Raw genomic sequence first — 113,663 nt, 5'->3', positions numbered from 1 at the left:
CGCTGTCGGTGGCCGAGCCGGCGGTCTCGCCGAGGATCTCGCCCGCGCTGCCCGCGGTGTCGCCCGCGGCCTTCTGCGCGGCCGGGGTGGCGGTCTTGCCGGCCGTGCCGATGGTCTTGCCGGCGGCCGGGACGGCCTTGCCGACGGCCTTGCTCCCGGTGTCACCGGCGACACCGGTGGCGGTCTGCGAGGCCCCGTCCACGGCGTTGCCGACTCCGGCGCCGTCGAGCGAGCTGATGCCGGAGAGCGCGCCGGTCGGCGCGAGGCTCTGGTCCACGGCGCTCGCGGAGCCGGCCGCACCGACCACGGGGGCTGCTCCGGCCGCGACGATGAGGGCGGCGCGGGCGATCCGACGGGTCAGGGGGAGGGACATGGTGCTCCTTCGACGGAGAGGACATTTGCGGTGTCCGGCGTTCGGACGCAGTGACAACCGCCCGGGGGGAGGGAGAGGTTGCGGCGGCCGAAGGTAAAGAATTGGCAATGCGTCGTATTGTCGGGTGGGGAGGAAAACGGGCGAACACGTCATTGCGTCAAACGCTGCCGAACCGTCACTTCCCTTGTCCCGCAAGGCCATTGCCGTGACATGAAAGGACGCGCCAAGGCCCGCGCGGCGACCGGTGAATGACCCGGTGCCCGTTCCCCGTATCCGCCACGGACGAGTGAATTCCCGTACGGATGACCGGCTACTGTGCGAGGCGAATTCGGACGCTGCCGAATACGGAATCCGTCCCGGAGGCGGCCTCGGCACCACCGGAGGGGGCATCGCCCGTCTTCGACCAGCCGCCCAGGGCCTCGCCCGCGCGCCACACCTTGCCCGCGTACGCGACCTCCACCACGCGCAGCCCGTCCGCCCGCGCCACCGCCCAGTGGGCCAGCTCCCAGCCGCGCCGCTCCCGCGAACCGGCCGCCGCCCGCACCGGCACCGCCAGCTCCGCAGGACCGGCACCCGCCCGCGCGCCCGCGCTCCCCGCGCCGCCCAGACCCGCCTGCGGCAACGCCTTCTCACCGAAGTCCCGCACCAGCTCGGCACGCACCTTCACCGGATCGCCCGGCAGCCCGTCGCGCGCCGGACCCGTCGTACAGCTCAGCGCCGCGGCCGAACGGCCCGTCAGTGCGGCCGCCAGCAGCGCCGCGTCCGGCTCGTGCTTCGCGTACGCCTGCGGGAAACCGCTGCGCTGCACCTTCTGCGCCGCCACGGTCAGCGGCAGCCGCGAGTACCCCGGGACCTTCTCCAGGCCCTCGTAGAACTTCCCCGAGGAGTACACCGGGTCCAGGATCTGTTCGGCGGTCCCCCAGCCCTGCGAGGGACGCTGCTGGAAGAGACCGAGCGAATCGCGGTCGCCGTGCGCGATGTTCCGCAGCGCCGACTCCTGCAAGGCCGTCGCCAGGGCGATCGTGACCGCCCGCTCCGGCATCCCGCGGGTCGTGCCGACCGCCGAGATCGTGGCGGCGTTCGCCGCCTGCTCCGGCGTGAACTCGTACGTGTTCTCGCCCGTGCCCACACTGCACCGCGCGGGGCCGCCGCCCCCGATGACGTAGTGCACGGCCACATAGGCGACCACGGCCAGCAGCACGGCGAAGCCGGCCGTGGCCCTGGCGACGCGGCCACGACGGCGAGAGGTGCGGTTTCGGCCGGGGAAGGAGGCGGACTCGGACACGAGGCCCACCGTACTGGAGGCCGGGTTAGGGTCGGCACATGGCTGACAACGCTCCCCTCGACCTCACGCTGGACGGGCCGGCGCTCACCGCCGCACTCGTCGACTTCCCCTCGGTCAGCGGGACCGAGAAGCCGCTCGCCGACGCGATCGAGCAGGCCCTGCGCACCCTGCCCCACCTCACCGTCGACCGGCACGGGAACAACATCGTGGCGCGCACCCGCCTGGGCCGCGCCGAGCGGGTCGTCCTCGCCGGCCACATCGACACCGTCCCGATCGCCGACAACGTGCCCTCGCGCCTCGACGAGGACGGCATCCTGTGGGGCTGCGGAACCTCCGACATGAAGTCCGGCGTCGCCGTCCAGCTCCGCATCGCCGCCACCGTCCCCGCGCCCAACCGCGACCTCACCTTCGTCTTCTACGACAACGAAGAGGTCGCCGCCCACCTCAACGGCCTCGGGAAGGTCGCCGAGGCCCACCCGGACTGGCTGGAGGGCGACTTCGCCGTCCTGCTGGAACCCTCCGACGGCCAGGTCGAGGGCGGCTGCCAGGGCACCCTCCGGGTCCACCTGCGCACCGAAGGCGAGCGCGCCCACTCCGCGCGCTCCTGGATGGGCTCCAACGCCATCCACGCCGCCGCCCCGATCCTCGCCCGCCTCGCCGCCTACGAGCCGCGCAAGCCGGTCATCGACGGCCTGGAGTACCACGAGGGGCTCAACGCCGTCGGCATCGAGGGCGGCGTCGCCACCAACGTCATCCCCGACGCCTGCACCGTCGTCGTCAACTACCGCTACGCCCCCGACCGCTCCCCGGCCGAGGCGCTGCTCCACGTCCGCGAGGTCTTCGCCGACTGCGGCGTCGCCGAGATCGTCGTCGACGACGAGAGCGGCGGCGCCCTGCCCGGCCTCTCCCACCCGGCCGCGGCCGCCTTCATGGAGGCCGTCGGCGGCACCGCCCAGCCCAAGTTCGGCTGGACGGACGTCTCCCGCTTCAGCGCCCTCGGCGTGCCCGCGGTCAACTACGGCCCCGGTAACCCTCTGTACGCGCACAAGCGCGACGAGCACGTGATCGTCGAGCGGATCCGGCACTGCGAGACACGCCTCCGCGACTGGCTCACTGACGGACAGGCGTAATTTCGCTTTTTGTCACGTCTGGGGACCTACCCTGACCGAACCAGAAGATCAGTGGATCGGTGGAGGGAGCAGGCCATGGGTGTCCCCGAGGGAGCGTGGAAGCCGGAGGAGCAGCGACAGGGGCCGGTGCTGCGGCGCCGGGACCAGGTCCAGTCCGGCACCACGGATCAGCGTCTGCTGGACACCGAGGGCGACTCGGAATGGGTGCACACCGACCCCTGGCGGGTCATGCGCATCCAGTCCGAGTTCGTCGAGGGCTTCGGCGCGCTCGCCGAACTGCCCAACGCGATCAGCGTCTTCGGCTCGGCCAGAACGCGCCCCGACTCGCCCGAGTACGAGGCGGGCGTCCGCCTCGGCCGCGCCCTGGTCGACGCCGGCTTCGCGGTGATCACCGGCGGCGGCCCCGGCGCCATGGAGGCGGCCAACAAGGGGGCGCGGGAGGCCAAGGGCATCTCGGTCGGCCTCGGCATCGAGCTGCCCTTCGAGCAGGGGCTCAACCCGCACGTCGACATCGGCGTGAACTTCCGGTACTTCTTCGTCCGCAAGACGATGTTCGTGAAGTACGCGCAAGGGTTCGTGGTGCTGCCGGGCGGACTGGGGACCCTGGACGAGCTGTTCGAGGCGCTGACCCTCGTCCAGACCCGGAAGGTGACCCGCTTCCCGATCGTGCTCTTCGGCACGGAGTACTGGAAGGGGCTCGTCGACTGGCTCCGCGACACGGTGGTGGCGGGCGGCAAGGCGTCGGAACGCGACCTGCTGCTCTTCCACGTCACGGACGACGTGCACGAGGCCGTGGAGCTGGTGTCGAAGGAGACCGGGCGCTGACCGCCCGCCGAGGCCGGGTGGAAGGCCGGGCGCCGGCCGTCCGGCGCTGAGGACGAGCGGAAGGGCCGGGCTCCCGCCGAGGGGGCCCGGCCTTCCCCGTAGACGGGGGCGGGCGTCAGGCGAGCCCGCGGCGGGCCACCGCCGGGGGACGGTGACCGGCGATCGACGCCACCATGTCCAGCACCTGCCGGGTCTCGGCCACCTCGTGCACGCGGTAGACCCGGGCCCCGAGCCACGCCGAGACCGCCGTCGTCGCCAGCGTCCCCAGCAGCCGCTCCTTGACCGGCCGGTCGAGCGTCTCGCCGACGAAGTCCTTGTTGGACAGGGACACCAGCACCGGCCACCCCGTCTCCGCCATCTCGCCGAGCCGCCGGGTCGCCTCCAGGCTGTGCCGGGTGTTCTTCCCGAAGTCGTGACCCGGGTCGATCATGATGCCGTCCCGCCGCACCCCCAGGGCGGCCGCCCGCTCGGCCAGACCCACGGTCACCCGCAGGATGTCCGCCATCACGTCCTCGTACGCGATCCGGTGCGGGCGCGTCCGCGGCTCCGCACCGCCCGCGTGGGTGCAGACGAGCCCCGCGCCGTACCGGGCGGCCACCTCCGCGAGGCCCGGGTCGACCCCGCCCCACGCGTCGTTCAGGACGTCCGCGCCCGCCTGGCACACCGCCTCGCCGACATCGGCGCGCCAGGTGTCGACGCTGATCACCACGTCCGGATGCCGGCGCCGTACCTCCGCCACGAAACCGACCGTACGGCGCGCCTCCTCGTCGGCCGACACCTCCTCGCCGGGGCCGGCCTTGACCCCGCCGATGTCGACGATGGCGGCGCCCTCGGCCACCGCCTGCTCGACGCGGGCGAGGGCCGGCTCGTCGCGGAAGGTGGCGCCCTGGTCGTAGAAGGAGTCCGGGGTCCGATTGACGATCGCCATGATCACCGGCTCGTGCGGCCCGAATTCACGCCGTCCCAAGCGCAGCATCCCTTTTGTCCTCCCTCGCATCCGTTCGCCTGCGACCCTAACCGTCGGTGGCGCATGGCACGATCGGCACGGGACGTTTTCCACCTCCGGAGAGGCGCGCGCTGGTGTTCTGGTTTTTGCTGATCGCGATGGTCGTGGTCGTCGCCGCGGTCACTCTCGCGGTGGTCGGCGGCGGCGACAGCGAGGTGCTGCCCGAGGTGGCGCCGGAGCAGCCGGTGGACCCCCTGCCGGCGACCCGTCCCGTCGGCCGCGCCGACATCGAGGCGCTCCGCCTCCCGGTCACGGCCCGCGGCTACCGCATGGCGGACGTGGACGACGTCCTCGGCCGCCTGGGCGCCGAGCTCGCGGAGCGGGACGCCCGCATCGCGGAGCTGGAGGCCGAGCTGGCCGACGCGGCCCGCCCCGGGCACGGAGAGACGCCGTGACCGGCGAGGCGGTCCCCGGCCCCGACGGGCGGCCGCGGTGCCCGTGGGGGCTCTCCACCCCCGACTACGTCGCGTACCACGACGAGGAGTGGGGGCGGCCGGTCCACGGCGACAACGCCCTCTTCGAACGGCTCTGCCTGGAGGCCTTCCAGTCGGGGCTCTCCTGGATCACGATCCTGCGCCGCCGCGAGGGGTTCCGGCGCGCCTTCGCCGGCTTCGGGATCGCCGCGGTGGCCGAGTTCGGCGAGGCGGACCGCGAGCGGCTCCTCGCGGACGAGGGGATCATCCGCAACCGCGCCAAGGTCGACGCGACCCTCGCCAACGCGAAGGTGCTCGCCGGGTGGGAGCCCGGCGAGCTGGACACGCTGATCTGGTCGTACGCCCCCGACCCGAAGACCCGCACGGCCCCGCTCACGACGGCGGACGTGCCGGCCGTCACCGACGAGTCCACCGCCCTGGCCAAGGCCCTCAAGAAGCGCGGCCTGCGCTTCATCGGCCCGACGACCGCCTACGCCCTGATGCAGGCCTGCGGCCTGGTCGACGACCACCTGAAGGACTGCGTCGCCCGCCGGGACGGGTGACGCCCCCCGGGGGTGTCCTGCCGACCCTGCCAGGGCCGCGGCGTGATCGACAGGACACGGCCTAGCGGCCGAGGTACTTCGGGCGTTCCTTCGCGATGAACGCCTGGACCGCGATCGTGTGGTCCTCCGACGCGCCCGCCTTCGTCTGGAGTTCGTCCTCCTTCTCCAGCGCCTCGGCCAGCGAGTGGTCCGCGCCGTACGCCAGGGACTCCTTCAGCGCCGCGTACGCCACCGTCGGGCCCTCCGCCAGCGTCCTGGCGACCTTGGCGGCCTCCTCGGCCAGGGACTCCGCGGGGACCAGCTTGTTCACGATGCCCAGGTCGTAGGCCTCGCGGGCGTCGATGGAGCGGGGGAAGAGCATCAGGTCCGCCGCCCGGCTCGCGCCGATCAGCCGGGGCAGCGTCCACGACATCCCGGAGTCGGCCGTCAACGCCACGCCCGCGAAGGAGGTGTTGAACGCCGCCGTCTCCGCGACCACCCGGTAGTCCGCCGCCAGCGCGAAGCCGAAACCGGCCCCCGCCGCGACGCCGTTCACGCCCGCCACCACCGGCTTCCGCATGCCGGTCAGGGCCCGCACGATGGGGTTGTAGTGGTCCCGCACGGTGTTCATGGTGGCCTGGGTCCCGGACTCCTTGTCCGACATCAGCAGGCCCACGTGCTCCTTCAGGTCCTGGCCCACGCAGAACGCCCGGTCCCCGGCCGCCGTCAGCAGCACCGCCCGTACGGCCGGGTCCGCCGCGGCCGTCTCCACCGCCTCCCGCAGCGCGACCTTCGCCTCGACGTTCATCGCGTTCATGGCCTCGGGCCGGTTGAGCGTGATCGTGGCGAGCCCGTCGCTCACTTCGTACAGCACGGTGTCGGCCATCACGGCTTCCCTTCGCGTCTTCGCGTCCTTGACCCTCCCCGGACTTCGTCGGGAGGACCCCCAGCATGACGGAGATCACCCACCCCGCACATGTGACCTGCGTCAAAGACATGAGGGGAAGCAGCGGCGAAGTATCGCAGGCCGATCGCCGAAATAGGTGGTTTTGAGAGAGCGCGTTGCACAAGCGATGCATCCCGATGTTGGTCATCGGGTCCTGTGATGCGGGATAATGACCTGGAAGCAATGTGTTCGATGCCGGTGACGCATGCTCCTCGACAGGAGCCGTCGGCTGAGATGAGCTGGTTTCAGGAAGGGGAACGAGCATGGCGGCCATGAAGCCGCGGACGGGCGACGGCCCGCTCGAGGTGACCAAGGAGGGGCGGGGCATCGTCATGCGCGTTCCGCTCGAAGGCGGCGGTCGGCTTGTCGTCGAGCTGACCCCGGACGAGGCCGAAGCCCTCGGCGACGCCCTGAAGCAGGTAGTCGGCTGACGCGATAACGCCAGGATTTCCCGCCTCTGCCCCGGCCCGGTACCCACCGCGCCGGGGCAGAGGCGTGTCCGCCCGGGCCCCGCACCCGCGGGCCGCGCACCGCCCACGGGGGCGGATCAGCCCCGGCGCACCGCGCACAGCAGGCCGTCCCCGACCGGCAGCAGCGTCGGCAGCAGCTCCTGGCTCTCCCGTACCGCCCGCAGCAGCTCCCGCACCCGCAGCACCTCCGACGGCTGAGCCGCCGAGTCGACCGTGCGGCCGTCCGCGAAGACGCCCTCGAAGCAGACCAGACCCCCCGGTCGCAGCAGGCGCAACGATTCAGCGAGATAGTCCAGGCTCTCCAGCCGGTCGCCGTCGCAGAAGACGAGGTCGTATCCGCCGTCCGCCAGCCGGGGCAGGACCTCCAGGGCGCGCCCGGGGATGAACCGCGCCCGGTTCCCCGCGAAACCGGCCGCGCGGAACGCCGTCTTCGCGAACTGCTGGCGCTCCGGATCCATGTCGACCGTGGTCAGTACCCCGTCCGGCCGCATCCCGTGCAACAGATAGATACCGGACACGCCCGTGCCCGTACCGATCTCCGCCACCGCCTTGGCGTCCGCCGTGGCCGCCAGCAGGCGCAGCGCGGCGCCGGTGCCCGGTGACACCGAGGGGAGCGCTGTCTCCCGGGCCCGCTCACGGGCCCAGCGCAGCGCTTCGTCCTCGGCGACAAAGGCGTCGGCGAACGCCCAGCTCGTCTGCCGGTTGGCGGTAATGGCCCTCTCCTGTCCCCTTAGTTGGCGCAACGGTGACTGTATCCGCTGCGTACGGGAACCCGCAGATGGGACCGGGCGTTCCTAGAGGGTGAGGACGCGGACGGGACGGCCGGCGAGCCGTCCCCAAATTCGCGTAAAGATTCTTATCCGGAGCTAACGGGCGAGGTGGCTATGGTAGGGGCTCCACTGGACACCACCAGAGCCGACAGGGGAGGTGCGGCTGCGCCTGGGGACCGGGGAGGAGTGCTTCGGCGTCTTCTCAGGTCGGCGGGTGAGCCGAAATCCGTGACCGACACCGCTGACCGTTTCCACACCGCCGACGCCGCACCCACCACCGCGACCTTCGCATCGGATGCGGAATCGCAGGCGTGGACTCCGCCCACATGGGAGGAGATCGTCAGCACGCACAGTGCCCGGGTCTATCGCCTCGCCTACCGGCTGACCGGCAACCAGCACGACGCCGAGGACCTCACCCAGGAGGTCTTCGTCCGCGTCTTCCGTTCCCTGTCGACGTACACGCCGGGCACCTTCGAGGGCTGGCTGCACCGCATCACCACCAACCTCTTCCTCGACATGGTCCGCCGCAAGCAGCGGATCCGCTTCGACGCGCTCGCCGACGATGCCGCCGAGCGGCTGCCCAGCCGCGAGCCGTCGCCGCAGCAGGTGTTCAACGACACCCACTTCGACGCCGACGTGCAGCAGGCCCTGGACACCCTCGCGCCCGAGTTCCGGGCCGCGGTCGTCCTCTGCGACATCGAAGGACTCTCGTACGAGGAGATCGCCGCCACGCTCGGCGTGAAGCTCGGCACCGTGCGCAGCCGCATCCACCGCGGCCGCTCGCACCTCCGCAAGGCGCTGAAGCACCGCTCGCCCGAGGCCCGGGCGGAGCGCGCGCTGGCCGTCGTCGGCTGGGAGGGCGGGACGGCGTGAGCGGTTCTCGTCCTGTCGGCCCGACCCCCGCGGAGCAGCATCTCGGGGACCGGCTCGCCGCGCTCGTCGACGGCGAACTGGGCCACGACGCCCGCGAGCGGGTCCTCGCGCACCTCGCGACCTGCGCCAAGTGCAAGGCCGAGGCCGACGCCCAGCGCAGGCTGAAGAGCGTCTTCGCCTCCACGGCCCCGCCGCCGCCCTCCGCCGGGCTGCTCGCCCGGCTCCAAGGGCTGCCCGGGGGACCGGGCGACCCCGGGGGTGACGACCGCAGGGGCGGAGGCTTCGACGACCTCTTCGACCTGGGCGGGACCGGTTCCGGCGGCGGTATCGCCGGGATGAGGTCCGCCGGCTTCGCCACCGCCGCGCCCGTCTCCCCGCGTTCCGGCTTCCGCATCCACGAGGTCGGCCCGCGTGCCGAGCACGACCGTTCCCCCTGGCGCGGCCGCCGCTTCGGCATCGCCGCGGCCAGCGCGGTCTCCTTCGCCGCCATCGCCCTCGGCGGCGCCCTGCCGCTGGAGGCGTCGGTGAACGCCGGTGCGCGCGGCGCGGGCACGGGAAACAACGTCACCCCGCAGCGGGCCGCCGCCACCGGCGTCGGCGGCACGGGCACCGGCACCGCGGTCGGTACGAACGCGAGCACGGCACCCGGCCGTGGAGCCCGCTCCGGCGAGCGGCCCACCCCCGCCACGGCGGCCGCACCCGGCGGAGCGATCTCGGCGCCCGGCACGATCGTGGCCGGACCGCTGGTCCCCGGCGGCGACGCGGCCGACGGCACCTCGGCGCCCGTGATGCCCCTGCGGCTCCAGGCGCCGGCCACGCAGTCCCTCCTCGCGCTCTCGCCGTTCATACGCCCCACGGGGCCCGCCCTCCGGCTGGCCTTCGCGCCGGGGCCGCTCCCGGCCGCCGGCCCGACGGTGACCCCGCCCGCGCCCCACCAGGCGGCCCCCGGCCCGACCGCGACCCCGCTCACCGCACACCGCTGAGCCCGGACCTGGTTGAATCCAGGCAGGGGCGCCCTTCGCCAGGGGGCGCGGACAGGTCAGCTGTTGCGGGGAGAGCATGGACGACGGGAAGCCCACCGGCCAGAAGCCGAAGTGGTGGAGCCGGCCTACGAGCACGGCGGACACGCCGGTGACGGCGCCGGAGCCACCGGTCGCGGACGAGGGTGACTTCACCCTCGCCGCGCCCACCCCCACGGACGCGCCCGCACCCCCGGCGACGACCCCGCCCACCCCGGACCAGCGCCCGGCGGCCCCACTGACGCGGCCCGAGGCCCCGGCCGCCGGGCCGGAGCAGCAGCCGGTGGACCTGCTGACCAAGCACGAGGCCCAGTCGCCTTCCGACGCCCCGGCCGCCGGGCCGGAGCAACGGCCCGCGGACCCGTCACCGGCTTTGGAGCAGCGGCCCGCCGATCTGCTGACCAAGCACGAGGCCCCGGCGCCCACCGGCGTCCCGGCCGCCGGGCCGGAGCAGCGGCCCGCGGACCCGTCACCGGCTTTGGAGCAGCGGCCCGCCGATCTGCTGACCAAGCACGAGGCCCCGGCGCCCTCCGACGCCCCGGCCGCCGACGCGCACGTGCCGCGGCAGAGTTCTGCGCAGGTGCCGCCGTCTCCGCAGCCCGAGCCGCGGCCGCTGCACGAGCCCGACGAGTACCGCACCCCGCCCTACGGCGGGCCCGGGCCCTGGGCGCCCGCCCCGCCCGTACAGCGGCCGGCTCCCGCGCCGGGAGCCCACGCCCCCGCACCCGCCCCGGCGCCGGAGGCCGCGCCGCAGGCGATGCCGGCCCCCGCGCCCGGCGGGACCGTACCGCCGCCGCCGCCGCCGGCCGCGCCCGCCGCGGGGCAGTGGGTGCAGTACGACCCCTGGTCCTCGCCCGGCGCGGCCGCTTCCGTCGCGACCGGCGGCAAGCGCGGCTCCCGGCGGGCGCTCGGGCTGGTCGGCGTGCTCGTCCTGGCCCTGACCACCGGCGTCCTGGGCGGCGCGGTCGGCGCCTACGTCGAGCGCAACGGCGGCATCTCCACCATCGAGCTGCCCCAGGCAGGCCCCGAGGACTCCGGACGCGCCCCCGACAGCGTCGCCGGGATCGCCGCCAGCGCCCTGCCCAGCGTGGTCACCCTGCACGTCAACGGCGCCGGCTCCTCGGGCACCGGCACCGGCTTCGTCCTGGACACCAAGGGCCACATCCTCACCAACAACCACGTCGTCGACTCGGCCACCTCCGCCGGGGACATCTCGGTCACCTTCAGCAGCGGCGAGACCGCCCGCGCCCGGCTCGTCGGCAAGGACAGCGGCTACGACCTCGCCGTCGTCCAGGTCACCGGCGTCTCCGGCCTCAAGCCGCTGCCGCTCGGCAACTCCGACAACGTCCGCGTCGGCGACCCGGTCGTCGCCATCGGCGCCCCCTTCGACCTCCAGAACACCGTCACCTCCGGCATCATCAGCGCCAAGGAGCGGCCCATCACGGCCGGCGGCGAGAAGGGCGACGGCAGCGACGTCAGCTATGTCGACGCGCTGCAGACCGACGCGCCGATAAACCCCGGCAACTCCGGCGGCCCGCTGGTCGACTCCAAGGCCCGTGTCATCGGCATCAACAGCGCCATCCGCGCGGCCGGCGACGGCACGAGCGGCGAGGGCGGCGGCCAGTCCGGTTCCATCGGCCTCGGCTTCGCCATCCCGATCAACCAGGGCAAGCGCGTCGCCGAGGAGCTCATCAACACCGGCAAGGCCAGCCACCCCGTCATCGGCGTCAGCCTCGACATGCAGTTCAGCGGCGACGGCGCCCGTGTCGGCGACAAGGGCAAGGACGGCTCCGCGTCCGTCACCCCCGGCGGCCCGGCCGCCAAGGCGGGCATCCGCCCCGGCGACGTCATCACCAAGGTCGACGGCCAGCGGGTCCACAACGGCGAGGAGCTGATCGTGAAGATCCGCGCCCACCGCCCGGGCGACCGGCTGGAGCTCACCCTGCTGCGCGGAGGCAAAGAGCAGACCAAGACGTTGACGCTCGGCTCCTCGCAGGGCACCTGAGCGTCATGTGGCAGACGCCGCACGGTACCCGCCCGGCAGTTCGGGCGGGTACCGTGGAGCGGGCCCCGGACCCTGTGTAAGGAGCGGCAAGGTGTTCAACGACCTCGGCATACTCGAGCTGGTGGCGCTCGTGGTCCTCGCCGTGCTCATCTTCGGACCGGACAAGCTGCCGAAGGTCATCCAGGACGTCTCGCGCTTCATCCGCAAGGTCCGCGACTTCTCCGAGAGTGCGAAGCAGGACATCCGCACGGAGCTGGGGCCGGAGTTCAAGGACTTCGAGTTCGAGGACCTCAACCCCAAGACCTTCCTCCGCAAGCAGCTGGAGGACAGCGAGGACTTCAAGGAGCTCAAGGACCTGCGCGGCAGCTTCGACCTCAAGAAGGAGATGAACGACGTCGCCGACGCGGTCCACGGCCGTGAGCAGACGTCGTCGGCGGCCTCCTCCGTCGCCGCCTCCTCCGTCCCGGCGGCGGTCAACGGCTCCGCCGACGCGCTGACCAAGAAGCAGGACAAGCCGGACACGGTCGAGCGACCTCCGTACGACTCCGACGCGACCTGACACAACCTGGTGCAAGCCGGTCGCTATCCTCCATCTGTTGTCCGCCGACGCGGACACGACGGATCGAGGAGGCGGCCGAGATGGAGACCACGAGTCGGGTGGAGGGTATGCCCGCGGCCCGGCGCACGGCCGAGGGCTATCAGCGCGCGCACTTCGCCTGGTACGGCCTTGACGACGCGTTCACCGGTGACCGGTGGCTGATGCAGGTCGGCACGGCGGCGGACGGGAGCGTTCAGCACGGGGCGATGGGCCACGGCGACGAGCCGTCGATAAAGTCCGACGCGAGTGTGCCCGAGAAGGAGCGCTTCGCGGTCGTCGTCACGGTCGCCGCGAGCCCCGTGCGCCGCACAGGTGACGGTACGGGCGTGCTGGACGCGACCACGGTCTCCTCCGCCGCCTGGCTGGCCGGCTCGGGGCTCCTGGCGTACACCTGGCCCGCCCAGCTGGACCACACGCTCCGCGACGACTGGCTGGACCAGCAGACGGAGACGGCCTTCGAGCTGGCGGACGACCTCGACGGGCCGGAGTGGTCCTCGCTGTCGCTGCCGGTGGACGGGGTCCCGATGCCGTTCCACTACCGGGAGTCCGAGTTCGGGTGGGTCCTGGCGGGCGAGACCCGCGCCGGGGTGCACATCGGCGCGTACGGGCGCGGCATGAGCGCCTACGGGCTCGGCTTCGCCGCGGTGGCGGACCTCGGCGCCTACCGCTGACGGCCCGCCGTCCGGAGGCGTACGCGCGGCCCGCCGTCCGGAGGCGTACGCGCGCGCCGGGTGTTCCCGGCCCGACGGGACTCTCGCAAGGGAGTCCTGACGGCACCGGGAGGGCATGAGAAAGGGCGCCGCTCGTCACGAGCGGCGCCCTTCTCCGGTCCGGAAGGACCCTCAGAACTTGTTGCGCGGGGTGATGCCGAGGCTCATGCCCGAGAGGCCGCGCGCACGGCCGCCCAGCTTGCCCGCGATCGAGCGCAGCGCCGCGCCGGCCGGGGACTCCGGGTTCGTCAGGACGACCGGCCTGCCGTCGTCGCCGCCCTCGCGCAGCCGGACGTCGATCGGGATGGAGCCGAGGACCGGAACCGTCGCGCCGGTCGTCTTCGTCAGACCGTCGGCGACCTTCTGGCCCCCGCCGGTGCCGAAGACGTCCACCATCTCGTCGCAGTGCGGGCACGGCAGGCCCGCCATGTTCTCGACCACGCCGACGATCTTCTGGTGCGTCTGCACCGCGATCGAGCCGGCCCGCTCGGCCACCTCGGCCGCGGCCTGCTGCGGGGTCGTGACGACGAGAATCTCGGCGTTCGGCACGAGCTGCGCCACCGAGATCGCGATGTCACCGGTGCCCGGCGGCAGGTCGAGCAGGAGGACGTCCAGGTCGCCCCAGTAGACGTCCGCGAGGAACTGCTGCAGCGCGCGGTGCAGCATCGGGCCCCGCCACACCACCGGGGCGTTGCCCGGAGTGAACATGCCGATGGAGATGACCTTCACGCCGTTCGCGGACGGCGGCATGATCATGTTCTCGACCTGGGTCGGACGGCCGTCCGCGCCCAGCATGCGGGGCACCGAGTGGCCGTAGATGTCGGCGTCCACGACACCGACCTTCAGCCCGTCGGCGGCCATCGCCGCGGCCAGGTTCACGGTCACGGAGGACTTGCCGACACCGCCCTTGCCGGAGGCGACGGCGTAGACCCGGGTCAGCGAACCGGGCTTGGCGAAGGGCACCTCACGCTCGGCCGTCGTCCCCCGCAGGGCCGCGGCCAGCTCCTTGCGCTGCTCGTCGCTCATCACGTCCAGCGTGACGTCGACGCCCGTCACACCCTCCACCCGGGAGACGGCGTCGGTGACGCGCTGCGTGATCGTGTCACGCATCGGACAGCCGGAGACGGTGAGGTAGACCGTGACGGCGACCCTGCCGTCGGCTCCGATCTCCACCGACTTGACCATGCCGAGTTCGGTGATCGGTTTGTTGATCTCGGGGTCGTTCACCGTCGCCAGCGCTTCGCGCACCGCGTCTTCCGTAGCCATACGGACGATGGTACGGCGCCGACACCCGGGCCCGGAAAGACTTGTCAGCGGTCGGGTACGTCACTTCGGTGATCGCCGCCCGGAGGGAATAGATCCCGGTGCTCCCGGTGACCCTCCCGTCGGTCGTCCATCTCCTTGATCAGATCCTGGAGCTCCGACCGGATCCAGTCGCGCGTGGCCACCTCGCCCAGACCCATCCGCAGCGCCGCGACCTCCCGCGTCAGGTACTCCGTGTCCGCGATCGACCGCTCGTTCTGCTTCCGGTCCTGTTCGAGGTTGACCCGGTCACGGTCGTCCTGCCGGTTCTGCGCGAGCAGGATCAGCGGGGCCGCGTACGACGCCTGCAGCGACAGCGCGAGCGTCAGGAAGATGAACGGATACTCGTCGAACTTCAGCGGGGCCGGCGCGAAGATGTTCCACAGCACCCAGACGATGATCGTCAGGGTCATCCAGACCAGGAAGCGTCCCGTGCCCAGGAAGCGGGCGATCCGCTCGGAGAGCCGCCCGAAGGCCTCGGGGTCGTACTCCGGCAGCAGCCGGGACCGCCGCTCGCGCGGCAGGTCGAGCCGGATCCGGGGCATCGACCGTTCCCGGTCCCGCTCCCGTTCCCGGTCGCGTTCCCGGTCCCGGTCCTGCGTCCGCTCAGCCGCCATGACCTCGCCCCTCGTCGTGGAACTCCGTCTCCCGCCAGTCCTCCGGCAGCAGGTGGTCGAGTACGTCGTCGACGGTGACCGCGCCGAGCAGGGACCCGCTCTCGTCCACCACCGGCGCGGCGACCATGTTGTAGGCCGCGAGGTAGCTGGTCACGGCGGGCAGCGCGGTGCCCGGCGAGAGCGGTGGAAGATCACTGTCCACCAGCGAACTGACCAGCGTGAACGGCGGATCCCGCAGCAGCCGCTGGAAGTGCACCATGCCGAGGTACTTCCCCGTCGGCGTCTCGTCCGGCGGCCGGCAGACGTACACCTGCGCCGCGAGCGCCGGGGACAGGTCCTGCTGCCGTACGCGGGCCAGGGCGTCCGCGACGGTGGCGTCCGGCCGCAGCACGATCGGCTCCGTCGTCATCAGACCGCCCGCGGTCCGCTCCTCGTACGCCAGGAGCCGGCGCACGTCGGCGGCGTCGTCCGGCCGCATCAGGGTGAGCAGCCGCTCCTTGTCCTCCTCGGGCAGCTCGGACAGCAGGTCGGCCGCGTCGTCCGGGTCCATCGCCTCCAGGACGTCCGCGGCCCGCTCCTCCTTCAGCTTGCCGAGGATCTCGATCTGGTCGTCCTCCGGCAGCTCCTCCAGGACGTCGGCCAGCCGGTCGTCGTCGAGCGCGGCGGCCACCTCGGCGCGCCGCTTGGGGGAGAGGTGGTGCAGCACGTTCGCCAGGTCGGCCGGGCGCAGCCGCTCGAAGGTGGCGACCAGGTTCTCGGCGCCCTGCCCCTCCTCCTCGAGGGAGAAGCCGGTCACCGCCGACCACTCCACGGTCAGCGTCTCGCCCTTGCGGCGCAGCGCCCCCGCCTTGCCGCGCCGCACGAAGACCTTGTCGATCTCCCAGTCGCGGCGGGCCGGCAGCTGCTGGATGGCCACGTCGAGCACCGTGACCTCCTCGCCGCTCTCCACCAGGCTCACCCGCCGGTCCAGCAGCTCGCCCAGGACGAGCCGCTCGGTGGGACGCTGTTCGAACCGCCGCATGTTCACCACGCCCGTGGTGATGACCTGGCCCGACTCGACGCCCGTGATCCGCGTCATCGGCACGAAGACCCGGCGGCGGCTCAGCACCTCGACGACCATGCCGAGGAGCCGCGGCGGGCGGCGGCCCACCCGCAGGATGACCACGAGGTCCCGGACGCGGCCTACCTGGTCGCCGTTGGGGTCGAAGACGGGCACACCGGCGATGTGGGAGACGAAGATCCGGGGGGCGCCTGCCGCCATGCCACGCGCCTCCTCGGTGCCGCACGATTCGGGTCGGTCCCGTGTCGATGCTGATCCATGCCTGATTCAGGCTAGCCCGTGCCCTTACGGCGCGCCCCGGCAGCGCCCCCGTACGGCTGCCTGCGGTGGGGGCCCACCTGCCGGGTACGCTGCGGACTGCTCCATTCCCCTCCCGCTCCGACACGAGAGGCAGCGCAGGTGGCCGCTCTCCCTCCGACATCGCGTATTCGCAGGGCCGTCCTGCCCGTGGCGCTCGGCGCCGGGCTGACGGCGGTGCTCGCCGGTTGCGCCGCGGACCCGGACGAGGGGACGAACGGAGTCGGGAAGCTCTCGGCCTCCGCCATCGAGGAGAAGGCCCAGTCGGCGGCGGACGCGGCCAGATCGGTACGGCTGGCCGGGACGCTGGTCAGCAAGGGCGGTACGTACAAGCTCAACATGCGGCTCAAGCAGGACGGCGCGAGCGGCTCCGTGACCACGAAGAACAGCACCTTCGAGCTGCTGCGGGTCGGCGAGGCGCTCTATCTGAAGGCCGACGCCGGGTTCTGGGAGCCCGACGACAAGCCGTCGGGGACGCCGAGCGGCCCGGCCGGCGAGGACGCGGACGGGGACGCGGACGGCTCCGACGGGGACTCCGACAGCGACGCGGCCGACAAGCTCGACGACAAGTACGTCAAGGTCCCGCAGGACGACCCCGCGTACAAACAGCTGCGCGGCTTCACCGACATGGACCTGCTCCTCGACGGGCTCATCGGGCTGCACGGGGACGTCGTCAAGGGCGACCGCGACAAGATCGGCGGCCTGCGGACGGTCAAGGTCAAGGGCGGCGAGGACGGCGAGGGCGGCACGCTGGACGTCTCGCTGGACGGCGCCCCGTTCCCGCTGCAGTTCGCGCGGGGCGGCGGCGCGGGCGTGGTGGTGCTCTCCGAGTGGGACAAGGACTTCCCGCTGGAGGAGCCGGCGCCCGGCCAGACCGTGGACTACGGCAGGCAACTGCCGAGGACCTGACGGCCCCCAGGGCGTGTGTCGAAAGTCCCGCCTGGCCCGCGCCGCCTGGCACGAGCTCCCCCGTAGCCCTTCGGGCACGGGAGGTGCCCCCACGCCGCGTTGTCGGGATCACCCGAGTACGCCCAGTACGAGGGTGACCCTCCGCCTTGCGATCGCACGCACCAGACGCCGCGGGCCCTGCCCTGCGGGCAGACGGCGCTGCTTTCCGGACACGACCCAGGCCGTCAGCGCCTGCGGCGCTTGAGCAGCAGGCGGGGGAGCGCGGCCGGGACGGGGCGGCGGGTCGTCGCCTCCGACGGCAGCGGAGCCGCCGCGAGGGAACCGTCGGGCAGCTCCGTCGTGGAGGCCAGCGGCGTCAGCCGCAGCACCCGGCACTCCCGCGCCCAACGCCCCGGCATCGCCTCGCCGTCGGTGGCGTTCAGGCGCTTGCCCTTCAGCTCGGCGACCGCCGCGTCCCACTCCTCGGTGCCGGGGGCCAGCTCGCTCACCGCCGCCGTCCAGGCGACGATCCGGCCGCCCTTGTCCTTGCTGCGGACGGTCACCTCGGCGGTGGAGCCGGCCACCAGACCGGGCAGCGGCTGCTCGCCGGGGCCGTCGCCCACGACGTGCGCCGCGCCCTCGTGCCACACGTGCCACAGGGCCCGCGCGGCGGCCGGCGCGTCGCCCCGTACCCAGATGAGGCCGGACTTCTTGGTGGCCTCCTCGACGAGCGCGGGGCCGAGCGGCGTACTAGTCATGGCGGGAAGCCTACCGAGCGCCGGTCACCGGGCCCGCGCCGCAGACCGCCTAGAGCCAGCCGTTGCGCTTCAGGGTGCGGTGGATGGTGAAACAGATGGCCGTGATGCCGAGGAGCACCATGGGGTAGCCGTACCGCCAGTGCAGCTCCGGCATGTGGTCGAAGTTCATGCCGTACACCCCGCAGACCGCCGTCGGGACGGCCACGATCGCCGCCCAGGACGTGATCTTGCGCATGTCCTCGTTCTGCGCGACGGTCGCCTGCGCCAGATTGGCCTGCAGGATGGAGTTGAGAAGTTCGTCGAAGCCGACGACCTGCTCCTGGACGCGCGCCAGGTGGTCGGCGACGTCACGGAAGTACTTCTGGATGTCCGGGTCGACCAGCCGCATCGGGCGCTCGCTCAGCAGCTGCATCGGACGCTGGAGCGGGGTGACGGCCCGCTTGAACTCCAGTACCTCACGCTTGAGCTGATAGATCCGGCCGGTGTCGGCACCGCGCGTGGAGCCCTTGGCGGGCGGCGAGAACACGTCGATCTCGATCTGGTCGATGTCCAGCTCGACGGCGTCGGCGACCGCGATGTAGCCGTCGACCACGTGGTCGGCGATGGCGTGCAGCACGGCCGAGGGGCCCTTGCAGAGCAGCTCGGGCTCGCCCTGGAGGCGGTGGCGGAGGTTGCGCAGCGAACCCTGACCGCCGTGCCGGACGGTGATGACGAAGTCCGGGCCGGTGAAGCACATCACCTCGCCGGTCTCGACGACCTCGCTGGTGGCGGTGAGAGCGGCGTGCTCCACGTAGTGGATGGTCTTGAAGACCGTGAAGAGGGTGTCGTCGTACCGCTCCAGCTTGGGCCGCTGGTGGGCGTGGACGGCGTCCTCGACGGCGAGCGGGTGGAGCCCGAACTCCGCGGCGATACCGGCGAATTCGGCCTCGGTCGGCTCGTGCAGCCCGATCCAGGCGAACCCCCCGCCCTCCCGCACCTGGCTCATCGCGCCGCGCGGGGTCAGGCAGTCCAGGTCGTCCACCCGGCTGCCGTCGCGGTAGACGGCGCAGTCCACGACGGCGCTGGAGGCGGACGGGTCGCGGGTCGAGTCGTAGGCCGCGTAGGGGGTGCTGGTCTTGCGCAGGGAGGGCCGCAGGGACGGGCGGACCGCGGCACGCAGGTCACGGATCATCGACATCTGGCATGCTCCTTCACGTCGGAGCCGCCGGCGAGGCGTGGCACAGCCCGGAATGGGGGCGTGGACCTGATGTCCTACGTCCGCAAAGCGGGCGGCACCGCTGCGTCGCGGTGACGGCGTTCGCTACAGACAGGCAAAGGCGAAGTGCTCTTCCGTCGTGCGCGATGCCGGGGGGCCGGGCCGCGTAACGGGCCTTGGATCACCGGAAACGGGAGATACGCACCGGGCTCGGGTGCGGGGCGGAAGAGCGTTTGGTACTGCCCGATCGACTTCGATCCACCGCAGCCCCACCTCCTCCAGCCGGTCCCCCTTGGGGGATGACGTGTGACGTGTAGTCGGGAGTCCCGACCAGCGGCCAAGACTATCAGCCGACAGAGGGTCAATCCCGTCCCCTGCCCATTCCATACGCGCTTTATGCTCGCCGCATGGGACAAGTTCTTGCTCTGGTCGAGGCCCGTTTGCGTACGGCGCTCGGCGAACCGGACGCGCGGGCCGCCGTGACCTTCCTCGGCACGGACCGGATCGAGGTGCTCCGGTTCCTCGACGGAGACGTGGTCCGCTATGCCACGCTCGGCATGTCGGCCCAGCCGATGGCCGACCCGACGGCGGCGCTCGCCGACCCGGTGAAGGGCCCGCGCGCGGAGTTCGTCCTGACGGTACGGGCAGGGCTCGCCGACACCGACAAGGTGCTGCGCCCGCTCGCGGTCCTCGCCTCGGCCCCGCAGGTCGAAGGGGTGATCGTGGCCGCGGGCGCCTCGCTCGACGTCGGTGAACCCCTGTGGCCGGGAGCCCCGTTCAGCTCGGTGCTCGTCGCCGAGTCCGGCGGCCTGGTGGAGGACCTGGAGCTGGACGAGCCGATGGATCCGGTCCGGTTCCTCCCGCTGCTGCCCATGACGTCCAACGAGGCGGCCTGGAAGCGGGTCCACGGGGCGAAGGCCCTGGAGGAGCGCTGGCTGACGCACGGCACGGACCTGCGCGATCCACTGCGCACGTCGGTCCGACTGGACTGACCGGACCCCGACCGTCCGCCGCTGCCGGCGGGCATCCGCCCTTCCCGTCCCCCCGTCCGTCCGTCGCTGCCGGCGGGCATCCGCTCCGCCCGGCCCCTCGTCCGTCCGGCCCGGCGGAATCGGTGCCCGGCCCGGGCGTGTCGTGGCGTGTCGCGGCGCGGCGAGGAGCCGGCGCGCCCGTCACTCTCGGAATCCCGCCCCTCCAGACGGGTGATCGTCCTTGACGTGGACGCGGTGGGGTAGGACCGTTGGGCTCTATGAGGGGCGAACCCAGTTGCCCGAAGTGCGGTGGCCGGGTCAGGGCGCCCGGACTTTTTGCCGACTCCTGGCAGTGCGACACGCACGGCTCGGTGCACCCGCTGCAACCCGTGATCCCGCCCAGCGTCGAAGCCCTCGGCGTCGTCGTGCACCGTGCGGAGGTGCCGGTGTGGATGCCGTGGCCCCTCCCGGTCGGCTGGCTCTTCACCGGCGTCGCGTACGCCGGGGACGACCGCAGCGGCGGACGCGCGACGGCGGTCGCCTGCTCGGGACCCGGGCCGCTCGGCGGACTGGGTGAGCTGCTGCTGATCGCCGAGGAGCTCGGCGTCGGCCTCGGCGCGCGGTACGCCGGCATCGACGGACCCGACCCCGGCCCCGGCATGGCCATCGACAAACCCGCCCAGACGAAGGTCCTCGCCGCCGGCCGCCCGACCCCGCTCTGGCACGTCAACGGCTGCCCGGAGGACCGCGCGGTGTTCGCGGGGGAGGCGCGGGGGCTCTGGCTGTGGGCGATCGTCTGGCCCGAGCAGTCGGGACTGCTGATGTACGACGAACTGGTGCTGACGGACCTGCGCGACGCGGGAGCCGAAGTGGAACTCCTGCCGTGCGGGGCGCTGACACCGCGCCTGCTGAGATGACCGGCCGGCGGGGGAGCGTCGCGGCCCACTGATCGCCGCGCGCAACTCGCGGGTTCCGCGCGTAACGCCACCGGGTCACCGCTCGCGGGCGGCCGGGAGGTCACGGCGCGTGCGGGGGCGTGCGGTCCGTGTGCGGGCGGGCGTGCGGGCGGTCCGTGTGGCGGGCGGGGTCCGGGGGCCCGGGGTGTTCGATTCGCCCGTTATGCTGAAGCGTCCCCCTCGTCCGCCCCGAGCCTCCGGAGTACCGCGTCGTGCGCATCGACCTGCACACCCACTCCACGGCGTCGGACGGTACGGACTCCCCGGCCGACCTGGTCCGGAACGCTGCCGCCGCAGGGCTCGACGTCGTCGCCCTCACCGATCACGACACCACGCGCGGCCATGCCGAGGCGATCGCCGCGCTCCCCGAGGGGCTCACCCTCGTGACCGGCGCCGAGCTGTCCTGTCGGCTCGACGGCGTCGGTATGCACATGCTGGCGTACCTCTTCGACGCCGACGAGCCCGCGCTCGCCGCCGAGCGGGAGCTGGTCCGCGACGACCGGGTGCCGCGCGCCCAGGCCATGGTCGGCAAGCTCCGGGAGCTGGGCGTCCCCGTCACCTGGGACCAGGTGGCCCGGATCGCGGGCGACGGCTCCGTGGGCCGCCCGCACGTCGCCGAGGCGCTCGTCGAGCTCGGGGTCGTCCCCGACGTCTCCGGCGCCTTCACCCCGCAGTGGCTCGCGGACGGCGGACGGGCGTACGTCGGCAAGCACGAGCTGGACCCCTTCGAGGCGATCCGCCTGGTCAAGGCGGCCGGCGGGGTCACCGTCTTCGCGCACCCGTCCGCCGTCAAGCGCGGCCAGGTCGTGCCGGAGGCCGCGCTGGCCCGGCTCGCCGACGCCGGCCTCGACGGCATCGAGGTCGACCACATGGACCACGACGAGGCGACCCGCGCCCGCCTGCGGGGGCTCGCGAAGGAGCTGGGGCTGCTCGCCACCGGCTCCAGCGACTACCACGGCAGCCGCAAGACCTGCCGCCTCGGCGAGTACACCACCGACCCCGAGATCTACGGCGAGATCACCCGCCGCGCCACCGGAGCCTTCCCGGTCCCCGGTGCGGGCGGACCCGCCTGACCCTCGCGCGGCGACGGCCCCGGTCCGCCCGGGCGTGCTGCCCGGGTGCGGTCCGACGGCCCGGAAGCCCGTCCCGACGTGGCCGGTCCCCGACCTCCGGCGCCGACGGACCGACCGCTCCGGCACCCGGGGCTCCCGGTGCGGCGATCAGGGTCGGCCTCCGGTGCCGGGATCCGCGGTGCGGGCCCGACCGGCCCGCCGACCCGGACCGCCTCAAGGCCCAAGCCACGGCTCCGGCACCGAGCAGTGCGTACGGTCCGGCCCGCCCGGCCCTCGTACCGGAACGGTCCCGTAGGCCCGCCGCCCGTACGGGCTCGCCCCGCCGCGCCATGACGTCCCCGCCGCCCTCCCCGGGGCGGCTCCCCGCTCCCGCAAGGGCGCCCCCACCCCTCGTACACCCCAACTCGTGCAAGGCTCACCGTGTTCGACGTCGCCGTCTTCGGCTCGCTCTTCCTGACCCTTTTTGTGATCATGGATCCCCCCGGGATCACCCCGATCTTCCTCGCCCTCACCTCCGGCCGGCCGGCCAAGGTCCAGCGCCGCATGGCCTGGCAGGCGGTCGCCGTCGCCTTCGGTGTCATCACCGTCTTCGGCATCCTCGGGCAGCAGATCCTCGCCTATCTCCACGTCTCCGTCCCCGCGCTGATGATCGCGGGCGGTCTCCTGCTGCTGCTCATCGCGCTCGACCTGCTCACCGGGAAGACCGACGAGCCCAAGCAGACCAAGGACGTCAACGTCGCCCTCGTCCCCCTCGGGATGCCGCTGCTCGCCGGGCCCGGCGCGATCGTGTCCGTGATCCTCGCCGTCCAGCACGCCGACGGTGCCTCCGCGCAGATCTCCGTCTGGGCCGCGATCGTCGCCATGCACGTCGTCCTCTGGCTGACCATGCGCAACTCGCTGCTGATCATCCGCGTCATCAAGGACGGCGGCGTTGTGCTCGTCACCCGGCTCGCCGGCATGATGCTGTCGGCCATCGCCGTGCAGCAGATCATCAACGGTGTCACCCAGGTCATCCAGGGCGCCTGAGCGGCCCCCGGGCCGCCCCCGGACGTCACTGCGCCCCCGTACGGATTCCGGTTTCCGGAGTCCATGCGGGGGCGCGGTGCTTGAGTGGGTGCCCTACGGGCCACACGCGGCACGGCCTTATGGCGCGAGGCGTCGGCGCCAGGGCGTCACGGTGTTACGAGGCCGAGGTCTCGGCCGGGCGGATCCAGATGCGCTGACCGATCGAGGCGGCCTGCTGCACGATCCGGTTGACGGAGGCGGCGTCCACGACTGTCCGGTCGACGGGCGTGCCGTCGATGTCGTCAAGTCGCAGGATTTCGAAGCGCACGGGCTTCTCCCTTCGTCTGAGTTGATCCTCCTGGTGGAGAACTGGGTTACGTACGGCTACAACGGCATGCATCCTGCAAACATTCCCTACGCTAAGGAAAATTTTCGGATGGCTAACTACTGACTGGTAAGAGACATTGGCGGCAGGCCCCTGCCCGGCGGACAATGAGCCCCGTATGAACGACGCAGAGAACCCTCAGACGCCGCCCGAGCCGACCGCCGACCAGCTCAGGGCGCTCGGCGCCCGCGTGGAGCGCACCAACGAACTCCTCCAGCGGATGCTGGCGGAGGTGGCCAAGACACCTTCTACCCACGCCATCTTCGTCGACGCGGGTTACGTCTATGCTGCGGCCGGATTGCTGGTGGTCGGCACCGAGGACCGGCGCTCCTTCGACCTCGACGCCGAAGGCATCATCGAGGCCTTCATCGACAAGGCCCGCACGATCTTCGCGGACAGCCGGCTGCTGCGCGTCTACTGGTACGACGGTGCCCGGCGCCGCACCCACACCCCCGAGCAGCAGTCGATCGCCGAGCTGCCGGACGTCAAGGTCCGCCTCGGCAACCTCAACGCCAACAACCAGCAGAAGGGCGTCGACTCCCTCATCCGCTCCGACCTGGAGTCCCTCGCCCGGCACCGCGCCATCAGCGACGCCGCCCTCGTCGGCGGCGACGAGGACCTGGTCTCCGCGGTGGAGGCCGCCCAGGGGTACGGCGCCCGCGTCCACCTCTGGGGCATCGAGGCCGCCGAGGGCCGCAACCAGGCCGAGCCGCTGCTGTGGGAGGTCGACAGCCAGCGCACCTTCGACCTCGACTTCTGCCGCCCGTACGTCACCCGCCGGCCGGTCACGACGTACGAGAACGAGGGCGAGCCCCCGCCCTCGCGCGACGAGGCCCGGTTCATCGGCGCGCAGATCGCCGCCACTTGGCTCGGCGAGCGCGGCCGCGACGCGATGGCCGAGCTGCTGCCCGGCCACCCCTATCTGCCCGGACCGGTCGACCAGGACCTGCTGATCGAGGCGGAGAAGCTGCTCAGCCGCTCGCTGCGCGGCCACGCGGCCTTGCGCAGGGCCCTGCGCGACGGGTTCTGGCAGCACCTCCAGAACCAGTTCTGACCCGCCCGTACGCCGATCCCGTAGGGGCTCATCCGTACGGCCTCTCCGTACGGCCTGCCCCGTACGGGATGTGCCTCCGGGGCGCCCGTAGACCCCCTAGCAGCGCTCCCAGAACGCGGTCAGCCGGTCGGCCAGCTCCTCGGGGTGTGAGACGTTCGGCGAGTGGCCGGCGCCCGCCACCACCGTGTGGTGGGCCCCGGTCCGGCGCGCGGCGGCCGCCAGGTCGGCGACCGGCCAGACCATCTCGCCGTCGCCGTACGCGATGTGCAGCGGGACCGTGAGCTTCGCCAGCTGCTCCGTCCCCTCCTGGCCGTAGACCAACAGCCTTCCCGCGACGGAGAGTTGAACGATCCGCGTACGCATCCAGCGGCGATGCAGGAACCACGTGATCTCCGGCGGGTCGACCACGCCCGGCGCCTCGCCCCGGCTGTCCAGCCAGCGCATGGCCTGCCACACCCGATCCTTGGACAGCACGGCCAGCGCGGCCCGCAGCGCCCGCACCCGCACCCGCTGGGCCCGGCAGACCCGCCCGGGCCCGGAGGAGAGCAGCGTCAGCGACCGGAAGGCCTCCGGCGCGTGCCAGGCCGCCGCCCGGGCCACCAGGCCGCCGAACGAATGCCCCACCAGATGCACCGGGCCGTCCCCGAGCGCCGCGGCCTGCGCGACGGCGTCCCGGGCCAGCGCCTGCCGGCTGTACGCGGAGCGGCGGCGCGGCCCCGGCGTCTCGTGCTGCCCCCTACCGTCGACGGCCACCGCGCGGTAGCCGGCGTCGCTCAGCGGTCCGAGGAGCGCGAGGAAGTCCTCCTTGCTGCCGGTGTAACCCGGCAGCAGCAGCACCGTGCCCCGCGTCTCCCCGAGGGGAACGGCCTCCAGCACGGCGAAGCTCCCGCGTCCCGTCAGCAGCCGGCGGGGGTGGGTGCGGGGCGGCAGCGCCAGGGACCGGGGCTTGCTCATGACAGGACTGTATCCGCAGATGGGGGCGGTCGCCGGGCCGCCCTCTACGATGATCGCCTTTGAACAGGGGAGGGAATGTGAAGCGCGGACAACGACGGCTCACGGTCGTTCTGTCACTCTTCGGTCTGGTCCTGACGGCGGCGTCGCCCGCCTCGGCGGCGAGCACCACGGCGACGTACACGGTCTGGCACTGGAACGTCTCGGGCCATGTCATGTGGGACGGGAAGACCACCGGCGGCATGGTCACCAAGGCCGTGTCCTCCATCGACAACCGCGACGCGGACTTCGTGTCCTTCAACGAGATCTGCTTCAGCCAGTACAAGGCGATCCAGCAGGGCCTGATCGCCGCCGGATGGCCCGAGGACACGGGGAACTTCTCGCGCTTCGCGGAGACCCTCGCCCCGATCTCCGGGCTCTGCGACGGCGCGTCGGGTTTCGGGAACGCGCTGTTCAGCAAGCGGGCGCTCGGCTCCTCGCGGCAGTACCCGCTGCCGGCGGACACCCCGACGGCGGAGCGGCCGACGCCCGAGCCCCGGAAGATGCTGTGCGCGCCCCTGGCCGAGCAGGCCAGGATGAAGTTCTGCACCGTGCACATCACCACCAGCAACGTCGTGGGCCCGGGGCAGACCAAGGCCGACAACGTCCGCCAGCTCGACGACGTCCGCGGGGTCCTCGACGGCTTCGACGCCGCCGGCGAGACCTACCTCGTCGCGGGCGACTTCAACGCCCAGCCCGACTACAGCCGCCTCGACGGCTACTACGCGCCGTCGGTCGCCGGGAACAACGGGAACAACACCGGTGCGCACCGTGAGCTGGACGACGCCGACGCGGCGAACTGCCCCGGATACGGCGAGTGGACCGCCGACGCCGTGCCGGGGAACGCGCCGCCGTGCGGCGACAAGGCGAAGATCGACCACGTCTTCGTCCGGGAGAGCCGCGTCGCCGGACCGTACAGCGCCGACGCGTTGACCATCCCGACCGGCTGCACCGTCCCCGACCCGATGGCCCCGCCGGCCGACCCGACCCAGTGCTCCGACCACCGGGTCCTCGTCGGAACGGTCCCCGTCCTCATCGGCTGACCCGACGGGCCCGCCGACCGGCGCATCGGCGCCGGAGTACGGAACGACACGGCGGCCCGTCCCCTGCGCAGGGGACGGGCCGCCGTGTCGTGGTGCGGTGCGGGCGTCAGCTCTCGGGCTGGGCGGCCGCGGCCTTCTTGGTGGTGCGGCGGCGCGGGGCCTTGGGGGCCTCGGCCGGTGCCTCCACAGCCTCCGCCGGAGCCGCGGCTGCCTTCTTGGTGGTGCGGCGGCGCGGTGCCGTCTTCGGCTCCGACGCGTCGGGGGCCTCGGCGGCGACGGCCTTCTTGGCCGCACGGCGGCGGGGAGCCTTGGGGGCCTCCTCGACCGTCTCGGCGACGGTCTCCGTGACCTCGGCGGCCGCGGGGGCCTCCGTGGCGGCGGCCGCCTTCTTGGTGGTGCGGCGGCGCGGGGCCTTGGGCGCCTCGGCCGGTGCCTCGGCGGCTTCGGCCGGGGCGGCGACCGCGGGGGCCTCGGTGGCGACGGCCTTCCTCGCGGCCCGACGGCGGGGGGCCTTCGGGGCCTCGGCCGGCGCCTCGACGACCTCGGCCGGCGCGACGGTGGCGGCCGCGGCGGCCGCCGCGGCGGCGGCGGTCTCCGGGGTCTGGAAGGTCACCGCGTCGGCCTCGGTGCGGATGATGCGGGGGCGGCGACGGCGCGGGGCCCGGGGGGCCTCCTCGACCGTCTCCACGGCCACGGGCGCCGCCTGGGTGACCGGAGCCTTCTCGGCCGCGCGGGCCCGGGGGGCCTTCGGCTGGGCCACGGGAGCCGCCGGGGCCTCCGCGACCGGAGCGATCGGGGCGGCCGTGGGGGCCGTGGGGGCCACGGCCGTGGCGGTGCCGCCGCCCGTGCGGGTGCGGCGACGACGGCGCGGGGTGCGCGGCTCCGCCGACTCCTCCGTCGCCGCGGGGGCGGCGGACGGCGCGGTCGCGGGCGCGGCAGTGGTGGTCGCGGCCGAGGTGGTCGCGACGGTCTCGTCGGCCGTCGACCCTCCCCGCGTGCGGCGACGCTGGCGCGGGGTGCGCGTACGCGCCGGGAGCTCCTCGACCGGGGCGGCCGAGGCCGCCTTCTTCCGGCCGCGGCCGCCGGGCTCGCCCAGGTCCTCCAGCTCCTCCGCGCCCAGACCCGCGCGGGTCCGCTCGGCGCGGGGCAGGACGCCCTTGGTGCCCGCCGGGATGTCCAGCTCCTCGTAGAGGTGCGGGGAGCTGGAGTACGTCTCGACCGGCTCGTGGAAGTCGAGGCCGAGCGCCTTGTTGATGAGCTGCCAGCGCGGGATGTCGTCCCAGTCGACCAGGGTCACCGCGGTGCCCTTGGCGCCCGCGCGGCCGGTGCGGCCCACGCGGTGGAGGAACGTCTTCTCGTCCTCCGGCGACTGGTAGTTGACGACGTGGGTGACGCCTTCGACGTCGATGCCTCGCGCGGCGACGTCGGTGCAGACGAGCACGTCGACCTTGCCGTTGCGGAAGGCGCGCAGCGCCTGCTCGCGGGCGCCCTGGCCGAGGTCGCCGTGGACCGCGCCGGAGGCGAAGCCGCGACGCTGCAGCTGCTCGGCGATGTCGGCCGCCGTGCGCTTCGTACGGCAGAAGATCATCGCGAGCCCGCGGCCGTTGGCCTGCAGGATGCGGGAGACCATCTCCGGCTTGTCCATGGAGTGCGCGCGGAAGACGTGCTGCTTGATGTTGGCGACGGTCACGCCCTCGCCGTCGGACGAGGTGGCGCGGATGTGCGTCGGCTGCGACATGTAGCGGCGGGCCAGGCCGATGACGGCGCCCGGCATGGTGGCCGAGAACAGCATGGTCTGACGCTTCGCCGGAAGCATGTTCATGATCTTCTCGACGTCGGGCAGGAAGCCGAGGTCGAGCATCTCGTCCGCCTCGTCGAGGACCAGGGCCTTGACGTGGGAGAGGTCGAGCTTGCGCTGGCCGGCCAGGTCGAGCAGCCGGCCGGGGGTGCCGACGATCACGTCGACGCCCTTCTTCAGGGCCTCGACCTGGGGCTCGTACGCCCGGCCGCCGTAGATGGCGAGCACGCGGACGTTGCGGACCTTGCCGGCGGTGAGCAGGTCGTTGGTGACCTGCTGGCACAGCTCTCGGGTGGGGACGACGACCAGCGCCTGCGGGGCGTCGGTCAGCTGCTCGGGCCTGGCCCGGCCCGCCTCGACGTCGGCGGGGACGGTGACGCGCTCCAGGAGCGGCAGGCCGAAGCCGAGCGTCTTGCCGGTGCCGGTCTTGGCCTGGCCGATGACGTCGCTGCCGGAGAGTGCGACCGGGAGGGTCATCTCCTGGATGGGAAAGGGGGTCACGATGCCGACGGCTTCGAGCGCCTCGGCCGTCTCGGGAAGGATTCCGAGCTCTCGGAAAGTCGTAGTCAGGGTGCTGCCTCTTCTGTGAGACGCGGCGCGAGGCGAACGATGGGGGTCGTACCGTGCCGATTCACTTCCGGCCGGATCGGACACGTCCCGGATCAGTCGGATCGATCCTGGATCGTGAAGATCACAACCGGGTGGCGCGGGACCACTGCCGTCGCTCGAGCGTCATGCCGCTTGAGGGACCCTTCCGCGGTGCGCGGGGAGGGCTGTCGGGTCGGAGCCAGTCGGGCCACCGACCGGGCATCCTCATTCATGAGATGGCCCACCGGGTACGTCCGAACGTGCGAAAGCATGTCCACATACTCAGCAGGCGCTTTATCACTGTACCCCGGATTCGCGCAGGTGTGTTGGGAGAATTCGTAATGAGGGCGCGGTCACAGTGACTGACCAGGGCCTTACCCGGTGCTGCGGGCGGGCTATTGTGCGCTTCATGGAGACGCCTGACAACGCCACATCCGCCGAGGAACCCACCGGGATCGCCGCCCAGGACTGGGCCACGGCATCCGCCGAGCCGCAGTACCGCGCCGCGGTCGTCGATCTTCTGGGGGCGCTGGCCTACGGCGAGCTGGCGGCGTTCGAACGCCTCGCCGAGGACGCCAAGCTCGCGCCGACCCTCGCGGACAAGGCCGAGCTGGCGAAGATGGCCTCCGCCGAGTTCCACCACTTCGAGCAGCTGCGCGACCGGCTCACCGCCGTGGACGCCGAGCCGACGGCCGCGATGGAGCCGTTCGCCAGGGCGCTCGACGACTTCCACCGCCAGACGGCGCCGTCCGACTGGCTGGAGGGCCTGGTCAAGGCGTACGTCGGCGACTCGATCGCCAGCGACTTCTACCGCGAGGTGGCGGCCCGTCTGGACTCCGACACGCGTCGGCTGGTGCTCTCCGTCCTCGACGACACGGGTCACGGCAACTTCGCGGTGGAGAAGGTCCGCGCCGCGATCGAGGCCGACCCGCGCCTCGGCGGCCGGCTGGCGCTCTGGGCGCGCCGGCTGATGGGCGAGGCCCTCTCCCAGGCCCAGCGGGTGGTCGCCGAGCGTGACGCCCTGTCGACAATGCTGGTCGGCGGCGTGGCGGACGGCTTCGACCTCGCGGAGGTGGGCCGCATGTTCTCCCGCATCACCGAAGCCCACACCAAGCGCATGGCGGCCCTGGGCCTCGCGGCCTAGGACGCCTTCGGCGTCGAAGACCGCGGGTAGGCGGCCTCCCCCACCACGGATGGCGCCCGCGGGCCGGGCGCGGCGCGGTGGGGCCGCGGAGCGCGGTCCTGGTGGGGACGGCACCGGTTCAGGGCACGGCCCGTGCGCGGCTGCCGGTCAGGGTCCGGCCGGCCCGCCCGTCACCCTTCTCGCCGGCCAGCCAGCCGGCCGGCCCGGCGCCGGCCGCGCAGGCGCCGAGGCGGAAGCCGCCGGTCAGAACCGCCGGTCAAGCCGCCCGTCAGGCCGCCGCTGATCGGCGGAGGCGGCGGCGGGTGGCCGGGCGGAGGAGCAGGGAGAGCAGCACCGCCGCCACGGCGACGGCCCCGATCAGGGTCGCCAGGCCATGGCCGGGGCCCAGGGCCCCGTGGGTCACCAGAGCGCCGAAGACGGCGCCGAGCGAGCCCGTCAGGAGGACGGCCCTTCGTCCGGGGAGTCGGTCGGGCAGCCGGTGCACGGCCGCCCAGGCCAGGGCGAGTCCGAGCAGGGCGGAGCCGATGGCTTCCAGGAACACGGGATCACCTCGCGTGCGGAGCGGAGCGGGCAATTCGGTCGTAGGCCGTCCTACCCGAACCCATCGCGATACAACCCTCCCCGGCCGTCCCCACCAGCACATTCGGCGGACACCCGCCATCGACCGACCGCGCGCCCGGCCCTCGTCCGGCCGCCGGACACACGAAAGGCCGGCGGATCACATCCGCCGGGCCTTTCGCTGTACCGGACGTACCGGACGTACGTCTCAGAGCGCGCCGAAGCCCACCCGGCGCACCGCCGGCTCGCCGATCTCCACGTACGCGATCTTCTCGGCCGGGATCAGGACCCTGCGGCCCTTCTCGTCCGTGAGGCTGAGCAGCTGCGCCTTGCCGGCCAGCGCGTCGGCCACGGCGCGCTCGACCTCCTCGGCGGACTGCCCGCTCTCCAGAACGATCTCCCGGGGTGCGTGCTGCACGCCGATCTTGACCTCCACGGCTATGTCCCTCCGAACGGTCAGCGTTGCGCGTCTCCCGCGCCGTACGCTGCACACATTAGCCCGGTGAGGGGACACGTACGGCGCAGCCGCTCAACGCCAGGAGCGAACAGCGCGCGAAAGGCGCGCGGCCGGCGCCCCCGGACCGGTCAGTGGCCCTCGGCGCTCAGCTGCCCCTCCGTGGGGTGCAGCGGGAACCCCGCGATACCGCGCCAGGCCAGCGAGGTCAGCAGCGCCACCGCCTTGTCGCGCGGGATCGCCGACTCGCTGGAGAGCCAGTACCGCGCGACGACCTGCGAGACCCCGCCGAGGCCCACGGCGAGCAGCATCGATTCGTCCTTGGAGAGCCCGGTGTCCTCCGCGATGACGTCGGAGATCGCCTCCGCGCACTGCAGGCTGACCCGGTCCACCCGCTCGCGCACGGCCGGCTCGTTGGTCAGGTCGGACTCGAAGACGAGACGGAACGCGCCGCCCTCGTCCTCGACGTAGGCGAAGTACGCGTCCATGGTCGCCGCGACCCGGAGCTTGTTGTCCGTGGTCGACGCGAGCGCGGTCCGCACCGCCTGGAGCAGCGCCTCGCAGTGCTGGTCGAGGAGCGCCAGGTAGAGCTCCAGCTTTCCCGGGAAGTGCTGGTACAGCACCGGCTTGCTGACACCCGCCCGTTCGGCGATGTCGTCCATCGCGGCGGAGTGGTAGCCCTGCGCGACGAACACCTCCTGGGCCGCCCCGAGGAGCTGGTTCCGTCGGGCTCGGCGCGGCAGGCGCGTGCCCCGAGGGCGTGCTGCCTCTGTCTGCTCGATGGCTGTCACGCCGCCTCCCAAAAATCGATCCATGCGCGCTGTGGCGTCGCGCCCGCCATCGTACTTTTGGGTAACCCGGCTGTGCGCGGTGCGGACGCACAATTTCACGGACCGGACGCCCGGAATGGTCGGCAATTCAACATTAAACCGAACAAATCAGCGGTAGTCGTCTTCGTCCAGAGAGACCACCCGAGCCTGCTCGGAGGCGTCCGCCTCGTTCGCCGACTCCTGCTCCAGATGTGTGTGCGGCTCGTCCTCGTCCTGCCGGACATCGGTCTGCTGCTCGGCCGCGTCGGCCTCGGGGATTTCCTCGTCGAGCACTCCGGCCTCTTCCTCGGCGAATGTGTCCGGCTCGTTCGGATCGGCAGTCATGGGCTTCCTCCCCGGCACACGGTCGCTCTCCGGATGACCCTCTCCTACGAGCGTAGGAGCACAGCCCGTCCGGCGCACCCGAGCCTGTGACGCCCCACACACGCGCCACGGCGTGATCGTCTCGTAATATTGCGGCCATGTCGTCGACCGAGTACCCGGAGCCCCGGACCTCCGCCGCCCCGCCCGCGTCGCGCACCCGCACCGTACGGGTCGCCGACGGCGAGGAGTTGCGCTCGGTCGCACTGCCCGGGCTCACCCTCACCGTGCGCGCCCGGCCGGGCGTCCGGCCCGGCCTCCCGCCCGCGCTGTACGTCCACGGCCTCGGCGGTTCCTCCCTGAACTGGTCGGCCATGATGCCGCTGCTCGCCGACCTCGTCGACGGCGAGGCCGTCGACCTCCCCGGCTTCGGCGACTCCCCGCCGCCCGACGACTCCGACTACTCCGTCACCGGGCACGCCCGCGCCGTCATCCGGCTGCTCGACGCCGGCGGCCGCGGCCCGGTCCACCTCATCGGCAACTCCCTCGGCGGCGCCGTCGCCACCCGCGTCGCCGCCGTCCGGCCCGACCTGGTGCGCACCCTGACCCTGGTCTCCCCGGCCCTGCCCGAGCTGCGCGCCCAGCGCACCGCCTGGCCGACGGCGCTGCTCGCGCTGCCGGGCGTCGCCTCCCTCTTCTCCCGGCTGAGCCGGGACTGGACGCCGGAGCAGCGGGTCCGCGGCGTCATGGCACTCTGTTACGGAGACCCCGGACGGGTCACCGACGAGGGCTTCCAGCACGCAGTCGAGGAGATGGAACGCCGCCTGGAACTCCCGTACTTCTGGGATGTCATGGCACGCTCCTCGCGTGGCATCGTGGACGCGTACACCCTCGGAGGGCAGCAGGGCCTGTGGCGTCAGGCGGAGCGGGTGCTCGCGCCGACGCTCCTCGTCTACGGTGTCCGCGACCGGCTCGTCTCGTACCGGATGGCGCGCAGGGCGGCGGCGGCCTTCGGCGGCTCGCGGCTCCTGACCCTTCCGGACGCCGGGCACGTGGCCATGATGGAGTACCCCGAGACGGTCGCCCAGGCCGTGCGGGAGCTGATCGAGGCCGAAGCGGCCGAGCGGGGCAGGACAACCGAAGAGGCCGGGCGGTCCGGACGGGCCGAACGGACCGAACCGGCCGAGATGTTCGACGAGGCCGGCACAGACGACAGCGGCGGGAGCTGATCCAGGGCGTGGGACGACATAGTCGGAGGGGGCCCGCGGCCGATACGGCCCGGCGGGGGAGCGCCGGGCAAGGGCAGCAGGGACAGGGGCGGACGCCGGCACAGGCGTCGGCGCAGGGGCAGGCCCAGCCGCAGGGTCAGGGGACGGGCCGCCGCAGGCGCTCGCCCGACCAGGACGTGTACGACCAGGACACGTACGACCGGCAGGCCGCGTACGGTCGGAACGCGCAGCGCCAGAGCGCCTACGGCGGGGACGCGTACCGCCAGGACCCGTACGGGCAGGCCCCCTACGGGCAGGGCCACGGCCGGACGGCGACGGCGTACGGCCAGGCCGTCTGGGACACCCCGGCGCACGGCACCCCCGCCGCGCACACCGACACCCCCGTACGGGGCGGGCACCCCGGTCACGCCGATACCGGTTCCCCCTCCGAACGCTACGGCGACTGGCACGGCGCCCCGCGCCCCACCGGCCGAACTCCCGGCTCGCAGGACCCGTTCATTCCCGGCCCCCGACGCGAGACCGCCACCGGGACGCCCGCCGACCCGTCCTCCGAGACCTCCGCGCAGGGCTCCGCCGACGCCCCCGAGGAGGACCTGCCCGGGACGCGGCCGGCCAAGAGCGGCAAGGGCCGCACCCTCACCGGCATCGCGGCCGCCGCCGTCACCACCGTCCTCGCCGTCGTCGTGGCCGGCCAGGTCGCCGAGAGCGAAGCCGGCGGCGCCCTCGCCCAGGCCGCCGAAGGACCCGCCGACCGTGGTGCCGAGGACGGGACCGCCTCGCGCTCCGACGAGCGGAACACGCCCGTGCGGCCCGCCGAGCCGGCGCCCGCCGGCCCGGCCGTGCCCGCCGCCCAGCCGACCTACGAACAGCTGATGGACAGCCAGTTCCCCATCGACCCCTCGCTCCGGGGGCCGGGCGACTTCGAGACCGTCCCCGGCTTCGACAAGGCCCCCGGCAAGGGGGACAAGGTGCGCTACCGGATCGACGTCGAGAAGGGGCTCGGGCTCGACGCGAAGCTCTTCGCGCGGGCCGTGCAGACGACCCTCAACGACGAACGGAGCTGGGCAGGCAAGGGGGAGATGACCTTCGAGCGGATCTCCAGCGGGGAGCCCGAGTTCGTGGTCACCCTCGCCAGCCCCGGCACCACCGGCGTCTGGTGCGCCAAGTCCGACCTGGACACCACCGTCGACAACGTCTCCTGCGACTCCGCCTCCACCTCGCGCGTGATGATCAACGCCTTCCGGTGGGCGCAGGGCTCGGAGACCTACGGCGCCAAGGCGATGCTCGCCTATCGCCAGATGCTCATCAACCACGAGGTCGGCCACCGGCTCGGACACGGCCATGTGAACTGCCAGACCCCGGGCGCGCTCGCCCCGGTGATGCAGCAGCAGACCAAGTCCCTGAACGTCGACGGCATCAAGTGCCGCCCCAACCCGTGGGTCCACCCGGGCCGTTGACGGGCCCCGGTGGCCGTTGACGGCCGGACCGGCGAGGCCGGACAGACGCCCCAGGACCGGCCGGAGCCTCACGCTTCGTCACCGAATCACCTCGTAGCGCGACAGAACGCGACCCGAGTGTGAAAGTTACGTGCATTCACCCCTTCCAGTGGCGCGATGGACAACCGTCCATCGCGCCACCCGCATATCCGCTTACGTTCTTCCCGCTGCGCGTCGCCCGACCGAAGGCGACGGCGACCAAGGGAGAGCGGGGGTGTGCCTCATGCGGATCGGACTGCTCACGGAGGGTGGCTATCCGTACGCCACGGGTGAGTCCAGGCTCTGGTGCGACCGGCTCGTGCGCGGACTCGCCCCGCACGAGTTCGACGTCTACGCCCTCAGCCGCAGCGCCCGCCAGGAGGACGGCGGCTGGGTCGACCTGCCCGACGGCGTCCGCCGCGTCCGTACGGCACCCCTCTGGGCCCCCGAGGACGACGGCCGCACCTACGGTCGCCGCGACCGCCGCCTCTTCGCCGGACACTTCCGGGCACTCGCGACCGGCATCTGCGCGGACGGCGACGAGCCCGCGGGCGGGGCCGCGGGGCGCTCCTTCGCCCAGGGGCTCTACGGCCTCGCCGAACTCGCCAGGGAACGCGGCGGACTCTACGCCGCGCTCCGCTCCGAACTCGCCGTCCGCACCCTGGAGTCCGCCTGTCGCGCCCCCGGCGCACGCCGGAGCCTGGCAGGCGCCACCGTCCCCGACTACCTCGACTTCGCCGACCAGTTGGAGCGCGCCCTGCGCCCGCTCTCCCTCGACTGGTACGGCGAGGACGACCTCGGCGCGGCCGACCTCTGCCACGCCGCCTCGGGCGGATCGGCGGCCCTCCCCGGCCTGTTGGCCAAACGCTTCTTCGGCACCCCGCTGCTGGTCACCGAGTACGGCGTCCAGCTCCGCACCCACTACCTCACCGCCTTCGACGCACCCGTCTCCGCCCCCGTACGCGCCCTGCTCGCCGCCTTCCACGGCCGGCTGGCCGCCGAGGTCTACCGCGAGGCCGCACTCCTCACCCCCGGCAACGCCCACGCCCGCCGCTGGCAGGAGAGGTGCGGCGCCGACCGGGCCAAGCTGCGCACGGTCCACCCCGGCATGGACGCCGCACGGTTCGCCGAGATCGGCGAGAACGAGGAGAGCGGCGACCCGGCCACGCTCGTCTGGGTCGGCCGGGTCGAACCGGCCAAGGACCTGATCGCGCTGCTGCACGCCTTCGCCGACGTGCGCCGGGCCCAGCCCGACACCCGGCTGCGGATCATCGCCGCGCCGGCGCGCGAGCCCGGCGCGGAGGCGTACCTCGCGCACTGCCGGGGGCTCGCGGCCCAGCTCTTCCCCGACGAGGCGACGGGCGCGCACGCCGTCGGCGAGAACCCGGTCACCTTCGAGGAGATCGGCGGACCCGAGGCCCCGACGCTCGCCGAGGCGTACGGCGCCGGCGCGGTCGTGGTCCTCTCCAGCGTCGTCGAGGGCTTCCCGATCAGCCTGGTCGAGGCCATGTTCTGCGCCCGCGCCACCGTCTCCACCGATGTCGGCGCGGTCGTCGAGGTCATCGGCGGCACCGGACTGGTCGTACCCCCGCGCAACCCCCGGGCGCTCGCCGACGCGTGCCTCGCGCTGTTGCGCGACCCGGAGCGCCGCCACCGCCTGGGCGCGGCCGCACGCGCCCGCGCGCTCGAACTCTTCACCGTCGAGCAGAACCTCGCGGCGTTCCGCGACATGTACCTCGAACTCCTCTCCCACGCGCCGGTGCGCCGCCGCGCCGCCGAGGGCGTCCCCTTCGCCCACCCGGCCGAGGCGTACGTCCCCGGCGCCTGGGCGGACCAGCCGGTGAGCGCGACCGCCGGCCAGGGAGACCCCGATGCCTGAAGGAGGCACCCCCATGCGCGGCCCCGCCGCCCCCACCAGCCCCGGCCCCTGGGACGCCCACTCCGAGGCCCTGCTGGAGACGAAGGCGCTGACGCCCCTCATCCCTCACCCCACCGCCGCATGGGAAGGAGAAGGGAACACCGTTGCGCCCCTCGGCGCGCAGGACGCCCCCCTCCCGGTCCTCGCCCCCGAGGACGACACCCTCCCGGGCTTCGGCGCGGAGGACGACACCCTCCCGGGCCGTGGTCCGGAGGCCGGCGCCCTTCCCGGCCTCGACGCGGAGGCCGACACCGTCCCGCTCAAGACCACCGCGACCGTGCCCGTGAACGCCCCCCGACGGGGGCCCGTCGACCCCGTGCGGGTGCTCATGCACCGGCACCGGGAGCTGTGCGAGCGGGCCGTCGACCCCCTGGAGATCGCCGCAGGTCTCGAGGCGCACGGCGTCACCGACCGCACCGCCGCGCGGTTCCGGCACCGGGACGTCTTCTCGCTCGCCGAGGAGCTCTACGCCCGCGTGCCGCGCGGGAGCGGGGCGCCCGTGCGCCCCGCGCGCGAGACCGGGGCGCGCCCCGGACGGTCCGGGTGGACGGTCCGGGCCCTCGTGCCCGGAGCCGTCGCCACCCTCGCCGTCGGCGGACTCGCGCTCACCGAAGGGTCCGTGCGCCTCGCCGTCGGCGTGGCCGGGGCCCTCGGCCTGGCCGTCGCGCTCGTCGTCGCCGTCCGGCGCGGCCCCCTGCGCGCCGCCGGCCGCACCGCCCCCGCCGCGCGCGTCTGGACCCTGTGGCTCCTCGCGTACGCGCTCGGCGGGGACGGTCTCCTCCAGGAGACGCTCACCGGCGGGCCCGAAGGCGGCTGGCCGGTCACCCCAGGGCCTCTCCTCGGCCTCGCTCTCGCCGTCGCCCCCGCGGCCTGGTGCGCCCACCTCTTCTCCGTACGGGCCCGCCACCGCCTCGCCGCCAGCCGCGGCCTGGAGGACTTCGCCGCCGGCGCCCGCCCGCTGCTCCTCCTCGCCGTCGCCCTGCACACAGCCGCCCTCGCCGCCCTGCTCGGCCTGACCGGCTTCGCGCCCGGCGCGCTCGCCCTCGGCGCGCTGCTCCTGCTCGCCCGGCTCCTCACCGTCCACGGCTTCGCCGACACCGCCGCGAACGGCCTCGCCGCCGCCTGCGCCGGCGAAGCCCTCGCCGTCGCGACCGTCCTCGCCGCCCGGATCCCCGGCTGCGACCTCCTCGCGGTCCCCGTCCGCACCCTCGTGGGCGCTTGGGGCCCCGGCGCCCTGCCCACCCTCGTCTGCGGCGCCGCGGCCGTCGGCCTCCTGGCCCACGCCACCGTCGCCCTCTCCCGGGCCTCGGCCCACGCCCATCCCTAGGGGGTGTCATGCCGACCTCGCCGGGGTCGCGCCGATCGCCATGACGCCCCCTGAACCCCGACGCACCCGCGGAGCCGACGCCGCGGGCGCGTCCCCCGCGCAGGACCCACTTCAAGGAGACGAAAGAGACATGACCTCCCTATACCCAGCAACGGCCGGTCGGCGAGAAGGGGCCGCACGATGAGGGTGCTGCTGCTCGGAGCCAACGGATTCATCGGACGCTTCGTCGCCGACCGGCTGCTCGCCGACCCGGCCGTCCACCTCACCGCCCTCGGGCGCGGCGACGACGCCGACGTACGGTTCGACCTCGCCGGCGGCAGCCCCGGCGCGCTGACCCGCTTCCTCGACGCCGTCCACCCGGGCGTCGTCGTCAACTGCGCCGGCGCCACCCGCGGCGGCGCCCGCGACCTGACCCGGCACAACACCGTCGCCGTCGCCACCGTCTGCGAGGCCCTGCGCCGCAGCGGCTGCGGCGCCCGCCTGGTCCAGGTCGGCTGCGCCTCGGAGTACGGGCCCTCCCAGCCCGGTTCCTCCACCGCCGAGGACGCCGTGCCCCGCCCCGGAGGGCCGTACGGCGTCTCCAAGCTCGCCGCCACCGAACTCGTCCTCGGCTCCGGACTGGACGCGGTCGTCCTGCGGGTGTTCTCCCCGGTCGGACCGGGCACGCCCGCCGGCTCCCCGCTCGGCCGCCTCGCCGAGGCCATGCGCCGCGCCATGCAGGCCGGCGACGGCGAGCTCAAGCTCAGCGGCCTCGGCGTGCAGCGCGACTTCGTCGACGTACGGGACGTGGCCCGCGCGGTCCACGCGGCCTCGCTCTCCGCGGCCCAGGGCGTCGTGAACATCGGCACCGGACGCGCGGTCAAACTCCGCGACGCCGCCGCCGTCCTCGCCCGGGTCGCCGGATACGCCGGGACCCTCCACGAGCTGGACGGCCCGCCCCAGCGGCCCGTCATCGGCGCCCCGCGCACCGAGACCATCGCGGAGCAGCTGGCCGCCGCCCCCTACCCGTACCCCGACGGCTGCGGCAGCTGGCAGCAGGCCGACGTCCGCACCGCCCGGGACCGGCTCGGCTGGCGTCCCCGCATCAACCTCGAGGAGTCCCTCGCCGACATCTGGATGGAGGCGGCATGCCGCATCTGACGACGAGCACCACCGGCGCCGTCCAGGAGATGGGCTTCGGCGTCCCCGGCTACGCCCACCCGCTGCTCGCACCGGTCGAGTGGGCCGAGCTGACCCGCCCCGGCACCCCCCTCCACTGGGCCGTCCTCAACGTCGCCGAGGGCCCCGGAGCCCGCCCCGACCCGCACTGTCTGGAGGCGGCGGGCAAGCTCCGCAACGCCGGCGTCCGGGTCCTCGGACACCTGGACCTGTGCCACGGCTCCCGCGTCTTCGGCGAGATCGTGTCGGACGCCCACCGGTTCCTGGACTGGTACAAGGTCGACGGCTTCTATCTGGACCGCTGCCCGGCCGACCGGGCGGACCTGCCCGAGGTCCGGCGGGTCTGCGCCACCCTGGAGGCGGTTCTCGACGGCGAGGCCCACCTCGTCCTCGGCCACGGAACCCACCCGTACCCCGGCTACGCCGAGACCGCCGACCAGCTGGTCACCTTCACCGGACCGTGGACGGACTACCGCTGGTCGCAGGTGGCCGAGTGGACCGCCGAGTACCCGCCGGAGAAGTTCGTGCACCTCGTCCACGGGGTGCCCCGCAGTCACCTCGACGAGGCGATGCGGATCGCGCGCTGGCAGGGCGCCGGGACGATCTTCTTCACCGACCGCGGGGAACAGAGCGGGCAAACCGACCCGTTCCAGGCCCTGCCCGGCTACTGGGACGAAATCGTCTCGCGCATTGGACCGGGTGTCTCGGAATGAGAAGGGGCGTGGCAGTGTTACGGGGAGAACAACCGTACTGACATACCGACCAACGGAGCCCCCGTGTCGCTGCCACCCCTGGTCGAGCCGGCTGCCGAGCTCACCGTAGACGAGGTCCGCAGGTACTCCCGCCACCTGATCATCCCCGATGTCGGGATGGACGGGCAGAAGCGGCTGAAGAACGCCAAGGTGCTGTGTGTCGGCGCCGGCGGCCTGGGTTCGCCGGCCCTGATGTACCTGGCCGCGGCGGGCGTGGGCACGCTCGGCATCGTGGAGTTCGACGAGGTCGACGAGTCGAACCTGCAGCGTCAGATCATCCACAGCCAGGCGGACATCGGCCGCTCCAAGGCGGCGTCCGCGAAGGACTCCGTCCTCGGCATCAACCCGTACGTGAACGTGATCCTCCACGAAGAGCGGCTCGAGGCCGAGAACGTGATGGACATCTTCAGCCAGTACGACCTGATCGTCGACGGCACGGACAACTTCGCCACCCGCTACCTGGTCAACGACGCGTGCGTGCTGCTGAACAAGCCGTACGTCTGGGGCTCGATCTACCGCTTCGACGGCCAGGCCTCCGTCTTCTGGTCCGAGCACGGCCCCTGCTACCGCTGCCTCTACCCGGAGCCCCCGCCGCCGGGCATGGTCCCCTCCTGCGCCGAGGGCGGCGTCCTGGGCGTGCTCTGCGCGTCCATCGGCTCCATCCAGGTCACCGAGGCGATCAAGGTCCTCGCCGGTGTCGGCGACCCGCTCGTCGGCCGGCTGATGATCTACGACGCCCTGGAGATGCAGTACCGCCAGGTCAAGGTCCGCAAGGACCCCGACTGCGCCGTCTGCGGCGAGAACCCGACCGTCACCGAGCTCATCGACTACGAAGCCTTCTGCGGCGTCGTGTCCGAGGAGGCCCAGGAGGCGGCGCTCGGCTCGACGATCACTCCCAAGCAGCTCAAGGAGTGGATCGACGAGGGCGAGAACATCGACATCATCGACGTCCGGGAGATCAACGAGTACGAGATCGTCTCGATCCCCGGCGCCCGCCTGATCCCGAAGAACGAGTTCCTGATGGGCAGCGCCCTCCAGGACCTCCCCCAGGACAAGCGGATCGTCCTGCACTGCAAGACGGGCGTCCGCAGTGCGGAAGTCCTCGCCGTGCTCAAGTCCGCGGGCTTCGCGGACGCGGTCCACGTCGGCGGCGGAGTCATCGGCTGGGTGCACCAGATCGAGCCCGAGAAGCCGGTCTACTAGCCACACGGCCACACGGCATGCGGAAGGGCCCGGACCTGACATCAGGTCCGGGCCCTTCCGCATGCCGTCAGGAGCAGCGCTTGCCGTACGGGGGGACCTCGCCGTGCAGCAGGTACGCGTCGATCGTCCGCGTCGCGCAGGCCCCCGAGCCGTACGCGCCGTGGCCCTCGCCCGTGTTGGTGACGAGGACGCCGACCCCCTCGCCCAGCGCCTTCGCCATCCGCTCCGCGCCTTCGTACGGGGTCGCCGGGTCGCCGGTGGTGCCGACGACGAGGACCGGACCGGCGCCCGGCGCGCTCACGTCCTGGACGGCCCGTTCGCCCTTCACGGGCCAGTTCGCGCACCAGCCGGCCGTGTCCCAGGCCAGGAACTCGCCGAAGACCGGCGAAAGCCGACGGAACTCCGGCAGCAGGCCGCGGGCCCGCGCCGGAGTGGATCGCTCGCTGGAGTCGGCGCAGGAGATCGCCCGCTGGGAGTGCGACTGGGTCGAGTAGTGCCCCGACGCGTCGCGGTCGTTGTAGAAGTCGGCGAGCCGGAGGAGTTCGGCGCCGGAGCCGTTCTCCGCCGCCTTGAGGGCCGAGGTCAGCATGGGCCAGTTGCTCTGCGAGTACAGCGTGGTCGCGATGCCGAGGGTCGCCAGGCTCTGGGTCAGCTTCCGCTCGCCGGCCGCCAACGGCTGCCGGTCGAGCCGCTGGAGGAGCGCCGCGATCCGCGCCGTCCCGGCCTTCGGGTCCTGCCCGGCGCTCTTCAGGTAGTTGTCCAGGGCCCGCTGGAAGCCGACCGTCTGGTTCCGCGCGTGGCCGGTGCCGTCGGCGGTGGGGTCGACGACCGCGTCGAGGACGGTCCGGCCGACGTTCGCGGGGAAGAGGTGGGCGTAGGCGGCGCCGAGCTGCGTGCCGTAGGAGATGCCGAAGTAGTGCAGGTCGGCGTCGCCCAGGACATGGCGGATCAGGTCCAGATCGCGGGCCGTGTTCGCGGTCGTCGTGTACGGGATGACCTTGCCGGAGCGGCGGGCGCAGCCGGCCCCGAAGGCGGTGGCGTCCTCGACGAACGCCTTCTCCTCGGCGGCCGTGTCCGGGCTGAGGTCGACCGCCGCCTCGGCGGCCGCCTGCTCCGCGTCGTCCCGGCAGACGACGCCCGCGCTCCGCTGGACGCCCCGGGGGTCGAAGGCCACCAGGTCGTACCGGCGGTTGAGGCTGCCGTACTCGGCGGCCGCGCGGGGGAGGACGTCGACGCCCGAGGCGCCCGGGCCGCCGAAGTTGAACAGCAGCGAGCCGATGCGCGCCTTCTTGTCGCGGGCCTCCTTGCGGATCAGCGCGACGGGGATGGTCTCCCCGGTGGGGCGGGCATGGTCGAGGGGGACCGTGACGGTCGCACAGCGCCACTCGTCCCCGGGCCGCTCGCCGCCCTCCGGCGCCGCGCAGGGCTGCCACCGCGGCCGCTGCCCGGTGAGGGCGGCGGGAAGCCCGGGGGCGGGGCGGGCCGGGGCGGAGGCCGTCGCGCGGGGTGCGTCGGAGGCGCTCCCGCCGCTCGTGCAGCCGGCGGCCAGCAGCCCGGTGACGGCCAGCGCGGTCACCCGTACCCGTATCGACGGACGTGGTGTGGACAAGCGGACCCCCGTGACCCGGACGGAAAAACGCCATCCTAGGCGGCGCCCCGGAGAAGCGCCCGGGGCGCCCTGGCCCGGCCGGGCTACTTGCAGACCGTTCCGGCGGCCGGGACCTTGCCGTCGAGGAAGTACGCGTTGACCGTGTTCTGCACGCACTTGTTGCCGCTGTTGTAGGCGCCGTGGCCCTCGCCCCGGTACGTCACCTCCACGCCGACGCCCTTGCCCAGCGCTTCCACCATCGCCCGGGCCCCCGCGTACGGCGTCGCCGGGTCGCCGGTCGTGCCGAGGACCAGGATCGGGGCGGCGCCGGGCGCGGAGACGTCCGGGTGCTCCCAGCCGCCGGGCACCGGCCACTGCGAGCAGCTCGACAGGGCCCAGCCCATGTAGTCGCCGAAGACGGGGGAGGCCTTGCGGAACTCGGGGAGTCGCTCCTTGGCCTGCCCGAGGGTGTACCGCTCCTTGAAGTCCCGGCAGTTGATGGCCGCGTTCGCCGCCTGGATGTTGCTGTAGTGGCCGTTCTCGTCGCGGCCGTTCATGGAGTCGGAGAGCGCAAGGAGCAGCCCGCCGTCGCCGCCCTCGGCGGCCTCCAGGCCCTGCTCCAGGTACTGCCAGAACTCCCGGGAGTACAGGGCCTGCGCGATGCCGTTGGTGGCCTGGGTCTGGGTCAGCTTGCGGTCGCCGATGCCCGCGATGGGCTTCTTCTCGAGTTCGGCGAGGAGGCCGGTGATGAACGACTGGATCTCGGCGACGTTCGAGCCGGGCAGGGCGCACTCGTCGCCGCGGGAGACGCAGTCCTTGGCGAAGTTGTCGAGGGCGAGCTGGAAGCCCTGGGCCTGGCCGAGGGCGCCCTCCTCGGTGCCGGCGGACGGGTCGACGACCGCGTCGAACAGGGCGCGGCCGACGTTCTTCGGGAACAGGTGGGCGTACACGCCGCCCAGCTCCGTGCCGTAGGAGATGCCGAAGTAGTGCAGCTTGTCGTCGCCGAGGACCCGGCGCATCAGGTCCAGGTCGCGGGCCGCGTTCTCCGTCCCGACGTGGGGGAGCATGGGGCCGGAGTTGTCCTCGCAGCCGGCCGCGTACTTCTTCTGCGCGTCGGACAGGGTCCGCTCCTCGGCCGTGTCGTCCGGGGTGAAGTCCAGGGCGTAGTACGCGTCGAGGGCCTGGTCGCTCTCGCACTCGACGCCCTCGCTGCGGCCGACGCCGCGGGGGTCGAAGGAGACCAGGTCGTAGCGGGTGCGGAGCTTCTCGTAGTCCGCCGCGAAGGACGGCAGGCCGGTCACGCCGGAGCCGCCGGGGCCGCCGAAGTTGAACACCATGGAGCCGATCCGGTTGTTCCGGTCGGAGGCCCGTGCACGGATCAGGGCCAGTTCGACGGTCTCGCCGCCGGGGTCGGCGTAGTCGCGGGGCGCCTGCATGAAGGTGCACTCCCAGGTGGCGCCGCCGGGCAGCGGCGAGGGGGAGGGTCCGCCGCCCTGGGCGGCGGAGGGCGCCGGGCAGGGGGACCACTCCAGCTCCTGCGCGGCGAGCTGGTCCAGAGCGGCGGAGCCGGTCGGCTTCGCCGGCTCGGACGCCGTGCCCCCGTCGTCCGAGCATCCGGCGGCGAGCAGCACGGCTGACAGGGCGAACAGGGCGGCGCGCTGCGCGGCGGAGATCGGCATACAGCCATCCTGTGCCGCCCCCGCCGACCCCGCGCGGGCGCGTGGGCCACGCGGGTGGCCGGGGGGCGGGCGGGCGAGGGCCGAGCGGGCGTCCTTGGGGCGGGCGTCCTTGGGCGGGGCGGGCGGCCCTTGGACGGGGTCGGAGGCCACGTCCCCCGGCCCTCCCCGCCGACAGCCCCGGCCGGCACTCCCTAAAGCGCCCCCCGCTTCGTCAGCCAGTTGAAGCACAGCCAGCCGGGCAGGACCGGCAGCCACAGCGTCAGGAGCCGGTAGAGCAGGACCGCCGGGGTGGCGACCTCGAAGGGGAGGCCGACCGCCACCAGGCCGAAGGTCAGCGCGCCCTCGACGGCGCCGACGCCGCCCGGTGTCGGCGCCGCCGAGCCGAGCGCGTTGCCGGCGAGGAAGACGACCGCCACGCTCGCGTAGCTGAGCCCCTCGCTGTCGTGCCCGAACGCGCGGATCGACGCGTCGAGGCAGAGCACGAAGAGGCCGGTCAGCAGCAGCATGCCGCCGATGCCGGTGAGCAGCTTCATCGGGCGCTGCAGCACGTCCAGCATGCGCGGCACCACGCCCGCGAACAGCGACCGCAGCCGCGTCGAGACGAACTTCCGCATGAAGGGGATCGCGGTGACGACGAGGACCAGGACCGCCACCGTCAGCAGCCCGGCGATGACCGTCCTCGACGGGCTGAAGGACGGTGACTTCTCCGTACCCGTCAGATAGCCGAAGGCGAGCAGCAGCAGGATGTGCGCGCCGAGCCCGAACAGCTGCGACGCGCCGACGCTCGCCACCGCGAGCCCCGGCCGCACCCCCGAGCGCTGGAGGAACCGGGTGTTCAGCGCCACTCCGCCGACGGCCGCCGGGGCGACGATCTTCACGAACGAGCCGGCGACCTGCGCCACGACCGTCCGCCAGAACCCCACCCGCTCGGGGACGAAGCCGAGCAGGCTCATCGCCGCCGCCACATAGCTCAGCGCCGAGAACAGCACCGCCGCCGCCACCCAGCGCCAGTCCGCCTGGCTGATGGTGGACAGCGGGGTCCGGGCGATCTGCGACAGCAGGAAGTACGCGGCGACCGCGCCGGCGATCAGGCTCACCAAGGTGCGCGGCTTGATCCGTTCCAGACGGACCGGTTCCACCGGCGCCTGGGGCCGGATCAGCAGCACCTGCTGACGGATCTGCGCCAGCAGGTCCTCGTCGCGGGCCTCGTCGAGCGCCTCGTCCAGCGCGCGCTTCTCGGCCTGCTTCTCCGCCTTCTCGATCCGCCGGTCCGACTTGCGGTCGCCCTTCGCGTCCCCGGCGCCGTCGGCGGCCTCCGCCCGGGCCCGCTTCGTCGCCTCCGACGCTTCGAGGACGGCCTCGCGCTCCCGCTTCGAACGCTCCCTGGCCATTCTCCGGAGCGTCGCGCGCGTGGAGCGGCTCAGCGCGATCGGCTGGAGGAGGGGGAGACAGCCGGCGATGGCGTCGGGGCCGAGGACCTCCACGGCCGCGGCGACCGCCCGCTCGGCGCCGACCCGCAGCCCGAGGGTGGTGAGGAGCTGCGCGATGTCCATTCGCAGGACCAAGTCGCCCGCGGCGATCTCACCGCCCCGCAGATCGGTCAGGATGACGTTGCCGGAACGATCCACCAGAATCGCGTCCCCGGCGAGCCGCCGATGCGCGATCCGGCGCGACTGGAGGGCGCGCACCTGACGCCAGGCGCTGCGCACCAGGTCGTCGGTGATCTCCTCGTCGTCCAGCGAGTCCAGGGTCCGGCCACCCAGGTGCTCGTACACGAGCATGACGGCGTCCGGACCCAGCTCGGAGGTGGCGATCAGCTTCGGCGCGTTGGCGCCGGCGGCGATCGCCGCGTACGCCAGGAGGGCCTCCTGCTCCAGCGCCTGGCGCAGCGACACGATCGAGCGCCGGGTGGTGATGGCGCGCAGGGTCAGCCGCCGCCACGCGCGGTAGAAGAAGCCGTGCGCCTGCTGCTCCCGGTCGACGACGGTGACGTCGAGCGGTGGCCCTGACTCCATCGTCACGAGGTAGCGGCGGCCCCGGTCGCCACTGTCCGCCGCGTCCGGGACCCCTTCCGCGCGCATCGCGGAGACCGGCCGGAAGCCGACCCTCCGCAGACCGGCGAGGAGTGTCTGGCCGGTGGGGCGGACATTGGGGGAGCCCACGGCGTACAGCGTTCCGTACGCCACGGTCCAGCCGATGAGGACGGTGAGGATGATCGAGAACGCGGTGGTGTACCCCGCCACCAGCATCGTGAAGGCGTCGAGCAGCAGCACCATCCACAGCACCACCCGCCAGCGGGGCCTGCGGGCCATGCCGACGGCGGTCATGTACGCGATGACCGGCGCGAGGTAGTTGTGCACCGGGTCCGTGAGACCGCCGCCGGACTGCGGCTGGGTCAGCGCGTCCTGGATGGTGCCGGGCGCGGCCTTGGCGACCCAGAGGTCGGTGGCGAGGGTGACGCCGTGGGCGAGGACGGCGGCGAGGACGCCGTCCGCGATCCGCAGTCCGTCGCGTTTGATCAGCCGCTCGATGGCGAAGGCGACCGGCACGAGCAGGACGGCGATGCTGGAGACCAGTCCGGCGATCTTGACGAAGAGGTCGGGGGCGCCGCCCGCGCCCTTGTTGATGTCCTGTTCAAGGCCGGAGGTGGTGCCGTGGGCGAAGGCGGCGATGGCGATGACGAGGGCGATCGCGAGGACGCCGACGAGGAGCCGCATGAGGTCGGAGGGCCGGTGCACCCGGGCGGCGAGCAGCGGCTCGTCCCCGGAGAGCCGCTCACTGGGCTCCGGCTCGGGGTCGGTCTCGGGGTCGGCGTCGGGGCCGGGCTCGGGGTCGGCGTCGGGGGCGCGGGTGGCCTTCGGAGCGAGGGCGGGCCTCGGCTCCGGGCCCCGCTCCGGGTCGGCCTCGGGTCCGGCCTCGGGTCCGGCCTCCGGCCGGGGGGCCGTCTCGTCCCCGTTCGCGGGTGCGGCCTGGCGAGGGGGTGCGCCGGGCACGCCGGGGTGAGCCTCCTCCTCCGGAGGCTGAGCGTCGTGCCCCATCACCATGTCCGTCTCTGTCTGTGCCGCTCGCGCCGCGTGCTCGTCTCGGTGTTCTTGTCGCGCCTGGTCTCGTATCACCCGTCACCGCCCGCACGATGGTGGCATGAAGCGGGGCCCGACGGAGGCATCAGGGTGTTGTCGGTGGGGTGAGGCAGGATGGGGCGGATGAGCGCCGAGGAACCTGCGGAACTTCCCGCGTACGCGGAACGGGTGCTGGACGTCGCCGAGCTGATCCCGCCGGGCCGGGTGATGACCTACGGCGACGTGGCCGAATGGCTGGACGAGGGCGGCCCGCGCCAAGTCGGCCGTGTGATGGCCCTGTACGGCGGCGCGGGGCCGTGGTGGCGCGTAGTGCGCGCCGACGGCACGCTGCTGCCCGGCCACGAGCTGCGCGCCCTCGGCCACTACCGCGCGGAGGGGACTCCGCTGCGCGAGGCGGGGCGGGCCGCCGAGGGGCATCTGCCCAAGCTCGACATGCGGCGGGCGCGGTGGGATGGCGGAGCTCACACGTGACAGCTTCGGCCATGACGGGAGCACCCGGCGCGCGACGGCACCGTATGGATGACGGCTCGGACGGGGACTCGGACGCCGTCCGTTTCCCGTAACGTCGTCGTTCGTCCCGTACGGGTGCCCGTACGGGCTTGCCTTCAGCACCAGCACACCATCCACCAGGACCGGCGATCCACGTGAGTACCTCCTCCACCACCCGACGTACGCGGCGGGCCCCCGGCGCGTACCGGCTGGTGCGTACCGCGCCGGCCCCGGTGGACCCCCCTCTGCTGGACGCAGCGCAGCGGGAAGTGGTTGACCACGCCGGCGGACCGCTGCTCGTCCTGGCCGGGCCCGGCACCGGAAAGACGACGACGCTGGTGGAGGCGGTCGCGGCCCGGATCGAGAAGGGCGCGGACCCGGAACGGATCCTCGTCCTCACCTTCAGCCGCAAGGCCGCCGTGGAACTGCGCGACCGGATGGCGGCCCGGCTCGGGGGCGCCCGGCCGCCGCAGGCGACGACCTTCCACTCGTACTGCTACGCCCTGATCCGCGCCCACCAGGACGCCGACCTGTTCGCGGAGCCGCTGCGGCTGCTCTCGGGACCCGAGCAGGACCTGGCCGTACGGGAGCTGCTCGCGGGCCAGCTCGACCTGGAGAAGGCGGGCCTCGACCGGGTGCGCTGGCCCGACGAGCTGCGGGCCTGCCTGACGACCCGCGGGTTCGCCGACGAGGTCCGGGCCGTACTGGCGCGCTCCCGGGAGCTGGGCCTGTCACCGGGCGCGCTGGCGGAGTTCGCCCAGCGGGTCGGCCGCCCGGACTGGAAGGCGGCGGCGGGGTTCCTCGCGGAGTATCTGGACGTCCTCGACCTCCAGGGGGTCCTCGACTACACGGAGCTGGTGCACCGGGCGGTCCTGCTGTCCGAGCGGGTGACGCTGCCCGAGTACGACGCCGTCTTCGTGGACGAGTACCAGGACACCGATCCGGCACAGGTGCGGCTGCTGACCGCGCTGGCCGGGGGAGCGACAGGGGCCGCCCGGAGCGCCTCCCGCACGCGTGGCGGCCGGGCGACGGGCGGGCGCACGGTGGTCGCCTTCGGCGACCCCGACCAGTCGATCTACGCCTTCCGGGGCGCCGACGTCAACGGCATTCTGGACTTCCCGGACACCTTCCGCGGGCCGGACGGCCGCCCGGCGGACGTACGCGTCCTGACGACCTCCCGCCGCTCGGGCGAGCGCCTGCTGGCCGCGACGCGCCTCCTCACCCAGCGCATGCCCCTGCCACGGCTGCCCGCCGACAAGGTGCGCGCGCACCGGGCCCTCGGGGCGGTACGGAGCGGGGGGCAGGTGGAGACGTACACGTACCCGACCTCCTCCACCGAACTCGACAACATCGCCGACCTGCTGCGCCGCGCCCACCTGGAGGACGGCGTGCCCTGGCACGCCATGGCCGTCCTCGTCCGCGCGAGCACCCCGATCCCGGTCCTGCGCCGCGCCCTGACCTCGGCGGGCGTCCCCGTGGAGACGGACACGGCCGACACCCCCCTGCGCCACGAACCCGCGGTCGCCCCCCTCCTCCTCGCCCTGCGCGCCGCGGCGACGGGAACCCCCTCGGACGGTGAGGACTCCGCCCGGAGCCCCGTCGCCGACGCCCCGCCGGAGCCGGGGGAACCGGACACCCCCGCCGCCCCGGACACCCCTGACGCCCAGGCGGCCGCCGCCCCGGACACCTCCGACGATCAGGCGGCCGCCGCCCCGGAGACCCCCGACGCCCCGGACACCCCTGATGCCCCGGACACCTCCGACGCCCAGGTGGTCGCCGCCCCCGACGCCCCCGACGCGCCGGACACCCCTGATGCCCCGGACACCTCCGACGATCAGGCGGCCGCCGCCCCCGACGCCCCCGCCTCCGTGAACCGGCTCGACACCGAGACGGCGCTCGCGCTGCTCGCCTCGCCGCTCGCCGGGATGGATCCCGCCGATCTCCGGCGGCTCGGGCGGGCGCTGCGGGACGAGGAGCGGGCCGGGGGGAACAGGGTGCCGCCGCCGTCCGACGTCCTGCTCACGCGCGCCCTCGTCGAGCCCGAGCGGCTCGTCGCGCACGACCAGTCGTACGCCCGGGGCGCCAAGCGGCTCGGCGAACTGCTCCGGCAGGCCCGCGACCGCCTCGCCGCCGGCGGGACCGCCGAGGACGCCCTCTGGCTCCTGTGGAACGGCACCCCCTGGCCCGGCCGCCTGGAACGGGCGGCGCTGCGCGGCGGCGCCGCCGGGCGCAACGCCGACCGGGACCTCGACGCCGTCTGCGCCCTGTTCGAGACCGCCGCCCGCGCCGAGGACCGGGTCGGCGGCCGGGGCGCCCTCAACTTCCTCGAAGAGCTCGACGCCCAGGACATCGCCGCGGACACCCTCTCCCGGCGCCAGGCCCGCCCCGACGCCGTCCGGCTGATGACCGCCCACCGCTCCAAGGGCCTGGAGTGGAGCCTCGTCGTCGTCCCCGGCGTCCAGGAGGGCCTCTGGCCCGACCTGCGCCGCCGGGGCTCCGTCCTCGAAGCCGACCGGATCGGCCGCGACGGCCTCGCCGAACCCCTCACCCCCGGCGCCCTCCTCGCCGAGGAACGCCGCCTCTTCTACGTCGCCGCCACCCGCGCCCGCGACCGCCTCGTCGTCACCGCGGTGAAGGCCCCCGCCGAGGACGGCGACCAGCCCTCCCGCTTCCTCACCGAGCTCGGCGCCGAGCCCAAGGACGTCCCCGGCCGCCCCCGCCGCCCCCTCGCCGTCGCCGCGCTCGTCGCCGAACTCCGCGCCACCACCGTCGACCCCGCCGCCTCGCCCGCGCTGCGCGACGCGGCGGCCCGACGGCTGGCCCGGCTCGCCGCCCTCACCGATGAAGAGGACCAGCCGCTCGTCCCGGCCGCGCACCCGGACCGCTGGTGGGGCCTGTTCGAGCCGACCCACAGCACCGTTCCGCTCCGCGACCGCGACCGTCCCGTCGCCCTCTCCGGATCGGCGCTCGACCAGCTCGCCAACACCTGCGCCCTCCAGTGGTTCCTGGGCCGCGAGGTGAAGGCCGACGCCCCCGCCACCGCCGCCCAGGGCTTCGGCAACGTCGTCCACGTCCTCGCCGACGAGGTCGCCTCCGGCCGCACCCCGGCCGACCTGGACGTCCTGATGGCCCGCCTGGACTCCGTCTGGGACGGGCTCTCCTTCGACGCCCCCTGGAAGTCCGCCCAGGAGAAGGAGCACGCGCGCGTGGCGCTGGAAAGGTTCCTCCGCTGGCACGTCCTGGACCGCGGCGGCCGCACCCCGGCCGCCACCGAGCACGACTTCGACGTCACCCTCGAAGCCGGCGCCTACGAGGTCCGGATCCGCGGCTCCATGGACCGGGTCGAGGCCGACGAACACGGCCGCGCCTACGTCGTCGACTTCAAGACCGGCAAGTCCGCCCCCACCCGCGACGAGGTGTCCCACCACCCCCAGCTCGCCGTCTACCAGCTCGCGGTGCGCGAGGGGGCCCTCGACGAGGTCTTCGACGGCCGCCGGCCCGACCCCGGCGGCGCCGAACTCGTCCAGCTGCGCCAGCCCGCCCCCAAGAAGGAGGGCGGGGAGGCGCTGCCGAAGGTCCAGGCGCAGGAGCCCCTGGCGGGGGAGTGGGTCGGCGACCTGCTCGCCACCGCGGCGGGCCGGGTCCTCGACGAGCGCTTCACCCCCGCCACCGGCCAGCACTGCACCCACTGCGCGTTCCGCGCCTCGTGCAGCGCCCAGCCGGAAGGCCGCCACATCGTCGAGTGACCGCGCGCCCGGCGCCCCGCCCGGCCCCGGAGCGACAGGTCACCGGTGGCCAGGGGCGGCCGTGGACGGGAATGTCAGCGGTCCCCGTTAGCCTCTTTGGAGTGACCGCACGCATCACCGACCCCGAGCAGCTCAAGGAGCTCCTCGGCATCCCGTTCACCCCGGAGCAGACGGCCTGCATCATCGCGCCGCCCGCCCCGCAGGTCATCGTGGCCGGAGCCGGTTCCGGCAAGACGACGGTGATGGCCGCCCGGGTGGTCTGGCTGGTCGGCACGGGCCAGGTCGCGCCCGAGCAGGTCCTCGGCCTGACCTTCACCAACAAGGCCGCCGGCGAACTCGCCGAACGCGTCCGCACCGCCCTCGTCCGGGCCGGCGTGACGGACCCCGAGGCCATCGACCCGGACAACCCCCCGGGCGAGCCCCGCATCTCCACGTACCACGCCTTCGCGGGCCAACTGCTCACCGACCACGGGCTCCGGATCGGCCTGGAGCCCACCTCCCGCCTCCTTGCCGACGCCACCCGCTACCAGCTCGCCGCCCGCGTGCTCCGCGAGGCCCCCGGCCCGTACCCCGCCCTGACCAAGTCGTTCCCCACCCTGGTCGGCGACCTCCTCGCCCTCGACGCTGAGCTGGCCGAACACCTCGTGAGCCCCCGGCGGCTGGACGCGTACGACGCCGGGCTCCTCGACACCCTCTCCCGCGCCAAGCTCTCCAACGCCGACCTGCGCAAGGTGCCCGAGACCGCCGCCGCCCGCCGCGAACTGCTCGACCTCGTCGTCCGCTACCGCGCCGCCAAGCGCTCCCGGGACCTCCTCGACTTCGGCGACCAGATCGCCCTCTCCGCCGAACTCGCCACCACCCGCCCCGAGGTCGGCGCGATCCTCCGGAACGAATTCCGGGTGGTGCTCCTGGACGAGTACCAGGACACCTCCGTCGCCCAGCGGCTGCTGCTCTCCGGCCTCTTCGGCGGCGGCACCGGCCACGCTGTCACCGCCGTCGGCGACCCCTGCCAGGCGATCTACGGCTGGCGCGGAGCGTCCGTCGCCAACCTCGACGACTTCCCCGAGCACTTCCCGTACGAGGACGGCGCCCCCGCCACCCGCTACGCCCTCTCCGAGAACCGGCGCAGCGGCGGTCGGCTCCTCGACCTCGCCAACGGTCTCGCCGCCCCCCTCCGCGCCATGCACGCGGGCGTGGAGGCGTTGCGGCCCGCCCCCCGCGCGGAGCGCGACGGCACGGTCCGCGTCGCGCTGCTGCCCACCCACGCCGAGGAGATCGACTGGCTCGCCGACTCCCTCGCCCACCTCGTCCGCACCGGCAGGGAACCGGGCGACATCGCCGTCCTGTGCCGTACGGCCACCGACTTCCCCGCCATCCAGGCGGCCCTCGTCGCCCGGGACGTCCCCGTCGAGGTCGTCGGCCTCTCCGGGCTCCTCCACCTCCCCGAGATCGCCGACCTGGTCGCCGTGTGCGAGGTCCTCCAGGACCCGGGCGCCAACGCCTCCCTGGTCCGCCTCCTCACCGGCCCCCGCTGGCGCATCGGCCCCCGCGACCTGGCCCTCCTCGGCCGCCGCGCCCGGCTCCTCGTGCACCGCGAACGGGGCGACGGCGACGCCGACGCGCGCCTCGCCGCCGCCGTCGAGGGCGTCGACCCCGCCGAGGTCGTCTCGCTCGCCGACGCGCTCGACACCTTCCTCGACTCCGGCGGCGAGGACGACGGCCTGCCGTTCTCCGCCGAGGCCCGGGTCCGCTTCGCCCGCCTCGCCGCCGAGCTGCGCAGCCTGCGCTCCTCGCTCGCCGACCCCCTGATGGACGTCCTGCACCGGGTCCTCGCCACCACCGGCCTGGAGGTCGAGCTCTCCGCCTCCCCGCACGCCCTGGCCGCCCGCCGCCGCGAGACCCTCTCGAACTTCCTGGACATCGCGGCCGGCTTCGCCTCCCTGGACGGCGAGGCGACGCTGCTGGCCTTCCTCGGCTTCCTGCGCACGGCCGCGCAGTACGAAAAGGGCCTGGACAACGCCCTGCCGGGCGGCGAGAACACGGTCAAGGTCCTCACCGCGCACAAGTCCAAGGGCCTGGAGTGGGACGTGGTGGCGGTGCCCGGCCTGGTCGCCTCCCAGTTCCCCAGCGCCAGGTCCCGCGAGTCGTGGACCTCGCAGCCCCAGGTGCTGCCGCACGCCCTGCGCGGCGACGCCGCCACCCTGCCGGACGTCGACGGCTGGGACGCGGCCGCCCTGAAGGGCTTCAAGGAACGGATGCGGGAGCACCAGCACACCGAGGAGCTGCGCCTCGGCTATGTGACGTTCACCCGCCCGCGCTCCCTCCTCCTCGGCTCCGCCCACTGGTGGGGCCCGGCGCAGAAGAAGCCCCGCGGCCCCTCCGCCTTCCTCCACGACCTGTACGAGCACTGCGCGGCCGGGTACGGCGAGATCGAGGCCTGGGCCGACGAACCGGAGGCGGACACCGAGAACCCCTCCCTCGCGGAGTCCGCCAAGGACCACGCCTGGCCCCTCCCGCTCGACCCGGACTCCCTGGCCCGCCGCCGCCGGGCGGCGGAGCGGGTGATGGCCCTGCTGTGGGCCCCGGACGCGCTGCCGGCCCAGGCGCTCGCGCCCGGGGCGGCGGAACCGTCCGCGGAGGAACCCCTGTGGTCCGCCGAGGAACCCCTGTGGGACGACGCGGACGAGCCGCGGTGGCACGAGGACCCCTACGAGGACCCGCAGGAGGATCCCTACGAGCCCCCGGACGAGCATCCGTACGAGGAACCCTTCGGGGACGAGGAGCCGCCCCCGGCCGCGCCGGTACCCCCGGCCGCCGCGGAACCGCCGGTGGCGGCCCGCCCGCCGTCCGACGAGATCCCCGCCCCCCGCACCCCGAGGGACGACACCCCGGCCGAGCCCCGGCCCGCCCCCCGCACCCCCGCGCCCCCGCCCACCCTCACCCCCGAGGAACAGCGCACCCTCGCCTCCTGGGACCGCGACCTCACCACCCTCACCACCGAGCTGCGCCGGGCCCGCGCCACGACCCGCGACGTCCTGCTGCCCGCCTACCTCTCCGCCTCCCAGGTCCTCCGCCTCGCCGCCGACCCCGACGGCTTCGCCCAGGACCTGGCCCGCCCCATGCCCCGCCCCCCGCAGCCCGCCGCCCGCCGCGGCACCCGGTTCCACGCCTGGGTGGAGTCGCGGTTCGAGGAGCTGCCGCTCCCCATGCTCGGCCCGGACGAACTCCCCGGCGGCGAGGACTTCGCCGGCGAACCGGAGATCGCCGACGAGCGCGACCTCGACACCCTCAAGGACGCCTTCGCCCTCACCCCGTACGCCCATCGCACCCCGTACCGCGTCGAGGTCCCCGTCCACCTCTCGCTCGCCGGGAGGGTGGTGCGCGGCCGGATCGACGCCGTCTACCGCGACCCGGAATCCGGCGCGTACGAGATCGTCGACTGGAAGACCAGCCACCTGCGCACCGCCGACCCCCTCCAGCTCGCGATCTACCGCCTGGCCTGGGCCGAGCAGCACGGCCTCCCCGTCGACGAGGTCGCCGCCGCGTTCGTCTACGTCCGCACGGGAGACGTCGTGCGTCCCGCCCGCCTCCCCGGCCGCGCGGAGCTGGAGGACATCCTCCTGGGCGGAGCGCGGGAGGAGCGGCGGGACCCGGCCCCGCGAGGACACGGCGGCGGCCGGCGGCCCGGACAGGTGTACGGACCGCCGGGCGGAGCGGACCCGGACGCCGGATAGGCTCAGGAGCATGAGCGACACCCCGGACAGCGCCGTCCAGACCGCACGTACCCAGGCCGTACGCACGTACATCGGCCGGCACCGTGCCGCCTTCCTCGACGACCTCGCCGAGTGGCTGCGCATCCCCTCCGTGTCGGCGCAGCCGGCCCACGCCGGGGACGTCCGGCGCAGCGCCGACTGGCTCGCCGCCAAGCTCACGGAGACCGGGTTCACCACGGCCGAGGTCTGGGAGACCGACGGCGCCCCCGCCGTCTTCGCCTCCTGGCCCTCCGGGGAGCCCGACGCCCCCACCGTGCTCGTCTACGGCCACCACGACGTCCAGCCCGCCGCCCGCGAGGACGGCTGGCGGACCGACCCGTTCGAGCCGCACATCGCCGACGGCCGGCTGTACGCCCGCGGCGCCGCCGACGACAAGGGCCAGGTCTTCTTCCACACCCTCGGCGTCCGCGCCCACCTCGCCGCGACCGGCCGTACCGCCCCCGCCGTCAACCTCAAGCTCATCGTCGAGGGCGAGGAGGAGTCCGGCTCCCCGCACTTCCGCGATCTGGTCGAGGCCCACGCCGACCGGCTCGCCGCCGACATCGTGATCGTCTCCGACACCGGGATGTGGTCCGAGGACACCCCGACCGTCTGCACCGGCATGCGCGGGGTCGCGGACTGCGAGATCGAGCTGTACGGCCCCGACCAGGACATCCACTCCGGCGCCTTCGGCGGAGCCGTGCCCAACCCGGCGACCGTCGCCGGCCGGCTCGTCGCCGCCCTCCACGACGAGGACGAGCGGGTCGCCATCCCCGGCTTCTACGACGGCGTCACCGAACTCTCCGACGCCGAGCGCGCCCTGATCGCCGAACTCCCCTTCGACGAGGCCGCCTGGCTGCGCACGGCCAAGTCGCACGGCACCCTCGGCGAGGCCGGATTCTCCACCTTGGAGCGCGTCTGGGCCCGCCCGACCGCCGAGGTCAACGGCATCGGCGGCGGCTACCAAGGCCCGGGCGGCAAGACGATCGTCCCCGCCTCCGCCCAGCTGAAGCTCTCCTTCCGGCTCGTCTCCGGCCAGGATCCGGCCACGATCGAACGCGCCGTATGCGACTGGCTCGCCGCCCGGGTCCCCGCCGGGATCCGGTACGAGATCGACTTCGGCGCCCCGACCCGGCCGTGCCTGACCCCGCTGGACCACCCGGCCCTGCAATCGGTCGCCCGCGCCATGAGCCTGGCCTTCGACGGCGCCCCGATCCGCTACACCCGCGAGGGAGGTTCGGGCCCCGCCGCCGACCTGAGGGACGTCCTGGACGCGCCGGTGCTGTTCCTCGGCATCTCCGTACCGTCCGACGGGTGGCACGCCCCCGACGAGAAGGTCGAGCTCGACCTCCTCCTCAAGGGCGTCGAGGCCACCGCTCATCTGTGGGCCGACCTGCCCGCTGCCCTCCCGGCAGCCGCCCCGCAGCGCTGAACGCCGAACCCACACATCGAACCGGGGGAGTTGGAAGCACCTGTGAGCAGCATGAACCACGAGACCGATACCGCGGCCCGACCGATCGGGCTCACCGCCCCCAGCGGCATCGACCGCGCGGCGCACCACCGTCTCGACGAGGCCTGGCTGGCCGCGGCCTGGAGCCACCCCAAGACCCGCGTCTTCGTCGTCTCCGGCGGCCAGGTGCTGATCGACGACACCCCCGACGGCCGCACCGAGCTGGTGATGACCCCGGCCTTCGAGGCCCCGGTCACCGAGACCCACCGCTATTTCCTGGGCACGGACGCCGACGGCGTCTCCTACTTCGCCCTGCAGAAGGACTCCCTGCCCGGCCGCATGGACCAGTCCGCCCGCCCGGCCGGACTGCGCGAGGCCGGTCTGCTGCTCTCGCCCCGCGACGCGGGACTCATGGTGCACGCCGTCGCCCTGGAGAACTGGCAGCGCCTCCACCGCTTCTGCTCCCGCTGCGGCGAGCGCACGGTCATCGCCGCCGCCGGGCACATCCGCCGCTGCCAGGCCTGCGGCGCCGAGCACTACCCGCGCACCGACCCCGCGGTGATCATGCTGGTCACGGACGAGCACGACCGCGCGCTGCTGGGCCGGCAGGTCCACTGGCCCGAGGGCCGTTTCTCGACGCTGGCGGGCTTCGTCGAGCCCGGCGAGTCGATCGAGCAGTCCGTGGCCCGCGAGGTCTTCGAGGAGGCGGGCGTCACGGTCGGCGAGGTCGAGTACGTCGCCAGCCAGCCCTGGCCCTTCCCCTCCAGCCTGATGCTCGGCTTCTTCGCGCGCGCCACGTCCTCCGAGATCACCGTCGACGGCGAGGAGATCCACGAGGCCCGCTGGTTCTCCCGCGACGACCTGACGGCGGCCTTCGCGTCGGGCGAGGTCCTGCCCCCGTACGGCATCTCGATCGCCTCCCGCCTGATCGAGCTCTGGTACGGCAAGCCTCTGCCGAAGCCGGGCGACCCGGCCTGAACCCCTGGGGCGCCGCCGTCAGACGGCCCTGGCCGAAAAGAGCCCCCGCCCGGCAACGCCGGACGGGGGCTCCTTCGTACGCGCGCGACGTCCGCTCAGACGCCGACCTTCTGCTTGACCTGGGCGAGCGACGGGTTCGTCAGCGTCGAGCCGTCCGGGAAGAGCACGGTCGGTACGGTCTGGTTGCCTCCGTTGGCCTTCTCCACGAACGCGGCCGACTCGGGGTCCTGCTCGATGTTGATCTCCGTGTACGCGATGCCCTCGCGGTCCATCTGGCCCTTCAGCCGACGGCAGTAGCCGCACCACGTGGTGCTGTACATCGTCACAGTGCCCTGCATGACCTGGCGCTCCTCTGTTCGCGGATGGGTGCCGAGGAGGAGAACGTACGCGCTCGCCCGACCATTCCCGGCGCCCCGGGCCGCGACCGATTCATATGACCGGAGCCCCGGGCCTGTGGACGACGCGCCGCACGCACCCCGCCGAACCTGGCAGCATGGCGGGGTGACAGCAGCAACGCACTCCACTCTCTTCCCGCGGGTCCCGGACTCGGCCGACGCGGTGCTCGACGGGCTCGACCCCGAGCAGCGCGAGGTCGCCCTGGCCCTGCACGGCCCGGTGTGCGTGCTGGCGGGAGCCGGCACGGGCAAGACGCGGGCCATCACCCACCGCATCGCCTACGGCGTGCGGGCGGGCATACTCCAGCCCGGCAGTGTGCTGGCCGTCACGTTCACCAACCGGGCCGCCGGCGAGATGCGCGGCCGGCTGCGCGAGCTCGGCGCGGGCGGCGTCCAGGCGCGCACCTTCCACTCCGCCGCGCTGCGCCAGCTCCAGTACTTCTGGCCGAAAGTCGTCGGTGGTGATCTGCCCCGGCTCCTGGAGCGCAAGATCCAGCTGGTCGCCGAGGCCGCCGCGCGCTGCCGCGTCCGGCTCGACCGGAACGAGCTGCGTGACGTCACGGGCGAGATCGAGTGGGCGAAGGTCACCCAGACCGTCCCCGCCGACTATCCGGCGGCCGTCGCGAAGTCCGTGCGCGAGGCCCCCCGGGACCCGGCGGAGATCGGCCAGATCTACGCCATGTACGAACAGCTCAAGCGCGACCGCTCGGTGATCGACTTCGAGGACGTGCTGCTGCTCACCGTCGGCATCCTCCAGGACCGGCACGACATCGCCGACCAGATCCGCCGCCAGTACCAGCACTTCGTGGTGGACGAGTACCAGGACGTCTCCCCGCTGCAGCAGCGCCTGCTCGACCTGTGGCTCGGCGACCGGGACAACCTCTGCGTCGTCGGCGACGCCAGCCAGACGATCTACTCCTTCACCGGTGCCACCCCCGACCACCTGCTGAACTTCCGCACCCGGCACCCCGACGCCACCGTCGTGAAGCTGGTCCGTGACTACCGCTCCACCCCCCAGGTCGTCCACCTGGCCAACGGCCTGCTCAGCCAGGCGCGCGGCCGCGCCGCCGAGCACCGGCTGGAGCTGATCTCCCAGCGCGACCCCGGCCCCGAGCCCGCCTACACCGAGTACGCCGACGAGCCCGCCGAGGCGGAGGGCACCGCCCGCCGCATCCGCGACCTGATCGCCGCGGGCGTCCCGGCCGGCGAGATCGCCGTGCTCTACCGCATCAACGCCCAGTCCGAGGTCTATGAGCAGGCCCTCGCCGACGCCGGTGTGCCCTATCAGCTGCGCGGCGCCGAGCGCTTCTTCGAGCGCCAGGAGGTGCGCGAGGCCGGCATCGCCCTGCGGGGCGCCGCCCGCGCCGGGGGGAACGACTCGCTGCTCGACGACGCCGAGGACCTTCCCTCCCAGGTCCGGGCGGTGCTCTCCACCAAGGGCTGGACCACCGAGCCGCCCGCCGGCTCGGGCGCCGTCCGGGACCGCTGGGAATCGCTCGCCGCCCTCGTCCGGCTCGCCGAGGACTTCGCCCGCGCCAAGCCCGGCTCGACCCTCTCCGACCTGGTCGCCGAGCTCGACGAACGGGCCGCCGCCCAGCACGCCCCCACCGTTCAGGGCGTCACCCTCGCCTCGCTGCACGCGGCCAAGGGCCTGGAGTGGGACGCCGTCTTCTTGGTCGGCCTCACCGAAGGCATGATGCCGATCACGTACGCCAAGACCGACGAGCAGGTCGAGGAGGAGCGCCGGCTGCTGTACGTCGGCGTGACCCGCGCCCGGCTCCACCTCTCGCTCTCCTGGGCGCTCTCCCGGGCTCCGGGCGGCCGCGCCTCCCGGCGCCCCAGCCGCTTCCTCAAGGGGCTGCGGCCGGGCTCCGGGGCCCTCGGGGCGGCGGGCGCGGGCGGTGGCGGTTCGGTCGACCGGGGGAGCGGCGGCGGTCGCCGCAAGCGGCGCGGCCCGGTGCTGTGCCGTGTCTGCGGTGCCACGCTCACCGAGGCGGGCGAGATGAAGCTGATGCGCTGCGAGGGCTGCCCCTCGGACATGGACGAGGCGCTGTTCGAGCGGCTGCGTGAATGGCGCTCCGACCAGGCCAAGGAGCTCGGGCAGCCGGCGTACTGCGTCTTCACCGACAAGACGCTGATGGCGATCGCCGAGTGCGTCCCGTCCAGCGATGGCGAGCTGGCCTCGATCTCCGGCGTGGGCGCCCGTAAGCTGGACCGGTTCGGCGCCGCCGTCCTGGCCCTCTGCGCGGGCGAGGAGCCGGGTGAAGAGGCAGGTCAGGCGCCTGTAGGAGTCGTCGAGGGACCCTGAGGAAAACTCGTCGGAAAAATAGTTTGCGTACGCCCCGTCAAGCCCCATAGGTTCTTAACCACGGAAACAGCGGCTTCTTCGAAGCCCTGTCTTCGTGCTGTACTTGTCCAAATAAACATGAGGGTCCGGCTCACACCGAGCCCTCCGAGACGCCGAGAGGAGGCGATTCCAGTGATCAGCAACATCAACGGCACCAACGTCAGCTTCGTCAGCACCGACAAAATGACCGATCGCTCGGTCGTCTCCACCTGCTCGCTCGTCGTCTCCGGTTCGATCCTCATTGGCAGCGGTCTTCCTGGCACCGGTATGTCCGGCGCCGGCCTGGCCGGTGCCGCGGCCCTGCGGCCCGCGGCCCTCCTGGCGGCTCTTCCCGTCATGGAGCGCAATGAGCGACCGACCAAGGCACTGGAAGCAGGAGTAGCAGCAGGCAAGGCCACGGCCTATGGCTTTGCGGCGACCGGTGCCGGAACCCAGCAGCAGACGCACCACCACACGATGTGGGCCTTCCGTGGGCTCGAACCCTGGAGTGATCCAGCCTGATCTTCGATCAGGCCGGCGCCTTCAGGGCCGCGGAACCCCACCCGGGATCCGCGGCCCTTCTGTTTGTCCCCGAACGGGGATGACGGAGCGAAGGGGCCTCGGGACGAAGCAAGACCCGGTACCAGCCGAACCCCCGGCCAACAGGCCGGAACAACAGACGAGGAAAGACACCCCGTGCAACTCGAAGCGCACGCCCCGTCCGTACCGCCTTCCGAAACGATCCCCCCGCCCGGCCTCACGGAGGACTCCACCTTGACCGCGCTCACCCCCCTCACCGCGCTCACCGCGCTCGACGACGCCATCGAGAACCTCGGCGTACCCGTCCCGTGCCGTTCGTTCGACCCGGAGGTCTTCTTCGCCGAGTCCCCGGCCGACGTCGAGTACGCCAAGTCGCTGTGCCGCACCTGCCCGCTGATGGAGGCCTGCCTCGCCGGCGCCAAGGAGCGGCGTGAGCCGTGGGGTGTGTGGGGCGGAGAGCTCTTCGTCCAGGGTGTCGTCGTCGCCCGCAAGCGGCCGCGTGGCCGTCCGCGCAAGAACCCGGTCATGGCATGAACATCACCGGAACCATCGACCGACCCCTCACGCACGATCCCCAGAAGCAGGCCCCGATGACCTCTTCCACGAGCGAGCCGTCCGGCTCCGCCACCCCTGACGTTTCCATCACCGGCGCGAACGCCTCGCGTCAGAACAGGACCCGCGAAATGCAACTCATCCCAGAAGCCCTGGCTCGTGCGCATATGCACGACCGCCTGCGGGAAGCCGACGCGGAACGCCAGGCCCAGCGCCTGGTCGCCGCCCGGCGGATGCAGCGGCGCGCCGAGCGCGTCTCGCTGCGCGCCCGGCGCGCGCTGGCCATGGCCGTCATGAACTGACTTGGAAGAACCCCGCGGGGGCCGGTCCGAACGGACCGGCCCCCGCGGTGCGTTGCCGTACCGCCGGTGCCTCCGCGGGACTATCGTCACCCCCGTGACAGACGCCCGGACACCCGAGGAGCCCGTCGTGTGCGCCCACTGCGGCAAGACCGCGGAGGAGCTGCCGGTGACCTGGACCTGGTCCCTGGAGGACGGCACCCGCCGCTACCTCTGCGACACCTGCGCCCGAGAGAACATCAGGTCCATCGAAGGACGCCTCGACTCCACCTGGTGGTGAGCGCCCGCCGCCCGTCCCCTGCCCCTCCGACGTTCACCCCTCCGTCGGCTCCTCCTGCTCGGCGAGGAAGCCGGGCAGCCACTCCTCCAGTTCGTCGCGCAGCCGCACCGTCGCGTTCAGCTGACAGAGCACACCGATGGTGCTCAGCGTCACCCGGTGGATGAGCAGATAGGACGGCGGCAGATTGAGTTGCTTGCCCAACTGGTGCGCGGGGGAGCGGAGGTCGGCGATGCGGGCGGCCTGGGCACGCAGCCAGCCGCGGGAGAATCCGAAGGCGTCCACCTCGGCCGGTTCGATGATCGGCAGGAGGTACGCGAGGACCGCGTCCGGGTCGAGCTCGATGGACTCCTTGACGAACCCCTCCTCGCGGAGCGTGGCGTAGACGCTCTCGGCGTCGCCGTCCAGCGTCATCCGCAGACAGGCGCCGATCGTCTCGGGCAGGCCGCCCGGCAGCCGGTCCACCGTGCCGAAGTCCAGCACCCCGAGCCGCCAGCTCTCCGGACCGCCGTCGTCCCGGGTGTCCGGGCCGCCCGGCAGCAGCCGGAAGTTGCCCGGGTGCGGGTCGGCGTGCAGCAGGCCGGTGCGGGCCGGGCCGGAGAAGAGGAAGCGGGCGAGCAGCTGACCGGCCCGGTCGCGCTGCTCCTGGGTGCCGTCGGCGATCACCTCGGAGAGCGGGATCCCCTCGATCCACTCCGTCACCAGCACCTGCTCCGACTGGTGCACCACCGCCGGCACCACCACGTCCGGATCGTCGGTGAACTCCTCGGCGTGCGCCCGCTGGGACTCCGCCTCCAGGGCGTAGTCCAGCTCCTCGGAGACCCGGTCGCGCAACTCGGTGATCAGCGGTTTGATGTCCATCCCGGGAATCAGCGGGCCGAGCAGCCGCGCGAACCGGCTCAGTTGCGCCAGGTCCGACAGGAGCGCCTCGCCCGCCCCGGGATACTGCACCTTGACCGCGACCTCACGGCCGTCGTGCCAGACCGCACGGTGCACCTGCCCGATCGAGGCCGCGGCCGCCGGCTTGTCCTCGAACTCCAGGAACAGCTCCCGCCACGCCTCCCCGAGCCGCTCCTCCAGCACCCCGTGCACGGTCCGCGTCGGCATCGGCGGCGCGGCCTCCTGCAGTTTGGTGAGCGCCGCCCGATAGGGCCCCGCCACCTCCTCGGGGAGCGCCGACTCGAAGACGGACAGGGCCTGCCCGAACTTCATCGCCCCGCCCTTCAGTTCGCCGAGGACCTTGAAGAGCTGCTCGGCCGTGCGCTGTTGCAGCTCGCGGGCGACGATCTCGGCGGACTTGCCGCCGATCCGCTTGCCCAGGCCCCAGGTGGCCCGTCCGGCGAAGCCCAGCGGCAACGCGGCCAACTTGGCGGTCCGGGTGACCGCCTTTCGGGGAAGATCAGACATACGCCCCTCCAATTCCCAGACTGCGTGCCGCGCAGGACGGTGACCCCGCCATTGTGTCCTGCGCCGACCCGGCCCCCGAGGCGCGCTCCCCTTCTCTGTTACGTACGGCTCCGCACGGACACGCGGGATGCGGCCTCACCTGCTCCGCACGCCACTCGAGCACCGGCAGCGACACCTCCCACCGGGCGCCGACGGTCGCCGGTGACTCGCCGTCGAGGAAGGACAGCGCATGGGCGGCGGCCATCCCCGCGACGGCGGTCGCCAGTGACATGTCGCAGGCCGGCAGCGCGTGGGGCGGGCCCGAGCGCCACTGGGCGAGCAGCCGCGGCCACACCGGCTCCCGGTCCGTGCGCTCCTCCTGCACGCACCGCGCGCACGCTGTCTCGCCCGGCAGCACCAGCGGGCCGACGACCCCGGTGGCCTCCAGCACCCCCGCGTAGAGGTGGGGGGTGCCGGTGGCCATCCAGCCGTGCGCCGGCACCGGGTCGGGGACGTACGCCCCGAGCCCGTCCCGAGGCGCCACCACGACCAGCGAGAGTCCCGGCTCCCGGCCGCTCTCACCCGGGCCGCAGGCCGCGGGCCGGGGCGCCCTGCCTCCCGGGGCGGCGGCACGCACGAGCCGGCGCGCCGCCACCGCCCGCCGTTCGCCGACCGATTCGGCGGGCAGCCCGCCGGGCGACACCTCCCACGACTCCACCGAGCCCGCGTCCAGCACCTCCACGCGGCCCACCCCGGACGCCGAGAGCAAGGCGGCGACGGCCGCGCCCACCCGGCCCGCTCCCCGCACCTGGACCCGCTGGGCCCGCCGGGCGGCCAGGCGCCGTGCCGCCCCGTCCGGCTCGGGATGGACCACGGAAAGTGACGCGAGGTCGGCCCGCAGCGGATCGAGCGCCGGGTCCGTCCGCCCGGCCGCTCCGGGCTTCCCCGGGCGGTGCGCGGTGGCGTCCGCGATCAGCCCGGCCCGGGCCAGCCGGCCGAGCAGCGCCTCCAGCTGCCCCTCCGGCAGCCCCAGCGCCCGGGCCTCCGCGCGCAGCAGCTCGATGCCGCGGGTGCCGTCGAGCAGCCCCAGCAAGCTGCCGGTGGTCGTGTCCAGCGGCCCGACCAGGACCGCGTGCGCCGGTGTGGCCCCGAACTGCACGCTCTGCAGATTGCGCCAGGCGCGCCTCAGCGCCGGTTTCACCATCGGATGCATATCCGCCCCCGTGATCTCGCCCCGTGATCTCGACCCGTGATCTTGCTCTGCGATCACATTGCCCGGGAACGGCGACCGGCGGAAAAAGTTGTCCACAGCCCCGGGGTATTAGTCATTCAATTGGTGCGCCGCGTGACGGCATCACGGCCGAACCGACCCGCAGGCGGGACTTCCCCCGCTGACAGCGGGTAACGTCGGGCCCGTGCCCGCCGACCCACAGCGCAGCGTGACAAGGAAGCCGCCGCCCCGCGGCCCGGGGACCAGTGCGGTCGAGGTCCGCCGCAGCCCCCGGCGGAACAGGACCGTCTCCGCCTACCGCGAGGGCGACCGGACGATCGTGCTGATCCCGGCCCGGATGTCCGAGGCCGAGGAGCAGCGCTGGGTGTCGGTCATGCTGGACAAGCTCGCCGCCCAGGAGAGCAAGCGCGTCCTCGGCGACGCCGAGCTGAACGAGCGGGCCGAACGGCTCTCGGAGCAGTACTTCGACGGCCGGGCGCGCCCCGCCTCCGTGCGATGGGTGACCAACCAGAACACCCGCTGGGGCTCCTGCACCCCGTCCGAGGGCAGCATCCGGCTGTCGCACCGGCTCCAGGGCATGCCCGAGTACGTCGTCGACTACGTCCTGGTCCACGAGCTGGCCCACCTCCTGGTGCCGGGCCACGGACCCCGGTTCTGGCGGCTCCTGGAGGCGTATCCGCGCACCGAGCGTGCCCGGGGCTACCTCGAAGGCGTCGTCGCCGCCGACCGCCTGCCGCACCTCCCCGGCGCCCACGAGGAGTGACCGCGACAATCCTGTACCGAATGTGTACCGGCTTGGCTCAATGTCACAGACAGCCGTTAGCCTGACGCGACGCATTCACATTTCGGGATGGGGGACGGTCGTTACGCATGGCCAGGGAATTCCAACGCGGCCACAAGGCCAAGATCAGTGATCTGACACCGGGGACCGATCTGTACGTGGGTGTGCAGATCGCGGCGCCCGGGCTGTCCTTCGACATCAGCTGCTTCGGCCTCGACGCCGACGAGCAGCTCTCGGACGACCGGTACTTCATCTTCTTCAACCAGCCGAAGTCGCCCGAGGAGTCCATCCAGCTGCTCGGCGCCCAGTCCGGCGACACCGAGTCCTTCCGCGTCACGCTCGACCGCATCCCGGCGAACATCCACAAGCTGTCGTTCACGGCCACGATCGACGGCGCCGGCCAGATGTCGCAGATCGGCCCGGGCTACATCCGCGTGGTGGCGGGCGGCGAGGAGGTCGTCCGGTACGCCTTCACCGGCGCGGAGTTCACCACCGAGCGCGCCGTGATGCTCGGGGACTTCTACCTCAAGGACGTCTGGCGGTTCGCCGCCGTCGGCCAGGGCTTCGACGGCGGCCTGGACGCGCTGCTGCGGAACTTCGGCGGCGAGGTCGCCGAGGACCAGCCGGCCGCGCAGCCCCCGCAGGCCGCGCCGGGCTTCGGCGCGCCGGCGCAGGCCGCCGCCCCGCCCGCCTTCGGCGCCCCGGCCCCCGCGCCGCACGTGCCCCAGCCGGCCCCCGCGTTCGGTGCTCCCGCGCCGGCCCCGCAGGCCCCGGTGCACGCGGCGCCCACGATGGCCGCGCCCCTGGCCCCGCCGCCCGCCCCCGCTCCGGCGCCGTACGGTCAGCCGCCGCAGCCGCAGCCGCAGTTCGGTCAGGTCCCGGGCCAGACCGCACCGCCCGCCGCGCCGTCGCCGTACGGCCAGCCGGCCCCCGCCCCGTACGGGCAGCAGGCCCCCGCTCCCTACGGTCAGCCCGCGTTCGGCCAGCAGCCCCCCGCGGGCATGCCGCCGGCCGGCATGGGGGTCCCCCAGGGAGCCCCCGCCGCCGGTGCCGGGCTCGCCGCCGCGCTCCAGCCGTACAAGGAGACGGCGACCGGGGCCCGGTGGACCCCGCAGAACCAGCAGCTCATGCGGGTCGACCTCGCCATGGGCGGCGTGCCCGTCCTCGCCCGCCAGGGCAGCATGGTCATGTACCAGGGCAAGGTCGACTTCGGCCACAAGGGAGCCGGTTTCACCGGCCGGATCGTCGGCAACGCCACCGGCCAGGAGATGCAGCTGATGCGCTGTACCGGCCGCGGCCAGGTCTTCCTCGCCGAGGAAGGCGCCCACCTGCACCCGATCGAGCTGCAGGGCGACGGCATCTGCGTCTCCGCCGAGAACGTCCTCGCCTTCGACGAGTCGCTGCAGTACGAAGTCCGCAGGATCGAGGGCCACGGCATCCCCGGCGGCGCGCTGTTCACCATGCAGTTCCAGGGCACCGGCACGGTCGTGGTGAAGACCCACGGCATCCCCGTGGTGCTGCCGGTCACGCCGACCACCTTCGCCGACTGCAACGCCGTCGTCGCCTGGTCGTCCGCCTCGCAGGTGATCCTCTCCAGCCAGGTCCGGCTGCGCCGCAACGCGTACCCCGGCCACAGCGGGGAGACCGTCAACCTCCAGTTCCGGGGTGCCCCCGGCAACTTCATCGTCGTCCAGCCGTACGAGGTCTGAGGGAGCCCGAACCATGAACCAGCAACTCGCGGGCTTCGCCCCGACCCCGATGGCCGCCCGCATGGAGAACCACGGCCGCGCCATGCTCAAGGTCGCCATGGCCTCCGGCCAGGACCTGTACGCGCGCACCGGCTCGATGGTCGCCTACGAAGGCTTCATCACCTACGAGCCCAACCCGCCCGCCGTCCGCCAGGTCGCGCAGGCGTGGGCCACCGGTGAGGGCGCGCCCATCATGAAGTGCTCCGGCGACGGACTGCTCTACCTCGCCGACTACGGCGCGGACGTCGTCGTGATCAACCTGAACAACGACTCCCTGTCGGTCAACGGCTCCAACATCCTCGCCTTCGACGCCCACCTCCAGTGGGGCGTCGAACGGGTCAAGGGGCTGGCGAAGTTCGCCGGCCAGGGCCTGTTCAACGTCGAGATCGCCGGTACCGGCTGGGTCGCCCTGACCTCCCGGGGCACCCCGATCGTCGTCGACTGCGGCCGCGGCGAGGACGAGACGTACGTCGACCCGGACGCGCTCGTCGCCTGGTCGCCGGCGCTCAAGGTCAAGGGCAAGCGCAGCTTCAAGGCCTCCTCCCTGATCGGGCGGGGCAGCGGCGAGGCCTACCAGATGGCCTTCTCCGGCCAGGGCATCGTCGTCGTACAGCCGAGCGAGGACAGCACCGACCGCCTGCGGATCCGGGGCTGAGGGGGAGCGAGAACAACCATGCAGAGCCCGCTTTTCAACCACGCCGAACAGCAGAGCCAGGAACGGTACGTCGTCCAGAACCCGCAGCTGCTGCGGGTGGCGCTCACCGGCCAGGACGACATCCTCGCCCGCAAGGGCGCGATGGTCGCCTACCAGGGCCTCGTCGACTTCGACGGGGAGTACCAGACGCCCAGCCAGCGCCGGTCCCGCGCCAGGACCGGCGAGGGCCTCGACCTGATGCGCTGCTCCGGCCAGGGCACGGTCTATTTCGCCAACCTCGCCCAGTACGTCCACGTCGTGGAGGTCGAGCAGGAGGGCATGACCGTGGACAGCTCCTACGTCCTGGCGCTGGACTCGACCCTGCACGCCGAGGTCATCGCCGTGGACAGCCAGTACGGCATCTCCGGCTCCGGGAAGTACCAGCTCAACATCTCCGGCCGCGGCAAGGTCGCCCTGATGACCTCCGGGCAGCCGCTGATGATGCACGTGACGCCCGACAAGTACGTCAACGTCGACGCGGACGCGATCGTCGCCTGGTCCACCGGGCTGCGGGTGCAGATGCAGGCGCAGACGACGAACTCCAACGTCCGCCGCCGCCGCGGCGACACGGGCGAGGGCTGGGAGCTCAGCTTCCTCGGACAGGGCTTCGCCCTGGTCCAGCCCAGCGAGGTCATGCCGCCGCAGAACGCCGCCATCGGCCAGGGCCTCGCGGCCCAGTTCGGCGCGGGACAGCACGGCGCACACGCGCAGAACCAGAACAACGCCTGGAACTGAACACCGCGCGCGTGTCAGGGGCGGTCGCCACGGCGACCGCCCCTGACACGCGTTCCGCACGCCCTCACGTCACCCCGCGCCGGCGGCGGGGAGGTTCGCTACAGCCGGGCGAGCGTGGCCTCCGTCAGGCGCACCACCGACGCGTCGGCGACGGCCGCCACCTCCTCGTACGCGTACCAGCGCAGGTCCAGCGACTCGTCGCTGATCTCCGCCACCGCGCCGGTCGGCGCCAGCGCGGCGTACTGCACGTCCAGGTGCCAGTGGCAGGGCGCGGGGATCGGGTGCCGGTCGAGCCGCACGGGGCCGCCGGGCAGCAGCGTCAGGCCGGGGATGCCGGACTCCTCCGTCGCCTCCCGCAGCGCCGCCGCGGCCAGTGTCGGATCCCCCGGCTCGCAGTGGCCGCCCATCTGCAGCCACATGCCGAGCTTCCGGTGCAGCGTGAGGAGGACCCGGCCCCGCTCAGGGTCGACCACCAGCGCGCTGGCCGTCAGGTGCCCGGCCCCGCACGCCTTCCACATGCCGTCGGGGTGGGCGTCCAGGTGCTCCAGATAGACCCGGCGCAGCTCTTGCTGGGCCTCGTCCGCGCTGTCGTACGCCTTCAGGACGAGGCCGGCGTCTTCGTGCAGGCTCACGTCGCGTCGTCGCCCTTGCCGTCCTCGGAGCCGCCCTTGCCGGTCTCGCCCTCGTTCTTGGCATCGTCCTCGGCGTCGCCCGTGACGCCGCCCTTGCCGGCGTTCCCGGTGCCCGCGCCGCGGTCGCGCTTGTCGGCCGCCTCGCCCAGCATCTTGTCCAGCTCCGAGAAGTCCAGCTGCTCGCGGTGGACGAAGCCGTCCGGGTCGTCCAGGTCGGACGCCGTCGGCAGCATGTCCGGGTGCTCCCAGAGGTCGTCGCGCGCGTCGACACCCCGTGCGTCGGTGAGCGAGGCCCACAGCCGCGAGGCGTCCCGCAGCCGGCGCGGACGCAGCTCGAGACCGATCAGCGTGGCGAAGGTCTGCTCGGCCGGCCCACCGCTCGCCCGGCGCCGCCGCAGCGTCTCCCGCAGCGCGCCCGCCGAGGTCAGCCGCGACTTGGCGGCCTCGTGGACCACCGCGTCGACCCAGCCCTCGACCAGCGCGAGCGCCGTCTCCAGTCGGGCCAGGGCCGCCTTCTGCTCGGGCGTGTCCTCCGGCTGGAACATGCCCTGCTGAAGGGCCTCCTGCAGCTGCTCGGGGTGGGTCGGGTCCAGCTGGCCGACCGCGTCCTCCAGCTTGGAGGTGTCGACCTTGATCCCGCGGGCGTACCCCTCGACCGCGCCGAACAGATGTGCCCGCAGCCACGGGACGTGGGCGAAGAGCCGCTGGTGGGCCGCCTCGCGCAGCGCCAGATACAGCCGCACCTCGTCCTTCGGGACGCCCAGGTCCTTGCCGATCGCCTCGACGTTCAGCGGCAGCAGCGCCGCCTTGCCGGCCGGCCCGAGCGGCAGGCCCACATCGGTCGAACCGACGACCTCGCCCGCGAGCGCGCCGACCGCCTGGCCGATCTGCTGGCCGAACATGGCGCCGCCCATGGAGCGCATCATGCCGATCAGCGGGCCCGCCATGGCCTGCATCTCCTCGGGCAGCACATCGCCCATCGCCGTGCCGACGCGCTCGGCGACCGGGTCGACCAGCTGCTGCCACGCGGGCAGGGTCGCCTCGACCCACTCCGCGCGGCTCCACGCCACGGCCGTGCTCGCCCCGGACGGCAGCGACGTGACACCGTCCAGCCACAGGTCGGCGAGGCGCAGGGCCTCCTCCACGGCCGACTTCTCGGCCGGGCCCACGCTCGCGTCCTTCGTGCCGTCGGCGGTGCCCTGCGCGACGACCTGTCGGGCGATCTGCTTGGCCATGTCCCAGTTGACGGGACCGCCCTCATAGCTCAGCATCTGGCCGAGCTGCTGGAAGGCCGCGCCCAGGTCGTTGGGGTTCAGCGAGCCGAACATCGCCGCGAACGGGTTGTCGGCGCCGCCCTGGCCGCCGGGCAGACCGCCGAACCCGAACGGATTGGCCCCGAACGGGTTGCCCCCGCCCTGGTCACCGGACCCCTGGCCACCTCCGGCGGGGTCCTTCTTCTTGCCCTCGTCGCCGTTCTCCGGCTCCTCCGGCGGAAGGCCGAATCCGAATGGGGTGTCACTCACAGGTTTCCTCGGCTCGTAGGGCCGTCGGCTTCCTGCCGACGGCGACTGCCCTTTTCTCCACACCACCAGCGTAGACATCCGGGCCGGATATGGGCTCGGTGCTCCGCCGGGCCGTGGCCTGCGGCAGGATGGACGCCACCTGGTACGTACGCGTCATTCGGGTACGTACTGAAGACAACCGCTGGAGACGCCCGGTGAGTTCCCCAGATCCTCAGGTTCGCGCAGCGCGAAACCACTCGACCCGGTCCGCCGGGCGCGGCCCCGTCGTCGCGGTCACCGGCGCCGCCTCCGGGGTCGGCGACCTGCTGACCAGGCGCCTTGCCGCGTCGGAAGAGATCAAGCGGGTCGTCGCCATCGACGAGCGGCGCGGCGAGGTCGCCGAGGCGCAGTGGCACATCCTCGACGTCCGCGACCCGGCCATCGCCGAGAAGCTGCGGGGCGCGGACGTGGTCGTGCACCTCGCCGTCGACCTCGATCTCGAATCCGACGCCGCCGCCCGAACGGCCTACAACGTGCGCGGCGCCCAGACCGTCCTCACGGCCGCCGCCGCGGCCGGGGTGCACCGGGTGGTGCTCTGCACCTCCGCGATGGTCTACGGCGCCCTGCCCGACAACGACATCCCGCTCTCGGAGGACGCCGAGCTGCGGGCCACCGCCGAGGCCACCGGTGTCGGCGACATGCTGGAGATCGAGCGGCTCGGCCGCCGCGCGCCCCGTGCCCACCCCGGCCTCCATGTGACGGTGGTCAGGCCCGCCGTCCTGGTCGGCGGTACGGACACGGCCCTCACCCGCTACTTCGAGTCGCCCCGGCTGCTCGTCGTCGCCGGATCCCGCCCCACCTGGCAGTTCTGTCACGTGGACGACCTGGTCAGCGCGCTGGAGTACGCGGCGCTCGGCAAGGTCGAGGGGGAGTTCGCGGTCGGCTGCGACGGCTGGCTGGAGCAGGAGGAGGTGGAGGAGCTGTCCGGGATCCGGCGCATGGAGCTGCCCTCCGCCGTCGCCCTCGGCGCCGCCGCGCGGCTGCACCGCATCGGCCTCACCCCGTCACCGGCCGGGGACCTCGCCTACACCATGCACCCGTGGGTGGTGAGCGTCGGAAGGCTGCACGACGCGGGGTGGCGGCCCCGCTGGACCAACGAGGAGGTGCTCGCCGCGCTCTTGGAGGAGGTCGAGGGCCGGCACACCCTCGCGGGCCGGCGGCTCGGCCGCAAGGACGCGACGGCGGCCGGCGCGGCCGGTGCGACGGTGGCGCTGCTCGGCACGGCGGCGCTGGTACGGCGGGCACGGAAGCGGCGCGGCCTGTAGGACCCTCCTACGGAGGGTCGGGACAGCCGGTCGAAACCGCAATTCCGGGATGTCCGTGCGGTACGGCACCATGGGCACCATGGCACGCACCCATGACCACCCCGGCGAGCAGGCCGCCGCCGACCCGATCAAGCTGCTCGCGATCCGGGAGTCCCCGCTCTCGGTCGACGAGGTCTTCCGGGCGGTGGGCGACGCCGCCGCCGGCGGCATGACCCTCTTCGTGGGCACCGTGCGCAACCACGACGGGGGCGCCGACGTCGACGGGCTCGGTTATTCGAGTCATCCGTCGGCCGAGGCCGAGCTGCGCCGTGTCGCCGAGAAGGTCGTCGCCGACTATCCGGTCCGCGCCCTGGCCGCCGTCCACCGGGTGGGTGACCTCGGCATCGGCGACATCGCGGTCGTCGTCGCGGTCTCCTGCCCCCACCGCGGCGAGGCGTTCGAGGCCTGCCGCAAGCTCATCGACGACCTCAAGCACGAGGTCCCCATATGGAAGCACCAGAAGTTCTCGGACGGCACCGAAGAGTGGGTCGGCTCCTGCTGAGCCTCGGGCACAGGCCTGCGGGCCCCTGCCTCGGCACCCCCGGATGGAGTACGCGGAAGCGTGGGGCGCGGTGGGCGGGGTAGGCGGAACGCCTGGCAAGCCGCCGCGCCGACGGACCGTAGCCGAACGCCCGATTTGCGTAACCGAGGCCCCGGCGGCAGCGTTGAAGCAGCGGATCGTTAATCTGCTGATCGGCCGCACGGCCGGTGCGGTCGCTCACGGGGATGGGAGGTCGGGATGGCAGCGCTCACTTGGTTGCTCATACCGCTTTTCGCAGTCGTCGGCTCGGCGATATGGGGAAGCTGGGCCTCGCGCGACAAGACCACCGGAGACGTCGCCGAACTCGCCGGCTACGCCCGCTTCCGGGACGCGATGGAGCGCTCCGCCGCCGGCACGACGGGCGAGCTGACCGAACTGACCGAGGTCGCGCCGACGGCTGCGTCGTCCGCCGTGCGCAGCAGCCACGTCTCCGGCTGAGGCCCCTCCGCCGCCCGCCTCGTACGGACCCGCCCCACAGGTGCACTCACAGACCGGTCCCGTACTGTCGTTCCATGCCACGCCGCACTGCGACGATGCTCGCCTCCACCCTGGTCCTCATCACTCTGCTCTGTGTGGGCGTCTTTGTCCCGGTGCCGTACGCGGAGATGAGCCCCGGTCCCACGGTCAACACCCTCGGCGAGGCCCGCGGAGAGCCCGTGCTGCAGATCTCCGGTCGCCGGACGTACCCGACCGACGGGCACCTCAACATGACGACCGTCCGCGTCACCAGCGCCGACTACCGGATGAACATGGTCGAGGCGATCTACGGCTGGCTGGCCCACGACAACGTGGTGGTCCCCAAGGAGACCCTCTACCCGGACGGCAAGACCGAGGAGCAGTCGACCCAGGAGAACGCCGAGGAGTTCTCCCAGTCGCAGGAGAGCGCGAAGGTCGCCGCCCTCGGTGAGCTGGGCATCCCGGTGACCACCCGGGTCGTCGTCGCCTCCGTGGTGAAGGACAGCCCGGCCCAGGGTGTGCTGCACGCCGGAGACGTCATCAAGGCCGTCGACGGCGCACCGGTGAAGGAGCCCGGCGACGTCGCAGGGCAGGTGACCAAGCGCAAGCCCGGCGAGAAGGTCGTCTTCACGATCGTTCCCGCCAGGGACGCCGCCGCCGCGGAGAAGGCCGGCAAGGAGCCGACCACCACCCGCGAGATCACCCTGACCACCGCCAAGTCGAAGGAGGGCGACCGGGCCATCGTCGGCATCCAGGCCGGCACCGACCACGTCTTCCCCTTCACCGTCGACATCAAGCTCGCCGACGTCGGCGGCCCCAGCGCCGGACTGATGTTCGCGCTCGGCATCGTCGACAAGCTGACGCCCGAGAGCCTGACCGACGGCAAGTTCATCGCCGGCACGGGCACCATCGACGAGACGGGCAAGGTCGGCCCGATCGGCGGGATCGAGATGAAGCTCGTCGGCGCCAGGAACGCCGGCGCCCGCTACTTCCTCACCCCGGCCGACAACTGCGAGTCCGCCGCCTCCGACATCCCCGAAGGCCTCACCCTCATCAAGGTGAACACCATCAAGGACGCGACGGCGTCCCTGGAGAAGCTCCGCGCGGGCGACACCAAGGGCCTGCCCAGCTGCTCCACGAGCTGAGCCGCCCACCCCCGCACGCGAGGGGGCGCCCCGGTCACCGACCGGGGCGCCCCTTTCCGCGTACCCAGCTCCATGAGGCACCGTACGGGCTCGCACGGACGCCCCGGACAAGGCCGCGGGCAGCCCCAGGGATCAGGACTCGAACGTCGCCGCCAGGGCGCCGGCCAGACCCGGCACCAGATCGGCACCCGTCAGCACCTCGTTCGGCGAGTCCTTCTCGCGGAGCCGGATCGCCGCCTCGCGCGCGCCGTCCCGCAGGACCGCCACCGTCATCCGGACCTCCTGGCGGTCCGGGTGGCGCGCCACCCACCTGCCCAGGCCGGCCTCGTCGAGACCGTCCGGCACGGACGCCTCGGCCGACGGCGGCAGCATCAGCCGCTCCACGGTCAGCGCGCAGCCCGCCACCGCGTCGGGCCAGGCGATCGTGCCGAGGAACTCGTCGAGGGGCTTGCCGGCCGGCAGCTCCTCCTGCTCGATCGGGGTGTAGGCGGCGGCTGCCGCGCCGTCCTGGAGGCCCAGCTGGGAGGCGAGTCCCGGCTCCTGGGCACGCAGTCGGGCGGTGTCGACCAGGGCGAAGAGCCGGGCCGGACGGTCCCAGCCGAGGCCGGAGGCGTACTCGTCGATCTCGAGCACCGCGCGGGTGAGGGGGCTGGCGGCCATGGGGGTGCCGGAGGGGGAAACATTGGACATGGATGACATCCTGCCTCCTCCTGCCCCGAAGACGGGAACTAGGTAAAGCCTCAGTAAGTTGCACCAGTGGGCTCTACGATCGCGGGGCCTGCTTATCGACGCATCAACCTCGAGGGGCGCACGTTGGCTTTCCAGATGCCGGACCGCGGAGGCGGCGGCCCGTCCGGGCCAAGGATCAGAGTCGGCCGGCCGTCCCGGCGGGCCCGCACCCTGCTCATGACGTTGGGCGTGCTGGCCGTTCTGGCCATGGCGTTCGTCATGTTCGCCGGGTTCTGGACGGACTGGCTGTGGTACCGCTCGGTCCAGTACTCGTCCGTCTTCACCACCACCCTGTGGACCAAGGTCGGACTGTTCCTGGTCTTCGGGCTGCTCATGAGCGTCGTCGTCGGCCTGAACATCTGGCTGGCGCACCGCCTGCGGCCCCCGCTGAGCGCGATGTCGATGGAGCAGCAGAGCCTCGACCGGTACCGCATGGGGCTTGCCCCGTACAAGAAGTGGGTGCTCCTCGCGATCTCGGCCCTGATCGGCCTGATCTCCGGAGCCTCCGCCTCCGGGCAGTGGCGCACGTGGCTGATGTGGGTCAACGGGGTGCCGTTCGGCCAGAAGGACCCGCAGTTCGGCCTGGACGTGGCGTTCTACGCCTTCGACCTGCCCTGGTACCGCTTCCTGCTCGCCTTCGGCTTCGCCGCCGCCGTGCTGTCGCTCGTCGCCGCCGCGCTGACGCACTACCTGTACGGCGGACTGCGCGTCACCAGCCCCGGCGCCCGCGCCACGGCCCACGCGACCGGCCACCTGTCGGTCCTGCTCGGCGTCTTCGTGACACTGAAGGCCGTGGCGTACTGGCTCGACCGGTACGGCCTCGCCGTGAAGTCCAGCGACTTCAAGGCGGCGGGCAACTGGACGGGCCTGCGCTACGTCGACGCCAACGCCTACCTGCCGGCGAAGACGATCCTGTTCTGCATCGCGGTGATCTGTGCCCTGCTGTTCTTCGCGACGCTCTGGCGGCGCACCTGGCAGCTGCCGGTGATCGGCTTCGGTCTGATGGTGCTCTCGGCGATCCTGATCGGCGGCCTGTACCCAGCCATCGTGCAGAAGTTCCAGGTCCAGCCGAACGAGCAGGCCAAGGAAGCGGCGTACATCCAGAAGAACATCGACGCCACCCGCAAGGCGTACGCCATCGACGGCACGAAGCCGGAGAACTACTCCGGCAAGTCGACCGTCAAGAACAAGAACCAGCTCCGCACGGACGCCGACACGGCGGCCAGCTACCGCGTCCTCGACCCGAACATCGTGTCGCCGACGTTCCAGCAGCTGGAGCAGAAGCGGAAGTACTACCAGTTCCCGACCACCCTCGACATCGACCGCTACGCCGGTCAGGACACCGTCGTGGGCCTTCGTGAGCTCAACATCAAGGGCATCCCGAAGCGGAACTGGATCAACGACCACTTCACGTACACCCACGGCTACGGCGCGATCATGGCCGCGGGCACGCAGACGGACGCCAACGGCTCCCCGATCTTCACCGAGGCCGGCCTGCCGACCACGGGCAAGCTCGGCCCGTACCAGCAGCGGATCTACTACGGGGAGAAGACCGACCAGTACTCGATCGTCGGCGGCCCGCAGAAGGAGCTGGACTACGAGGACAACGGCGAGAAGACCACCAGCTACGACGGCAAGAGCGGGGTCGACCTCTCCAGCACCTTCAACCGCGCCGCCTACGCGGTCGCCTTCAGCGAGCCGCAGATCCTCTACTCCGGGGCCATCGGCGAGGGCTCGCGGGTCCTCTACAACCGCACGCCCAAGGAGCGCGTCGAGGCGGTCGCCCCGTGGCTGACCATCGACGGTGACGCCTACCCGGCCGTCGTCGACGGCCGGATCCAGTGGATCGTCGACGCCTACACGACCACCAACGGCTACCCGTACGCCTCGCGCACCACGCTCGGGGAGACCACGGCCGACGCGCTGACGGTCGGCAACCAGCAGCGCGCGGTGGTCGCCCAGCAGAACCAGGTCAACTACATCCGCAACTCGGTGAAGGCCACCGTCGACGCCTACGACGGCTCGGTGACCCTCTACCAGTGGGACACCAAGGACCCGGTCCTGAAGACCTGGATGAAGGCGTTCCCGGACACCGTGGAGCCGCGCTCGGCGATCAAGCCGAGCCTCATGCAGCACCTGCGCTACCCCCAGGACATGTTCAAGGTCCAGCGGGAGCTGCTCACGCGGTACCACGTCACCAACCCGGCGCAGTTCTACAGTGGTTCGGACGCCTGGCAGGTGCCGGACGACCCGACCAACAAGGACGGCAACGCGGTCCCGCCGTACTACCTGAGCATGAAGATGCCTGGGGACACGCAGCAGCGGTTCTCGCTCACGACGACGTTCACCCCGAACGGCCGGCCCAACCTGGGCGGCTTCATGGCGGTCGACGCCGACGCGCGCAGCAAGGACTACGGCCGCATAAATCTGCTGAGGGTGACCTCTGATGTCCCGGGCCCCGCCCAGGTGCAGAGCAAGCTCAACGGCCTCCCGGACGTGGCCCAGTTCGTCCGGGACATGAAGGGCGCCGACTCCGACATCCAGTACGGCAACCTCCTGACCGTGCCGCTGGACGGAGGCTTCCTCTACGTCGAGCCGGTGTACGCCCAGGGCCGCAACGCGCTCTATCCGCTGCTGAAGAAGGTCGCGGTGTCGTACGTGGACGCCGACCAGCCGGCCGGTGACACCACCAAGGACACCACGGTGTTCGAGAACAACCTCACCGAGGCGCTGAACAAGGTGTTCGGAGTCGACGGTGTGGCACCGCCGCAGCCCGAGCAGCCGGGCACGACCCCGCCGACGACGCCGAGCACGAACGACGCGGCCCTGAAGCAGGCCATCGCCGACGCGCAGAAGGCGTACGACGACGGTGAGGCCGCGCTGCAGAAGGGTGACTGGGTGGCCTACGGCAAGGCGCAGGACGCCCTGCAGCAGGCGCTCGAGAGGGCGGCGGAAGCCGGGGCCAAGCTGAAGTCGGAACAGCCGGCGGATCAGAAGCCCGCCGGCCAGAAGCCGGCGGACAAGCCGGCCGACCAGAAGCCCGCGGACCAGAAGCCGGCCGGCAACGCCCCCAAGCCGGGGACGACACCGTCCAGCAGCGCGAGCCCGCCGAGCGGCTGAGAGGCCTGGTCAGGCACCACCCCCGCGTCGTGATACCTTAAAGACACAACGACGCGGGGTGGAGCAGCTCGGTAGCTCGCTGGGCTCATAACCCAGAGGTCGCAGGTTCAAATCCTGTCCCCGCTACTGAAGACGAGGGCCCGGATCCATCAGGATCCGGGCCCTCGTCGTGTTCCGTCAGGCGTACCGCGCGGCCCGTGAAGTGGGGGAGAGTGAGGGCGAGTTGGGGTGAAACGTGTTTGACTTGTCTCTCTGTGGGCATGTCGACAAAACGCTGAAGTGACCTCACTGGCTGCGGTATACCAGGTGTACGCGCGTTGCGGGTGGTGCGACGATGGGATTTATGGGGGACAGGGCAACTCTGTTGGAGACAGGGCGGTTTGTGCAGCGGCATACCAAGAACGCCGCGGATGACATCATCGAGGCGGCGGTGGCCGCCGATGCGACCGTCGACACCACCGCCGAGACCGAGACGGAGACCGAGGCACGCCACCGGCGCGCCGCCGAGAGCGGCGACGCCGCCTCGATGAGCGTGCTCGGCGCGCTGCTGCTGCGCCGGGGGGACCTGGACGGCGCCGAGCCGTATCTGCGCGGCGCCACCGCCGAGGGGGACCGCGCCGCCGCGAACAACCTGGGCGTGCTGCTGCACCAGCGGGGGTACGCCGACGAGGCCGCCGGATGGTGGCGGGTCGCCGCCGTCGCGGGCTCCGCGCCCGCCGCCCACGCGCTCGGCCGCCACCACCGGGAGCGAGGCGACGAGCCGGCCGCCGAGTACTGGCTGCGCCAGTCCGCCGAACAAGGCCACGCCTTGGGCGCGTACGCCCTCGCCGACCTCCTGGAGCACCGCAGCGACGTCGGGGCCGAGCGCTGGCTGCGGTCCGCCGCCGAGCGCGGCCACCGCGAGGCGGCCTACCGGCTGGCCCGCACCCTGGAGCGCCGCGCCGCGGAGGCGGCCGCCGGCCCCGCCACCACGGGAGCGGCGACGGCCCCGCACGGCATCGGCGCGGCCACGGCCGACGACCTCTCCACCGGCGCCGGCAGGAGCGCGGGTACGAGCGCCGGCACGGGCGCGGGGACGGGCCCCGGGGCCGCCGGGCAGCCCGGAGGCGACCTGGCCGAGGCCGAGCAGTGGTTCCGCCAGGCCGCCGCGCGCGGACACCGGCGGGCCGCGCTGCACCTGGGCGCGATCCTGGAGAAGCGCGGCGAGCTGAAGGAGGCCGGCCGCTGGTACCTCAGCTCGGCCAAGGAGGGCGAGGCCAAGGCGGCCTGCGCGCTCGGCTTCCTGCTGCGGGACGCCGGGGACGAGGAGAGCGCCGCCGTCTGGTGGCTGCGCGCCGCTCAGGACGGCGACGGCAACGCCGCCAACGCCCTGGGCGCCCTGCATGCGGCCCGGGGCGAGCAGCAGACCGCCGAGCGCTGGTACCGCGCCGCCATGGACGCCGGGGACGTCAACGGGGCGTACAACCTCGGGCTGCTCTGCGCCGCCCAGGACCGCAACCAGCAGGCCGAGCAGTGGTACCGCCGGGCCGCCTACGCCGGGCACCGCGAGGCCGCGAACGCCCTCGCCGTGCTGCTCCTCCAGGCCGGTGACGCGGGCGGCGCCGAGCCCTGGTTCTCCAAGGCCGCCGAGGCCGGCAGCGTCGACGCCGCCTTCAACCTCGGCATCCTCTACGCGGGTCGCGACGACGACCGTACGGCCCTGAGCTGGTACGAGCGCGCCGCCGCCGCGGGGCACACCGAGGCCGCCCTCCAGGTCGGCATCGCCTGCCTGCGCGACGGCGACGAGCAGTCCGCCGAGCGGCACCTGCGGTGCGCGGCGGGCGGCGGCAGCGCCGAGGCGGCCTTCCGGCTCGCGACGGTCCTCGACGCGCGCCGGCCCGAGCCGGGGCCGCCCGCCCTGGGCGCCTCCCGCGAGGAGAAGAGCGAGTGCGAGGAGTGGTACGAGCGCGCCGCCCAGCAGGGTCACCGCCGGGCCCAGGTGCGGGTCGGCATGCTCGCCGCCGGGCGCGGCGACGTGGCCGAGGCCGCGCACTGGTACCGGGAGGCCGCGGAGGCGGGCAGTCGTAACGGCGCGTTCAACCTCGGGCTGCTCCTGGCCCGCGAGGGCAGCGAGCGGGAGGCCGCCCTCTGGTGGGCCCGCGCGGCCCGCGCCGGCCACGGGCGCGCGGCCCTGCGGCTCGCGCTCCTCGCGGCCCGTCGCGGCGAGCTGACGGAGGGGCGGCGCTGGTGCGCCCACGCCGTGGAGCTCGGCCCCGCCGAGGTCGCGGAACGGGCCGCCCGGCTGAGCGAGGCGCTCCACCAGGAGCTGACCGCCTGACCGGCTCCCGGCCGCGCCGGAGCGATTTGCGCTGGTGGAGGGCGTCCCGTAAGGTTGGGTTCACCGACGCGGGGTGGAGCAGCTCGGTAGCTCGCTGGGCTCATAACCCAGAGGTCGCAGGTTCAAATCCTGTCCCCGCTACTCAGTAGCAACGAAGGCCCGGATCCGGTCACTGGATCCGGGCCTTCGTCGTATGCCCCCGGGCCGCAGCCGAGACGGGCCGGACGCCGGAGGACGCGAAGGCCCCCGACCGGAGTCGGGGGCCTGGACGCGCGTGGCGCGAAAGGTGCGCGGTGCGAAGGGGTGTGGGGTCAGGCGGAGGCGGCGCAGTTCGGGCAGATGCCCCGGTACGTGACCTCGACGTCCGAGATCGTGAAACCGAAGCGCTCGGTGTCGGGGAGGTCCGCCAGCGGGTTGCCCGCCGGGTGCACGTCACGGATCGCGCCGCAGCGGCCGCAGACCAGGTGCTGGTGCGGACGGTGCGCGTTCGGGTCGTACCGCTTGGCGCGGCCGTCCGTCGCGACCTCCATCACCTCGCCGAGCGTGACCATCTCGCCCAGCGTGTTGTAGACGGTCGCCCGCGAGATCTCCGGAAGCCTCTCCACGGCGCGCGCGTGGACTTCGTCGGCGGTCAGGTGGACATGGTCCCCATTGAGGACCTCGGCGACGACACGCCGCTGCGCGGTCATCCGCCAGCCGCGGCCGCGCAGTCGTTCCAACAGGTCACTCATGAGGACCAGCCTAACAGTCGGGGGAGCGTCTCCCGAACGGGTGTGACTTTGGAAGTTCACTTGACTTAGACAATGTCTATCGTAGGATCGAACTCGGCATTGGCCAAGTGGTCCGTCCCCGGGCGTGTGATCGGGGGGCCCGACGGCCGAGGGACAGGACTCGCAGTAAATGACGCAGGAGGCGCACGTGACGCAGGGACCGCTCACTACGGAGGCCGGGGCTCCGGTCGCCGACAACCAGAACAGCGAGACGGCGGGCGCCGGCGGTCCCGTCCTCGTCCAGGACCAGCTCCTCCTCGAGAAGCTCGCCCACTTCAACCGCGAGCGCATCCCGGAGCGCGTGGTCCACGCGCGCGGTGCGGGCGCCTACGGCACCTTCACCCTCACCCGTGACGTCTCGCAGTGGACGCGTGCCAAGTTCCTCTCCGAGGTCGGCAAGGAGACCGAGACCTTCCTGCGCTTCTCCACCGTCGCCGGCAACCTCGGCGCGGCCGACGCGGTCCGCGACCCGCGCGGCTGGGCGCTGAAGTTCTACACCGAAGAGGGCAACTACGACCTCGTCGGCAACAACACCCCGGTGTTCTTCATCAAGGACGCCATCAAGTTCCCCGACTTCATCCACACCCAGAAGCGCGACCCGTACACGGGCTCGCAGGAGGCGGACAACGTCTGGGACTTCTGGGGCCTCTCCCCGGAGTCGACCCACCAGGTGACCTGGCTCTTCGGCGACCGTGGCATCCCCGCCTCGTACCGCCACATGAACGGCTACGGCTCGCACACGTTCCAGTGGAACAACGAGGCCGGCGAGGTCTTCTGGGTCAAGTACCACTTCAAGACCGACCAGGGCATCAAGAACCTCACGACCGACGAGGCCGTCCGCCTCTCCGGCGTGGACCCGGACAGCCACCAGCGCGACCTGCGCGAGGCCATCGAGCGCGGTGACTTCCCGACCTGGACCGTGCAGGTGCAGATCATGCCCGCGGCCGAGGCGGAGAACTACCGCTTCAACCCGTTCGACCTCACCAAGGTGTGGCCGCACGACGACTACCCGCCGATCGAGATCGGCAAGCTGGAGCTCAACCGCAACCCGGAGAACATCTTCGCCGAGGTCGAGCAGTCGATCTTCAGCCCCGCGCACTTCGTGCCGGGCATCGGCCCCTCCCCGGACAAGATGCTCCAGGGCCGTCTCTTCGCGTACGGCGACGCCCACCGCTACCGCGTCGGCATCAACGCCGACCACCTGCCGGTGAACCGCCCGCACGCCACCGAGGCGCGGACGAACTCGCGTGACGGCTTCCTGTACGACGGCCGCCACAAGGGCGCGAAGAACTACGAGCCGAACTCCTTCGGCGGCCCGCACCAGATCGACCGCCCGCTGTGGCAGTCGGTGCCGGTGACGGGCGTGACCGGCGACCACGCGGCGCCGATCCACTCCGAGGACAACGACTTCGTCCAGGCGGGCAACCTCTACCGCCTGATGTCCGAGGACGAGAAGGGCCGCCTCGTCGACAACCTGGCGGGCTTCATCGCCAAGGTGTCGCGCGACGACATCGCCGAGCGCGCGATCAACAACTTCCGTCAGGCGGACGGTGACTTCGGCAAGCGGCTCGAGGCCGCTGTCCAGGCCCTGCGCGGCTGAGGACGCTTGTCGTAGGTAGGGAAAGGGCCGGACTCCCCGTAAGGGAGAGTCCGGCCCTTTCGCGTGCGCTGTGCGTCCCGGCCGGCGGGCTGCCCGAGCCGACCGGCCGTGCCTCAGCCGGTCAGCGAGTGGGTGCGCCGGTGGGCCGGGATCCAGCACCGGATGATGTCGCGCACCGAGACGATGCCGACCGGCCCGGCGCCGTCGAGCACCACCAGGTGGCGGAAGCCGCCGTGCGTCATGGCCTCCGCGGCCTCCTCCAGGGTCCAGGTGGGTGCGGCGAAGACGACGTTGTTCGTGGTGTGGGCGCCCGCGGTCTCGTGGTCGGGATCCTGGTCCGCGCCGATCGAGTTGAGGATGTCGCGCTCGGTGAGAATGCCGAGGCCGCTGGTGTCGGTGTCCAGAACGATGGCCGCACCGACGCGGCGGGCCGACATCAGTCGGGCCGCCTGCCGGAGGGTGTGAGCGGGTCCGATGGTCAGGACCACGGTGCTCATGGCGTCACGGACGAGCATGAAAGGAGCCACCTCCTCGGTGAATCGTTCCCGCCTCAACGAGAACGGATTCACAAGTTCACAAGTGGGGGGACTCTCAGAGTTGCATCGGGTGACCTTCGCGACAAGGGGGCGCGCACGGCGCCCGTGGGGGGCGCCCGAAGCGATCACATGACGGGATGACGGCCCGGAGCGTTCGCGGGCAACGGCCCGGCAGCCCGCCCGGACTCAGTCCTTCTGGTTCAGATAGCTCAACAGCTCGCCGTGCAGCAGCCCGTTCGAGGCCGCCGCGTTCCCGCTGTGCGGGCCGTGCCGGCCGTCCAGGCCGGTGAAGGTGCCCCCGGCCTCCTGCACCACGATCGCGGTGGCCGCCATGTCCCACAGGGACAGCTCCGGCTCCGCGCAGAGGTCCACGGCCCCTTCGGCGACCATCATGTACGGCCAGAAGTCGCCGTACGCCCGTGTCCGCCAGCACGCGCGCGTGAGGTCCAGGAAACCGTCCAGCCGCCCGCGCTCCTCCCAACCGCTCAGCGAGGAGTACGCGAACGACGCGTCCGACAGCTCGCCGACCTTCGAGACGTGGATCCGGGTGGCGGAGGTCAGGCTGCGGCCGGTGAACGCGCCCGCGCCCTTCGCGGCCCACCAGCGGCGGCCGAGCGCCGGGGCCGAGACCACGCCCACCACCGGCTGGAAACCGGAGTCCCCGGCCTCCATCAGGGAGATCAGCGTCGCCCAGACCGGCACGCCCCGGACGTAGTTCTTGGTGCCGTCGATCGGGTCGATCACCCAGCGGCGGGGGCCCGAGCCCTCCACGCCGTACTCCTCGCCGAGGATCGCGTCCCGCGGCCGGGCCCGCTGCAACTGACCGCGGATCAGCTCCTCGGCCGCCTTGTCCGCCTCGCTCACCGGCGTCATGTCCGGCTTGGTCTCGACCTTCAGGTCGAGCGCCTTGAAGCGGTCCATGGTGGCCGCGTCGGCGGCATCCGCGAGGACATGGGCGAGACGCAGATCATCGTGGTAATCGGCCATGGTCGAAACTCTATCCCCCGGAGACACACGGGCCCACGACAGGCCTTGACAGTGCGTGGTCGCCCGTCAACCCTGAGCGCAGAACCGTTCTGGCCCGGAGGCGACGATGCCTACTGCCCGTGAGGCCCTGCTCGACGCCGCCCTCGCGGCGCTCGCGGGGCTGCCCTGGTCCGCGGTCCGGATGGTCGACGTCGCCTCCGCCGCGGGCGTCTCCCGGCAGACGCTCTACAACGAGTTCGGCAGCAAGGAGGGCCTGGCCCGCGCCCTGGTGCGCCGCGAGGCCGACGCGTACGTCCGGGGTGTCGAGCGGCTGCTCTCCGCCCCGGCCGCGCCGGAGCGGAACCTCGCCGCCGTCGCGGAGTGGACCGTCGGCGTGGCCCGCGCCCGTCCGCTGCTGCGCGCGCTCCTCACCGGCTGCTGGAGCGAGCGGCTTCCCGCGCCCCGCCCGGCGCGCGCCCGCGCCCGCGCCGCCGGCCTCCCGGTGCAGCGGCGCGCCGACGCGGGCCCGCCGTCGCCGGCCGAGCTGCTCGGCCAGGCCCGGGACCTGGCCGCCGCCGCCCTGCTCGCGGCGCACCGGACCGAGGACGAGGCGGAGGCGTCGCGCCTGTGCGAGATCGTGCTGCGCCTGACGCTGTCGTGTGTCGTCGCGCCGCCGGACCCGGCCGATCCGGTGCGGTTGGTCCGCGAGGAGCTGGCGAGGATGCGGGTGCGGCAGTCGCTCAGTGCGTCGAACCCGAGAGCTGGAGACCGATGACGCCGCAGATCACCAGCGTGATCGAAATGATCTTGAGGACGGAGACGACGTCCCCCAGGAAGACCATGCCGTAGATCGCGGTGCCGGTCGCGCCGATCCCCGTCCACACGGCGTACGCCGGACCGACGTCGAGCTTCTTGAGGGAGAGCGTGAGCAGTCCGAAACTGGCCAGCGCGAAGACCGCGAAGGCGACGGTCGGCCAGAGGCGGGTGAAGCCGTGCGACAGCTTCAGGCAGACCGCGAACCCCGTCTCCAGGATTCCGGCGATGAACACCAGCAGCCACGCCATCCTCAGTGCCTCCCACGCCGTCGGTGACTGCTTCGTCCCACTTGGTGCGATTATGCACTTACCAGCGGAAACCGAACGCAAACGTGCGCGACTCAGTCACCCTCGCGTCGCTCCCGGGTGGCGAGCAGCCGTCTCAGTGAGTACAACCGGGCCGGATCGGCGTGCCCCTCGGCCGCCCACGCGTCCAGCGCGCAGTCCGGTTCGTCGTGGCTACAGGCCCGCGGACAGTTCTCCGTGCCCGGTACGAGATCGGGGAAGGCGAGGATCACCCGGGACGGGTCGACGTGGTGCAGGCCGAAGGAGCGCACGCCCGGGGTGTCGATCACCCAGCCGCCGGACGGGTCGTTCAGGGGGAGCGCCAGCGCCGAGGTGGTCGTGTGCCGGCCGCGGCCCGTGACGGCGTTGACATGGCCGGTCGAGCGCCGTCTGTCCTCCGGGACCAGGGCGTTGACCAGCGTCGTCTTCCCAACCCCCGAGTGCCCGACGAACGCGGTGGTCCGCCCCTTGAGGTGCTCGTGGACCCGCTCCGCGGCGACCCCGTCGACGAACTCGTCGCGGGTGGTCACGATGTACGGCACGCCCAGCGCGCCGTACATCTCCAGCAGCTCGTCCGGCTTGGCCAGGTCCGATTTGGTCAGGACGAGGAGCGGGGTGAGCCCGCCGTCGTACGCGGCGACCAGGCACCGGTCGATCAGCCGCGGGCGCGGCTCGGGGTCGGCGAGCGCGGTGACGATCGCCAGCTGGTCGGCGTTGGCGACCACCACCCGCTCGAACGGATCGTCGTCGTCGGCCGTTCGGCGGAGCACGGAGCTGCGCTCACCGATCCGGACGATCCTGGCCAGCGTGTCCTTCTCGCCCGTCAGGTCGCCCACCAGGGAGACCCGGTCCCCGACCACCGCGGCCTTGCGGCCCAGCTCGCGGGCCTTCATGGCCAGAATGACCCGGTCGTCCACCAGACAGGTGAGCCGGCCCCGGTCCACGGTGAGGACCATGCCCTCGACGGCGTCCTCGTGCTTCGGGCGGATGTTCGTGCGGGGACGGTTGCCCTTGCGGTTGGGCCGCTGGCGGATGTCGTCCTCGTCGGTGTTCTTGCCGTAACGCCGCATGGCTCAGGCCCCGAGCATTTCGGTCCACATCCTCGGGAAGTCCGGCAAGGTCTTGGCGGTCGTCGCCACGTTCTCGATCTCCACGCCTTCGACGGCGAGGCCGATGATCGCGCCCGCCGTCGCCATCCGGTGGTCGTGGTACGTGTGGAAGACACCGCCGTGCAGCGGGCGCGGGCGGATGACCAGACCGTCCTCGGTCTCCGTCACGTCGCCGCCCAGCTCGTTGATCTCCTTGGTGAGCGCCGCCAGCCGGTCCGTCTCGTGGAGCCGCAGGTGCGCGACGCCGCGGAGCGTGGACGGCGAGTCGGCGAGGGCGGCGACCGCCGCGATGCCGGGGGTCAGTTCACCGACCTCGCCGAGGTCGACGTCGATGCCGTGGATCCGGCCGGTGCCGGTGAAGGTCAGACCGGCCTCGGTCAGCTCGCAGGAGCCACCCATCTCGGTGAAGATCTCCCGCAGCGCGTCACCGGGCTGGGTGGTCCTGGCCGGCCAGTCCGGGACGGTGACCCGCCCGCCGGTGACCAGGGCCGCCGCCAGGAACGGCTGGGCGTTGGAGAGGTCCGGCTCGACCGTCAGGTCGCGGCCGAGCAGCGCGGAGGGGGAGACCCGCCAGACGTTCGGCTCGCCGCCCGTCTCCGGTTCGTCGACCTGCGCGCCGACCTGCCGCAGCATGTCGACGGTCATCCGGATGTGGGGGAGCGAGGGCAGCTTGGCGCCGGTGTGGCGCACCTCCACCCCCTGGTTGAAGCGGGGTGCCGAGAGCAGCAGGGCGCTGACGAACTGCGAGGACGAGGAGGCATCGATCTCCACCGGCCCGCCGTCCAGGGCACCGCCGCCGTGCACGGTCATGGGCAGCGCGCCCCGGCCGTCGTCCTCGACCCGGGCGCCGAGCACGCGCAGCGCGTCGATCACCCCGTGCAGCGGCCGCTCGTGCGACCGGGCGTCGCCGTCGAAGTGCACCGGCCCGTCGGCGAGGGCGGCGACCGGCGGCAGGAAGCGCATGACCGTGCCGGCGTTGCCGACGTCCACGGTCGCGGGGCCGCGCAGGGGGGCGGGGATGATCCGCCAGGCCTCGCCCGTACCGTCCGGGCCGACGCCCTCCTCGATGCGGACGCCCAGCGTGCGCAGGGCCTCGGCCATCAGCAGCGTGTCACGGGACCGCAGCGGCCGCCGCAGCCAGCCCGGCTCGGCGGCGAGCGCCGCGAGGACCAGGCCGCGGTTGGTGACCGACTTCGATCCCGGCACGGTGACGGTCGCGTCGACGGCACCGCTCGCACAGGGCGCGGGCCAGAGGTCGGTGTGCAGGTCGGAGCGCGGGGAGGTATCGGTCATGCCCCTCACTTTAGTGCGGCACGCGGCGGCTACAGCCCCAGCAGCCAGCGGCCTCCGCCGATCAGGGAGCAGAGCGAGACCGCGTGGAAGAAGAAGAGCCAGATCGCCGCGTGCGCGTGGGTGAGCCGGGAGAGCTGGTCGGCGTCGGAGTCGGGGGCGCCTCCGTGGCGGCGCTTGCGCTGGAGTTCGAAGACCGGACGGACCCCGCCGAGGAGCAGGAACCAGACGACGGAGTACGCGAACGCCGACTGGACGTCCGGCCCGGTCAGCCAGGAGACCAGCAGGAAGGCCGCGCCCGTCAGCAGGACGGTGAAGATCCCGTACGCGTTGCGGACCATCACGAGCAGGGCCAGCAGCAGCCCGGTGGCGACCCACAGCAGCAGCGTGATCCGGTGGTCGGCGAGCAGCCACGCCCCGCCGAGGCCCAGCAGCGGAGCGGCGGTGTAGCCGGCGGCCGCGGTCAGGATCATCCCGATGCCGCGCGGCCGGCCGCGGGAGACGGTCAGGCCGCTGGTGTCGGAGTGCAGCCGGATCGCCTGGAGCCGGCGGCCGGTCGCGAGGGCGATCAGACCGTGTCCGCCCTCGTGGGCGATGGTGATCGCGTTGCGCGACAGGCGCCAGGTCGCCCGGGGAAGGACGGCGGCCAGGGCGGCCACGGCGGTGGCGATCACCAGCCACAGCTCCGGGGGCGACTGGGTGCCGAGGACTTCGGTCATGTGCGGGACGTGCTCCTCGGGTCGGGGGGCGGGCCGCCGGGGCGGGACTCCGCCGCCGGGAGGGGGTGTTCGGGATGCGGAAGGCGGTGGTCGGGAGACGGGAGGGAGTGGCAGTGTGGCACGTATGTGCGGACGGTATGCGGCGAGCCGACGGCCCGAGGACCTCGTCGGGCTCTTCGGAATCGAGAAGTGGGAGCCCGAGGAGACCCTCGCTCCCGACTGGAACGTGGCCCCCACGAAGGAGGTCTACGCCGTTCTGGAGCGTCCCTTGAAAGACGCGGAATCACCCCGGCCGGTTCGCCAGCTGCGGGCACTGAAGTGGGGACTCGTCCCGTCCTGGTCGAAGACGCCCGAGGGCGCGGCCCGGATGATCAACGCCCGGGCGGAGACCGTGCACGAGAAGCCGTCGTTCAAGCGGGCGTTCTCCGCACGGCGCTGCCTGCTGCCTGCCGACGGTTATTACGAGTGGGTGACCGGCTCGGGCGAGCGGGAGCTGGAGGTCGAGGGGAAGAAGAAGCGCCCGCGCAAGCAGCCGTACTTCGTGACCCCGGCGGACGGCTCGGTCTTCGCGATGGCCGGGCTCTACGAGTTCTGGCGCGACCGGACCCTGCCCGACGACCACCCCTCGGCGTGGTGGGTGACGTGCTCGGTCATCACCACCGAGGCCGAGACGGGCCCCCTGGGGGTCGCCCCGGCGGAGGGCCCCGGGTCGCTGGCCGACATCCACCCCCGGATGCCCCTGATGCTGACGCCGGACCGCTGGGACACCTGGCTCGACCCGCGCACGACCGACCCGGAGGAGCTGCGCTCCCTCCTCGCCCCGCCGCAGGAGGGCCTGATGCGGGCCTATCCCGTGGCCACCGCCGTCAGCAACGTCCGCAACAACGGACCCGACCTGCTCGCGGAGCTGGACGGTCCGGAGCTCGCCACCCTCTTCTGAGACCCCGCTCTCCGAAACCCCGCCCGCGCTCGGCGCCCCCGGCTGCCGCGCCCCGGCACCCCCGGACGGCAGGATGGGCCCGTGACGAAGAGCGAGATCGTATCGACCGAGACCGGGGACGCGCGGATCACCTGGCACCCCGGAAAGAAGCCCTGGACGGTCCTCGCCGTCAGCCACGGCGCCGGCGGCGGGATCGAGGCCCGCGACCTGGTGGCCCTCGCCGCGGCCCTCCCCGAGCACGGCGTGACCGTCGCCCTCGTCGAACAGCCCTGGCGGGTCGCCGGGAAGAAGCTCGCCCCCGCGCCGAAGACCCTCGACACCGGCTGGCGCGGCCTCTGGCCGGCGCTCGCCCGGCCCGGCCTCCCCGTGATCGCCGGCGGCCGCAGCGCCGGGGCCCGGGTAGCCTGCCGCACCGGAGGAGAGCTCGGCGCGGCCGCCGTGCTCGCCCTGAGCTTCCCGCTCCACCCGCCCGGCAGGCCCGAGCGCACGCGCGCCGACGAACTCCTCGGCACCGGTCTGCCCACCCTCGTCGTCCAGGGCGGCAACGATCCCTTCGGGACGCCCGGGGAATTCCCCCGGGGGGAGTACCGGCTCGTCGAGATCCCCCACGGCGACCACGGCTTCGCCCTCCCCAAGCGCGCCCCCCTCGGCCAGGACGAGGCCCTGGCGCTCCTCACCGCCGAAGTCGCCACGTGGGTCACGTCACTTCGCTGACACCGGGCCGCCGGCCGGGAATGCCGGGCGGGGGACCTTGGTTGTGACGGACATCGGTGAGAGAGCAAAGGAAGAGGGAGTCCGTCGTATGGGTTCGACCATCTGCCCCCAGCGCCCGCAGGCCGCTGACCTCGACTGGACGGTCCTGCCCGCGGCCAAGATCGCCCCTATTCGGGCGGCGGGCGGAGCGGTTCCTCGTCTATCCTCCGAAACGAGCGGGTCCGCACTCGGGCTCGCCACCGCGCTGGAGGAGGTGGGTCCGGTCACTGGGACCGACACAGGGACCGACGACGGCCCCGAGGAGACGACCGCGGAGCGCAACGCGCGCTTCGAGCGGGACGCCCTCGGTTACCTCGACCAGATGTACTCCGCCGCGCTGCGCATGACGCGCAATCCCGCGGACGCCGAGGACCTGGTGCAGGAGACGTACGCCAAGGCGTACGGCTCGTTCCACCAGTTCCGCGAGGGTACGAACCTGAAGGCCTGGCTGTACCGCATCCTGACCAATACCTTCATCAACTCGTACCGCAAGAAGCAGCGCGAGCCCCAGCGCAGCGCCGCCGAGGAGATCGAGGACTGGCAGCTCGCCCGTGCCGAGTCGCACATGTCGACCGGCCTGCGCTCCGCCGAGTCCCAGGCCCTCGACCACCTGCCGGACTCCGACGTGAAGGAAGCCCTCCAGGCGATCCCCGAGGAGTTCCGCATCGCCGTCTATCTCGCGGACGTCGAGGGCTTTGCGTACAAGGAGATCGCGGACATCATGGGTACACCCATCGGTACGGTGATGTCCCGGCTGCACCGGGGCCGCCGCCAGTTGCGCGGCATGCTCGAGGACTACGCCCGCGACCGCGGGCTGGTTCCCGCGGGCGCCGGAGAGTCGAACGATCTGAAAGGCTCGGGCTCATGAGCTGCGGAGAGCCGCACGAGACGGACTGCTCAGAGGTCCTGGACCATCTCTACGAGTTCCTCGACCACGAGATGCCCGACAGTGACTGCACCAAGTTCGAGGTGCACTTCGAGGAGTGCTCCCCGTGCCTGGAGAAGTACGGCCTGGAGCAGGCGGTGAAGAAGCTCGTCAAGCGCTGCTGCGGCAGCGACGACGTCCCCAGCGACCTGCGGGCCAAGGTGATGGGCCGCATCGACCTCATCCGTTCGGGTCAACTTGTCCCCGAACAGGACGTGACGGACGTGACCGAGACGGGCGACGTGAAGGCCGCCGCCCAGGAGTAGCCACCGGCCGAGCAGCCGCCGCCGAGCAGCCGGGCGCCTGACGGGCGCCGGGCGGCGGGCCGCCGGAAGACGCCGACGAGGAGGGCCACCGCGACGCGATCGCGGTGGCCCTCCCGCGTATATCAGCTTGTATCACCCGATGGTGCGAATCGGTGACAGCCGGCCGTTCCCGCGCGCCCGACTCGCTAGCGTGACAAGGGTGATGGGCGTGATGGTGATTCCGCGAGCGGCACGCGCGTACGTCTGCTGCGCCCTCCTCGGCGCCGCCGCGTGCGGCGCCCCCGCGCTCCGCCCCGGCGCCGCCACCCCCTGGGGCACGGTGGCGCTACTCGCCGCCCTCTACGCCGTCTGCGAGCTGCCCGCCCGCTGCCGGCCCCTCGGCCGGGCGGCCGGCGGCGGACCGCTCGGCGCCGGCTCCTTCTTCGCCGTCCTGCTGGCCGCCGCGCTGCTCCTGCCGCCCGCCGCCGCCGCGCTCACCCCGCTGCCCGGCGCCCTCCTCGCCCGGATCGACAAGCCGCCCGTCGCGGTACGCCGCGCCTGGCGGGCCGCCCAACTGATGATCGCGGTCGGTGCGGCCGCGCTCGTCGCGGAGCTGCTGCGCCCCCACGAGGCCCTCGGAGACGGCCCGCGGACCCCCGACTCCCCTACGTCCTGCTCCCGGCCGGCGCGGCCGCGCTCGCCTTCTGCCTGGTCCTCACCGCCCTGGACGGCGGCATCCGGGCCACGGCCGAAGGGCTCGCCCCGCGCACCGCCTGGCGCGGGCTCTTCGGCCGCGCGCTCGCCCCGCACACGGTCCACGGGCTCGCGGGGCTGATGATGGCGGTGCTGTGGCGCAGCTCGTACGGACCCGTCGCCGCCCTCTTCGTCCTGCTGCCCATGTACATCTCCTGCTGGGTCTTCGCCCAGTACCACCGCGAACGCGCCGCCCACCAGGCCACCATCCGCGCCCTCGTCCAGGCCGTCGACATCAAGGACCGGTACACCCGCGGCCACAGCGAACGGGTCGGCCGCGCCTCGGTGCTGATCGCCCGTGAGCTGGACATGACGGAGGAACGGCTGGAGCTCCTGCGGTTCGCCGGGATCCTCCACGACGTCGGCAAGCTCGGCGTGCCCACCCGCGTGCTGCGCAAGGACGGGCCCCTGACCCCGCCCGAGCGCCGGGTCATCGAGCTGCACCCGGAGTACGGCCACGAGATCGTCCGGGGCATCGGCTTCCTCGGCGAGGCACGGACGGCGATCCTCCACCACCACGAACGCATGGACGGCAGCGGCTACCCCTACGGGCTCAAGGGGGAACAGATCCCGGAGTTCGCCCGGGTGGTCGCCGTCGCCGACGCCTTCGACGCCATGACGTCGACCCGCTCCTACAGCCGCGCCCGGCCGGTGGGGACGGCGTTGGCGGAGCTGGAGCGGTGCGCCGGCACCCACTTCGACCCGCGGATGGTACGGGCGCTGGTGCGCGCCCTCGACCGGCACGGCTGGCAGACGGCCGTCACCGCCGACGAGGAGCCGCGCCAGGCCTCCGGAACCCCCGAAGCCGGGGAACCGCGCCCGGGCCGTGGGACCGACCAGCCGCGTACGAGCCGCCAGGCCGGCCGGCGGCCCACCGCGCCCGCAGCCGACGAGCCGCGCACCGGGCCCGGCCTCCCGCCGCCGCGACCCCAGGCCGGACCGGCCGCCGGCCGGACGGCCGGGTCCGAGCCCGCCCCGCCCCGCCGCCGGGGCAGCGCGTGAGAGGCGGCGCCGTCACCGTCGGGGCGCTCTACGGCGCGGCGCTCCTGCTCACCGCCGGATCCCTCGCCGCCACCCTCTGGTACGGCGTCGCCGAACCGGGCAACGCCCTCGCCTTCGGCGTCCTCATCGCCCTCGGCGAGCTGGCCCGCTGGGGCGCCCTGCCCGGCGAACGGGAGCCCGCCCCGCTCGCCGCCGCCGGAGCGCTCGCGTACGCCCTCCTCGGCGAGAGCGGCGGCGTCCCCACCACCCACGGGGTCCCGCAGATCATCGCCGTCGCCGTCGCCGGCGGACTCCTCGGCATCGTGCCGCACGTGGCCCGCGGCGCCGGACCCGACCTCGACCACCTCGCCCGGCGGATCCTCACCGTCGGCTTCGCCGCCCTCTGCTTCCAGCCCCTCTACAACAGCGGCGAGATCGCCCACCGGATCGGCCAGGGCCCCTCCTACGCCCTCCTCCTGCTCGTGCTCCTCCTCCTCACCGCCCTCTGCGACGCCGTCCTCGCCGCCCTGATGCTCCGCGCCCGTACGGGCCACCCCTACGGCCCCCTGCTCCGCGACGAGCTGCGCGCCCTCATCGGCATCGGCTCCGCCGTCGGCGCCACCGGCTGCGTCATGGCCCTCGGCGTGGCCGCCACCGGCCTCTGGGCGCTGCCCGTCTTCTGCGTCCCGCTGCTGCTCGCCCAGGTCTCCTTCCGGCGCTACACCGCCGTCCGCACCACCAACGGACAGACGATCGCCTCCCTCGCCCGCGCCACCGAGATCGCCGGCTACACCCCGCCCGGCCACGCCCGCCGGGTCGCCGCCCTCAGCACGGCCGTCGGGCGCGAGCTGGGCCTGTCCGGGCCCGACCTGACCGTTCTGGAGTACGCGGCCCTGATGCACGACATCGGCCAGCTCTCCCTCGTCGACCCCGTCCCCGACGGCGCCACCGCCCCCCTGCCGGCCGAGGAGCAGCGCCGGATAGCGCTGCTCGGCGGAGCCGTCGTACGCCAGACCGGGGTCCCGCCCGCCGTCGCCGTGGTGGTGGAGCGGCAGGCCGACCCGTACGGGGAGCAGCCGCTGCCCGCCCGGATCGTCCGCACCGTCAACGCGTACGACGACTGGGCGCGGGAAGGCGTCGGAGGTGCCCTGAGCGCTTTGGAGCGGCTGCGGCTGGGGACCGCGCGCGACTTCCACCCCGAGGTCGTGGAGTCCCTGGCCAGAGTCCTGGGACGCGGCGGCGTCGCCCCCGTCCCTCCTGGGTAACCCATGGGTAATGAGCGCGCGTCCAACCGGGCATGGTTGGATGCGAACAAGAGGGTGAAACGACCGGCAGGCGGGAATCGTGAGGATCTTCGGGAAGGTACGGCATCGGCCCTCCGCCTCGTGGCGGCAGGCCACCGACCGCGCGTTCACGCTGATCGGTGACGGCCGGTACGAGGACGCGGGCGCGCTGCTCACGCGCGCGGCGGATCTGGAGCCCTGGCTCTCGGAGTCCTGGTTCAACCTGGCGCTGCTGCACAAGTTCCGGCACGACTGGGAGCAGGCCCGGGCCGCCGGGCTGCGCGCCGTCGCGCTGCTCGACAAGGAGACCGGCGCCCCGGACTGGTGGAACGTCGGCATCGCCGCCACCGCGCTCCAGGACTGGCCGCTGGCCCGCCGGGCCTGGCAGGCCTACGGACTGAAGGTGCCCGGCGCCTCCGCCGGGACCGGCGAGCCCGCCGGAATGGAGCTGGGCAGCGCGGCCGTGCGGCTCTCCCCGGAGGGCGAGGCGGAGGTCGTCTGGGGCCGCCGGCTCGACCCGGCCCGCATCGAGGTGCTCTCCATCCCGCTGCCGTCATCCGGCCGCCGCTGGGGCGAGGTCGTCCTCCACGACGGCGTGCCCAACGGCGAGCGGACCACCACCGCCGGCCCCTCCTATCCCGTCTTCGACGAGATCGAGCTGTGGGCGCCGTCGCCCGTGCCGACCTGGGTGGTCCTCCTGGAGGCCGCGACCGAGGAGGACCGGGACGCCCTGGAGCGGCTCGCCGCCGACGCCGGATTCGCCGCCGAGGACTGGTCCTCGTCGGTGCGGCTGCTCTGCCGCTCCTGCTCCGAGTCGACGATGCCCAGCGCCGAGGGCGAGGGCGAGCACCTCGACCCCCACGACCACAGCGAACCGGGCCACCCCGGCCCGCTGGGACACCGCTCGCCCGGAGAGCTCTGGGTGCCCGAACGCGAGTGCGGCATCGCCGCTCCCGTCGGTCTGGTCCGCGGGCTCCTCGACGGCTGGGTGGCGGACAGCCCCGACAGCCGTGAGTGGCGGGATCTCGAAGAGGTCTGCTGAGTCCGTCCCCGCGGGCCCGTAGGCTGTCCTCCGACGGAATCGGGTTTTCAGGAAGGCGCGGCCGGACATGGCGCAGCAGGAGACGGACGAGCAGATCAACGACGGCTTCGTCGTGGACACGGAGGACTGCGAGGCGCGCGAGCTCGCCCACCGCGAGCGGGGCACGTCGCGTCCGATCACGGTCGTCGGCAATCCCGTGCTCCACCGCGAGTGCAAGGACGTCACCGAGTTCGACGACGGCCTCGCGACGCTGATCGACGACATGTTCGCCAGCCAGAAGACCGCCGAGGGCGTGGGCCTGGCGGCCAACCAGATCGGCGTGGACCTCAAGGTCTTCGTCTACGACTGCATGGACGACGAGGGCGTCCGCCACGTCGGCGTCGTCTGCAACCCCGTCCTGGAGGAGATCCCGGCCGAGCTGCGGGCCCTGGACGAGTCCAACGAGGGCTGCCTGTCCGTCCCCACCGCTTACGCCGAACTGGCCCGCCCCGACTACGCCGTGGTGCGCGGCCAGGACCCCCAGGGCAACCCCATCAAGGTCCGCGGCACGGGCTACTTCGCGCGCTGCCTCCAGCACGAGACGGACCACCTGTACGGCTACCTCTACATCGACCGCCTCTCCAAGCGCGACCGCAAGGACGCCCTGCGCCAGATGGCCGAGGGCACCCCGCGCTACGAGACGGTCCCGAACGACTGATCCCGTACCCGCGTACGACGAAGGGCCCCGCTCCCCCCGGAGCGGGGCCCTTCGTCGCGTACGGAGGACTAGGGCGTGTGTCGAAAGTCCCGTCTGGCTGGGGGCGCCTGGCACGCACGCTCGCTGCGTTGTCGGTCGTCGGCGCAGCCCGCTGCGCTCTCCTTCCTCCGCCTTGCGATCGCACGCACCAGACGCCCCCAGCCCCGCCCTGCGGGCGGACGACGCTACTTCCGAAACACGCCCTAGAAGTCCTCGTCGAGGTCCACCGAGCCCTCCACCGCCACCTGGTAGGCGGACGGGCGGCGCTCGAAGAAGTTGGTCAGCTCCTGGACGCCCTGGAGCTCCATGAACGCGAACGGGTTCTCGGAGCCGTAGACCGGGGCGAAGCCCAGGCGCTGGAGGCGCTGGTCGGCGACGCACTGGAGGTACTCGCGCATCGACTCGGTGTTCATGCCCGGCAGCCCCTCGCCGCACAGGTCGCGGCCGAACTGCAGCTCCGCCTCCACGGCCTCCTTCAGCATGTCGGTGACCTGCTGACGCAGGGCGTCGTCGAACAGCTCCGGCTCCTCCTTGCGGACGGTGTCCACGACCTCGAAGGCGAAGTTCATGTGCATCGTCTCGTCACGGAAGACCCAGTTGGTGCCGGTGGCCAGACCGTGCAGCAGACCGCGGGACCGGAACCAGTACACGTAGGCGAAGGCGCCGTAGAAGAACAGGCCCTCGATGCAGGCGGCGAAGCAGATGAGGTTGAGCAGGAACCGCCGGCGGTCCGCCTGGGTCTCCAGCCGGTCCATCTTCTCGACCGAGTCCATCCACCGGAAGCAGAACTGCGCCTTCTCGCGGATGGAGGGGATGTTCTCGACGGCGTCGAACGCGGCGGCGCGGTCGTCCGGGTCGGGGAGGTAGGTGTCGAGCAGCGTCAGATAGAACTGGACGTGCACGGCCTCCTCGAACAGCTGGCGCGAGAGGTACAGCCGCGCCTCGGGCGAGTTGATGTGCTTGTACAGCGTCAGCACGAGGTTGTTGGCGACGATCGAGTCACCGGTCGCGAAGAACGCCACCAGCCGGCCGATCATGTGCTGCTCGCCCGGCGTCAGCTTGGCGAGGTCGGCGACGTCGGAGTGGAGGTCGACCTCCTCCACCGTCCAGGTGTTCTTGATCGCGTCCCGGTAGCGCTCGTAGAAGTCCGGGTAGCGCATGGGACGCAGCGTCAGCTCGAAGCCCGGGTCGAGGAGGTTCTTCTGGTCGTGGGAGCTCATCACTGGCAGGCCTCGCAGGACTCGGGGTTTTCCAGGGAGCAGGCGACCGCGTCGGGGTCGGCGGCCTGCTGGACGGGGATGGGGGCGGCGGTGGGCGTCGCGGCGCGGGCCGCGCGGGCGATCCGGGTCGCCGGGCGGGAGCGCAGGTAGTACGTCGTCTTCAGCCCCTGCTTCCAGGCGTACGCGTACATCGACGACAGCTTGCCGATCGTCGGCGTCTCCAGGAACAGGTTCAGGGACTGCGACTGGTCCAGGAACGGGGTGCGGGCCGCCGCCATGTCGATCAGTCCGCGCTGCGGGATCTCCCACGCCGTGCGGTACAGCTCGCGCACCTCGGCCGGCACCCAGCCGAAGTCGGCGACCGAGCCGTTGGCCTCGCGCAGCGCCTCACGGGTCTGCGCGTCCCACACGCCGAGCCGCTTCAGCTCGTCCACGAGGTAGGAGTTGACCTGGAGGAACTCCCCGGAGAGCGTCTCGCGCTTGAAGAGGTTGGAGACCTGCGGCTCGATGCACTCGTACACGCCCGCGATCGACGCGATCGTCGCCGTCGGCGCGATGGCGAGGAGGAGGCTGTTGCGCATGCCGACCGCCGCGATCCGCTCGCGCAGCGCGGCCCAGCGCTCGGGCCAGGTCAGCGCGACGTCGTAGTGGTCGGGGTGCAGGACGCCCCGGGCGGCGCGGGTCTTCTCCCAGGCCGGGAGCGGGCCGTTGCGCTCGGCGAGGTCGGTGGAGGCCTCGTACGCCGCGAGCATGATCCGCTCGGCGATCCGCGTCGACAGCGCGCGGGCCTCGGGCGAGTCGAAGGGCAGCTTCAGCTGGAAGAAGACGTCCTGGAGGCCCATCGCGCCCAGGCCGACGGGCCGCCAGCGGGAGTTGGAGCGCCCGGCCTGCTCGGTCGGGTAGAAGTTGATGTCGACGACCCGGTCGAGGAACGTGACGGCGGTACGGACGGTCGCGTCCAGCCGCTCCCAGTCGATGTCGCCGGTCGACAGGTCGACGAAGGCGCCGAGGTTGACCGAGCCCAGGTTGCAGACCGCGGTCTCGCCGTCGTCCGTGACCTCCAGGATCTCCGTGCAGAGATTGGAGGAGTGCACCGTGTGGCCGGGCTCCGCCGTCTGGTTGGCGGTCCGGTTCGAGGCGTCCTTGAACGTCATCCAGCCGTTGCCGGTCTGCGCCAGCGTCCGCATCATCCGGCCGTACAGCTCGCGCGCCGGCATGGTCTTGCGGGCCAGCCCCTTGGCCTCGGCGGCGCGGTAGGCGGCGTCGAACTCCTCGCCCCACAGGTCGACCAGCTCGGGCACGTCGGCGGGGGAGAACAGCGACCACGGGGCGTCGGCGTTGACCCGCCGCATGAACTCGTCCGGGATCCAGTGCGCCAGGTTGAGGTTGTGCGTACGCCGCTGGTCCTCACCGGTGTTGTCGCGTAGCTCCAGGAACTCCTCGATGTCCGCGTGCCAGGTCTCCAGGTAGACGGCGGCCGCGCCCTTGCGCCGCCCGCCCTGGTTCACGGCGGCGACGGAGGCGTCCAGCGTCTTGAGGAACGGCACGATGCCGTTGGAGTGCCCGTTGGTGCCGCGGATCAGCGAGCCGCGGGCTCGGATGCGGGAGTACGACAGGCCGATGCCGCCGGCGTGCTTGGAGAGCCGGGCGACCTGGTGGTACCGGTCGTAGATGGAGTCCAGCTCGTCCTTCGGCGAGTCCAGCAGATAGCAGGACGACATCTGCGGGTGGCGGGTGCCGGAGTTGAAGAGCGTGGGGGAGGAGGGGAGGTAGTCGAGCCGGCTCATCAGCCCGTAGAGCGCCGCCACCTCGTCGAGCGCGCGGGCGCTGTCGTCCTCGGCGAGCCCGCAGGCCACCCGGAGCATGAAGTGCTGCGGGGTCTCGATCACCTTGCGGGTGATCGGGTGGCGCAGGAGGTAGCGGGAGAAGAGCGTGCGCAGGCCGAAGTAGCCGAAGCGGTCGTCCGCGGCGGAGTCGATCAGCGCGTCCAGCCGGGCGGCGTGCTGCCGGACGAACGCGGCCGTGCGGTCGGCGATCAGACCCTCGTGGTGGCCGACGGCCACCGAGGAGGAGAAGGTGATCGCGCCCTGGCCGGCGGCCTCGTCGGCGATGGTGATCGTCAGCAGGCGGGCCGCGAGCCGGGAGTAGGCCGGGTCCTCGGCGATCAGACCGGCGGCCGCCTCGGTGGCCAGCTCCCGCAGCTCCGCCTCGTCGGAGGAGGCGTTGCGGCCGCGCAGCGCGGCGGCGGCGACCTTGCCCGGGTCGGTGTCGGGGAGATCGGCGGTGAGGTCGGTCAGGGTCCGCAGCAGCATGGTGCCGGGTCCGTCGCTCTCGATCGCCGTGGCCGGATCGGCTGGCGCGATGGTCACGTGGGGCTCTCCCTCGCTCGGCCCGGGGGCGGCGGCGGGAGGCGGACGGCAGGGGGCACCCCTTCACGCGGGCGCGCGCCGTGTCCACCGGCCCACTCCGCGAGGCCCGGACGACTCTGGCACCCGGAACGGACGGACCGGGCGCACTGTCGGCAGGTCTTCGGACTCGCGTGAGCGCAAAAGCACACCAACACACCGTTGCGGGACAGTTCCGGATTTCCACCGGATTCCCCTGCGGCGACAGCGAGATGAGCATACATGTGGGGGGCGCCGCTTGCGGCACCCCCCACATGTTGTGTCGCTCCTCCTCCGGTGCGTCCGCCTTTCAGCCCCTCCGCCCCGGAGCGAGCGGTCAGTGCGTGTTCGCGCCGAGCTTGGGAAGCTCGGTCTCGACCCCCGGGTCGCCCGCGTCCGCGGTGTAGTCCGACGGAGAGGTCTCGTCGATGCCGTCCGGCGCCTTGACCGCCCTCAGGACGAAGGTGAGGACGACGGTGACGACGACGTTGAGCACGAAGGCGGTGAGACCGATGTAGCCGATCTCGCCGATGCCCGGGATCTCGGCGGACGAGCCGCCGAAGTGCTTCTGGGTCGGGCTGGCCACTCCGTACGCCGCCGCCGTGCCGTACACCATGCCGACGGCCCAGCCGGCGAGCAGCGCCCAGCGGTGGAACCAGCGGGTGAACAGACCGCCGACCAGCGCCGGCAGGGTCTGCAGGATCCAGATGCCGCCGAGGAGCTGGAAATTGATGGCGACGGTCTTGTCCATGGTGAGGACGAAGGCCAGCGCGCCGACCTTCACCAGCAGGGACACCAGCTTGGACACCTTGGTCTCCTGCTCCGGCGTGGCGTCCGGCTTCAGGAAGTCCTTGTAGATGTTGCGGGTGAAGAGGTTGGCCGCGGCGATCGACATGATCGCCGCCGGCACCAGCGCGCCGATGCCGATCGCGGCGAAGGCCACGCCCGCGAACCAGTCCGGGAACATGTTCTCGAACAGCTGCGGGATGGCGAGCTGGCCGTTGCTGACCTTGACCCCGGCCGCGATCGCCATGAAGCCGAGCAGCGCCAGCAGACCCAGCATCAGGGAGTAGAGCGGCAGGATCGTGGTGTTGCGGCGGATGACGTCACGGCTGCGCGAGGAGAGCGTCGCCGTGATCGAGTGCGGGTACATGAAGAGCGCGAGCGCCGACCCGAGCGCCAGCGTGGCATAGCCCCACTGGCCCATCTCGCCCGGCACCAGCGCGCCGCGCGGCTTGTCGGTCGCCGGGTTGACCGTCGCGTAGGCCTCGCCGGCCTTGGCGAAGATCTCGTCGAAGCCGCCGAGCTTGATCGGGATGTAGATGATCGCCACCGCGATGACGATGTAGATCAGGGTGTCCTTGACGAAGGCGATGAGCGCCGGGGCGCGCAGACCCGAGGAGTACGTGTACGCCGCGAGGACACCGAACGCGATCAGCAGCGGCAGGTCCTTGATGAACCAGTGGGTGGTCTCGCCGCCGCCCACGCCCATCACGTCCAGGACGGCCTGGATGCCGACGAGCTGGAGCGCGATGTACGGCATGGTGGCGAGGATGCCGGTCAGCGCGACCGCCAGCGACAGGCCCTTGGAGCCGAACCGGCCGCGGACGAAGTCCGAGGTGGTGACGTAGCCGTGCTTGTGCGAGACGGACCACAGGCGCGGCAGGAAGGTGAAGATCAGCGGGTAGACCAGGATGGTGTACGGCACGGCGAAGAAGCCGGCCGCGCCTGCCGCGTAGATCGCCGCCGGGACGGCGACGAAGGTGTAGGCGGTGTAGAGGTCGCCGCCCAGCAGGAACCAGGTCACCCAGGTGCCGAACGAGCGGCCGCCCAGGCCCCACTCGTCGAGGCTGTGCTCGTTCTCGGCCCTGCGCCAGCGCGAGGCGAGGAAGCCCATGACCGTGACGGCCAGGAAGAAGAAGATGAAGACGGCGAGTGCGACGCCGTTCACGCCGTCCTTCACTTCGACCCACCTCCCTTGCGGGATCGCTGGTCACGCTGCCACAGCTGGTACGCGATCATGGTCAGCACGGTCGAGATGACGACCCAGGCCATCTGGTACCAGTAGAAGAACGGGATGCCGATGAAGGTCGGTTCGACCTTCGCGTACGAGCTCACCCAGAGCATCGCCACGAACGGCGCGAACAGGCAGAGCGCCACCACCACCCGCACGGGTGTGACGGTTGGTTGTCTTTGCTGTGTTTCCGGCATACGGCGAACCGTCCCCTCGCTGATCACCTGTGTAATGGGCAGGAAATCTAGGGGACGGGTACGCCGTATGGAACCCCCGTCCGAATATCGGACGCGGCTGGGGTCTTTTGTCGGGGAATGGCGGGCGGCGGCTCAGCCGTTGGGGCGCTGCAGCCTGGCGACGAACTTGTACCGGTCGCCGCGGTAGACCGAGCGCACCCACTCGACCGGCTCGCCCTGGGCGTCCAGGGAGTGACGGGAGAGCATCAGCATCGGCAGGCCTACGTCCGTCCCGAGCAGCCCGGCCTCGCGCGGAGTGGCCAGGGAGGTCTCGATCGTCTCCTCGGCCTCGGCGAGGTGTACGTCGTACACCTCGGCCAGCGCGGTGTAGAGCGAGGTGTACTTCACCAGCGAACGGCGCAGCGCCGGGAAGCGCTTGGCCGAGAGGTGGGTGGTCTCGATCGCCATCGGCTCGCCGCTCGCCAGGCGCAGCCGCTCGATGCGCAGCACCCGGCCGCCCGCGGAGATGTCGAGCAGTCCGGCCAGGGTGTCGTCGGCGGTGACGTACCCGATGTCGAGCAGCTGGGAGGTGGGCTCCAGGCCCTGGGCCCGCATGTCCTCGGTGTAGGAGGTCAGTTGCAGCGCCTGCGAGACCTTGGGCTTGGCCACGAAGGTGCCCTTGCCCTGGATGCGTTCGAGGCGGCCCTCGACGACCAGCTCCTGCAGGGCCTGGCGCACGGTGGTGCGCGAGGTGTCGAACTCGGCGGCGAGGGTGCGCTCCGGCGGGACCGGCGTGCCGGGCGGCAGGGTCTCCGTCATGTCGAGCAAATGCCGCTTCAGTCGGTAGTACTTGGGCACGCGCGCGGTGCGGGTGGCGGCCCCGCCCTCCGTCTCCGTGCTGCCCGCGTCCGTGGCCATGGCCTGCCTTCCCGACTCCTGTGCTGCTGCCGTCACCGGCTCCTCCGTCTGTCGCGGCTCACATGGTGGCACGGACCGGTCACGGGTCGTCGCCCTCCCTCAGGTGTCGGTCCGATAACGGACCCGACTGCCCTTCTTATACACCCTTGACACCCCTAAAGGTCTAGGCCAAGCTCCCGGTACTGGTCTAAACCATTAAAGACCAGGTCCCAGCCCCACGAGCATTACTCGGCGTATGTCTTCGCGCGGTGGGCAGGGGTTGCAGGCATCCCTGAGGAGGGTGGCGTGAAGCGCAAGCTCATCGCGGCGATCGGCGTCGCGGGCATGATGGTCTCGATCGCGGCGTGTGGCGGTTCGGACAAGGGTGGGGACTCGGCCGGGGGCGACGTCAAGGAGATCACCGTCTGGCTGACGGTGGACGCCCAGAACAACTGGCCCGAGCTGGTCAAGGCCGCCGACGACGCCGTGGTCAAGAAGCACCCCGGCATCAAGATCAAGCACGAGTACTACGGCTGGCCGGACAAGAACACCAAGCTCGACGCGGTGCTCGCCACGGACAAGGCCCCGGACGTTGTCGAGATGGGCAACTCCGAGATGATCAGCTACATGGCCAAGGGCGCCTTCGCCGAGGTCGACGCGTCGAAGTTCGAGAACTCGGACAAGTGGCTCGACGCCCTCAAGGACTCGGTCACCTACAACGGCAAGACCTACGGCGTCCCCTACTACGCCGGTGGCCGCGTGGGCACCTGGCGCAAGGACATCGCCGCCGAGGCGGGCGTCAAGGCCGCCCCGAAGACCTGGGCCGAGCTGACCGCCGCCCTCGACGCCATCCAGAAGAAGAAGGGCGGCAAGTTCAGCGCCTGGTACCAGCCGTCGCCCGACTGGTACGCCGCGATGTCCTTCGTCTTCGACGCCGGCGGCTCGATCGCCAAGCAGGACGGCGAGACCTGGAAGGCGAACCTCTCCTCGCCGGAGTCCGTCAAGGGCCTCAACGAGTACAAGAACATCATCGACAAGTACATGCACGGCGACAAGACGAAGGACGAGTCCGACCGTCCCGTCGTCTTCGGCCAGGGCAACGCCGCCACGATGTTCGCCGCCGGCTGGGAAGGCGCCACCGCGGCCGACCCGAAGAGCGACAAGGTCGGCGGGCTGAAGGACAAGCTCGAGAACTTCGTGATGCCCGGCCCGTCCGGCAAGAACCTCCCGGTCTTCCTCGGCGGCTCGGACCTGGCCATCCCGGTCAAGTCCAAGGCGCAGGGCGTCGCCGCCGAGTGGATCGCCGCCTTCACCGGCGCCGAGGGCCAGAAGGGCCTCGTCGCCAAGGGCAACCTGCCCAACAACAAGGCGGACCTCGCCCCGCTGAAGGCCGACCCGGCCACCACGGTCCCGGCCACCGCCGCCGAGTCCAGCTGGTTCGTCCCGACCGCTCCGGGCTGGGGCCAGGTCGAGAAGGCCCAGATCCTCAAGACGATGCTCATTGAGATCGCCAACGGCAAGAAGTCGGTCGAGGCCGCCGCGAAGGACGCGGACACCGCGATCGACAAGGTCATCAACACCAAGTGACCTTGTGCGGGGCCCCGTCCTCCCGACGGGGCCCCGCCGCCCGTACCAGAGAGGGATCGCTGAGGAGCACGGGATGAGTGCCGCAGACACAACCACCGCGAAGGTGCCGCCGTTGCGGCAATCGCCACCATCCGGCTCTGGAGCCGGCACGCCCGGCACGCCGGGGAAGAAGACGACCAAGGGCGCGGCCGGGATCCCCTGGCTCCTCCTCGCGCCCTGCCTGCTCGTCCTGGTCCTGGTCCTCGGCTATCCGCTGCTGCGGCTGGTCACCCTCTCCTTCCAGCACTTCGGCCAGCCCCAGCTCTGGGGCTTCCAGGAGGCGGAGTCGGCGGGGTTCGAGAACTTCTCGAAGATCCTGGGGGACACCGAGTTCTGGGCCGTCGTCCTGCGCACCGTGGTCTTCACGGCCGGCGCGGTCGTCCTCACCATGGTCCTCGGCATGATGATCGCGCTGCTGCTGCAGAAGGTCTCCGGCTGGGTCAAGGCACTGATCAACATCGTGCTGGTGGCCAGCTGGGGCATGCCCATCATCGTCGCCACCGCCATCTTCAAGTGGCTCTTCGACGCCGACTACGGCGTGCTCAACTGGCTGCTCAGCAAGGTGCCGGGCGTCGACATGATCGGCCACAACTGGTTCGCCAGCGGCCCCCAGGGCCTCGCCGTGATCATGCTGCTCGTGGTGTGGGGAGCCGTCCCCTTCGTGGTCATCACGCTGAGCGCCGGCCTCACCCAGGTGCCCAAGGAGCTCGAAGAGGCCGCCCGCCTCGACGGCGCCGGAGCCTGGGGCGTCTTCCGCTTCGTCACGCTCCCCATCCTCAAGCCGATCATCGTCATGCTGACGACGCTCTCGGTGATCTGGGACATGGGCGTCTTCCCGCAGGTCTACGTGATGCGCAACGGCCACCCCGAGGCGGAGTTCCAGGTCCTCACCACGTACTCGTTCGACAAGGCGTTCGTCGTCAACGACTACGGCACCGGCTCGGCGATCGCGCTCGTCACGGTCTTCCTGCTCCTCGGAGTGGTCGCCGTCTACATGCGTCAGATGCTCAAGATCGGAGAAGTGGAGTGAGCACCGCGAACGCACCGGGCCGCGTGACCACCAAGACCGCGGCCCCCGCCGCCCCCGCGACCACCCGCCGCCGCACGCCCAAGCTCGGCTGGAACCTCCTCGGACTCCTCGTCGTCGTGGTGATCGGCTTCCCGGTCTACTGGATGGTGAACACGGCGTTCAAGCCGGCGAAGGACGCCATCGACCCGAACCCGCACTTCTTCCCCTCCACCTTCACGTTGGAGAACTTCAAGCGGGCGCTGGAGGTCGCGGACTTCTGGGGCCCGGTCACCCGCAGCCTCATCGTCTCCTCGGTGGTCGTCGTCATCGGCATCGTCGTCGGCATGCTGGCGGCGCTCGCCATCTCCCGCTTCGCCTTCCGCGGCCGCAAGATCGTGATCGTCGGCATCCTCGCCGTCCAGATGGTCCCGCTCGTCGCGATGATCATCCCGGTCTTCCTGATGCTGAACGACCTGGGACAGTACGACCGGATCACCGGCCTGATCATCACGTACCTGACCTTCATCCTGCCCTTCACGGTCTGGACGCTGCGCGGCTTCATCGTCAACATCCCCAAGGAGCTGGAGGAGGCCGCCCAGGTCGACGGCTGCACCCGCACCGGCGCCTTCATCCGGGTCGTCTTCCCGCTCCTCGCGCCCGGCATGGTCGCCACCTCCGTCTACGGCTTCATCCAGGCGTGGAACGAGTACCTCTACGCCCTGATGCTGATGAGCCAGCAGAACCAGACCGCCACCGTCTGGCTCGGCAACTTCATCACGAAGAACGGCACCGAGTACGCCCCGATGATGGCGGGCTCCACCATGATGGCCGTCCCCATCGTGATCCTCTTCCTCCTCGTCCAGCGCAAGATGGCCGCCGGTCTGACCGCCGGCGCGGTGAAGGGATGACGCCTCCCATGACCACGCTCACCACCGGCACGGACACCCTGACCCGCGACGCGCTCACCGTCCTGCAGCCCGGGTTCCTCGGCACCACCGCCCCCGACTGGCTGCTCCGCCGGATCGGCGAAGGGCTCTCCTCCGTCGGCCTCTTCGGCCGGAACATCGCCACCCCCGAGCAGCTCACCGCCCTCACGGCGCGGCTGCGCGCGGAGCGCGACGACGTCCTGGTCGCCATCGACGAGGAGGGCGGCGACGTCACCCGCCTGGAGGTCCGGCACGGCTCCTCGTTCCCCGGCAACTACGCGCTGGGCGCCGTGGACGACCCCGACCTCACCCGGGCCGTCGCCCACGAGCTCGGCCGCCGTCTCGCCGAGTGCGGCGTCGACCTCAACTGGGCGCCCTCCGCCGACGTGAACTCCAACGCCGACAACCCGGTCATCGGCGTCCGCTCCTTCGGCGCCGACCCCGCACTCGTCGCCCGGCACACCGTCGCGTACGTCGAGGGCCTCCAGGCCGTCGGCGTCGCCGCCTGCACCAAGCACTTCCCCGGACACGGCGACACCAACGTGGACTCGCACCACGCGCTGCCCCGGATCGATGTGGGACTCGACACACTGCACGCCCGTGAGCTGGTGCCTTTCCGCGCGGCGATCGCGGCGGGTACCAAAGCCGTCATGAGCGCGCATATTCTTCTCTCCGCGCTCGACCCCGACCGCCCGGCCACGCTGAGCCCGCAGATCCTGACCGGTCTGCTGCGCCAGGAGTTGGGCTTCGACGGGCTGATCGTCACCGATGGCATGGAGATGCAGGCCATCGCGTCGACGTACGGCATCGAGCGCGGATCCGTCCTCGCGATCGCCGCGGGCGCCGACGCCATCTGCGTCGGCGGCGGGCTGGCCGACGAGGAGACGGTACTTCGACTGCGCGACGCGCTGGTCGAGGCGGTACGGACCGGTGAGCTGCCCGAGGAGCGGCTGGCGGACGCCGCGGCGCGGGTACGCGCCCTGGCGTCCTGGACCCAGGCGCATCGGGCGAGGGGGGCTGTATCGGGGCCGGGCGCGGCAGTGCAGGAGGGGACCGCGCCCGGCACCGAGATCGGTCTGGTGGCGGCTCGCCGCGCCTTGGAGGTGACCACCGGGGAGCGGCCCTACGCGCCGATGACCAGCGCTCCCTACGTCGCCTCCTTCGCGCCCGTCGCCAACATCGCCGTCGGCGACGAGACACCGTGGGGCGTCGCGGCGGAGCTGGAGCGGCTGCTCCCGGGGACCGTCAAGGGCACCTACGACGCGCCCTCGGCGGACGCGGTGCTCGCGGCGGCGGGGGACCGCCGGATCGTCGCGGTCGTCCGGGACGCCCACCGTCACCCGTGGATGACCGAGGCGCTGGACGCCCTGCTGGCGGCCCGCCCGGACACGGTCGTGGTGGAGATGGGCCTGAGCCAGGCGGAGCCCCGGGGGGCCCTGCACATCGCCACCCGGGGCGCGGCCCGGGTCTGCGGCCGGGCGGCGGCGGAGGCCATCGCCGGCGTGTGAGACGACTCCCGCGGGGTCCGGCGGCCCCGCGGGAGGCAAAGGAGGGGCCCGGCACCTGTTCCAGGTGCCGGGCCCCTCCTCGTAGCCCAGAAGCCTCGTGTCCCGGGAGCCTCGTGTCCCGGGACCGTGCGGTCAGATGCCCTGCCAGGCGGGCTTGTTCGCGAAGGTGTGACGGAAGTAGTGCGCCAGCTTCAGCTTGGACGCGGCGGCCTCGTCCACCACGACCGTGGCGTGCCGGTGCAGCTGCAGCGCCGAGGCCGGCACGATCGCGGCGACCGGGCCCTCGACCGTCTGCGCCACGGCCTCGGCCTTGCCCTCGCCGGTGGCGAGGAGCACGAGGTGGCGCGCCTCCAGGATGGTGCCGATGCCCTGGGTGATGACGTGGTGCGGCACCTGCTCGATGTCGTCGTCGAAGAAGCGCGCGTTGTCCACCCGGGTCTGCTCGGTGAGCGTCTTGATCCGGGTCCGGGAGGCGAGCGAGGAGCAGGGCTCGTTGAAGCCGATGTGCCCGTCGGTCCCGATGCCGAGGATCTGCAGGTCGACGCCGCCCGCGTCGGCGAGCGCCTGGTCGTACGCCTCGCAGGCCGCCTGCACGTCCTCGGCGGAGCCGTCGGGGCCCAGGAAGGCGTCCTGGGAGAGCCCGAGCGGCTCGACGACCTGGCGCAGCACGGTGGAGCGGTACGACTCCGGGTGGCCGGCCGGCAGCCCGACGTACTCGTCGAGCTGTGCGATCCGCGCCCGGGAGGCGTCGACGGCGCCGGCCTCGACCCGCGCGAGCAGGGCTTCGTAGATGGGCAGCGGAGTCGAGCCGGTGGCCACGCCGAGCAGCGCGTCGGGCTTGCGGCGCAGGAGCCCGGCGATGCCGTCCGCGATCAGCTCGCCGCCTGCCTTGGCGTCCGGGACGATGACAACTTCCACGCTGGTGCCTGCCGATCTGAAGAGGGGCCTGTGGTATAGACCAATCTTAGCTAAATCTAGCAGAGAAGGGGGCGCCCGCTTAAGGATCCGTCCGCCTGCCGGACCGGCCCCTCCCATGGTCGGCCGGGACACCCTCCGGAGCCACCGGAGCCGCCTCTCCGCCGGGCCGTGCACCACGCCTCCCGCCGCGTCCCCTTCAGGCGATCGAGCCTCCCGTGGCGTCGATCCACTGACCCGTCACCCAGCGCCCGTCGTGCGAGGCCAGGAAGGCCACCACATCGGCTATGTCCGCGGGCGTGCCGACCTCGCCGAGTGCCGACAGGGCCGCAGCGCCCTTCCAGGCCTCCTCGCTCCCCCGCAGCCAGCCCGCGTTGATGTCCGTGTCCACGATCCCCGGCGCCACCGCGTTGACCGTGATGCCCCGGCCGCCCAGCACCTTGGACAGATAGCGCGTGAAGGTGTCCAGCGCGCTCTTGGACATCGCGTACGCGATCAGCTCGGGCATCATCGCGGCGTGGCTCAGGCCGGTGGAGATGTTGATGATCCGGCCGCCGTCGCGCAGGCGCTCGGCGCCCTGCTGGGCCAGGAAGAACGCGGCCTTCGTGTTCACCGCGAAGATCCGGTCGTACTCCGCCTCGTCGATCGTCGCGAACGGGGCCGAGGCGCCGATCCCCGCGTTGTTGACGAGGATGTCGAGCCCCTCGGCCCGCTCGTCGAACCGCTCCCAGAGCGCCGCCGCGTCCCCGGGCACCCCGAGCTCCTGGCCGATCGCGAACGCCTCGCCGCCCGCCTCCTCGATCGCCGTGACGGTCTCCTTCGCCGCCGTCTCATTGGTCCCGTAATGCACCGCGACCCGCGCCCCGTCCCGCCCCAGGCGCTCGGCGATCCCCCGCCCGATGCCCCGGCTGCCGCCCGTGACCAGCGCCGTCTTCCCCGTGAGCGCACCCATCGGACGCCCCCCTCACTTCCGTAGTGGTCGTTACAGAAAGAAACCGTAGCACCCTTCCGTAGCGTCCGCTATAGAATTCATCCATGACGACGAAAGCGCGCGGCCGGCCCCGCTCCTTCGACCGCCTGACGGCGCTGGAGCAGGCCACGATGGCGTTCTGGGAGCACGGCTACGAGACCACCTCCGTCTCGGACCTCACCCGCGCCATGGGCATCAGCGCCCCGAGCCTCTACGCCGCCTTCGGTGACAAGAAGGCTCTGTTCGAGGAGGTCGTGGAGGCGTACGCCGTCGGTTACGGCGCGTACGGCGGCCGGGCGTTCGACGAGGAGCCCACCGCGCGCGGCGCGTTCGGCCGGATGCTCGTGGAGGCGGCGGACGTCTTCACCGACCCGTCCCACCCGCGCGGCTGCCTGATGATCTCCGCGGCGACCAACTGCTCGAATCCGGAGGTCGAGCAGGCCCTGCGCGACCGGCGCAACAGCAACCTGGCCTCGTTCGAGGAGCGGATCGGGCGGGGTGTCGCCGCCGGGGAGCTGCCGGCCGGGACGGACGTCACGACGCTCGCCCGGTTGCTCGGAGCGGTGCTCCAGGGCATGTCCCAGCAGGCGCGCGACGGGGCCACGAGGGAAGAGCTGGAGGCGGTCGCGGAGGCGGCGATGCTCGTCTGGCCGTCCGTGCCGGCCGCCGGCTGAAGCGGACTCCCGGCCCCGAAGGGCCCGGAAAGACCCGCGGGCCGCGGCGCCTGACGGGACCCTCAACCCGTCCGGCACCGCAGCCCGGAGTTGCCCGGCCGGGGGTGTGCGGTCCCTCGGCCGATGGGAGGTTCCGACGCAGTCAGGGCAGAGAGCGTCGCTACCTCGATCCACCCTCCTGTGCGGGGAGGGCGGACGTCTTCCAGGATGCCGCATGAGCATTGTGGACTAGACCATTCTGTCTGTCCATCCATGCGCGCGGCATCTTTCCTGGCCCATCCTCCATCACGAACGCCCTGAGATCCAGGTTCATGGCCCCCGAATTCCGCGGGTACGCTCGCACCTGTGCCCTCCATGAACGACCTCGTCCGCCAGCACACCGCTCTGAGTGAGTCCGACCTCGAGTGGCTCCACCTGCTGGTGTCGGAGTGGCAGCTGCTCTCCGACCTCTCCTTCGCCGACCTCGTACTCTGGGTCCCGACCCTCGACGGCACCCGTTACGTCTCCGTCGCCCAGATGCGCCCGAACACCGGGCCGACCTCCTACCAGGACGACATGGTCGGCCATCTCGTCCCGCGCGGACGCCGCCCGCTGCTCGACGCCGCCCTCGACGAGGGCCGCATCGTGCGCGAGGGCGACCCCGAATGGCGCGAGGAGGTTCCGGTCCGGGTCGAGTCCATCCCCGTACGCCGGGAGGGCCGCGTCCTCGGCGTGATCGCGCGCAACACCAACCTGCTGACCGTGCGGACCCCGAGCCGGCTGGAGCTGACGTACCTCCAGTCCGCCTCCGACCTGGCCCAGATGATCGCCGCCGGCTCCTTCCCCTTCCCCGGCGAAGCGGTCGACATGGACGCCTCGCCCCGCGCCGGCGACGGGCTGATCCGCCTCGACGCCGACGGCATCGTGCAGTACGCCTCTCCCAACGCGCTCTCCGCGTACCACCGGCTCGGACTCGCCGCCGACCTCGTCGGCCAGCACCTCGGCCAGATCACCGCCGAACTCGCCCCCTCCCGGGGCGCCGTCGACGAGGCCCTGGTCAAACTGGCCTCCGGCTACGCCCCCCGCGAGGCCGAGGTCGAGGGCAACGGCGGTGTGATCCAGTTGCGCGCCATCCCGCTCAAGCCCAAGGGCACCCGCATCGGTTCCCTCGTCCTGCTCCGGGACGTCACCGAACTGCGTCGCCGCGAGCGCGAGTTGATCACCAAGGACGCCACCATCCGGGAGATCCACCACCGGGTGAAGAACAACCTCCAGACGGTCGCCGCGCTGCTGCGCCTCCAGGCCCGCCGGATGGACTCCCCGCAGGGCCGCGAGGCGCTCAACGAGGCCGTCCGCCGGGTCGGTTCGATCGCCATCGTCCATGAGACGCTGTCCCAGAACCTGGACGAGCGGGTCCAGTTCGACGAGATCGCCGACCGGGTCATCGCGATGGTGGCCGAGATCTCGCCCGGCAAGGTCACCTGCCGGCGCAACGGCCGCTTCGGCATCCTGGACGCCGAGGTCGCCACCCCGCTCTCCATGGTCCTCACCGAAGTGCTCCAGAACGCCCTGGAACACGCCTTCGCGCAGGGGGAGCAGGGCACGGTGGAGGTCACGGCCGTCCGGGGCGAACCCCGCGCCGACGCCCGGCTGCTGATCACCGTGAAGGACGACGGGCGCGGTCTGCCCGAGGGCTTCGACCCGCAGCGCGCCGGAAACCTCGGACTCCAGATCGTACGGACGCTGGTGGAGGGCGAGTTGGGCGGCAGCTTCGACATGCAGCCCGGCTCCGAGCGCGGCACCCGGGTCGTCCTCGACATCCCCGTCCACCCGCAGAAGTAGCCCGGCCGGCCCTCGTTCGCGGGGGCGCGCACGGGCCGGTACAGCAGCGAGCCCCGGTCCGAGGAGATCGGTCCGGGGCTCGAATGCTGTGGGTTACTGCTGCGCGCTGCGGCTCGGGGGCGGTGATTGCGTACGCGATGTACGCGCCGCTTGCCTCAGGCTGACAGGGGGCTTCAGGCGCTGGCGTTGCGCGCCCGGTTGCGAGCGGCGCGGCGCTTCATCGCGCGGCGCTCGTCCTCGCTGAGGCCACCCCAGACGCCGGAGTCCTGGCCGGACTCGAGCGCCCACTGCAGGCACTGCTCCATGACGGGGCAGCGGCGGCAGACGGCCTTGGCTTCCTCGATCTGCAGCAGCGCAGGACCGGTGTTGCCGATGGGGAAGAACAGCTCGGGGTCTTCCTCACGACAAACGGCGTTGTGACGCCAGTCCATGGCTGCTACCTCTCTTGGTGTGACGTGCGGATTGCTTGTGAATGTGAACGCTTTCACGAATCCCCCCGCAAGTGAAGGGCCGACTGCCAGATGAACTGGTGTGGTCCTGAGTTCGAGGAGGGGTTCTGACTCTCAGTGGAGGCCGGTCTTGCGGGCCGTCCCGAGCGCCATGAAGAGATTCGCAAACCTCGGCTGCGGATACAACCCCTTCCGGAAAGTTTTTTTTGATTCCTCGGTGTCGGCTAGGTCACAGCCGTACTTCTAAGGGGTGGATGGCAGCCTAAACGTTCGAGTGAAAGGACTTTTGGCCCTTCCGCTCACACAATCACACGCAGTGCACGGCGTACGCCTGTGAACGTCACGCTCGTACGCAGTCCCAGGTGGTCGCCGTCCATCTGCAGGGGCAGCGGGACCTTCGAATGCAAGGTGAAGTCGGTCAGGTCGTGCAGGGACAGGGCGTGCTTGCCGTGGGGGCCGCGCTCGGGGGTGGAAGTGAGCAGCTGGGTGGCGTAGCGGGCC

The 113,663-nt window shown here is 72.5% G+C and carries 102 protein-coding genes, 2 tRNA genes, 1 pseudogene and 1 riboswitch (2 of these 106 only partly in view); of the genes and pseudogenes, 63 read left to right on the top strand and 42 right to left on the bottom strand.

Features of this window, described 5'->3' with window-relative positions:
• Positions 1-373 carry the 5' portion of an ATP-binding protein gene (locus tag ACFZBD_RS12860; protein WP_391139380.1) on the bottom strand. The gene continues 80 nt to the left of window position 1, outside the view, so 373 of the gene's 453 nt are visible here — the first part of the coding sequence; its start codon is at positions 371-373; the stop codon falls past the left edge of the window.
• A gap of 310 nt (positions 374-683) precedes the next feature.
• Positions 684-1,667, bottom strand: a complete 984-nt coding sequence (locus ACFZBD_RS12855) for a hypothetical protein (protein ID WP_391139379.1) — start codon at positions 1,665-1,667, stop codon at positions 684-686.
• A gap of 29 nt (positions 1,668-1,696) precedes the next feature.
• Between ACFZBD_RS12855 and dapE the strand changes: the two genes are divergently transcribed.
• Together dapE and ACFZBD_RS12845 are read left to right on the top strand one after the other, a co-directional pair.
• Entirely contained in the window at positions 1,697-2,788 is a 1,092-nt protein-coding gene (dapE, locus tag ACFZBD_RS12850) for a succinyl-diaminopimelate desuccinylase (protein WP_391139378.1), read from the top strand.
• 75 nt (positions 2,789-2,863) lie between these two features.
• Positions 2,864-3,613 (top strand): TIGR00730 family Rossman fold protein, encoded by a 750-nt coding sequence (locus ACFZBD_RS12845; protein WP_391139377.1) that lies wholly within the window; start codon positions 2,864-2,866, stop codon positions 3,611-3,613.
• A gap of 115 nt (positions 3,614-3,728) precedes the next feature.
• Here ACFZBD_RS12845 and folP read toward each other — a convergent pair whose 3' ends face one another.
• Positions 3,729-4,589, bottom strand: a complete 861-nt coding sequence (folP, locus tag ACFZBD_RS12840) for a dihydropteroate synthase (protein ID WP_391139376.1) — start codon at positions 4,587-4,589, stop codon at positions 3,729-3,731.
• Positions 4,590-4,693: 104 nt separating this feature from the next.
• Between folP and ACFZBD_RS12835 the strand changes: the two genes are divergently transcribed.
• Together ACFZBD_RS12835 and ACFZBD_RS12830 are read left to right on the top strand one after the other, a co-directional pair.
• Entirely contained in the window at positions 4,694-5,014 is a 321-nt protein-coding gene (locus ACFZBD_RS12835; protein WP_391139375.1) for a DivIVA domain-containing protein, read from the top strand.
• Positions 5,011-5,595: a DNA-3-methyladenine glycosylase I gene (locus tag ACFZBD_RS12830; RefSeq protein WP_391139374.1), complete on the top strand. Its 585-nt coding sequence runs from the start codon at positions 5,011-5,013 to the stop codon at positions 5,593-5,595. The genes ACFZBD_RS12835 and ACFZBD_RS12830 overlap by 4 nt, the downstream gene beginning before the upstream one ends.
• A gap of 61 nt (positions 5,596-5,656) precedes the next feature.
• Here the strand turns inward: ACFZBD_RS12830 and ACFZBD_RS12825 are convergent, their stop codons facing one another.
• The gene (locus tag ACFZBD_RS12825; RefSeq protein WP_391139373.1) at positions 5,657-6,460 is read right to left on the bottom strand and encodes an enoyl-CoA hydratase-related protein; all 804 of its coding nucleotides are present in this window, start codon (positions 6,458-6,460) and stop codon (positions 5,657-5,659) included.
• Positions 6,461-6,783: 323 nt separating this feature from the next.
• Between ACFZBD_RS12825 and ACFZBD_RS12820 the strand changes: the two genes are divergently transcribed.
• On the top strand, positions 6,784-6,951 hold the full coding sequence (locus tag ACFZBD_RS12820) for a DUF3117 domain-containing protein (RefSeq protein ID WP_006346801.1): 168 nt from the start codon (positions 6,784-6,786) through the stop codon (positions 6,949-6,951).
• Positions 6,952-7,067: 116 nt separating this feature from the next.
• Here ACFZBD_RS12820 and ACFZBD_RS12815 read toward each other — a convergent pair whose 3' ends face one another.
• Complete coding sequence (locus ACFZBD_RS12815) at positions 7,068-7,733, bottom strand: class I SAM-dependent methyltransferase (RefSeq protein ID WP_391139372.1); 666 nt, start codon at positions 7,731-7,733, stop codon at positions 7,068-7,070.
• A 141-nt stretch (positions 7,734-7,874) separates the two neighbouring features.
• Between ACFZBD_RS12815 and sigE the strand changes: the two genes are divergently transcribed.
• The 5 genes from sigE to ACFZBD_RS12790 all read left to right on the top strand — a co-directional run bounded on the left by sigE (position 7,875) and on the right by ACFZBD_RS12790 (position 12,926).
• The gene (gene sigE / locus ACFZBD_RS12810; protein WP_391139371.1) at positions 7,875-8,633 is read left to right on the top strand and encodes an RNA polymerase sigma factor SigE; all 759 of its coding nucleotides are present in this window, start codon (positions 7,875-7,877) and stop codon (positions 8,631-8,633) included.
• The gene (locus ACFZBD_RS12805) at positions 8,630-9,616 is read left to right on the top strand and encodes a zf-HC2 domain-containing protein (protein ID WP_391139370.1); all 987 of its coding nucleotides are present in this window, start codon (positions 8,630-8,632) and stop codon (positions 9,614-9,616) included. Before sigE ends, ACFZBD_RS12805 begins: the two co-directional genes overlap by 4 nt.
• Positions 9,617-9,692: 76 nt before the next feature.
• Positions 9,693-11,657: a trypsin-like peptidase domain-containing protein gene (locus ACFZBD_RS12800; RefSeq protein WP_391139369.1), complete on the top strand. Its 1,965-nt coding sequence runs from the start codon at positions 9,693-9,695 to the stop codon at positions 11,655-11,657.
• A gap of 91 nt (positions 11,658-11,748) precedes the next feature.
• Positions 11,749-12,216 carry a sec-independent translocase gene (locus tag ACFZBD_RS12795; protein ID WP_391139368.1) on the top strand — a complete coding sequence of 156 codons (468 nt, stop codon included), beginning with the start codon at positions 11,749-11,751 and terminating at the stop codon, positions 12,214-12,216.
• Between the two features lie 80 nt (positions 12,217-12,296).
• The gene (locus ACFZBD_RS12790) at positions 12,297-12,926 is read left to right on the top strand and encodes a hypothetical protein (RefSeq protein ID WP_391139367.1); all 630 of its coding nucleotides are present in this window, start codon (positions 12,297-12,299) and stop codon (positions 12,924-12,926) included.
• Positions 12,927-13,097: 171 nt separating this feature from the next.
• Here ACFZBD_RS12790 and ACFZBD_RS12785 read toward each other — a convergent pair whose 3' ends face one another.
• From ACFZBD_RS12785 to ACFZBD_RS12775, 3 genes are read right to left on the bottom strand one after another with little or no spacing between them, the layout of a single operon-like run.
• Positions 13,098-14,231, bottom strand: a complete 1,134-nt coding sequence (locus tag ACFZBD_RS12785; protein WP_391139366.1) for a P-loop NTPase — start codon at positions 14,229-14,231, stop codon at positions 13,098-13,100.
• Positions 14,232-14,275: 44 nt separating this feature from the next.
• Entirely contained in the window at positions 14,276-14,884 is a 609-nt protein-coding gene (locus ACFZBD_RS12780; RefSeq protein ID WP_391139365.1) for a DUF1003 domain-containing protein, read from the bottom strand.
• Positions 14,874-16,145 carry a magnesium transporter MgtE N-terminal domain-containing protein gene (locus ACFZBD_RS12775; protein ID WP_391139364.1) on the bottom strand — a complete coding sequence of 424 codons (1,272 nt, stop codon included), beginning with the start codon at positions 16,143-16,145 and terminating at the stop codon, positions 14,874-14,876. Before ACFZBD_RS12775 ends, ACFZBD_RS12780 begins: the two co-directional genes overlap by 11 nt.
• 198 nt (positions 16,146-16,343) lie before the next feature.
• On the opposite strand from ACFZBD_RS12775, the gene ACFZBD_RS12770 reads away from it, so the two are divergent.
• Positions 16,344-17,150, top strand: coding sequence for a hypothetical protein (locus ACFZBD_RS12770; protein ID WP_391139363.1), 807 nt, complete (start codon positions 16,344-16,346; stop codon positions 17,148-17,150).
• 224 nt (positions 17,151-17,374) lie between these two features.
• Here the strand turns inward: ACFZBD_RS12770 and ACFZBD_RS12765 are convergent, their stop codons facing one another.
• Both ACFZBD_RS12765 and ACFZBD_RS12760 read right to left on the bottom strand, forming a co-directional pair.
• The gene (locus ACFZBD_RS12765; RefSeq protein ID WP_391139362.1) at positions 17,375-17,887 is read right to left on the bottom strand and encodes a hypothetical protein; all 513 of its coding nucleotides are present in this window, start codon (positions 17,885-17,887) and stop codon (positions 17,375-17,377) included.
• A 49-nt stretch (positions 17,888-17,936) separates the two neighbouring features.
• Positions 17,937-19,064 (bottom strand): CorA family divalent cation transporter, encoded by a 1,128-nt coding sequence (locus tag ACFZBD_RS12760; RefSeq protein ID WP_391139361.1) that lies wholly within the window; start codon positions 19,062-19,064, stop codon positions 17,937-17,939.
• 425 nt (positions 19,065-19,489) lie between these two features.
• Here ACFZBD_RS12760 and ACFZBD_RS12755 point away from each other — a divergent pair, with 425 nt between their 5' ends.
• The 4 genes from ACFZBD_RS12755 (at position 19,490) to ACFZBD_RS12740 (ending at position 23,108) form a co-directional block, all read left to right on the top strand.
• Positions 19,490-20,074 carry a suppressor of fused domain protein gene (locus tag ACFZBD_RS12755; protein ID WP_391139360.1) on the top strand — a complete coding sequence of 195 codons (585 nt, stop codon included), beginning with the start codon at positions 19,490-19,492 and terminating at the stop codon, positions 20,072-20,074.
• Between the two features lie 257 nt (positions 20,075-20,331).
• Positions 20,332-20,970: a DUF6758 family protein gene (locus ACFZBD_RS12750; RefSeq protein ID WP_391139359.1), complete on the top strand. Its 639-nt coding sequence runs from the start codon at positions 20,332-20,334 to the stop codon at positions 20,968-20,970.
• Positions 20,971-21,221: 251 nt separating this feature from the next.
• Positions 21,222-22,082, top strand: a complete 861-nt coding sequence (locus ACFZBD_RS12745) for a PHP domain-containing protein (RefSeq protein WP_391139358.1) — start codon at positions 21,222-21,224, stop codon at positions 22,080-22,082.
• Positions 22,083-22,502: 420 nt separating this feature from the next.
• Positions 22,503-23,108: a MarC family protein gene (locus ACFZBD_RS12740; RefSeq protein WP_391139357.1), complete on the top strand. Its 606-nt coding sequence runs from the start codon at positions 22,503-22,505 to the stop codon at positions 23,106-23,108.
• A 154-nt stretch (positions 23,109-23,262) separates the two neighbouring features.
• Here ACFZBD_RS12740 and ACFZBD_RS12735 read toward each other — a convergent pair whose 3' ends face one another.
• Complete coding sequence (locus ACFZBD_RS12735; RefSeq protein WP_086024648.1) at positions 23,263-23,415, bottom strand: hypothetical protein; 153 nt, start codon at positions 23,413-23,415, stop codon at positions 23,263-23,265.
• Between the two features lie 175 nt (positions 23,416-23,590).
• Here ACFZBD_RS12735 and ACFZBD_RS12730 point away from each other — a divergent pair, with 175 nt between their 5' ends.
• Entirely contained in the window at positions 23,591-24,526 is a 936-nt protein-coding gene (locus ACFZBD_RS12730; protein WP_391139356.1) for an NYN domain-containing protein, read from the top strand.
• Positions 24,527-24,622: 96 nt separating this feature from the next.
• On the opposite strand, the gene ACFZBD_RS12725 is transcribed toward ACFZBD_RS12730, so the two are convergent.
• Complete coding sequence (locus ACFZBD_RS12725; protein ID WP_391139355.1) at positions 24,623-25,480, bottom strand: alpha/beta fold hydrolase; 858 nt, start codon at positions 25,478-25,480, stop codon at positions 24,623-24,625.
• 77 nt (positions 25,481-25,557) lie between these two features.
• On the opposite strand from ACFZBD_RS12725, the gene ACFZBD_RS12720 reads away from it, so the two are divergent.
• A complete protein-coding gene (locus ACFZBD_RS12720) occupies positions 25,558-26,559 on the top strand; it encodes an endonuclease/exonuclease/phosphatase family protein (protein ID WP_391139354.1) in 1,002 nt (333 codons plus the stop codon).
• Between the two features lie 106 nt (positions 26,560-26,665).
• Here ACFZBD_RS12720 and ACFZBD_RS12715 read toward each other — a convergent pair whose 3' ends face one another.
• Complete coding sequence (locus ACFZBD_RS12715; RefSeq protein WP_391139353.1) at positions 26,666-28,834, bottom strand: DEAD/DEAH box helicase; 2,169 nt, start codon at positions 28,832-28,834, stop codon at positions 26,666-26,668.
• 520 nt (positions 28,835-29,354) lie between these two features.
• On the opposite strand from ACFZBD_RS12715, the gene ACFZBD_RS12710 reads away from it, so the two are divergent.
• Complete coding sequence (locus ACFZBD_RS12710; RefSeq protein ID WP_391139352.1) at positions 29,355-30,089, top strand: ferritin-like fold-containing protein; 735 nt, start codon at positions 29,355-29,357, stop codon at positions 30,087-30,089.
• Positions 30,090-30,357: 268 nt separating this feature from the next.
• Here ACFZBD_RS12710 and ACFZBD_RS12705 read toward each other — a convergent pair whose 3' ends face one another.
• From ACFZBD_RS12705 to ACFZBD_RS12690, 4 genes are all read right to left on the bottom strand, one after another.
• A complete protein-coding gene (locus tag ACFZBD_RS12705) occupies positions 30,358-30,630 on the bottom strand; it encodes a hypothetical protein (RefSeq protein ID WP_391139351.1) in 273 nt (90 codons plus the stop codon).
• A gap of 225 nt (positions 30,631-30,855) precedes the next feature.
• Complete coding sequence (locus ACFZBD_RS12700; RefSeq protein WP_365714460.1) at positions 30,856-31,083, bottom strand: DUF3107 domain-containing protein; 228 nt, start codon at positions 31,081-31,083, stop codon at positions 30,856-30,858.
• Positions 31,084-31,232: 149 nt separating this feature from the next.
• A complete protein-coding gene (locus ACFZBD_RS12695) occupies positions 31,233-31,892 on the bottom strand; it encodes a TetR family transcriptional regulator (protein ID WP_391139350.1) in 660 nt (219 codons plus the stop codon).
• 147 nt (positions 31,893-32,039) lie between these two features.
• Complete coding sequence (locus tag ACFZBD_RS12690; RefSeq protein WP_391139349.1) at positions 32,040-32,255, bottom strand: hypothetical protein; 216 nt, start codon at positions 32,253-32,255, stop codon at positions 32,040-32,042.
• A 137-nt stretch (positions 32,256-32,392) separates the two neighbouring features.
• Between ACFZBD_RS12690 and ACFZBD_RS12685 the strand changes: the two genes are divergently transcribed.
• The 7 genes from ACFZBD_RS12685 (at position 32,393) to moeZ (ending at position 41,293) form a co-directional block, all read left to right on the top strand.
• A complete protein-coding gene (locus ACFZBD_RS12685; RefSeq protein WP_391139348.1) occupies positions 32,393-33,460 on the top strand; it encodes an alpha/beta fold hydrolase in 1,068 nt (355 codons plus the stop codon).
• Positions 33,461-33,636: 176 nt separating this feature from the next.
• The gene (locus tag ACFZBD_RS12680) at positions 33,637-34,917 is read left to right on the top strand and encodes a DUF3152 domain-containing protein (RefSeq protein ID WP_391139347.1); all 1,281 of its coding nucleotides are present in this window, start codon (positions 33,637-33,639) and stop codon (positions 34,915-34,917) included.
• 262 nt (positions 34,918-35,179) lie between these two features.
• Positions 35,180-36,814, top strand: a complete 1,635-nt coding sequence (locus tag ACFZBD_RS12675) for a DUF3492 domain-containing protein (protein WP_391139346.1) — start codon at positions 35,180-35,182, stop codon at positions 36,812-36,814.
• Positions 36,815-36,827: 13 nt separating this feature from the next.
• A complete protein-coding gene (locus ACFZBD_RS12670) occupies positions 36,828-38,180 on the top strand; it encodes a hypothetical protein (protein ID WP_391139345.1) in 1,353 nt (450 codons plus the stop codon).
• Positions 38,181-38,360: 180 nt separating this feature from the next.
• Positions 38,361-39,320 carry an NAD-dependent epimerase/dehydratase family protein gene (locus ACFZBD_RS12665; RefSeq protein ID WP_365714467.1) on the top strand — a complete coding sequence of 320 codons (960 nt, stop codon included), beginning with the start codon at positions 38,361-38,363 and terminating at the stop codon, positions 39,318-39,320.
• Entirely contained in the window at positions 39,308-40,051 is a 744-nt protein-coding gene (locus ACFZBD_RS12660; RefSeq protein WP_391139344.1) for a spherulation-specific family 4 protein, read from the top strand. Before ACFZBD_RS12665 ends, ACFZBD_RS12660 begins: the two co-directional genes overlap by 13 nt.
• A gap of 63 nt (positions 40,052-40,114) precedes the next feature.
• A complete protein-coding gene (gene moeZ, locus ACFZBD_RS12655) occupies positions 40,115-41,293 on the top strand; it encodes an adenylyltransferase/sulfurtransferase MoeZ (protein WP_391139343.1) in 1,179 nt (392 codons plus the stop codon).
• A 67-nt stretch (positions 41,294-41,360) separates the two neighbouring features.
• Here the strand turns inward: moeZ and ACFZBD_RS12650 are convergent, their stop codons facing one another.
• The 3 genes from ACFZBD_RS12650 to ACFZBD_RS12640 form a co-directional block, all read right to left on the bottom strand.
• The gene (locus ACFZBD_RS12650; protein ID WP_391139342.1) at positions 41,361-42,902 is read right to left on the bottom strand and encodes an alpha/beta fold hydrolase; all 1,542 of its coding nucleotides are present in this window, start codon (positions 42,900-42,902) and stop codon (positions 41,361-41,363) included.
• A gap of 83 nt (positions 42,903-42,985) precedes the next feature.
• Positions 42,986-44,560, bottom strand: a complete 1,575-nt coding sequence (locus tag ACFZBD_RS12645) for an alpha/beta fold hydrolase (RefSeq protein WP_391139341.1) — start codon at positions 44,558-44,560, stop codon at positions 42,986-42,988.
• Between the two features lie 191 nt (positions 44,561-44,751).
• On the bottom strand, positions 44,752-47,598 hold the full coding sequence (locus ACFZBD_RS12640; protein WP_391139340.1) for a lysylphosphatidylglycerol synthase domain-containing protein: 2,847 nt from the start codon (positions 47,596-47,598) through the stop codon (positions 44,752-44,754).
• A gap of 156 nt (positions 47,599-47,754) precedes the next feature.
• Between ACFZBD_RS12640 and ACFZBD_RS12635 the strand changes: the two genes are divergently transcribed.
• From ACFZBD_RS12635 to nudC, 5 genes are all read left to right on the top strand, one after another.
• A complete protein-coding gene (locus ACFZBD_RS12635; RefSeq protein ID WP_391139339.1) occupies positions 47,755-48,111 on the top strand; it encodes an MGMT family protein in 357 nt (118 codons plus the stop codon).
• A 173-nt stretch (positions 48,112-48,284) separates the two neighbouring features.
• Positions 48,285-51,875: a UvrD-helicase domain-containing protein gene (locus tag ACFZBD_RS12630; protein ID WP_391139338.1), complete on the top strand. Its 3,591-nt coding sequence runs from the start codon at positions 48,285-48,287 to the stop codon at positions 51,873-51,875.
• Positions 51,876-51,976: 101 nt separating this feature from the next.
• Positions 51,977-55,609 (top strand): UvrD-helicase domain-containing protein, encoded by a 3,633-nt coding sequence (locus ACFZBD_RS12625; RefSeq protein WP_391139337.1) that lies wholly within the window; start codon positions 51,977-51,979, stop codon positions 55,607-55,609.
• Between the two features lie 10 nt (positions 55,610-55,619).
• Positions 55,620-57,059, top strand: a complete 1,440-nt coding sequence (locus ACFZBD_RS12620; RefSeq protein ID WP_391139336.1) for a dipeptidase — start codon at positions 55,620-55,622, stop codon at positions 57,057-57,059.
• A 51-nt stretch (positions 57,060-57,110) separates the two neighbouring features.
• Positions 57,111-58,055 (top strand): NAD(+) diphosphatase, encoded by a 945-nt coding sequence (nudC, locus tag ACFZBD_RS12615; protein WP_391139675.1) that lies wholly within the window; start codon positions 57,111-57,113, stop codon positions 58,053-58,055.
• Positions 58,056-58,150: 95 nt separating this feature from the next.
• Here the strand turns inward: nudC and ACFZBD_RS12610 are convergent, their stop codons facing one another.
• Positions 58,151-58,393 (bottom strand): mycoredoxin, encoded by a 243-nt coding sequence (locus tag ACFZBD_RS12610; protein ID WP_328905725.1) that lies wholly within the window; start codon positions 58,391-58,393, stop codon positions 58,151-58,153.
• 163 nt (positions 58,394-58,556) lie between these two features.
• Between ACFZBD_RS12610 and ACFZBD_RS12605 the strand changes: the two genes are divergently transcribed.
• From ACFZBD_RS12605 to ACFZBD_RS12585, 5 genes are all read left to right on the top strand, one after another.
• On the top strand, positions 58,557-60,758 hold the full coding sequence (locus ACFZBD_RS12605; RefSeq protein ID WP_391139335.1) for a UvrD-helicase domain-containing protein: 2,202 nt from the start codon (positions 58,557-58,559) through the stop codon (positions 60,756-60,758).
• A 171-nt stretch (positions 60,759-60,929) separates the two neighbouring features.
• Positions 60,930-61,298 (top strand): hypothetical protein, encoded by a 369-nt coding sequence (locus tag ACFZBD_RS12600; RefSeq protein WP_391139334.1) that lies wholly within the window; start codon positions 60,930-60,932, stop codon positions 61,296-61,298.
• Positions 61,299-61,472: 174 nt separating this feature from the next.
• Positions 61,473-61,850, top strand: a complete 378-nt coding sequence (locus tag ACFZBD_RS12595) for a WhiB family transcriptional regulator (RefSeq protein WP_391139333.1) — start codon at positions 61,473-61,475, stop codon at positions 61,848-61,850.
• Positions 61,847-62,170 carry a hypothetical protein gene (locus tag ACFZBD_RS12590; RefSeq protein ID WP_391139332.1) on the top strand — a complete coding sequence of 108 codons (324 nt, stop codon included), beginning with the start codon at positions 61,847-61,849 and terminating at the stop codon, positions 62,168-62,170. The genes ACFZBD_RS12595 and ACFZBD_RS12590 overlap by 4 nt, the downstream gene beginning before the upstream one ends.
• A gap of 94 nt (positions 62,171-62,264) precedes the next feature.
• Positions 62,265-62,447, top strand: a complete 183-nt coding sequence (locus ACFZBD_RS12585) for a hypothetical protein (RefSeq protein WP_391139331.1) — start codon at positions 62,265-62,267, stop codon at positions 62,445-62,447.
• 33 nt (positions 62,448-62,480) lie between these two features.
• On the opposite strand, the gene ACFZBD_RS12580 is transcribed toward ACFZBD_RS12585, so the two are convergent.
• Both ACFZBD_RS12580 and ACFZBD_RS12575 read right to left on the bottom strand, forming a co-directional pair.
• Entirely contained in the window at positions 62,481-63,851 is a 1,371-nt protein-coding gene (locus tag ACFZBD_RS12580; protein ID WP_391139330.1) for an AarF/UbiB family protein, read from the bottom strand.
• Positions 63,844-65,043, bottom strand: coding sequence for a TOMM precursor leader peptide-binding protein (locus ACFZBD_RS12575; protein WP_391139329.1), 1,200 nt, complete (start codon positions 65,041-65,043; stop codon positions 63,844-63,846). The genes ACFZBD_RS12580 and ACFZBD_RS12575 overlap by 8 nt, the downstream gene beginning before the upstream one ends.
• A gap of 202 nt (positions 65,044-65,245) precedes the next feature.
• Between ACFZBD_RS12575 and ACFZBD_RS12570 the strand changes: the two genes are divergently transcribed.
• From ACFZBD_RS12570 to ACFZBD_RS12555, 4 genes are all read left to right on the top strand, one after another.
• Positions 65,246-65,824 (top strand): SprT-like domain-containing protein, encoded by a 579-nt coding sequence (locus ACFZBD_RS12570; RefSeq protein ID WP_391139328.1) that lies wholly within the window; start codon positions 65,246-65,248, stop codon positions 65,822-65,824.
• Between the two features lie 107 nt (positions 65,825-65,931).
• Positions 65,932-67,551, top strand: coding sequence for a TerD family protein (locus tag ACFZBD_RS12565; RefSeq protein ID WP_391139327.1), 1,620 nt, complete (start codon positions 65,932-65,934; stop codon positions 67,549-67,551).
• A 13-nt stretch (positions 67,552-67,564) separates the two neighbouring features.
• The gene (locus ACFZBD_RS12560; protein ID WP_391139326.1) at positions 67,565-68,245 is read left to right on the top strand and encodes an AIM24 family protein; all 681 of its coding nucleotides are present in this window, start codon (positions 67,565-67,567) and stop codon (positions 68,243-68,245) included.
• Between the two features lie 18 nt (positions 68,246-68,263).
• Positions 68,264-69,019: an AIM24 family protein gene (locus ACFZBD_RS12555; RefSeq protein ID WP_391139325.1), complete on the top strand. Its 756-nt coding sequence runs from the start codon at positions 68,264-68,266 to the stop codon at positions 69,017-69,019.
• Positions 69,020-69,117: 98 nt separating this feature from the next.
• Here ACFZBD_RS12555 and ACFZBD_RS12550 read toward each other — a convergent pair whose 3' ends face one another.
• Positions 69,118-69,651: an NUDIX domain-containing protein gene (locus tag ACFZBD_RS12550; RefSeq protein WP_391139324.1), complete on the bottom strand. Its 534-nt coding sequence runs from the start codon at positions 69,649-69,651 to the stop codon at positions 69,118-69,120.
• Positions 69,648-71,174, bottom strand: a complete 1,527-nt coding sequence (locus ACFZBD_RS12545; protein WP_391139323.1) for a zinc-dependent metalloprotease — start codon at positions 71,172-71,174, stop codon at positions 69,648-69,650. Before ACFZBD_RS12545 ends, ACFZBD_RS12550 begins: the two co-directional genes overlap by 4 nt.
• A 194-nt stretch (positions 71,175-71,368) precedes the next feature.
• On the opposite strand from ACFZBD_RS12545, the gene ACFZBD_RS12540 reads away from it, so the two are divergent.
• From ACFZBD_RS12540 to ACFZBD_RS12525, 4 genes are all read left to right on the top strand, one after another.
• Entirely contained in the window at positions 71,369-72,478 is a 1,110-nt protein-coding gene (locus ACFZBD_RS12540) for an NAD-dependent epimerase/dehydratase family protein (RefSeq protein ID WP_391139322.1), read from the top strand.
• A gap of 79 nt (positions 72,479-72,557) precedes the next feature.
• The gene (locus ACFZBD_RS12535) at positions 72,558-73,019 is read left to right on the top strand and encodes a molybdenum cofactor biosynthesis protein MoaE (protein ID WP_391139321.1); all 462 of its coding nucleotides are present in this window, start codon (positions 72,558-72,560) and stop codon (positions 73,017-73,019) included.
• Positions 73,020-73,256: 237 nt separating this feature from the next.
• Complete coding sequence (locus tag ACFZBD_RS12530) at positions 73,257-73,496, top strand: hypothetical protein (protein ID WP_391139702.1); 240 nt, start codon at positions 73,257-73,259, stop codon at positions 73,494-73,496.
• Positions 73,497-73,570: 74 nt separating this feature from the next.
• Positions 73,571-74,659, top strand: a complete 1,089-nt coding sequence (locus tag ACFZBD_RS12525) for a PDZ domain-containing protein (protein ID WP_391139320.1) — start codon at positions 73,571-73,573, stop codon at positions 74,657-74,659.
• Between the two features lie 132 nt (positions 74,660-74,791).
• Here the strand turns inward: ACFZBD_RS12525 and ACFZBD_RS12520 are convergent, their stop codons facing one another.
• On the bottom strand, positions 74,792-75,349 hold the full coding sequence (locus ACFZBD_RS12520; RefSeq protein WP_391139319.1) for a PPA1309 family protein: 558 nt from the start codon (positions 75,347-75,349) through the stop codon (positions 74,792-74,794).
• A gap of 135 nt (positions 75,350-75,484) precedes the next feature.
• On the opposite strand from ACFZBD_RS12520, the gene ACFZBD_RS12515 reads away from it, so the two are divergent.
• The 4 genes from ACFZBD_RS12515 to ACFZBD_RS12500 all read left to right on the top strand — a co-directional run bounded on the left by ACFZBD_RS12515 (position 75,485) and on the right by ACFZBD_RS12500 (position 80,966).
• On the top strand, positions 75,485-78,508 hold the full coding sequence (locus ACFZBD_RS12515; protein WP_391139318.1) for a UPF0182 family protein: 3,024 nt from the start codon (positions 75,485-75,487) through the stop codon (positions 78,506-78,508).
• A 52-nt stretch (positions 78,509-78,560) separates the two neighbouring features.
• Positions 78,561-78,634, top strand: a tRNA-Met gene (locus ACFZBD_RS12510).
• Between the two features lie 208 nt (positions 78,635-78,842).
• Positions 78,843-80,825, top strand: coding sequence for a tetratricopeptide repeat protein (locus tag ACFZBD_RS12505; RefSeq protein WP_391139317.1), 1,983 nt, complete (start codon positions 78,843-78,845; stop codon positions 80,823-80,825).
• Positions 80,826-80,892: 67 nt separating this feature from the next.
• Positions 80,893-80,966 (top strand) — tRNA-Met (locus ACFZBD_RS12500).
• A gap of 170 nt (positions 80,967-81,136) precedes the next feature.
• On the opposite strand, the gene ACFZBD_RS12495 is transcribed toward ACFZBD_RS12500, so the two are convergent.
• Positions 81,137-81,556, bottom strand: a complete 420-nt coding sequence (locus ACFZBD_RS12495) for a transcriptional repressor (RefSeq protein ID WP_391139316.1) — start codon at positions 81,554-81,556, stop codon at positions 81,137-81,139.
• A gap of 169 nt (positions 81,557-81,725) precedes the next feature.
• On the opposite strand from ACFZBD_RS12495, the gene ACFZBD_RS12490 reads away from it, so the two are divergent.
• Positions 81,726-83,195, top strand: a complete 1,470-nt coding sequence (locus ACFZBD_RS12490) for a catalase (RefSeq protein ID WP_391139315.1) — start codon at positions 81,726-81,728, stop codon at positions 83,193-83,195.
• A gap of 113 nt (positions 83,196-83,308) precedes the next feature.
• On the opposite strand, the gene ACFZBD_RS12485 is transcribed toward ACFZBD_RS12490, so the two are convergent.
• Positions 83,309-83,710, bottom strand: a complete 402-nt coding sequence (locus ACFZBD_RS12485; protein WP_391139314.1) for a CBS domain-containing protein — start codon at positions 83,708-83,710, stop codon at positions 83,309-83,311.
• Positions 83,711-83,917: 207 nt separating this feature from the next.
• Positions 83,918-84,718 carry a histidinol-phosphatase gene (gene hisN, locus ACFZBD_RS12480; RefSeq protein WP_391139313.1) on the bottom strand — a complete coding sequence of 267 codons (801 nt, stop codon included), beginning with the start codon at positions 84,716-84,718 and terminating at the stop codon, positions 83,918-83,920.
• 106 nt (positions 84,719-84,824) lie between these two features.
• Between hisN and ACFZBD_RS12475 the strand changes: the two genes are divergently transcribed.
• Positions 84,825-85,472: a TetR family transcriptional regulator gene (locus tag ACFZBD_RS12475; protein WP_391139312.1), complete on the top strand. Its 648-nt coding sequence runs from the start codon at positions 84,825-84,827 to the stop codon at positions 85,470-85,472.
• On the opposite strand, the gene ACFZBD_RS12470 is transcribed toward ACFZBD_RS12475, so the two are convergent.
• The 4 genes from ACFZBD_RS12470 to ACFZBD_RS12455 form a co-directional block, all read right to left on the bottom strand.
• Positions 85,438-85,761 (bottom strand): SMR family transporter, encoded by a 324-nt coding sequence (locus ACFZBD_RS12470; protein WP_391139311.1) that lies wholly within the window; start codon positions 85,759-85,761, stop codon positions 85,438-85,440. The genes ACFZBD_RS12475 and ACFZBD_RS12470 overlap by 35 nt on opposite strands.
• Before the next feature lie 92 nt (positions 85,762-85,853).
• Positions 85,854-86,867, bottom strand: a complete 1,014-nt coding sequence (gene rsgA / locus ACFZBD_RS12465) for a ribosome small subunit-dependent GTPase A (protein WP_391139310.1) — start codon at positions 86,865-86,867, stop codon at positions 85,854-85,856.
• Positions 86,868-86,870: 3 nt separating this feature from the next.
• Positions 86,871-88,199: a 3-phosphoshikimate 1-carboxyvinyltransferase gene (aroA, locus tag ACFZBD_RS12460; protein ID WP_391139309.1), complete on the bottom strand. Its 1,329-nt coding sequence runs from the start codon at positions 88,197-88,199 to the stop codon at positions 86,871-86,873.
• 29 nt (positions 88,200-88,228) lie between these two features.
• Positions 88,229-88,915: a M50 family metallopeptidase gene (locus ACFZBD_RS12455; protein WP_391139308.1), complete on the bottom strand. Its 687-nt coding sequence runs from the start codon at positions 88,913-88,915 to the stop codon at positions 88,229-88,231.
• 124 nt (positions 88,916-89,039) lie between these two features.
• Between ACFZBD_RS12455 and ACFZBD_RS12450 the strand changes: the two genes are divergently transcribed.
• The 8 genes and pseudogenes from ACFZBD_RS12450 to def all read left to right on the top strand — a co-directional run bounded on the left by ACFZBD_RS12450 (position 89,040) and on the right by def (position 96,534).
• Complete coding sequence (locus ACFZBD_RS12450) at positions 89,040-89,855, top strand: SOS response-associated peptidase family protein (RefSeq protein WP_391139307.1); 816 nt, start codon at positions 89,040-89,042, stop codon at positions 89,853-89,855.
• 81 nt (positions 89,856-89,936) lie between these two features.
• Complete coding sequence (locus ACFZBD_RS12445; protein WP_391139306.1) at positions 89,937-90,569, top strand: alpha/beta family hydrolase; 633 nt, start codon at positions 89,937-89,939, stop codon at positions 90,567-90,569.
• A gap of 253 nt (positions 90,570-90,822) precedes the next feature.
• Positions 90,823-91,476, top strand: a complete 654-nt coding sequence (locus tag ACFZBD_RS12440; protein WP_391139673.1) for a sigma-70 family RNA polymerase sigma factor — start codon at positions 90,823-90,825, stop codon at positions 91,474-91,476.
• The gene (gene rsrA, locus ACFZBD_RS12435; RefSeq protein WP_391139305.1) at positions 91,473-91,799 is read left to right on the top strand and encodes a mycothiol system anti-sigma-R factor; all 327 of its coding nucleotides are present in this window, start codon (positions 91,473-91,475) and stop codon (positions 91,797-91,799) included. Before ACFZBD_RS12440 ends, rsrA begins: the two co-directional genes overlap by 4 nt.
• A 202-nt stretch (positions 91,800-92,001) precedes the next feature.
• Positions 92,002-93,533 (top strand): annotated as a pseudogene (locus tag ACFZBD_RS12430) (HD domain-containing phosphohydrolase).
• Positions 93,530-94,777 (top strand): HD domain-containing protein, encoded by a 1,248-nt coding sequence (locus tag ACFZBD_RS12425; protein ID WP_391139304.1) that lies wholly within the window; start codon positions 93,530-93,532, stop codon positions 94,775-94,777. The pseudogene ACFZBD_RS12430 and the gene ACFZBD_RS12425 overlap by 4 nt, the downstream one beginning before the upstream one ends.
• 79 nt (positions 94,778-94,856) lie before the next feature.
• Positions 94,857-95,837 carry a tetratricopeptide repeat protein gene (locus tag ACFZBD_RS12420; protein WP_391139303.1) on the top strand — a complete coding sequence of 327 codons (981 nt, stop codon included), beginning with the start codon at positions 94,857-94,859 and terminating at the stop codon, positions 95,835-95,837.
• 67 nt (positions 95,838-95,904) lie between these two features.
• Entirely contained in the window at positions 95,905-96,534 is a 630-nt protein-coding gene (gene def, locus ACFZBD_RS12415) for a peptide deformylase (protein ID WP_391139302.1), read from the top strand.
• 242 nt (positions 96,535-96,776) lie between these two features.
• Here the strand turns inward: def and ACFZBD_RS12410 are convergent, their stop codons facing one another.
• From ACFZBD_RS12410 to ACFZBD_RS12390, 5 genes are all read right to left on the bottom strand, one after another.
• Positions 96,777-97,793 carry a ribonucleotide-diphosphate reductase subunit beta gene (locus tag ACFZBD_RS12410; RefSeq protein WP_391139301.1) on the bottom strand — a complete coding sequence of 339 codons (1,017 nt, stop codon included), beginning with the start codon at positions 97,791-97,793 and terminating at the stop codon, positions 96,777-96,779.
• Positions 97,793-100,162, bottom strand: coding sequence for a ribonucleoside-diphosphate reductase subunit alpha (locus tag ACFZBD_RS12405; RefSeq protein WP_391139300.1), 2,370 nt, complete (start codon positions 100,160-100,162; stop codon positions 97,793-97,795). The genes ACFZBD_RS12410 and ACFZBD_RS12405 overlap by 1 nt, the downstream gene beginning before the upstream one ends.
• Positions 100,163-100,295: 133 nt before the next feature.
• Positions 100,296-100,455, bottom strand: a riboswitch (cobalamin riboswitch).
• A gap of 59 nt (positions 100,456-100,514) precedes the next feature.
• Positions 100,515-102,140 carry a monocarboxylate uptake permease MctP gene (gene mctP / locus ACFZBD_RS12400; protein WP_391139299.1) on the bottom strand — a complete coding sequence of 542 codons (1,626 nt, stop codon included), beginning with the start codon at positions 102,138-102,140 and terminating at the stop codon, positions 100,515-100,517.
• Entirely contained in the window at positions 102,137-102,388 is a 252-nt protein-coding gene (locus tag ACFZBD_RS12395) for a DUF3311 domain-containing protein (protein WP_391139298.1), read from the bottom strand. Before ACFZBD_RS12395 ends, mctP begins: the two co-directional genes overlap by 4 nt.
• A 132-nt stretch (positions 102,389-102,520) precedes the next feature.
• Positions 102,521-103,285 (bottom strand): GntR family transcriptional regulator, encoded by a 765-nt coding sequence (locus ACFZBD_RS12390; RefSeq protein WP_046907340.1) that lies wholly within the window; start codon positions 103,283-103,285, stop codon positions 102,521-102,523.
• Positions 103,286-103,570: 285 nt separating this feature from the next.
• Here ACFZBD_RS12390 and ACFZBD_RS12385 point away from each other — a divergent pair, with 285 nt between their 5' ends.
• From ACFZBD_RS12385 to ACFZBD_RS12370, 4 genes are all read left to right on the top strand, one after another.
• Positions 103,571-104,851: an extracellular solute-binding protein gene (locus tag ACFZBD_RS12385; protein ID WP_391139297.1), complete on the top strand. Its 1,281-nt coding sequence runs from the start codon at positions 103,571-103,573 to the stop codon at positions 104,849-104,851.
• Positions 104,852-104,924: 73 nt separating this feature from the next.
• Positions 104,925-105,920 (top strand): ABC transporter permease subunit, encoded by a 996-nt coding sequence (locus ACFZBD_RS12380; protein ID WP_391139296.1) that lies wholly within the window; start codon positions 104,925-104,927, stop codon positions 105,918-105,920.
• A 23-nt stretch (positions 105,921-105,943) separates the two neighbouring features.
• On the top strand, positions 105,944-106,807 hold the full coding sequence (locus tag ACFZBD_RS12375; RefSeq protein ID WP_391139672.1) for an ABC transporter permease subunit: 864 nt from the start codon (positions 105,944-105,946) through the stop codon (positions 106,805-106,807).
• An 8-nt stretch (positions 106,808-106,815) separates the two neighbouring features.
• The gene (locus ACFZBD_RS12370) at positions 106,816-108,333 is read left to right on the top strand and encodes a glycoside hydrolase family 3 N-terminal domain-containing protein (protein ID WP_391139295.1); all 1,518 of its coding nucleotides are present in this window, start codon (positions 106,816-106,818) and stop codon (positions 108,331-108,333) included.
• Positions 108,334-108,465: 132 nt separating this feature from the next.
• Here ACFZBD_RS12370 and nagB read toward each other — a convergent pair whose 3' ends face one another.
• Both nagB and ACFZBD_RS12360 read right to left on the bottom strand, forming a co-directional pair.
• Complete coding sequence (gene nagB / locus ACFZBD_RS12365) at positions 108,466-109,251, bottom strand: glucosamine-6-phosphate deaminase (RefSeq protein ID WP_391139294.1); 786 nt, start codon at positions 109,249-109,251, stop codon at positions 108,466-108,468.
• Between the two features lie 196 nt (positions 109,252-109,447).
• Positions 109,448-110,200: an SDR family oxidoreductase gene (locus ACFZBD_RS12360; protein WP_391139293.1), complete on the bottom strand. Its 753-nt coding sequence runs from the start codon at positions 110,198-110,200 to the stop codon at positions 109,448-109,450.
• Between the two features lie 83 nt (positions 110,201-110,283).
• On the opposite strand from ACFZBD_RS12360, the gene ACFZBD_RS12355 reads away from it, so the two are divergent.
• Both ACFZBD_RS12355 and ACFZBD_RS12350 read left to right on the top strand, forming a co-directional pair.
• Entirely contained in the window at positions 110,284-110,892 is a 609-nt protein-coding gene (locus ACFZBD_RS12355; RefSeq protein WP_391139292.1) for a TetR family transcriptional regulator, read from the top strand.
• A gap of 354 nt (positions 110,893-111,246) precedes the next feature.
• The gene (locus tag ACFZBD_RS12350; protein ID WP_391139671.1) at positions 111,247-112,713 is read left to right on the top strand and encodes a histidine kinase N-terminal domain-containing protein; all 1,467 of its coding nucleotides are present in this window, start codon (positions 111,247-111,249) and stop codon (positions 112,711-112,713) included.
• Between the two features lie 173 nt (positions 112,714-112,886).
• On the opposite strand, the gene ACFZBD_RS12345 is transcribed toward ACFZBD_RS12350, so the two are convergent.
• Both ACFZBD_RS12345 and ACFZBD_RS12340 read right to left on the bottom strand, forming a co-directional pair.
• A complete protein-coding gene (locus ACFZBD_RS12345; RefSeq protein ID WP_003953983.1) occupies positions 112,887-113,144 on the bottom strand; it encodes a WhiB family transcriptional regulator in 258 nt (85 codons plus the stop codon).
• A 317-nt stretch (positions 113,145-113,461) separates the two neighbouring features.
• A protein-coding gene (locus ACFZBD_RS12340; RefSeq protein WP_391139291.1) for a diacylglycerol kinase family protein crosses the window boundary here: on the bottom strand, positions 113,462-113,663 show its 3' portion. 767 nt of this gene lie beyond the right edge of the window; 202 of the gene's 969 nt are visible here — the last part of the coding sequence; its start codon lies beyond the right edge, outside the window — the gene reads right to left on this strand; its stop codon occupies positions 113,462-113,464.

It is taken from the genome of Streptomyces sp. NPDC008121, assembly GCF_042957155.1.
Lineage (GTDB): Bacteria > Actinomycetota > Actinomycetes > Streptomycetales > Streptomycetaceae > Streptomyces.
Note: the sequence above shows the minus strand (reverse complement) of the source record. Positions and strands in the feature narration are given on the sequence as shown.

Bases quoted from the DNA above. Each gene is read 5' to 3' on its own strand.
- ACFZBD_RS12820 (WP_006346801.1), top strand. From the start codon at position 6,784: ATGGCGGCCATGAAGCCGCGGACGGGCGACGGCCCGCTCGAGGTGACC.
- ACFZBD_RS12690 (WP_391139349.1), bottom strand. From the start codon at position 32,255: ATGACTGCCGATCCGAACGAGCCGGACACATTCGCCGAGGAAGAGGCC.
- ACFZBD_RS12490 (WP_391139315.1), top strand. From the start codon at position 81,726: ATGACGCAGGAGGCGCACGTGACGCAGGGACCGCTCACTACGGAGGCC.
- ACFZBD_RS12575 (WP_391139329.1), bottom strand. From the start codon at position 65,043: ATGCATCCGATGGTGAAACCGGCGCTGAGGCGCGCCTGGCGCAATCTG.
- ACFZBD_RS12610 (WP_328905725.1), bottom strand. From the start codon at position 58,393: ATGCAGGGCACTGTGACGATGTACAGCACCACGTGGTGCGGCTACTGC.
- ACFZBD_RS12640 (WP_391139340.1), bottom strand. From the start codon at position 47,598: ATGGGGCACGACGCTCAGCCTCCGGAGGAGGAGGCTCACCCCGGCGTG.
- ACFZBD_RS12355 (WP_391139292.1), top strand. From the start codon at position 110,284: ATGACGACGAAAGCGCGCGGCCGGCCCCGCTCCTTCGACCGCCTGACG.
- ACFZBD_RS12360 (WP_391139293.1), bottom strand. From the start codon at position 110,200: ATGGGTGCGCTCACGGGGAAGACGGCGCTGGTCACGGGCGGCAGCCGG.
- ACFZBD_RS12760 (WP_391139361.1), bottom strand. From the start codon at position 19,064: ATGTCGATGATCCGTGACCTGCGTGCCGCGGTCCGCCCGTCCCTGCGG.
- ACFZBD_RS12730 (WP_391139356.1), top strand. From the start codon at position 23,591: ATGAACGACGCAGAGAACCCTCAGACGCCGCCCGAGCCGACCGCCGAC.
- ACFZBD_RS12675 (WP_391139346.1), top strand. From the start codon at position 35,180: ATGCGGATCGGACTGCTCACGGAGGGTGGCTATCCGTACGCCACGGGT.
- ACFZBD_RS12755 (WP_391139360.1), top strand. From the start codon at position 19,490: ATGGGACAAGTTCTTGCTCTGGTCGAGGCCCGTTTGCGTACGGCGCTC.
- ACFZBD_RS12800 (WP_391139369.1), top strand. From the start codon at position 9,693: ATGGACGACGGGAAGCCCACCGGCCAGAAGCCGAAGTGGTGGAGCCGG.
- def (WP_391139302.1), top strand. From the start codon at position 95,905: ATGGCGCAGCAGGAGACGGACGAGCAGATCAACGACGGCTTCGTCGTG.
- ACFZBD_RS12685 (WP_391139348.1), top strand. From the start codon at position 32,393: ATGTCGTCGACCGAGTACCCGGAGCCCCGGACCTCCGCCGCCCCGCCC.
- ACFZBD_RS12380 (WP_391139296.1), top strand. From the start codon at position 104,925: ATGAGTGCCGCAGACACAACCACCGCGAAGGTGCCGCCGTTGCGGCAA.
- ACFZBD_RS12475 (WP_391139312.1), top strand. From the start codon at position 84,825: ATGCCTACTGCCCGTGAGGCCCTGCTCGACGCCGCCCTCGCGGCGCTC.
- ACFZBD_RS12520 (WP_391139319.1), bottom strand. From the start codon at position 75,349: ATGTCCAATGTTTCCCCCTCCGGCACCCCCATGGCCGCCAGCCCCCTC.
- ACFZBD_RS12635 (WP_391139339.1), top strand. From the start codon at position 47,755: ATGGGGCGGATGAGCGCCGAGGAACCTGCGGAACTTCCCGCGTACGCG.
- ACFZBD_RS12450 (WP_391139307.1), top strand. From the start codon at position 89,040: ATGTGCGGACGGTATGCGGCGAGCCGACGGCCCGAGGACCTCGTCGGG.
- ACFZBD_RS12725 (WP_391139355.1), bottom strand. From the start codon at position 25,480: ATGAGCAAGCCCCGGTCCCTGGCGCTGCCGCCCCGCACCCACCCCCGC.
- aroA (WP_391139309.1), bottom strand. From the start codon at position 88,199: ATGACCGATACCTCCCCGCGCTCCGACCTGCACACCGACCTCTGGCCC.
- folP (WP_391139376.1), bottom strand. From the start codon at position 4,589: ATGCTGCGCTTGGGACGGCGTGAATTCGGGCCGCACGAGCCGGTGATC.
- ACFZBD_RS12825 (WP_391139373.1), bottom strand. From the start codon at position 6,460: ATGGCCGACACCGTGCTGTACGAAGTGAGCGACGGGCTCGCCACGATC.
- ACFZBD_RS12495 (WP_391139316.1), bottom strand. From the start codon at position 81,556: ATGAGTGACCTGTTGGAACGACTGCGCGGCCGCGGCTGGCGGATGACC.
- ACFZBD_RS12715 (WP_391139353.1), bottom strand. From the start codon at position 28,834: ATGACCCTCCCGGTCGCACTCTCCGGCAGCGACGTCATCGGCCAGGCC.
- ACFZBD_RS12620 (WP_391139336.1), top strand. From the start codon at position 55,620: ATGAGCGACACCCCGGACAGCGCCGTCCAGACCGCACGTACCCAGGCC.
- ACFZBD_RS12395 (WP_391139298.1), bottom strand. From the start codon at position 102,388: ATGCCGGAAACACAGCAAAGACAACCAACCGTCACACCCGTGCGGGTG.
- ACFZBD_RS12560 (WP_391139326.1), top strand. From the start codon at position 67,565: ATGAACCAGCAACTCGCGGGCTTCGCCCCGACCCCGATGGCCGCCCGC.
- ACFZBD_RS12710 (WP_391139352.1), top strand. From the start codon at position 29,355: ATGGAGACGCCTGACAACGCCACATCCGCCGAGGAACCCACCGGGATC.
- sigE (WP_391139371.1), top strand. From the start codon at position 7,875: ATGGTAGGGGCTCCACTGGACACCACCAGAGCCGACAGGGGAGGTGCG.
- ACFZBD_RS12645 (WP_391139341.1), bottom strand. From the start codon at position 44,560: ATGCCGATCTCCGCCGCGCAGCGCGCCGCCCTGTTCGCCCTGTCAGCC.
- ACFZBD_RS12505 (WP_391139317.1), top strand. From the start codon at position 78,843: ATGGGATTTATGGGGGACAGGGCAACTCTGTTGGAGACAGGGCGGTTT.
- nudC (WP_391139675.1), top strand. From the start codon at position 57,111: ATGAACCACGAGACCGATACCGCGGCCCGACCGATCGGGCTCACCGCC.
- ACFZBD_RS12530 (WP_391139702.1), top strand. From the start codon at position 73,257: ATGGCAGCGCTCACTTGGTTGCTCATACCGCTTTTCGCAGTCGTCGGC.
- ACFZBD_RS12845 (WP_391139377.1), top strand. From the start codon at position 2,864: ATGGGTGTCCCCGAGGGAGCGTGGAAGCCGGAGGAGCAGCGACAGGGG.
- ACFZBD_RS12660 (WP_391139344.1), top strand. From the start codon at position 39,308: ATGCCGCATCTGACGACGAGCACCACCGGCGCCGTCCAGGAGATGGGC.
- ACFZBD_RS12555 (WP_391139325.1), top strand. From the start codon at position 68,264: ATGCAGAGCCCGCTTTTCAACCACGCCGAACAGCAGAGCCAGGAACGG.
- ACFZBD_RS12665 (WP_365714467.1), top strand. From the start codon at position 38,361: ATGAGGGTGCTGCTGCTCGGAGCCAACGGATTCATCGGACGCTTCGTC.
- ACFZBD_RS12525 (WP_391139320.1), top strand. From the start codon at position 73,571: ATGCCACGCCGCACTGCGACGATGCTCGCCTCCACCCTGGTCCTCATC.
- ACFZBD_RS12515 (WP_391139318.1), top strand. From the start codon at position 75,485: ATGCCGGACCGCGGAGGCGGCGGCCCGTCCGGGCCAAGGATCAGAGTC.
- ACFZBD_RS12790 (WP_391139367.1), top strand. From the start codon at position 12,297: ATGGAGACCACGAGTCGGGTGGAGGGTATGCCCGCGGCCCGGCGCACG.
- ACFZBD_RS12565 (WP_391139327.1), top strand. From the start codon at position 65,932: ATGGCCAGGGAATTCCAACGCGGCCACAAGGCCAAGATCAGTGATCTG.
- ACFZBD_RS12485 (WP_391139314.1), bottom strand. From the start codon at position 83,710: ATGCTCGTCCGTGACGCCATGAGCACCGTGGTCCTGACCATCGGACCC.
- ACFZBD_RS12410 (WP_391139301.1), bottom strand. From the start codon at position 97,793: ATGAGCTCCCACGACCAGAAGAACCTCCTCGACCCGGGCTTCGAGCTG.
- ACFZBD_RS12390 (WP_046907340.1), bottom strand. From the start codon at position 103,285: ATGGCCACGGACGCGGGCAGCACGGAGACGGAGGGCGGGGCCGCCACC.
- rsrA (WP_391139305.1), top strand. From the start codon at position 91,473: ATGAGCTGCGGAGAGCCGCACGAGACGGACTGCTCAGAGGTCCTGGAC.
- ACFZBD_RS12350 (WP_391139671.1), top strand. From the start codon at position 111,247: ATGAACGACCTCGTCCGCCAGCACACCGCTCTGAGTGAGTCCGACCTC.
- ACFZBD_RS12345 (WP_003953983.1), bottom strand. From the start codon at position 113,144: ATGGACTGGCGTCACAACGCCGTTTGTCGTGAGGAAGACCCCGAGCTG.
- ACFZBD_RS12370 (WP_391139295.1), top strand. From the start codon at position 106,816: ATGACCACGCTCACCACCGGCACGGACACCCTGACCCGCGACGCGCTC.
- rsgA (WP_391139310.1), bottom strand. From the start codon at position 86,867: ATGCGGCGTTACGGCAAGAACACCGACGAGGACGACATCCGCCAGCGG.
- ACFZBD_RS12455 (WP_391139308.1), bottom strand. From the start codon at position 88,915: ATGACCGAAGTCCTCGGCACCCAGTCGCCCCCGGAGCTGTGGCTGGTG.
- dapE (WP_391139378.1), top strand. From the start codon at position 1,697: ATGGCTGACAACGCTCCCCTCGACCTCACGCTGGACGGGCCGGCGCTC.
- ACFZBD_RS12590 (WP_391139332.1), top strand. From the start codon at position 61,847: ATGAACATCACCGGAACCATCGACCGACCCCTCACGCACGATCCCCAG.
- ACFZBD_RS12470 (WP_391139311.1), bottom strand. From the start codon at position 85,761: ATGGCGTGGCTGCTGGTGTTCATCGCCGGAATCCTGGAGACGGGGTTC.
- ACFZBD_RS12670 (WP_391139345.1), top strand. From the start codon at position 36,828: ATGCGCGGCCCCGCCGCCCCCACCAGCCCCGGCCCCTGGGACGCCCAC.
- ACFZBD_RS12750 (WP_391139359.1), top strand. From the start codon at position 20,332: ATGAGGGGCGAACCCAGTTGCCCGAAGTGCGGTGGCCGGGTCAGGGCG.
- ACFZBD_RS12765 (WP_391139362.1), bottom strand. From the start codon at position 17,887: ATGACTAGTACGCCGCTCGGCCCCGCGCTCGTCGAGGAGGCCACCAAG.
- ACFZBD_RS12775 (WP_391139364.1), bottom strand. From the start codon at position 16,145: ATGGCGGCAGGCGCCCCCCGGATCTTCGTCTCCCACATCGCCGGTGTG.
- ACFZBD_RS12535 (WP_391139321.1), top strand. From the start codon at position 72,558: ATGGCACGCACCCATGACCACCCCGGCGAGCAGGCCGCCGCCGACCCG.
- ACFZBD_RS12780 (WP_391139365.1), bottom strand. From the start codon at position 14,884: ATGGCGGCTGAGCGGACGCAGGACCGGGACCGGGAACGCGACCGGGAA.
- ACFZBD_RS12580 (WP_391139330.1), bottom strand. From the start codon at position 63,851: ATGTCTGATCTTCCCCGAAAGGCGGTCACCCGGACCGCCAAGTTGGCC.
- hisN (WP_391139313.1), bottom strand. From the start codon at position 84,718: ATGGCCGATTACCACGATGATCTGCGTCTCGCCCATGTCCTCGCGGAT.
- ACFZBD_RS12785 (WP_391139366.1), bottom strand. From the start codon at position 14,231: ATGGCTACGGAAGACGCGGTGCGCGAAGCGCTGGCGACGGTGAACGAC.